The organism is Neobacillus sp. DZ-9 (genome assembly GCF_059587065.1).
Window position 1 is genome coordinate 57,672 of sequence record NZ_JCAIOL010000013.1, and the last position, 94,766, is coordinate 152,437.

General features: G+C 39.6%; 81 protein-coding genes and 2 pseudogenes (1 of these 83 only partly in view). 67 read left to right on the top strand and 16 right to left on the bottom strand.

All coding sequences use genetic code 11. The features are described from left to right. A protein-coding gene (locus tag AC59HZ_RS26670) for a response regulator transcription factor (RefSeq protein WP_496548791.1) crosses the window boundary here: on the top strand, positions 1–117 show its final stretch. 570 nt of this gene lie to the left of the window's left edge; the window shows 117 of its 687 coding nt (coding positions 571–687); its start codon lies beyond the left edge, outside the window; it ends in the stop codon at positions 115–117. Further along, positions 92–2,197, top strand: a complete 2,106-nt coding sequence (locus AC59HZ_RS26675; RefSeq protein ID WP_496548792.1) for a sensor histidine kinase — start codon at positions 92–94, stop codon at positions 2,195–2,197. Before AC59HZ_RS26670 ends, AC59HZ_RS26675 begins: the two co-directional genes overlap by 26 nt. Positions 2,198–2,336: 139 nt before the next feature. On the opposite strand, the gene AC59HZ_RS26680 is transcribed toward AC59HZ_RS26675, so the two are convergent. Then, positions 2,337–2,639 carry a DUF1360 domain-containing protein gene (locus AC59HZ_RS26680; protein ID WP_496548793.1) on the bottom strand — a complete coding sequence of 101 codons (303 nt, stop codon included), beginning with the start codon at positions 2,637–2,639 and terminating at the stop codon, positions 2,337–2,339. A gap of 251 nt (positions 2,640–2,890) precedes the next feature. Here AC59HZ_RS26680 and AC59HZ_RS26685 point away from each other — a divergent pair, with 251 nt between their 5' ends. Continuing rightward, entirely contained in the window at positions 2,891–3,094 is a 204-nt protein-coding gene (locus AC59HZ_RS26685; RefSeq protein ID WP_496548794.1) for a hypothetical protein, read from the top strand. Positions 3,095–3,166: 72 nt separating this feature from the next. On the opposite strand, the gene AC59HZ_RS26690 is transcribed toward AC59HZ_RS26685, so the two are convergent. Genes AC59HZ_RS26690 through AC59HZ_RS26700 form a run of 3 tightly spaced genes read right to left on the bottom strand, consistent with a single transcriptional unit; the run spans position 3,167 to position 5,879 of the window. Further along, entirely contained in the window at positions 3,167–3,676 is a 510-nt protein-coding gene (locus tag AC59HZ_RS26690) for a GNAT family N-acetyltransferase (RefSeq protein WP_496548795.1), read from the bottom strand. Between the two features lie 40 nt (positions 3,677–3,716). Then, positions 3,717–4,643 carry a response regulator gene (locus tag AC59HZ_RS26695; RefSeq protein WP_496548796.1) on the bottom strand — a complete coding sequence of 309 codons (927 nt, stop codon included), beginning with the start codon at positions 4,641–4,643 and terminating at the stop codon, positions 3,717–3,719. Between the two features lie 6 nt (positions 4,644–4,649). Next, the gene (locus tag AC59HZ_RS26700) at positions 4,650–5,879 is read right to left on the bottom strand and encodes a sensor histidine kinase (RefSeq protein WP_496548797.1); all 1,230 of its coding nucleotides are present in this window, start codon (positions 5,877–5,879) and stop codon (positions 4,650–4,652) included. A gap of 209 nt (positions 5,880–6,088) precedes the next feature. On the opposite strand from AC59HZ_RS26700, the gene AC59HZ_RS26705 reads away from it, so the two are divergent. The 3 genes from AC59HZ_RS26705 (at position 6,089) to AC59HZ_RS26715 (ending at position 8,621) form a co-directional block, all read left to right on the top strand. Beyond that, entirely contained in the window at positions 6,089–7,336 is a 1,248-nt protein-coding gene (locus AC59HZ_RS26705) for a cation:dicarboxylate symporter family transporter (RefSeq protein ID WP_496548798.1), read from the top strand. Positions 7,337–7,728: 392 nt separating this feature from the next. Further along, positions 7,729–8,319, top strand: a complete 591-nt coding sequence (locus tag AC59HZ_RS26710) for an MFS transporter (protein ID WP_496548799.1) — start codon at positions 7,729–7,731, stop codon at positions 8,317–8,319. Beyond that, positions 8,304–8,621 (top strand): hypothetical protein, encoded by a 318-nt coding sequence (locus AC59HZ_RS26715; RefSeq protein WP_496548800.1) that lies wholly within the window; start codon positions 8,304–8,306, stop codon positions 8,619–8,621. The genes AC59HZ_RS26710 and AC59HZ_RS26715 overlap by 16 nt, the downstream gene beginning before the upstream one ends. Positions 8,622–8,940: 319 nt before the next feature. Here AC59HZ_RS26715 and AC59HZ_RS26720 read toward each other — a convergent pair whose 3' ends face one another. Next, entirely contained in the window at positions 8,941–9,633 is a 693-nt protein-coding gene (locus AC59HZ_RS26720; protein ID WP_496548801.1) for an aspartate/glutamate racemase family protein, read from the bottom strand. A 184-nt stretch (positions 9,634–9,817) separates the two neighbouring features. Between AC59HZ_RS26720 and AC59HZ_RS26725 the strand changes: the two genes are divergently transcribed. The 5 genes from AC59HZ_RS26725 (at position 9,818) to AC59HZ_RS26745 (ending at position 16,419) form a co-directional block, all read left to right on the top strand. Further along, positions 9,818–11,200, top strand: coding sequence for an L-cystine transporter (locus AC59HZ_RS26725; RefSeq protein ID WP_496548802.1), 1,383 nt, complete (start codon positions 9,818–9,820; stop codon positions 11,198–11,200). Between the two features lie 221 nt (positions 11,201–11,421). Then, positions 11,422–12,126 (top strand): GntR family transcriptional regulator, encoded by a 705-nt coding sequence (locus AC59HZ_RS26730; protein ID WP_496548803.1) that lies wholly within the window; start codon positions 11,422–11,424, stop codon positions 12,124–12,126. Between the two features lie 281 nt (positions 12,127–12,407). Next, positions 12,408–13,790, top strand: coding sequence for an allantoinase AllB (gene allB / locus AC59HZ_RS26735; RefSeq protein WP_496548804.1), 1,383 nt, complete (start codon positions 12,408–12,410; stop codon positions 13,788–13,790). Positions 13,791–13,888: 98 nt separating this feature from the next. Further along, positions 13,889–15,160, top strand: a complete 1,272-nt coding sequence (locus tag AC59HZ_RS26740; RefSeq protein ID WP_496548805.1) for an allantoate amidohydrolase — start codon at positions 13,889–13,891, stop codon at positions 15,158–15,160. Further along, positions 15,157–16,419, top strand: coding sequence for an ArgE/DapE family deacylase (locus AC59HZ_RS26745; RefSeq protein WP_496548806.1), 1,263 nt, complete (start codon positions 15,157–15,159; stop codon positions 16,417–16,419). Before AC59HZ_RS26740 ends, AC59HZ_RS26745 begins: the two co-directional genes overlap by 4 nt. Positions 16,420–16,876: 457 nt before the next feature. On the opposite strand, the gene AC59HZ_RS26750 is transcribed toward AC59HZ_RS26745, so the two are convergent. Next, a complete protein-coding gene (locus tag AC59HZ_RS26750; protein WP_496548807.1) occupies positions 16,877–17,782 on the bottom strand; it encodes a LysR substrate-binding domain-containing protein in 906 nt (301 codons plus the stop codon). A gap of 140 nt (positions 17,783–17,922) precedes the next feature. Here AC59HZ_RS26750 and AC59HZ_RS26755 point away from each other — a divergent pair, with 140 nt between their 5' ends. The 15 genes from AC59HZ_RS26755 to AC59HZ_RS26825 all read left to right on the top strand — a co-directional run bounded on the left by AC59HZ_RS26755 (position 17,923) and on the right by AC59HZ_RS26825 (position 36,919). Further along, entirely contained in the window at positions 17,923–18,942 is a 1,020-nt protein-coding gene (locus tag AC59HZ_RS26755; protein WP_496548808.1) for a carcinine hydrolase/isopenicillin-N N-acyltransferase family protein, read from the top strand. A gap of 81 nt (positions 18,943–19,023) precedes the next feature. Continuing rightward, the gene (locus AC59HZ_RS26760; RefSeq protein WP_496548809.1) at positions 19,024–19,764 is read left to right on the top strand and encodes a maleate cis-trans isomerase family protein; all 741 of its coding nucleotides are present in this window, start codon (positions 19,024–19,026) and stop codon (positions 19,762–19,764) included. 140 nt (positions 19,765–19,904) lie between these two features. After that, positions 19,905–21,308 carry an NCS1 family transporter gene (locus AC59HZ_RS26765; RefSeq protein ID WP_496548810.1) on the top strand — a complete coding sequence of 468 codons (1,404 nt, stop codon included), beginning with the start codon at positions 19,905–19,907 and terminating at the stop codon, positions 21,306–21,308. Between the two features lie 845 nt (positions 21,309–22,153). Then, the gene (locus AC59HZ_RS26770; RefSeq protein WP_496548811.1) at positions 22,154–22,906 is read left to right on the top strand and encodes an IclR family transcriptional regulator; all 753 of its coding nucleotides are present in this window, start codon (positions 22,154–22,156) and stop codon (positions 22,904–22,906) included. A 275-nt stretch (positions 22,907–23,181) separates the two neighbouring features. Further along, positions 23,182–23,847 carry a GntR family transcriptional regulator gene (locus AC59HZ_RS26775; RefSeq protein WP_496548812.1) on the top strand — a complete coding sequence of 222 codons (666 nt, stop codon included), beginning with the start codon at positions 23,182–23,184 and terminating at the stop codon, positions 23,845–23,847. Between the two features lie 359 nt (positions 23,848–24,206). After that, positions 24,207–25,553, top strand: a complete 1,347-nt coding sequence (locus tag AC59HZ_RS26780; RefSeq protein WP_496548813.1) for an MFS transporter — start codon at positions 24,207–24,209, stop codon at positions 25,551–25,553. A gap of 28 nt (positions 25,554–25,581) precedes the next feature. Beyond that, positions 25,582–26,322 carry a maleate cis-trans isomerase family protein gene (locus tag AC59HZ_RS26785; RefSeq protein WP_496548814.1) on the top strand — a complete coding sequence of 247 codons (741 nt, stop codon included), beginning with the start codon at positions 25,582–25,584 and terminating at the stop codon, positions 26,320–26,322. A gap of 262 nt (positions 26,323–26,584) precedes the next feature. Next, entirely contained in the window at positions 26,585–27,526 is a 942-nt protein-coding gene (locus tag AC59HZ_RS26790) for a fumarylacetoacetate hydrolase family protein (RefSeq protein WP_496548815.1), read from the top strand. A 289-nt stretch (positions 27,527–27,815) separates the two neighbouring features. Next, positions 27,816–28,640 carry a transketolase gene (locus AC59HZ_RS26795; RefSeq protein WP_496548816.1) on the top strand — a complete coding sequence of 275 codons (825 nt, stop codon included), beginning with the start codon at positions 27,816–27,818 and terminating at the stop codon, positions 28,638–28,640. Further along, a complete protein-coding gene (locus AC59HZ_RS26800; protein ID WP_496548817.1) occupies positions 28,641–29,591 on the top strand; it encodes a transketolase family protein in 951 nt (316 codons plus the stop codon). A 14-nt stretch (positions 29,592–29,605) separates the two neighbouring features. After that, on the top strand, positions 29,606–31,054 hold the full coding sequence (locus tag AC59HZ_RS26805; RefSeq protein WP_496548818.1) for a four-carbon acid sugar kinase family protein: 1,449 nt from the start codon (positions 29,606–29,608) through the stop codon (positions 31,052–31,054). Positions 31,055–31,067: 13 nt separating this feature from the next. After that, a complete protein-coding gene (locus AC59HZ_RS26810; protein ID WP_496548819.1) occupies positions 31,068–32,795 on the top strand; it encodes a thiamine pyrophosphate-binding protein in 1,728 nt (575 codons plus the stop codon). 97 nt (positions 32,796–32,892) lie between these two features. Then, on the top strand, positions 32,893–33,804 hold the full coding sequence (locus tag AC59HZ_RS26815; protein WP_496548820.1) for a sugar phosphate isomerase/epimerase family protein: 912 nt from the start codon (positions 32,893–32,895) through the stop codon (positions 33,802–33,804). Positions 33,805–34,016: 212 nt separating this feature from the next. Beyond that, positions 34,017–35,432 (top strand): dihydropyrimidinase, encoded by a 1,416-nt coding sequence (gene hydA, locus AC59HZ_RS26820; RefSeq protein WP_496548821.1) that lies wholly within the window; start codon positions 34,017–34,019, stop codon positions 35,430–35,432. A 35-nt stretch (positions 35,433–35,467) separates the two neighbouring features. Continuing rightward, positions 35,468–36,919, top strand: coding sequence for an NCS1 family transporter (locus tag AC59HZ_RS26825; RefSeq protein WP_496548822.1), 1,452 nt, complete (start codon positions 35,468–35,470; stop codon positions 36,917–36,919). A gap of 227 nt (positions 36,920–37,146) precedes the next feature. On the opposite strand, the gene AC59HZ_RS26830 is transcribed toward AC59HZ_RS26825, so the two are convergent. Next, positions 37,147–38,001: a class II fructose-bisphosphate aldolase gene (locus tag AC59HZ_RS26830; protein ID WP_496548823.1), complete on the bottom strand. Its 855-nt coding sequence runs from the start codon at positions 37,999–38,001 to the stop codon at positions 37,147–37,149. Positions 38,002–38,026: 25 nt separating this feature from the next. Then, complete coding sequence (locus AC59HZ_RS26835; RefSeq protein WP_496548824.1) at positions 38,027–39,229, bottom strand: NAD(P)-dependent malic enzyme; 1,203 nt, start codon at positions 39,227–39,229, stop codon at positions 38,027–38,029. Positions 39,230–39,677: 448 nt separating this feature from the next. On the opposite strand from AC59HZ_RS26835, the gene AC59HZ_RS26840 reads away from it, so the two are divergent. From AC59HZ_RS26840 to AC59HZ_RS26900, 13 genes are all read left to right on the top strand, one after another. Further along, positions 39,678–40,586 carry an ArsR/SmtB family transcription factor gene (locus tag AC59HZ_RS26840; protein WP_496548825.1) on the top strand — a complete coding sequence of 303 codons (909 nt, stop codon included), beginning with the start codon at positions 39,678–39,680 and terminating at the stop codon, positions 40,584–40,586. A gap of 331 nt (positions 40,587–40,917) precedes the next feature. Next, on the top strand, positions 40,918–41,619 hold the full coding sequence (locus AC59HZ_RS26845; protein ID WP_496548826.1) for a FadR/GntR family transcriptional regulator: 702 nt from the start codon (positions 40,918–40,920) through the stop codon (positions 41,617–41,619). After that, positions 41,612–41,773 (top strand): hypothetical protein, encoded by a 162-nt coding sequence (locus tag AC59HZ_RS26850; RefSeq protein WP_496548827.1) that lies wholly within the window; start codon positions 41,612–41,614, stop codon positions 41,771–41,773. The genes AC59HZ_RS26845 and AC59HZ_RS26850 overlap by 8 nt, the downstream gene beginning before the upstream one ends. Before the next feature lie 93 nt (positions 41,774–41,866). Beyond that, positions 41,867–43,141, top strand: coding sequence for an extracellular solute-binding protein (locus tag AC59HZ_RS26855; RefSeq protein ID WP_496548828.1), 1,275 nt, complete (start codon positions 41,867–41,869; stop codon positions 43,139–43,141). Positions 43,142–43,326: 185 nt separating this feature from the next. Next, positions 43,327–44,193, top strand: a complete 867-nt coding sequence (locus AC59HZ_RS26860; protein WP_496548870.1) for a carbohydrate ABC transporter permease — start codon at positions 43,327–43,329, stop codon at positions 44,191–44,193. 12 nt (positions 44,194–44,205) lie between these two features. Then, a complete protein-coding gene (locus AC59HZ_RS26865; RefSeq protein WP_496548829.1) occupies positions 44,206–45,042 on the top strand; it encodes a carbohydrate ABC transporter permease in 837 nt (278 codons plus the stop codon). Between the two features lie 37 nt (positions 45,043–45,079). Then, positions 45,080–45,502 carry a hypothetical protein gene (locus tag AC59HZ_RS26870; protein ID WP_496548830.1) on the top strand — a complete coding sequence of 141 codons (423 nt, stop codon included), beginning with the start codon at positions 45,080–45,082 and terminating at the stop codon, positions 45,500–45,502. 44 nt (positions 45,503–45,546) lie between these two features. Then, on the top strand, positions 45,547–47,325 hold the full coding sequence (locus AC59HZ_RS26875) for a glycoside hydrolase family 2 protein (RefSeq protein WP_496548831.1): 1,779 nt from the start codon (positions 45,547–45,549) through the stop codon (positions 47,323–47,325). Between the two features lie 98 nt (positions 47,326–47,423). After that, the gene (locus AC59HZ_RS26880) at positions 47,424–49,229 is read left to right on the top strand and encodes a glycoside hydrolase family 2 protein (protein WP_496548832.1); all 1,806 of its coding nucleotides are present in this window, start codon (positions 47,424–47,426) and stop codon (positions 49,227–49,229) included. A gap of 146 nt (positions 49,230–49,375) precedes the next feature. After that, entirely contained in the window at positions 49,376–50,386 is a 1,011-nt protein-coding gene (locus AC59HZ_RS26885) for a Gfo/Idh/MocA family protein (protein WP_496548833.1), read from the top strand. Positions 50,387–50,412: 26 nt separating this feature from the next. Then, a complete protein-coding gene (locus AC59HZ_RS26890) occupies positions 50,413–51,525 on the top strand; it encodes a Gfo/Idh/MocA family protein (RefSeq protein ID WP_496548834.1) in 1,113 nt (370 codons plus the stop codon). A 38-nt stretch (positions 51,526–51,563) separates the two neighbouring features. Continuing rightward, a complete protein-coding gene (locus tag AC59HZ_RS26895; protein WP_496548835.1) occupies positions 51,564–52,517 on the top strand; it encodes a glycoside hydrolase family 43 protein in 954 nt (317 codons plus the stop codon). A gap of 56 nt (positions 52,518–52,573) precedes the next feature. Further along, positions 52,574–53,494: an aldo/keto reductase gene (locus tag AC59HZ_RS26900; RefSeq protein ID WP_496548836.1), complete on the top strand. Its 921-nt coding sequence runs from the start codon at positions 52,574–52,576 to the stop codon at positions 53,492–53,494. A gap of 160 nt (positions 53,495–53,654) precedes the next feature. Here the strand turns inward: AC59HZ_RS26900 and lsrB are convergent, their stop codons facing one another. The 4 genes and pseudogenes from lsrB to AC59HZ_RS26920 form a co-directional block, all read right to left on the bottom strand. Then, positions 53,655–54,716 (bottom strand): autoinducer 2 ABC transporter substrate-binding protein LsrB, encoded by a 1,062-nt coding sequence (gene lsrB, locus AC59HZ_RS26905; RefSeq protein ID WP_496548871.1) that lies wholly within the window; start codon positions 54,714–54,716, stop codon positions 53,655–53,657. Between the two features lie 19 nt (positions 54,717–54,735). After that, positions 54,736–55,740 (bottom strand): ABC transporter permease, encoded by a 1,005-nt coding sequence (locus AC59HZ_RS26910; RefSeq protein WP_496548872.1) that lies wholly within the window; start codon positions 55,738–55,740, stop codon positions 54,736–54,738. Positions 55,741–55,810: 70 nt separating this feature from the next. After that, positions 55,811–56,761, bottom strand: a pseudogene (locus AC59HZ_RS26915) (ABC transporter permease subunit); the annotation flags it as partial. Beyond that, positions 56,761–58,281, bottom strand: coding sequence for a sugar ABC transporter ATP-binding protein (locus AC59HZ_RS26920; protein ID WP_496548837.1), 1,521 nt, complete (start codon positions 58,279–58,281; stop codon positions 56,761–56,763). The gene AC59HZ_RS26920 and the pseudogene AC59HZ_RS26915, both read right to left, overlap by 1 nt. Positions 58,282–58,533: 252 nt before the next feature. Between AC59HZ_RS26920 and AC59HZ_RS26925 the strand changes: the two genes are divergently transcribed. The 4 genes from AC59HZ_RS26925 to lsrF are packed head-to-tail and all read left to right on the top strand — an operon-like array spanning position 58,534 to position 62,222. Then, on the top strand, positions 58,534–59,499 hold the full coding sequence (locus tag AC59HZ_RS26925) for a sugar-binding transcriptional regulator (protein ID WP_496548838.1): 966 nt from the start codon (positions 58,534–58,536) through the stop codon (positions 59,497–59,499). Continuing rightward, positions 59,477–61,039, top strand: coding sequence for an autoinducer-2 kinase (gene lsrK / locus AC59HZ_RS26930; RefSeq protein ID WP_496548839.1), 1,563 nt, complete (start codon positions 59,477–59,479; stop codon positions 61,037–61,039). The genes AC59HZ_RS26925 and lsrK overlap by 23 nt, the downstream gene beginning before the upstream one ends. Before the next feature lie 19 nt (positions 61,040–61,058). Then, positions 61,059–61,427 carry a cupin domain-containing protein gene (locus AC59HZ_RS26935; RefSeq protein ID WP_496548840.1) on the top strand — a complete coding sequence of 123 codons (369 nt, stop codon included), beginning with the start codon at positions 61,059–61,061 and terminating at the stop codon, positions 61,425–61,427. Positions 61,428–61,430: 3 nt separating this feature from the next. Next, a complete protein-coding gene (gene lsrF / locus AC59HZ_RS26940; RefSeq protein WP_496548841.1) occupies positions 61,431–62,222 on the top strand; it encodes a 3-hydroxy-5-phosphonooxypentane-2,4-dione thiolase in 792 nt (263 codons plus the stop codon). A gap of 82 nt (positions 62,223–62,304) precedes the next feature. On the opposite strand, the gene AC59HZ_RS26945 is transcribed toward lsrF, so the two are convergent. After that, positions 62,305–64,158 carry a histidine kinase dimerization/phosphoacceptor domain -containing protein gene (locus AC59HZ_RS26945; protein ID WP_496548842.1) on the bottom strand — a complete coding sequence of 618 codons (1,854 nt, stop codon included), beginning with the start codon at positions 64,156–64,158 and terminating at the stop codon, positions 62,305–62,307. Between the two features lie 194 nt (positions 64,159–64,352). Here AC59HZ_RS26945 and AC59HZ_RS26950 point away from each other — a divergent pair, with 194 nt between their 5' ends. The 8 genes from AC59HZ_RS26950 to AC59HZ_RS26985 all read left to right on the top strand — a co-directional run bounded on the left by AC59HZ_RS26950 (position 64,353) and on the right by AC59HZ_RS26985 (position 73,358). After that, positions 64,353–64,940 (top strand): ANTAR domain-containing response regulator, encoded by a 588-nt coding sequence (locus AC59HZ_RS26950; protein ID WP_496548843.1) that lies wholly within the window; start codon positions 64,353–64,355, stop codon positions 64,938–64,940. Positions 64,941–65,500: 560 nt separating this feature from the next. Further along, a complete protein-coding gene (locus AC59HZ_RS26955; protein WP_496548844.1) occupies positions 65,501–66,445 on the top strand; it encodes an ABC transporter substrate-binding protein in 945 nt (314 codons plus the stop codon). 75 nt (positions 66,446–66,520) lie between these two features. After that, entirely contained in the window at positions 66,521–68,017 is a 1,497-nt protein-coding gene (locus tag AC59HZ_RS26960; protein WP_496548845.1) for a sugar ABC transporter ATP-binding protein, read from the top strand. After that, complete coding sequence (locus AC59HZ_RS26965; protein WP_496548846.1) at positions 68,017–69,003, top strand: ABC transporter permease; 987 nt, start codon at positions 68,017–68,019, stop codon at positions 69,001–69,003. The genes AC59HZ_RS26960 and AC59HZ_RS26965 overlap by 1 nt, the downstream gene beginning before the upstream one ends. Before the next feature lie 31 nt (positions 69,004–69,034). Continuing rightward, on the top strand, positions 69,035–70,147 hold the full coding sequence (locus tag AC59HZ_RS26970; protein WP_496548847.1) for an alcohol dehydrogenase catalytic domain-containing protein: 1,113 nt from the start codon (positions 69,035–69,037) through the stop codon (positions 70,145–70,147). Between the two features lie 41 nt (positions 70,148–70,188). After that, positions 70,189–71,727, top strand: a complete 1,539-nt coding sequence (locus tag AC59HZ_RS26975) for an FGGY-family carbohydrate kinase (protein ID WP_496548848.1) — start codon at positions 70,189–70,191, stop codon at positions 71,725–71,727. A gap of 98 nt (positions 71,728–71,825) precedes the next feature. Beyond that, the gene (locus AC59HZ_RS26980) at positions 71,826–72,536 is read left to right on the top strand and encodes an L-ribulose-5-phosphate 4-epimerase (protein WP_496548873.1); all 711 of its coding nucleotides are present in this window, start codon (positions 71,826–71,828) and stop codon (positions 72,534–72,536) included. An 18-nt stretch (positions 72,537–72,554) separates the two neighbouring features. Continuing rightward, complete coding sequence (locus tag AC59HZ_RS26985) at positions 72,555–73,358, top strand: Cof-type HAD-IIB family hydrolase (protein WP_496548849.1); 804 nt, start codon at positions 72,555–72,557, stop codon at positions 73,356–73,358. A 236-nt stretch (positions 73,359–73,594) separates the two neighbouring features. Here AC59HZ_RS26985 and AC59HZ_RS26990 read toward each other — a convergent pair whose 3' ends face one another. Together AC59HZ_RS26990 and AC59HZ_RS26995 are read right to left on the bottom strand one after the other, a co-directional pair. Next, a complete protein-coding gene (locus tag AC59HZ_RS26990; protein WP_496548850.1) occupies positions 73,595–74,371 on the bottom strand; it encodes a class I SAM-dependent methyltransferase in 777 nt (258 codons plus the stop codon). 83 nt (positions 74,372–74,454) lie between these two features. Further along, entirely contained in the window at positions 74,455–75,204 is a 750-nt protein-coding gene (locus AC59HZ_RS26995; protein ID WP_496548851.1) for a glucose 1-dehydrogenase, read from the bottom strand. Positions 75,205–75,411: 207 nt separating this feature from the next. Here AC59HZ_RS26995 and AC59HZ_RS27000 point away from each other — a divergent pair, with 207 nt between their 5' ends. Beyond that, entirely contained in the window at positions 75,412–75,678 is a 267-nt protein-coding gene (locus AC59HZ_RS27000) for a hypothetical protein (protein ID WP_496548852.1), read from the top strand. Positions 75,679–75,924: 246 nt separating this feature from the next. Further along, positions 75,925–76,746 carry a GNAT family N-acetyltransferase gene (locus AC59HZ_RS27005; protein WP_496548853.1) on the top strand — a complete coding sequence of 274 codons (822 nt, stop codon included), beginning with the start codon at positions 75,925–75,927 and terminating at the stop codon, positions 76,744–76,746. A 110-nt stretch (positions 76,747–76,856) separates the two neighbouring features. On the opposite strand, the gene AC59HZ_RS27010 is transcribed toward AC59HZ_RS27005, so the two are convergent. After that, on the bottom strand, positions 76,857–77,825 hold the full coding sequence (locus AC59HZ_RS27010; protein ID WP_496548854.1) for a bile acid:sodium symporter family protein: 969 nt from the start codon (positions 77,823–77,825) through the stop codon (positions 76,857–76,859). 254 nt (positions 77,826–78,079) lie between these two features. Between AC59HZ_RS27010 and AC59HZ_RS27015 the strand changes: the two genes are divergently transcribed. The 14 genes and pseudogenes from AC59HZ_RS27015 (at position 78,080) to AC59HZ_RS27080 (ending at position 94,170) form a co-directional block, all read left to right on the top strand. Continuing rightward, on the top strand, positions 78,080–79,426 hold the full coding sequence (locus AC59HZ_RS27015; protein WP_496548855.1) for a serine hydrolase domain-containing protein: 1,347 nt from the start codon (positions 78,080–78,082) through the stop codon (positions 79,424–79,426). Between the two features lie 245 nt (positions 79,427–79,671). Next, a complete protein-coding gene (locus AC59HZ_RS27020) occupies positions 79,672–80,787 on the top strand; it encodes a mechanosensitive ion channel family protein (protein ID WP_496548856.1) in 1,116 nt (371 codons plus the stop codon). 286 nt (positions 80,788–81,073) lie between these two features. Continuing rightward, the gene (locus AC59HZ_RS27025; protein ID WP_496548857.1) at positions 81,074–82,174 is read left to right on the top strand and encodes a GerAB/ArcD/ProY family transporter; all 1,101 of its coding nucleotides are present in this window, start codon (positions 81,074–81,076) and stop codon (positions 82,172–82,174) included. Between the two features lie 61 nt (positions 82,175–82,235). Beyond that, positions 82,236–82,421, top strand: a pseudogene (locus tag AC59HZ_RS27030) (Ger(x)C family spore germination C-terminal domain-containing protein); the annotation flags it as partial. 130 nt (positions 82,422–82,551) lie between these two features. Next, positions 82,552–83,529 carry a 2-hydroxyacid dehydrogenase gene (locus tag AC59HZ_RS27035; protein ID WP_496548874.1) on the top strand — a complete coding sequence of 326 codons (978 nt, stop codon included), beginning with the start codon at positions 82,552–82,554 and terminating at the stop codon, positions 83,527–83,529. A gap of 204 nt (positions 83,530–83,733) precedes the next feature. Continuing rightward, the gene (locus AC59HZ_RS27040) at positions 83,734–85,266 is read left to right on the top strand and encodes a spore germination protein (protein ID WP_496548858.1); all 1,533 of its coding nucleotides are present in this window, start codon (positions 83,734–83,736) and stop codon (positions 85,264–85,266) included. A 4-nt stretch (positions 85,267–85,270) separates the two neighbouring features. After that, a complete protein-coding gene (locus AC59HZ_RS27045) occupies positions 85,271–86,371 on the top strand; it encodes a GerAB/ArcD/ProY family transporter (protein ID WP_496548859.1) in 1,101 nt (366 codons plus the stop codon). Beyond that, complete coding sequence (locus AC59HZ_RS27050; protein ID WP_496548860.1) at positions 86,368–87,471, top strand: Ger(x)C family spore germination protein; 1,104 nt, start codon at positions 86,368–86,370, stop codon at positions 87,469–87,471. Before AC59HZ_RS27045 ends, AC59HZ_RS27050 begins: the two co-directional genes overlap by 4 nt. Positions 87,472–87,726: 255 nt before the next feature. Further along, the gene (locus AC59HZ_RS27055; RefSeq protein WP_496548861.1) at positions 87,727–88,194 is read left to right on the top strand and encodes a hypothetical protein; all 468 of its coding nucleotides are present in this window, start codon (positions 87,727–87,729) and stop codon (positions 88,192–88,194) included. Between the two features lie 113 nt (positions 88,195–88,307). Further along, on the top strand, positions 88,308–88,466 hold the full coding sequence (locus AC59HZ_RS27060; protein WP_496548862.1) for a hypothetical protein: 159 nt from the start codon (positions 88,308–88,310) through the stop codon (positions 88,464–88,466). 237 nt (positions 88,467–88,703) lie between these two features. Next, complete coding sequence (locus tag AC59HZ_RS27065; protein WP_496548863.1) at positions 88,704–89,078, top strand: FixH family protein; 375 nt, start codon at positions 88,704–88,706, stop codon at positions 89,076–89,078. Between the two features lie 314 nt (positions 89,079–89,392). After that, the gene (locus AC59HZ_RS27070; protein WP_496548864.1) at positions 89,393–91,573 is read left to right on the top strand and encodes a transglycosylase domain-containing protein; all 2,181 of its coding nucleotides are present in this window, start codon (positions 89,393–89,395) and stop codon (positions 91,571–91,573) included. Between the two features lie 143 nt (positions 91,574–91,716). Next, on the top strand, positions 91,717–92,406 hold the full coding sequence (locus AC59HZ_RS27075) for a hypothetical protein (RefSeq protein ID WP_496548865.1): 690 nt from the start codon (positions 91,717–91,719) through the stop codon (positions 92,404–92,406). 675 nt (positions 92,407–93,081) lie between these two features. Further along, on the top strand, positions 93,082–94,170 hold the full coding sequence (locus AC59HZ_RS27080) for a tartrate dehydrogenase (protein ID WP_496548866.1): 1,089 nt from the start codon (positions 93,082–93,084) through the stop codon (positions 94,168–94,170). Positions 94,171–94,766: the final 596 nt, after the last annotated feature.

Here is a 94,766-nt window from a genome sequence, read left to right on the forward strand (position 1 = left end):
GAAAATACCGTATCCGTACATATTAGAAAAATAAGAGAGAAAATCGAAATCAATCCGAAGGAGCCAAAATATTTAAAGGTGGTGTGGGGAGTTGGATATAAAGTTGAAAAAATATAGCCACTCATTAACAACGAAAATCATTGTATTTATGATCGCGGTCGTTTGTTTTACGGGTATCATCAAAGCGATTGTCCAGGTTGAAGTTGTCAATAATGGTTATTTTAGCATGGTTATGGAAGATGACTACTTTCTCAGCCATGCATTTGTTAGAGAAAATCAAAAGGTCGTGGACAATCTCGCTACCCTTCTCAGAGAGTACAAGAGTGAGGACAATATTTTAAAGGGCGGGTCGATTAATGAAGGATTGTTGAGGATGGAAGAGGAGAATTTATATTCCGATTTTCAGGCTAATTCTAAGAGCTTTCGATCTGATTTAAGTGAAGCGGAGAACTATTCCACCTTTAAAACAGAGTATTCCGACAAGATTGCGCAGGCTCGTGAAAAGTTGATAAAGGATGATTTAAGGAATTATCATGACGTACTGCAAGAACTCTCAGATCAGAAAAATCCGTTGTATTATGCCAGTGATGGTGTAAATGTCTATACGAACACAACGAAGACAGAAAAAAGCCAGTTTAAAGAGTATCCTGCTTATTTGGTGTTTGGGGATTATAAGAGAGAGGTTTATCCGAAAGAAATCGAAGTGAATGAGCAATTCCAATTTATTAGGGATCCAATTGAGGAATTGAACCAGGACAAAACGGTGGTTTATATAGCATTTACAGACGACTTTTTAAACCGGAAAATAAATGAATGGAATGAAGATAAAGCTGTTGTCACAAAAAACCTTTATATTTTAGCTGCATTTTTGCTAGGTTTCATCCTATCATTTGGCTATCTCATTCTCGTCACAGGAAGAAGGTCCTTTAAAGATGATCATGTACACCTTTATCCTGTGAACAAACTATACAATGATATCAATATCCTTCTATGTATGAGCCTAATCGCCATTTGGATTACATCGATGGATAATGTGGCACATACAAGCATTGATAGAATAGCCATTCCTATCACCATTCCGATCTCAGCAGCCGTGTTTTTTCTGATTCTCTCAATGGTTAAACATTTTAAAAATAAAACATTGCTGAAACATACCTTGATTTTTGCCATCATTCGTAAGCTCATAACGATTGTAAGAAATGTCTATGAGACAGGGAACGTCGGGGTCAAGACGGTATTAATCGTCATTGGTTACCCAATATTAATTGCCTTAACGTTTTTTATGTTCCCGGTTACGATTGGCCTGGCAGCCTGGTTTGCTTATAAAAAGGTTAAGAGTTTTCAGGCCATCCAGGATGGAGTGGAAAGAATTAAGGCTGGTAGTCTTCATCATCGAATCGAGGTGCCTAACCGTGGAGAGTTTAAAACACTTGCCACCAATATCAACAGTATCACGGATGGACTGAAAGAGGCTGTTGACAGTGAGCTCAAAAGTGAGCGGTTAAAAACAGAGCTAATCACCAATGTTTCTCATGATATAAGAACACCATTAACATCGATCATCACGTATGTGGATTTACTAAAAGGTGAAGAGGTTACACCAAGGGCTGCCGAATATATCAATATCTTAGATCAAAAATCGAAAAGACTTAAACTATTAACCGATGATTTATTTGAAGCCGCCAAAGCGACGAGTGGAAATATTTCCGTTGATTTTGAGAAAATTGATATCGTGTCTTTAATTACCCAGGGCCTTGGAGAAGTGAATGATAAGGTTGAAGCCTTAAATTTGCAATTCAAGCTGAATTATCCAAAGGATAAGGTGTATATTAGCGCGGATGGAAAATTATTATGGAGGTCCATTGAAAACTTATTATCGAATATCTTTAAATATGCGCTCAATGGTTCTAGGGTATATATCGATATCGAGGATGCAGGTAGTGAAATTCAGCTTTCCTTTAAGAATATTTCCGCCTATGAGTTAAATATTTCCGCTGACGAATTAATGGAACGTTTTAAGCGTGGCGATGAATCCAGATCCAGCCAAGGCAGCGGGCTTGGGTTATCGATTACGAAAAGCCTCATTGAAGTTCAAAAGGGGAAATTTAACATCCACGTTGACGGAGATTTATTTAAGGCTGTTATTTCTTTCCCTAAGATGCCAGATACGCAATCTAAAGGTGTGGAAGAAAGTTAATGTGAATGACGATCGATTCTACTTGTTGATTTTATAGAAGTTTTTGAATCCTCTATGGTGTTGGCCATAGAGGAATTTTTTGATGTAGTTCTAATGGATGAGACTACCTCATCAAAATCCATTGGAACCGTCCCCGTGGCTATCGAAAATAGCTACTAAGCAACGCGGATGCTCCAGCTACAGCCAATATTAGTATGAGGGGATAAAGGGATGGAAGAAAGTAAAAAAGAGCAACTATGACCATTGATGACCAAATTCCTACGCACCAATGACAGGTTAACAGCATACCAATCCACTGCCGTAATCCCTTGCCCTTAAATTCAATAGTATTCATAAGTTGCCCATTGTCGTTGTATTCGGTAGTAATTATTAAAAATGGACTACGGATGAACGAGGTAATGGTGTCATACATGACTAAGCGGGTCAGCCGGAAGGTGGCCAATATTAATACAACAAAATCAATTAACGTCAGATCAAATATTTTGATTCAACTCCTCAACCAATGATTATTTATATTAAATTCAAAAATCTAAGGTTTGTTTGGACAAATTACTATTATTTAAAAATACATTATTGAATGATAGATTCTATTAAACTTTTTAATCATTTTTTAAAAACATAGTTGCTTGTACAAACCTTTTCTACGTATCTGAATTTACTATAAAGACCAAATGGGAAGGGGGTGAATCTTTTATGGCTAAAGTTCCTACAGAAGTCACGTGTTGCTATTACCCTGCGGATGGAAAACTTTTTATTGTATGCTCACCGCATGGAGAGCCTTGTCCATTATCGATCAATCGAGGCGGGGAAACGATTCTTAATGATTCTTCTATGACTACTACACAAGCCCATTGTGGCGATTGTCATCCGAAAAAAGCTCATCCAGCGGGAGAATAATTTGAAAAGGTAGGGCATGGATTTTTTCATGCCTTACCTTTAAGAGAACTGTCCCCATGGCGAATCTTAATGTTACTTTTCAAAAGCAAACAATTTAAGTTCCTCGGTATCAGGAGGAAGTATGACGAGCTTCTCAAATTTCATTCCAATTTTTTCGAGTAGACCTGAAGAGTGGTCATTATCCTTAGAGGTGATCGCCACTATTCGATTGAGTCCCAATTTTTCAATACCATACTCCAATGTAGCAGAGGCTGCTTCGTATCCATAGCCTTTAGATTGAAACTTCGATAAAAATGCAAAGCCAATATCAACATCTTCTAAAGAACCCCTTTTAATCAATCCGCAAATGCCAATTGGAATTCCTCCGTCTTTTAGCTCAGTTAAGAAAAGACCAAATCCTTTTTGAGTGTACATGTCCATTGGTCCTGTTAAAATATAGTTTTTAGCATCCTCTAGCGTTCTGACACCTTTATCTCCTATGAAACGGATCCAAGAAGGTTCGTTCAAAAGTTCAAGTATAAAGGGAGCATCATCAGGTGTTAACCAGCGAAGGATTAATCTTTCAGTTTCCATTACTTTCAATAAAATATACCTCCTAATTGGGTGCTGTTGATGGCAGCGTCTATCTATGTGATAGTCTGCCTTTTGTCTCCATTTGTAAAGCATAGAGGAATTTTTTAATGTCGATTCGGGTAGTTGTGGTGTTGTTTTTTCCTTCCAGTTCGAGCATTTTCATTCTTACTTGGGTGTAGTCAAACAATTTGGATGAGTAGTACTCAAATGTTGGGTTGGCATAATCGGTTAATCCCAGTGAAGCAAGATGCTCGAGCACCTGTTGAAGGATGCGGCGGATCCGTTGTTCCACAGCCTTGGCTTCTTTTCTTATCTCCTCCGGAGAGACGGATGAACCAAGCCTCTTTTTGGCCGCTTGCTCATACAGATCCTTCAAAGGCGGGATCTCCCGATGTCCCTCCATGTCCCATTGATGTAAAATTTCTAGAAGATCCAACAAATCCTTTTCACCGTTTTTGCCAACAATCCCAAGTTCAAGCAGGATGCTTTTGGCAGAGGACGGAAACAAAGGTTGTTTACTTGGGAGAGTGTTCTCAAACAGCCGCTCTTTTGTATTGTGCGTATTTAAAAAGCTTAATGACTTTTGAATGTTATGAAGTGATTTTTCCAGTAACAGATAGTCACTTACTTTCTTAATGACACTTACCACCTCAAGCCGGTTAATCGGCTTTGTGATATAATGCTCGACACCCAGGGAATACGCTTCGCTAATCATATCCTTCGTTTCGACTTGGGAGATCATGATGATTTTTCCACGAAAGGAGGGAGCAATTTCTCTGACTGTCTCAATCCCGTCCCTGATGGGCATGAGCAGGTCAATCATTAGAATATCAACTTCCTGTACATAGAGGGTATGGGCATCTACTTCAGACCCGTCGGCTGCTTCTCCCACAACCGAACCCAATCCCTCTTCTTCAATAATATTGGATAACATCCCTCTGATAGTGGGGGTATCATCGACAATAAAAAATTTCACCGTAAATCACCCCTTTCTCATTAAATTCACAACCGGAAGCTGAACTTCAAAGGTGGTTCCTTTTTCTTTTGAAGACTCAATCAGGTTAATTTTCCCATCAAGATCTTCAATGACATTTTTTGTGTAGGATAAACCAATTCCATTAGAAGCGATTCCTGCTTGGTCAAATTTCGTTGTAAAGCCAGGTTCAAAAATATACTCTTTATTTTTGTTAGAAATCCCGGTTCCATTATCCTTTATCGTTATTTTGACTAGGTCTTGAACCTTTTCAACCGTTACCCCAATCCGCCCTTCCTGATCGATGGCTTCCACAGCATTGGCGACAAGATTATTGATTAGGGAAAGGAGGATAAAAGTGCGGTACTCCGGATGTTCACCAGAAATTTTTACCGGAAAATCAATCGTTTTCCCGAGCAACTCACTATAATTTTTATTCGAGATGGTTGCAACAGAAATGATTTCCTGAATGTTCATAAAATCATCTAATTTTTCTTTGGCCATTAATTTGGACAAACCGGCATAGATACGTTGATTATCTTTTTTAATCTCGTGTAATTCACCGGCGATTTTCAGCATCGCTTGCGCTTGTTTCTGATTGTTTAGATCTTTTAAATCCCGGTAAATTGCATAGCAGGCACTGGTTAACTTCTCTGCATTTTTTGCTGATTTTTCCAATTGGAACATTTCTACATACAAATTTGAGACTAAAAGTAAAACCTCTTCGGTCCGCTTTCTTTGCTGCTCTTCAGCCAACCTTGTTTCCCGCACTAAGATAGTATTGAAAAAACCGAGGACAAAGAAGCTGCGGATGATCGCTACCCCTATAATAATCAAGAAGCTCGAGATTGTCATTTTCATATCGGTTGTAAAATGGCGAATAGTCATTTCGGTCACATTCCCCATTATTTCGAGCACCATGCCAAGCAGACCAATGAGAAGTGGATGATGATACAATTTCTTTACCTTGAAAATGTGGAAAAACATGCCGAAGACCATGTAATAAAAAAACACGGGAAAATGGATAGGGAAATCGAATGAGCCAACCTGAACTTTGTCCAGAATAATCCGAAAACAAACAACTGCACTTCCCGTTAAAAAGCCGGCTAAAACGGGATGGATTTTTCGTGACCATAACAAAATGAAGAAGAATACAGTTGTACTCATGCTGAATCTTAAATCAGCACCGCTTAAGAGGTAAAACTTTAGTTCTCCGGTAATGGGCACAGCAATCATCATAAATAAATACGCTAATATTTTATCGCGAATACAATCACTCCCTTTCTATCGTAAAAAAAATTTTATAAATTGTAAAAATATTTTTAATCCTTTTTGTAGTTTTTTGTAGTTTATCGTAGTACTACAGGTATGATGTAAATGTTGAAAACGATTACAAATCATATTCTACTATAATATTATCAAAAAACTTATCGATAGGAGAGAAGCGAGTGAAAAAAATTAGTTTAGCATGGCAAATTTTTATTGGTTTAATTCTTGGGATTATTGTGGGTGCCATTTTTTACGGAAATCCACATATTGAGGAGTTTTTACAGCCGATTGGAAACATCTTTTTACGATTAATTAAAATGATTGTCGTGCCGATTGTTATTTCATGCCTTGTTGTCGGTGTGGCCGGTACGGGCGATATGAAATCGTTAGGGAAGCTCGGCGGAAAAACGCTACTTTATTTTGAAATTATTACAACGATCGCAATTGTTGTTGGTTTATTAATTGCCAATGTTTTCCATCCAGGTACAGGCGTGGACCGTTCACAACTCGTTAAATCGGACATCAGCTCCTATGTAACGACTGAAAAAGCAACGGAGTCACACTCCCATATTGATACAATTGTGAATATCGTACCGACTAATGTGGTGCAGGCGTTCGCAAATGGGGACATGTTGGCCATTATTTTCTTCTCCGTAATGTTTGGACTTGGCGTTGCGGCAATCGGTGAAAAAGGAAAGCCGATTATCGCGTTTTTTAGGGGTACAGCTGATGCGATGTTCTATGTAACCAATCAAATTATGAAGATTGCTCCATTTGGGGTGTTTGCCTTAATTGGGGTTACGGTTTCAAAATTTGGGTTGGAATCATTAATACCGCTCGGAAAATTGGTTATGACCGTTTATGGCGCAATGATATTCTTTGTTATTGTGGTCCTTGGCATTGTTGCGAAAATAGCCGGCTATAATATTTTTAAGCTATTAGTTTACTTGAAAGACGAATTAATTTTAGGGTATTCCACAGCAAGTTCGGAAACCGTCCTTCCGAAAATTATGGAAAAAATGGAGCGAATCGGCTGTCCGAAAGGGATTACTTCATTCGTGATTCCGACTGGCTATTCCTTTAATCTCGATGGTTCAACCTTGTACCAGGCGATTGCAGCACTGTTCATCGCTCAAATGTATGGCATTCATATGAGCATTGGACAACAGATTACATTAGTCCTTATTTTAATGATTACCTCAAAAGGGATTGCAGGTGTCCCTGGTGTTTCAATTGTCGTCCTGCTTTCAACCTTAGGAAGTGTCGGTATTCCAGTCGAGGGCTTGGCGTTTATTTTAGGCGTAGACAGGCTGCTGGACATGGCCCGTACATGTGTAAACATTGTTGGTAACTCACTAGCTGCTATTGTTATCACAAAATGGGAAGGTCATAAAGTCAAAGACCACCTCGAAAAACAAGCTGCATAAGCGTTCATATTGGAAAAGGCACAACTAGTGAATAATAGCTAGTTGTGCCTTTTTGGTTTTTATAGACAAAATTTTGTTGATGGAGCAGAAAGAAACTGCAATTTATAGAGAGAAATACTATGATGACAAATTTCATCAAAAATAAGCAGATTTTGTCTTCATGAGCCCACCATGAGGACAAGTTCCATCAAAAATAAGCAGGATCTGTCTTCATGAGCCCTCCATGAGGACAAGTTCCATCAAAAATAAGCAGGATCTGTCTTCATGAGCCCACCATGAGGACAAGTTCCATCAAAAATAAGCAGATTCTGTCTTCATGGGCCCTCCATGCGGACAAGTTCCATTAAAAATAAGCAATTTCTGTTCACATGAGCCCTCTATGAAGGGTCTTGTTGTCCGCTTTCCTTTGGCCGTATGCACTGGCGAATCTTCCTGCTGGCTGGCTGGTTGACAAAATTGGTCCGAAGAAAATGCTTACAGGCGCCATTGGTTCCTGGTCGATTGTTTCTTTGTTAACCGCTTTTACAAACAGCTATTCAATTTTTTATACGCTACGTGTCTTACTGGGTATTTCGGAATCGCCGTTTTTCCCATCGGCTACAAAGGCAATCAATACTTGGTTTTCTAAAAAAGACCGCGGAACACCGCTTGCTATTGTCAATACTGGTTCCCAAATCGCGAACGGGATTGCTCCTCCATTATTAACGGCACTTATGCTTGCTTATTCTTGGAAGATCATGTTTGTGATCATTGGGGCAGCAGGGCTTGTTGTAATGGCTATTTGGTGGGCAGTGTATCGTAATCCTACTAAATTCGAACTTATTGAAATTAATAAAGATGAAGAAGAAGTTAAGGTGGACGCCGCTGAGAAGCAGATTGGCTGGGGCGGACTATTTAAATACAAATCTACTTGGTTTATGATCATTGGTAACTTTGGACTTGTTTATACAATGTGGACATTCTTAACATGGCTGCCTGGTTAAATGTGTCAGGTGTTACTGGTGCAATCACATTAATAACAATTGCTTATTTCGCTTCTTCTGTACCAACTGGTGTAATTTGGACGCTTGCGACTGACGTAGCACCGAAAAACATGGTAGCATCACTAGGTTCAATTCAAAATTTTGGTGGCTTTGTTGGAGCATCACTAGCACCAATCGTGACTGGCGCAATCGTACAGGCAACTGGATCGTTTGAATATGTCTTCCTTGTTGGAGCTGTTTTGCTTGTAGTTTCTGCTGTCAGCTATGGTATCTTCTTGAAAAAGCCGATTACGGTGAAATAGTATGGGGAAATGGTTGAAATCCTTCAATGAAAATAGAAAACCATCCTAGCTGTGGCAAGCAACAGGATGGCCTCAGAGAAATATAAATGAATATTACCCCTACTTGGCGGTAGGGATGAAGAGAGAAGTGTTCCTAGCACTTCTCTTTTATTATACTGTAAATTCATTTGGCAGACCATGGGGACGGTTTGTGTGGCATTTCTTTCGATAATTCCCACTTGGCATACTTAATGATTTATATTAAATAGCAAGGATGTCCTGTTTCAAGTGTCTGATACTTGATAGGGACATCCTTTTTTATTGAGTATTTCCTCTATGCTCATAGTTCAAGTGCTTTTTTCACCGCAGCAATTGCATGAATCGATGCTGTATCAAATAACGGAACCTTCGTATCCTCTTGTTTTATCAATAAACCAATTTCTGTACAGCCTAGGATAATTCCAGACGCGCCGTTTTCCGTTAGTGAGGTTATTACTTTTTTATAATCCGTTCTGGATGAATCTAAAACTTTCCCTAAACATAACTCATTATAGATAATGTCATTTACCATTTCCCGTTCGTGATCGTTAGGGACAATCACATTTATCCCATTTGCTTCTAACCGTGATTTGTAAAAATCCTGTTCCATTGTATACTTTGTTCCGAGCAGGCCAACCGTACTAATGTCACTCTTTTTAATTTGAGCGGCTGTTGCATCGGCAATATGAAGAATAGGGAGGGTGATTTTTTCTTGGATGAAATCGACTACTTTGTGCATCGTATTCGTGCAAATAACGATAAATTCAGCACCCGCTTTTTCTAATGATACGGCGGCTTCGGCTAAGATTTCTCCAGCTCTTTGCCAGTTACCCTCAGACTGACAGCGTTCAATTTCGGCAAAATCTACGCTATACATCAGACACTTTGCTGAATGGAGTCCACCTAATCTACTTTTCACCTCCTCGTTTATAATCCGATAATATTCAACTGAGGATTCCCAGCTCATACCGCCAATGAGACCAATCATTTTCATACCCTACACCCCAATTATCTTTATTAATCTAATCATAAACCGTATAGTGCATCATTTACAGGGCTAAGCATCGCATTAATTCGACATTCTTTTTTTGGGGGGTCTAATTATTCCGACTTGACCGATTGGATTAATACTATTATAGTAGTGTTTAATACATATAGAATATTTAAGGGGGAGTATCATGAATACCTTGCTGATTATCATTAATATAGTAGTTTTTCTACTGATTGTCTTAGGATTGTTCGCGATGCAGAAGAAGCATGTGTCTTTTTCTAAACGTGTTTTTGCTGCTCTAGGTTTGGGGATTGTTTTTGGGTTTATCATTCATTTCATTTATGGGACAACGTCGGATATTACGATAAAGTCTATCGATTGGTTTAATATCGTTGGAACAGGGTATGTGAAACTATTGCAAATGGTTGTTATGCCGCTTGTGTTTATTTCAATTGTCGGTGCGTTTACGAAATTAAAACTGACTAAAAATATCGGAAAAATCAGTTTTCTAGTTATTGGTATTCTTCTTGGTACCACTGCCATTTCTGCAGCGATCGGAATCGGTTCTGCGCTAGGATTTGGCCTTGAAGGAATTCATTTAAGTTCAGGAGAAGCAGAAGTAGCTCGAAATGCTATGTTGGAAGAAAAGGTTGTTGGTGTTAAAGATATGACGATTCCACAACAAATCGTCGAGTTACTTCCAAGTAATCCATTTCAAGATCTAACGGGTGCGCGTCCAACCTCTACCATCGCAGTGGTTATTTTTGCCGCGATTGTGGGTATGGCGTACCTCGGAGTAAAGAGAAAGGATCCTGAACACGGAGAATTTTTTGCTAAGATCATTGATACTTTTTATTCCATTATCATGCGGGTCGTAACCCTTATTCTTCGTTTAACGCCATATGGTGTACTTGCTTTAATTACAAAAGTGATGGCGACGAGTGATTATGAAGCAATCGCGAAATTAGGTAAGTTTGTCATTGCATCCTATGTGGCCTTAATCGCTATGTTTATCGTGCATCTGCTGCTTTTACTACTTGCAAAATTAAGTCCTGTAAATTATGTGAAAAAAGCATTGCCGGCATTAACATTTGCCTTTACTTCACGTACAAGTGCAGGAACATTACCATTAAATATAAAAACACAAACAAAAGACTTTGGTGTATCGGAAGGGATTGCGAACTTCGCTGCATCTTTCGGACTTTCCATCGGCCAAAACGGATGTGCTGGTATTTACCCTGCGATGTTAGCTGTTATGGTAGCGCCTGCTGCAGGCATCAATCCGGCTAGCCCATCCTTTATTATTACGCTTATCTTGGTAGTAGCTATTAGTTCCTTTGGCGTTGCCGGTGTTGGCGGCGGAGCGACTTTTGCCGCACTGATCGTTTTATCAGTATTAAACCTTCCAATTGCTATTGTTGGATTGCTGATCTCTGTTGAGCCATTAATTGATATGGGACGTACAGCTTTGAATGTCAGCGGAAGCATGACAGCGGGAGTACTGACTGGTAAGATCACAGGCGAATTGGAAAATGAGGTTTATCAAAAGACGAGAGCAATAGAGGCATAAATAGATGCAATGTGCCGGATAGCCTTAAAGGGGCTATCCATTTTTTTTACCGGCAGAAATTATCAAATATATTTTTTAATTTTTCAGAAAATGCTTGCGAATAAGTAGAATCTGGAGTAATCTATTTATATAGATATTGTATACAATAAAGTATTCCAAAAGAAATACAATCAAAGCCTTTTAGTAAGCTTTTTTATTTCTCATTCTGGGATTCTTAGTCGATGCTTATCATATTGAATTTTAAAAGAGAGGGCTACCGAAAAATGAATTCCAAGGAATTAGAAATTTACAAAAAGATTAAACAAGCGATTCTCCATCGAAAGCTCTTTCCAAATATGCAATTGGTTGAAAAGGAAATTGCTAATTCTTTTGGAGTTAGCCGAACTCCAGTCCGTAATGTACTACGGAGATTGTCCTATGAGCGGCTGGTAAAAATTATTGAGAATAAAGGTGCATTTGTTACCTGTTCTTCAAAAGAAGAAGCAAAAGAAGTATTTGACATGAGAAGAATTCTTGAGGCAGAGGCAGTTCGAAAAGCTTGTCGATTATATAACCAGGAACAGATTCGAGAACTTGAAAATTTGGTTCAAGAAGAATTAAGAGTAATTGAACAGAGAGACTACATTGAAGCTTTGCAAATGTCTGGAGATTTTCATTTGAAAATAGCAGAAATGGCGGGCAATTCTTATTTTTACCAGTATCTTGAGGATTTAATTTCGTTAACATATGTTATTATTTCCATTTATGGCAGGGGGAAAGAGAGAAATGGGACATGTTGTAACCATCTTGAAATCTTTCATGCGATAAAACAAAGAGATGAAGATTTAGCTGTAAAATTAACTATCGATCATCTGCAAGAAATTGAGTCGAATCTTCATTTTAGCGATATTCTTCCGCGCTACACATCATTTTCAGAACTTCTTTAGTAAATATAAATTTTTTTGGATTGATTGGAAACGCTTACCCCTTTTTAGGCAGTACTTATAAAAAGGTAGTTCACGCTGGATGTTCTTCTTCTCCTGCTATAGATCTTTTAGTAGGAGAGGATTTTACATATAAATTTATTAGGTGGTGATCGAACGTAATAGATCGGAATATCAATTTTATCTTTTTTTGTTCACTTGATGAAACACGGTTGCTCAATAAGCAACTTAATGTTGGTGCTAATATAAAAAACCATTATTCATGAATAGGAGGATTAAGAGATTTGAACTATGATTTGGTGATAAAAAATGGAAATGTTGTGTTGAAGAATTCTGTGGAACAGGTTGATATTGGTATTAAGAATGGAAAAATCATCGAAATATCCCCCAATATTACGGATACCTCAAAAGAAGTGGTTGATGCTTCTAATCAATTTGTTCTTCCAGGAATGATTGATACCCATGTTCATATTGGCGAGCCTGGGAGAACGGAATGGGAAGGCTTTGAAACAGGGACAAAGGCTTTGGCAGCAGGTGGAACGACCGCTTTTGTCGATATGCCTTTGAATGCACTTCCAGCTACTACTGATAAAGAGTCGTTAAGACTAAAATTACAATCTGCAGAAAACAAAGCCTATGTTGATTATGCACTATATGGGGGATTAGTTCCAGGAAACATCGATGATTTAAAAGATCTCTCTGATGAAGGTGTAGTAGCATATAAGTGTTTTATGGCGACATGCGGCACCGATGAAATTGGTGATTTCAAAAATGTGGATGACTACACGCTTTTCCAGGGAATGAGGAAATTGGCAGAATTAGGACATGTTCTCTCCATCCATGCGGAAAATGCAGAATTCACTGATAACTATGCGCTTGACAAAATCAAGCAGGGGAAGACAGCCATTCGAGATTATGTAGAGTCCAGACCAGTTATTGCCGAAGTGGATGCAGTAAGACGAGCTTTATTTTTAGCAAAAGAAACAGGATGTAAACTGCACTTTGTTCATATCAGCAGTAAACGTGCGGTAGAGGAAATTCTAAAAGCGCGTGAAGAAGGCCAAGATGTTACTTTAGAATCTTGTCCACACTATTTCACCCTTGATTTGGAGGCATTTGAAAAAATTGGATCCGTTGCTAAATGTGCACCTCCATTGCGTGAAAAGGCAGAACAGGATCAATTATGGGAAGCTCTTTTGGAAGGAAAAATTGATATGCTGACTTCCGATCATTCCCCATGTCCTCCTGAAATGAAGCAAAGCGATACAAATAATATTTTTGAAATCTGGGGAGGAATCAGCGGCTGCCAAAATAATGTTGATTTAATGTTTGATGAAGCGGTTAAAAAACGTAGGTTGTCTATAAATCGTTTTGCCCAGATGATCGCAGCCAACCCTGCTGAGAGATTTAATTTACCTCAAAAAGGAAGTATCGACTTCGGAAAAGATGCAGATATCATCCTCATCGATCCGAATCAAACCTATACTGTCCAGAAAGAAGACTTATATTATCGTCATCAGCAAAGCCCGTATATTGGCCGGACCATTAATTGCCGGGTGACGAAAACCTTTGTTAGGGGGCAGCTAGTATTCGAACTTGAAGAGGGAATAGTTGGAAAACCAATAGGTAAGTTTATTTCCGCCAACAGTAGTTTAGTAGAAATTTAATTTATCTTATCGAAACAACAAAACCGTCCCATAACAAGGATTTGCCCATGTGGTTCTCGCTTTGTTATGGGACCTGAGTTAGGTAAGGAGGATGTCAGTTGCTGGACCTCAAGCGAAAAATCAACGGTCAGAGAATATCTCAAAGAATTGATGAGTTGGGAAGGATTTCGAAATCATCAAAGGGTGTAACACGATTAGCCTTTACACAAGAGTTCCAAGAAGGGCAAAAGTTAGTTGAAAAATGGATGGTTGAGGCGGGCATGACGGTTCGCATTGATCACCTTAATAATATAATCGGCCGTTATGAGGGGATGAATCCGGAAGCACCTGCCATCCTAATTGGGTCACATCTCGATACTGTGATTGACGGTGGAAAATATGATGGAATGTTAGGGGTTATTTCCGGGATTGAAATCGTTCATGTCTTCTCCGAAAGCGGATACAGAATGGAAAATCCAATTGAGGTTATAGGATTTAGCGATGAAGAAGGAGTTCGATTCCATACAACTTTTTTAGGAAGTAAGACAATTGCCGGTACATTTAAAGAAGAGACTTTATATGCAATGGATGAAAAGGGAATTTCGTTAAGGGAAACATTAAAACAATTGGGATTGAAGCCTGTTCGATATCAAGAAGCCGCCTATCATCCAAATGACGTTCTATGTTATCTTGAGCTTCACATTGAACAGGGGCCTGTTCTAGAAGATTTAGGTCAACCGGTTGGGGTTGTAAAAGGTATTGCCGGTGCTTCCCGGTATACATTTAAAATAACTGGTTTTGCGGGACATGCCGGCACAGTTCCAATTCTACTAAGAAAAGATGCTCTTATAGGTGCATCCGAATTTATTCTTGAAATTGAAAAATTGGCTAAGGAGAATGCTCCTATTGTAGCAACCGTAGGAAATTTATCTGTTAATCCCGGGGCAAGTAATGTGATTCCAGGTGAAGTAACCGGTACATTAGATATTCGTGACACAGATATTAACAGGAAAGAGCGTGTTATAAAAGAAATCTTCCGTACTGCGCATGAAATTTGTGAAAAACGTCATTTGACTTTCGAGTATAAGAAAGTTATGGAAACAGCACCAGCCCTTTGTGATCAAGAAATGGAGGATGCCATTGAAGCTGCCATTCTATTAAATGGAATGAACCCGATTTCATTAGTCAGTGGTGCCGGGCATGATGCGGTGGCGATGGCTGACCTAACAAAGATAGGAATGATCTTTGTCCGTTGTAAGGGTGGGATCAGCCATAATCCAAAGGAATTCACCTCGGTTGAAGATATGGAAATAGGAACCATGGTTTTACTGGAATCTATTATTCAGTTAACCAGCAATCATAAAAACAAGATTAAGGAGAGTATAAGATGACAACTAAAACATTAAGTCCAGAAAAACAACAAATTATTGATTTTATTGATGAGCAACAAGAAAACTTAATTGGCTTTTTAAAAGGGCTTGTAGCGATTCCGTCTGATAACCCACCAGGTGACTGCCAAAAAATTGCAGAACATATTTTTGGGCGCCTAAAGGATTTTCAATTTGAAAATGTTTCAATCAATGAAGTAGAAGAAGAAAAAGTGAAAGCGGTTGGAATGATTAAGGTCTCCAATGTGGTGGGATTTCAAACGTTTGGAAACACTAAAGGTCCGGAAATCACTTTAAACTCTCATGGGGATGTGGTACCTCCTGGTCTTGGCTGGACGCAAGATCCTTATGGGGGCAATATTGTGGATGGAAAACTTTATGGCCGCGGCGCAGCTGTTTCAAAATCGGATATCGCCTCTTTTACATTCGCTACATTAGCCTTAAGGCAATTGAAAGAAACATTAAACGGAAAAATTTCATTGGCTTTTACGTTTGATGAAGAAACTGGCGGTGACATTGGACCAAAATGGCTGCTCGAGAAAGGGCTAATAAACCCTGATATGGCAATTTGTCCGGGATTTACATATTCCCTTGTCAATGCCCATAATGGCTGCCTGCATTTAGAAGTAAAATTAAAAGGCAAGTCTGCTCATGCTGCAGAGCCGCAATATGGACATGATGCCCTGGAAGCGATGACAGGTGTATTAAGTGCACTTTATGAATACAGAAAGGGTTTCTCGAAGATAAAATCCAATATTCCTAATGTTGGTTCTCCTAATCTAGTAGTTGGATTGATTTCAGGTGGTATTAATACGAATGTTGTTCCTGATACAGCTTCGATTCGTCTTGATAGACGATTAATTCCTGAAGAAAATCCACAGGCTGCAGAAGCTGAAATTCGGAATGTCATTGCCGAAGCACTTGAAAATTATCCAGGGGTGGAAGCAGAAGTTAATCAAATTATATTGGCACGCAGTTTTGGGCCTGTACCTGTCAATTCTCCATTGGTACAATCTTTCGCCGCAAATTGGTCAGAAATTATGGATGGAGAAGAGCTTCCAATAGTCGGTTCTCCGTTGTATACGGATGCTCGTCACTTCTATGAAGCAGATATTCCCGTAGTTTTATTTGGTGCTGGCCCTAGAACTTTATTGGAGGCAAATGGGCACCGTGCAGACGAGCATGTGAAAATAGATGATTTAATCAAAGCAACGAAAATTGTTGCACTATCATTATATGATCTCTTAAAGGAACAAAACTAAAAAATAAGAAAATAGCAGTTTCAACTTAAGCTGATTGAAAGAGGGTGTCCCAAAAAGTATATCTTTTAGGGGCACCCTCTTTTTTTTATTACTCTGAACCTTTTCTGTTGATTTTTTCCGTTCCAGGCGGTCAAATGTAGTACAAAAATAGGATAGAAATAGCAGATATTATTTCTGCTTTCCTATCCTTCTTTTTTTACTTTTGCTCTGTTAAATTTGGTTGTTGATTTCCGCTCCAGGCGCTCGCTTTCCGCGGGCGTGCCGGGGAGCCTCCTCGGCGCTTTTAGCGCCTGTGGGGTCTCCCTTGCCCCGTACTCCCGCAGGAGTCGAGCGCCTTCCACTCCAATCAACAGAGTATAAAAAACAACAATATCGTTTAACAGAGCCTTTACTTTAAAATGTGTGATATTAAACGCTATAGTCCAACGACCAAACCAAATGATATTGAGTTGCTAATTTAATTTTTTTCTATTGAAGCAACATTTATATTCTTGGAAAAAATGATTTCTTTTAGCATATCGACATTTTTATTTGAATATAAGTTAGGTTTTGTCACCCAGTAAAATTTTTGAGACATTTTATGTCCATTAATTCTCAAGACTTTTAAGGTTCCCTTTTGCACTTCGTTTTGTACAGCCGAGTAGAATACAATTCCTACTCCTAACCCATTTTCTACAGAGCTTTTCAGTGCCTCTGTATCTCCTATCTCCATCGAATTCGAGGGGGTAAATTCAATTCCAAGTCGTTTCAATGTATCCTCAGCAAGCTTATGAGAACCGATTTCCATAATAATGAAATTTGCTTCAAGCAGCTCTTTGATTCCTAATTCATGGTTTTTGGCCCAAGAGTGATCCGGTGAGATGATTAAAACAATCTCATCTTCAGCGAATGGTTCTGCTATCAGCAATTTCATTGGTATTTCCTCAACTATGAGTGCCACATCAATTTCATCATTTAAAAGTTTTTGAATAACTTCTTTCGATTTCCCAACCTTCACATGAATAACATTATCTACCATATTTTCCTTGCACAGGGATATTATTCTTGGAAGAAAATAAGTACCTATGGTTAAACTTGTACCAACTTTTATTGGGTTATTGCTAGTCTTTTGTTCTTCGGTTGCTAGGAATGATTGGTCATATAAAGAGAGAATTTTCTCCGCATAGGTTACTAATGTTTCGCCTGCAGGAGTCAATAATACATTCTTCGAGCGAATAAATAATGGTACATCGTACAACTTTTCTAGGTTTTTAATATGTTGACTAACAGCAGGCTGAGAAATATGTAATTTTTCTGCTACTCTAGAAAAATTCTTATCCTTAGCAAGGGTTAAAAAAATACGATACATATGCTCAATATCCATAGGATTCCCACTTTCTTATAACTATAAGCATAGACTTATAGGACACATAAAAAATCAGTATTTCCGGAAAAATCTAATTACAATTATAATTCAATTAAATGAATATTCAATTTATTTTTAAATTAATGGAGGAAAAAAAAGTGAAAATAATATTAAACCTAGTAATATTAGGTGCCATTTTGCTTATTTTTGGTTCCGATCATTCGGTCTTAGCAGCTTGTACCATAATGGGGGCAACTGGTACAGCGACCATTGGCAGGCGAGTGTTTTTGGCATCTACCAGTGATAATCCTTACCTCGAAGGTCCGAGAAAACCTGTATGTGTGACAATTCCAAAAGAGGGAGGATATAAATTTGTGCACACTCCCTGTCTTATTAAAGACACATCCGGAGAACTGATTAATATTGGTTCGGATAGGGGGATGAATGAAACAGGTTTTTCCTGGACTAGATCTTGGGTCGTGCCTAAAGAAATGGAAGATCCTTATAAACTAGATTCTGTTGATTGGTTTTTAAAAATGGGGGCAATGATTTCGACGGTCGATGAAGCAATTAAATTTGTTAAAGAGAATCCAAAAGGAATCGGTGCCCAGGGTAATTACCTTTTTGCGGATATTAATGGGAACATGGCTGTTGTAGAAGTTGGCTATAAGACTGTTACAGTGGCAGAAAAATTCACCATTAAAGACAATGGAATAGCAGCAAGAGCCAATAGGTGGGAAACTGATACGATGATACCCCTCGATGATAGCAAGAGAGGAAATTCCATTCATTTTGATTCTTCCGAATTCCGTTATCATCGAGCTATGAAACTCTTAAACGATAACGAATCCCAAATTGATTTAGAAACAATGAAAAAAATAATCAGTGATAGAACTCCTGATCCAAAAGCACCGCACGAAAAGTCTATTTCCAATCACGGACTTCTAAGCGGGACAGTAAGTACCGAGATTTATGATCCACTAAATCTTACTTTCTGGTATACATACGGCTGGCCAGATGGAGAAATTGATAATGTCGATTCAGTTATCTTTGGTGAAAATAAAAACTCCTGGGGCAATTGGATTCCTTTTGTACTAACTGAACTAAATGAGGAAGGCTATTATACTGATTGGGCTGGGAACATCACTCCAATAGGGGCTAGATATTTAGGAAGGTAAATATTTGATTTACCTTTATTTCACAAAAATGAAAGCGCTATATTTTACCCAAAATTATTAAACTACAGGAGGGATTTCATAATGAAAGAACCTAAAAAAATTGGAATGCTGACACCATCATCTAATACAGCTTTGGAGCCGATTTGCTCAAGAATACTGCATGATGTTCCGGAAGTAACTTGTCATTTTAGCCGTTTCGAAGTGACGAAAATTTCCCTTGAGCAGGATTCATTAAGTCAATTCAATATGGAAGCAATGCTTCGGGCTGCAGAATTACTGGCACATGCAGAGGTGGATGTTATTGCATGGAACGGAACATCAGGCGGTTGGATTGGTTTTGATGTAGACAGGCAGCTTTGCGAAGAGATTACGAAAAGAACTGGAATCCCAGCAACAACTTCAATGTTATCTCAACTTAGAGCATTCAAAGAGCATGATATTAAATCAGTACATCTTGTGACCCCTTATATTCCTGAAATTAATAGATTAATTGCTGAACAATATAAGAATTACTGTGGAATAGAAACTGTTAAAATTTCGGGACTCAATTTAACTCACAATCGTTCCTTTAGTTTGGTACCGCAGGAAAGAATCGAAGAACAAATTAAGGAAGTAACAGTTTCTTCCGCAGATGCTTTGAGTGTTGTTTGTACGAATTTTCCTCCAGTAGCTAAGGTTGAATATTATGAAGAAAAGTACAAACTGCCAATGTATGACACGATTAATGTGCTTATTTGGGAATGCTTAAAAATGGTAGATGTAGATCCATCCAAAGTAAAAGGTTGGGGAGAAGTGTTTTCAAGGGCAACAGTAAACAAATAAATATTAACAATGATGGGCATTCGACCTGTATGGGGGGGCTAGCTGGAACCCATATTTTGCGGGATATTTCAAGTGATAATGAAACTATCAAAATGAATCTGGAAATTAGTGTCGCTTTATAAAATAAAGGGGGATCTATTATGACAAATCCAGTACTTCAGCCAAATCAAGGAAGGCAGGCAAAACAAGGATATGACTTTTCAGGTGTGGAAGAAAGTCTACGACCAAATAGACCTGAAAAAAGAATACTCAATCCACTGAGTTTCGCGCTGATGTTCGCAGGGGACGGTGTAAGTCTAGGTAATATGGCTATAGGAACGGGTTTAGTTGTTGCTGGAACCGCAACAATGAATTTGCTGCAAACTATCGTTTCATTACTTATTGCAACTACTATTATCGCTGGTGCTTTTCTAATTAATGACGGTTTTGGCTATCGTGCGGGAGTACCCTATGTAATTCATTTAAGAATGGCTTTTGGTATGAAGGGTGCAATTATTTCGTCAATATTGAGAGGTATCCCTGCAATAGTTTGGTATGGGTTTCAGTCGTGGATTGGAGCAACTGGATTAAGCGAGATCATAAAGATTGCAACTGGAGGAAAAATTGATAGTATACCTATCAGTTTTGTAATTCTTGTGCTCATCCAAATTGTTTTATCTTTAAAAGGTTTCCACACAATTAAGTGGATGAACTCACTGATCGCAATAATACTTATGTCAGCATTTATTTATGCATTTGTAGTCGTTTTAAAAGACCATACTCCAGTCATTCATTCAACCTGGGTAGAAGCGAAAGGAACATGGGGAATCAAATTCTGGTCATTCACAATGGCATTCCTTGGGAACTATGCTGCGCTTTTCCTTAGTGCATCTGATTATTCACGTGAATTGAAAGCAGGAGTATCAGCTCCTAAGCGATTTCTCATGTATTTTACTCCGGTTACGGTCGCGTATCTTACGGTAATGAGTCTTGGAGTAATGCTTGCTTCTGCAACAGGCCTTGCCAACCCTGTTCAAGGGTTCGCAAAAATTGTAAACAATGATTTTATTACTTTCTTCGTCTCAGTTTTCATCGTTCTAGGTGCAGTTGGTGTTAACCTGATGGCAAACATTGTTCCGGCAGCATACATCATTCAATTGTTTACAAAAGTTAAGTATAAAGTTTCAGTAGTTATTGCAGGCTTGCTTGCATTGGTATCCTTCCCTTGGAAATTGATCCTGCCAGGTTCATCAGATGGATTGAGAATCTTTATCCTAACGTATTCTGCATTTTTAGCACCAATCACGGCTATATTAGTTGTGGACTATTTAATATTGCGCAAGCAAAAAGTGGATATTAGTGAATTGTACAATCCGAATGGTCAGTTTAGTGGGTTAAATATGGCCGCAGTTATCGCCATGATCATTGGCGCGGCTAGTGCATTTATCGTAGTTGATCTTAGTTGGCCAATTGGATTAGTTGTAGGTGGCATCTCCTACTACTTGTTGAATAAATTTGGATTTAAACAATCAGTATTTAAAAAAGGAACCATTTTTGACAAATAGACTTTAAGCTTAAAAGTGGAGCGATGTAGTCAAAATGTCTTATGTGATAATATCTTGAGCTGTACCCCCATTGTTAAAAACAACTAACAAAGGGTGGTGCAGTTTTTTATATCAAAATATCATACTTGATCGTTTGTTTATTAGCAGGTATTCCTATCGGCGGACAAAAAAAAATAAGAAAAATGCATTTTCAAATCAAGCTGAAAGAATAAGTAGTTTATTTTACCACTTACAGGCTGTCGAAAAACTTTCGATAGCCTTTTATTTATTTACTTTAATTATTCACCGCGCTAATTCGTTATAATATTATTAGTTTAGACTTTGGAACTTGTCTGGTGATTGGCGCTCCAGGCACTTCGCTTTCCGCGGGCGTGCCGGGGATCCTCCTCGGCGCTGAAGCGCCTGTGGGGTCTCCCCAGCCCCGTACTCCCGCAGGAGTCTTCGTGCCTTCCGCGCCAATCACCAGAGTGTTTTTCAATAAGGTCCTTTACTGAACTAATACATAATAAAGTGTGGTGAAATCAACAGGCCCAATTGCAGGGACAATCTATAAAATTGTTATTTTGATTCTGACAACATAAAAATTGCCGAGAAAAATACCCTTTCTCGACAATCTGCAAGTGGATTATTTTACCACTTATTTTTTTGGGAAATATTCTTTTAATTGATAAATTATTTGAAAATAGATAAAATTAAATGGAGTTACCTAATAAGCAACTTTAACAGTAAAGACATTAAAGAGGAGAATCAGTGTATCTAGAACAGCAAACTTCTATTTTATAAATTATTGCGATTGCAGGTTATGGTTCATTAAAAATATATGTTTATGAAAGAGTGGGATTCCAATGGTGCAGTCAGTGGACAGAGCATTGACCATTATTAAACTAATTAGTGCCAGGAAAGAAGGAATAGGAGTAACTGAACTAGCTGAAAAACTGGAATTAAATAAAAGTTCTATTTTTCGTTTACTCGCAACGTTAGTGGAAAATGGTTTCATTGAACAAGACATGGAAACGAAGAAATATAAATTGGGCTATATTTATTTGGAGATCGCCAACAAGTTATTAGATTCGATTGATATTCGTAAGGAGGCGGCCTCATATTTAAGGGAATTGGAAAGAATTTCAAATGAAGTGATTCATTTAGTCATCTATTCACAAAAGGAAGCTGTCTACATTGAAAAACTGGAGGGGAGTGAGACTTTAAGAATGCACTCCCAGGTAGGCAAGCGTGCCCCCATGCATTGTACGAGTGCGGGTAAGGTCATACTTGCAAACTTGCCGAATAGTGAAGTAATGGAAATTATTAAGCAAAAGGGTTTACCAAGGCACACCGAAAATACGATAATAACTACGGAAGAATTATTCGAAAATCTCAAAACTATCAAAAACCAAGGCTTCGGAATTGAAAGCGAAGAAAATGAACCGGGAATTACTTGTATAGCGGCACCAATCTTCAATCATCTTGGTGATGTTACTGGAGCAGTAAGTATATCAGGTACTTCTATGAGGATGAATGAGGAGAAAATTGATTTGATAAAGAATAAACTTATTGAGGTCGGAATGAAAATCTCTGAGCGACTTGGATACAAAAAATAATGGAACTTAAGAAGAATCAATCATGAGGACATACTATCAAAGGTATGTCTTTTTATCTTTATGAAGAAAAATAAAAATTATTGAAAAATTCAAAAATAAATATTGAAACTGTTTAGTAAAGATGTTATTTTTAGTTTAGAAAAAAAAATGTAAAACATCGTTTCTTAATATGCAACAATAGAAAGTGATGAATGGTTTTGATATAAAAAAGAATAAAGTGTCGACAGACGGCAGGATTGGAGAATGCTATGGATTCTTTCTCGATAGAAAAACCAGTGAGATATTATGATCAAGTCTATAATTCGATTAGAGAAATGATTGTTCAAGGGGTATTAAAACCTGGTGATAGTTTATTTGAGGCTAGAATAGCAAGAGAATTAAATATTAGTCGCAGCCCGGTTAGAGAAGCAGTCCGCGCATTGGAAAAAGAAGGATTATTGGTTATTGATGAAAAATCAAGAATAACAGTTTATAAACCAACCATGAAGGATATTGTGGATATATATGGATGCCGTATTGCCCTTGAGTCGTTAGCGGCGGGATTGACAACAAGGTTCGCAACTAGTCAGGAAATAGCAGAAATCGAAAATACAGTTGTAAATGCAAAGAAGTATCTTAATATGGATGGTGAACAAAATAGGCTTGCCCTAATTGAGGAAAATAGCCGATTTCATGATCTGATTACAAAATATAGTCAAAATAGAAGGTTAATGAAACAGCTTAGAGATTTAAAATCTTTAAGTCATTACTATAGAGTATTAAATTTCCAGGGTGAGAATCGAGAGAGGATTGTTTTTAACGAACATCAAGAAATCCTTGATCAAATTAAACGAAGAAATGAAGAAAATGCATCGTTAATGATGAAAAAGCATCTTGAAACAGACTTACTGCATTTAAGAGAGATTTTTGCCAAACAGCTAAATCTTAAAAAAACGGAATAGGTTCGGTTTTTTTAGGTTTACATACATAAAAGTTAACATTAGGAGGTGGATACATTAACTGTCGACAGACGACAAAAAAAGTTTCGGATGATTAACTGTCGACAGACGACAAAAGAAGGTACGAATAATCTACTATCGCCATTCGAAGGCACAAGAGTTACTGATGGTACTGTAAGCGGTACCACTGTCCTGTAATCTGTGTTTAAAATGTCAAACAAAAGTTACTTGCTAATTTAAAAACATCTTGTTAAGTCCCCAGGTGTGTTCCCCATTAATTGAAGGGGGTGATTCCTAAACATTGCTTTATCTTTTAAGTGAAACACATCGAACATCTTTATTTGAAAAAAGGGGGAATTTTTTTGGCAAAAGGTAACTTAAACCTAAATGTAGAAGAACCGCGTATTGAGTTAACGGCAAAGCCAACCAATATCCGTTGGCGAGTATTCTTTATGTTGCTTATGTTAGTTACGATTAACTATGTTGACCGAGCTGTATTATCTATCGCCATGCCAGCGATCCAAAAGGATTTAAATTTAGATCCAGCTATCGTAGGACTCATTCTTAGCTCCTTCTTTTGGGGATATGCCATCATGCAAATTCCATCAGGCTGGATTGCCGACAAATATCGCCCAGATAAAGTAGTATTTAGTGCTGCACTTGGATGGGGGATTGTCCAAGCATTGACAGGATTTATTTCAGGTGCGAAATCACTCTTTTTTCTTCGAGTTTTACTTGGGATTACAGAGGCCCCTGTTATGCCGGGGTGTTCGAAATTACAAGCGATTTGGCTTAGTTCAAAGGAAAGAGGCCGTGGGGCCACCATTATTGATAGCGGTGCACCACTTGGAACCGCAGTCGGAGGCCCTATTATTGTTGCCTTTATGGCATGGTTCGGAGGCTGGCGCGGTGCATTGATTGGTGCTGGTATCCTTACCATTATGGTTGCATATTGGGTATGGAAAATTATTAAAGGTGGACCGAATAGCAATCCAAAAGTGAATGAAGCAGAACGCGAATATATTCGACAAGCACTCGAGGAGGAGTACGAAGAGCATAAGCGTAATGCTACTGGAATGAAAATTGGCCCAAAAGACTACTTGAAGGCCCGCAATTTCTGGTGTATGTGTCTGGGCTGGTTTTCGTTTAACACTGTTTTCTATGGATTAATGACATGGGGTCCATCCTATCTAGCTGCAACACAAAATTTGGATATTAAGTCCATTGGATCATCCATTCTCATTATTTTCGGCTCTGGATTTGTCGGAGAACTTATTGGCGGCTGGATTACAGACAAGTGGCGTGAAAAAGGCGGCAATTATAATACGGTTATGAGAACGATGTTATCCATAGCCGGGGGTATGACTGCACTGTCCATTTTCTTCTTAAGTAGATCAACATCAGTAACAGAGGCGATTATCACCCTATCATTTGCGTTATTCTTCCTTCGTTGGGGCGGTTTATATTGGAGTGTTCCTGCTGCCATCTCACAACGCGAACATATTGGTACAGTCGGTGGATGTATGAACTTCGCAGGAAATATTGCGGGTGTTATAACACCAATTTATGTCGGTCTTATTGTATCCACAACAGGATCCTATTTCTTGGCATTAATGGTGTTTGTCTTTGCAGGTCTCCTTTTGGCAACGGTTTCAAGTTTAATTAATTACAATAAAAAAATTGGCAGTACCATCAGCAGTGAAAAATAAATCATTGAATTTACTAGGAGGATTTAACATGAAAGAACCTAAAAAAATAGGAATGCTTACTCCATCTTCTAACACGACTTTAGAGCCAATTTGCTCGAGAATGCTTTACAATGTTCCGGAAGTAACTTGCCACTATGGACGCTTTGAGGTTACGAAAATTTCACTTGAACAAGATGCTTTAAGTCAATTTAATTTTGAGCCAATGCTTCAAGCTGCAGAATTGTTAGCACATGCTGAAGTGGATGTCATTGCATGGAATGGTACATCAGGCGGATGGCTGGGATTCGATGTAGACCGTGAGCTTTGTGAAGCCATTACCAAAAGAACAGGTATTCCGGCAACTACTTCCATGTTGTCTCAAGTAAGGGCGTTTAAAGAGCACAATATTAAATCGGTACACCTTGTCTCTCCGTACATTCCTGAAATTAACGAAAAAATTGCAGAACAATACAAAAAGCATTGTAATGTTGAAACAATTAATATTTCAGGACTTTCTCAAACACATAATCGTTCTTTCAGCCAAGTAACACAAGAAAGGATTGAAGAGCAAATCCAATCCGTAGCCATAACACCGGCAGATGCATTAAGTGTCGTATGTACAAATTTCCCTGCCGTAAACAAAGTAGAATACTACGAAGAAAAATATAACTTGCCAATGTATGACACCATTAATGTCCTTTTGTGGGAATGTTTAAAGATGGTAGATATAGATCCTAAAGTGGTAAACGGATGGGGTAAAGTATTTTCAAGGGTAACGGTAAATAACTAATTCACTATAACGAGCATTCAACCTGTGGGGGGTTGTAATGCTCTCTTCATTTACATTTTTGAAAAAAAGGTATTCTGCATGATGATTAACGTCATCGATGACGCTCCATACATTTTACAGGACAGAAGATTTGCTGTCCCAACCCTTTATGTATGCAATTGTCAATGTGCAGCTGACTATTATTATACCATACATGTATTTCATTTAATATCAGATACATAGCGGCTAGTATTGGAATCTTCCGCGAATTGGAGGTTAGGTAGTGATTACTGTTACTTTTTACAAAAATGAACAACTTGTTTTAGGAGTCAAAACAAATAGGGGGATATTAGACACAGAGGCTGCAACCACAAAGTTTCCTTATATTAAAGATATTCCAAAAACAGTGCTTGAATTGATTACTGGTGGGGAACGTGCAAAACAAGGGCTGAAAAGGCTGGTTGAAAATTCCCAAATGGATGATGCGTTATTTTTAAAGGAAGATTCACTTAACTATGGACCTTGTGTACCTGAACCGCCAAAAATTATTTGTATCGGATTGAATTACAAAAAGCACGCAATCGAGTGTAATATGCCTTTTCCTCAGGTTCCGATTGTGTTTAGTAAATTTAATAATACGATTAATGCCCATGGAAAAGAGGTTATGATGCCTAACACATCTTCTGAAGTAGATTATGAGGCAGAATTAGCCATTGTTATTGGCCAACAGGCAAAAAATATTAAAACAGAGGCTGCACTGTCCATTGTGTATGGTTATTGTGCTGCAAATGATGTTTCTGCGCGTGATTTACAAAACAAAACTTCACAGTGGCTCCTTGGGAAATCAAGCGATGGATTCTGTCCAATTGGTCCCAACTTAGTTAGCAAAGAGGAAGTCGAAAATCCCAATAATTTAAGGATTACCTTATCCGTTAATGGAGAAATTCGCCAGGATTCCAATACTTCAGATATGATTTTTAATTGTGATGAACTAGTGAATTATGTTTCCCAATATATAACACTTCAACCAGGTGACATTATTCTAACGGGAACACCAGAAGGGGTCATTTTGGGGTATCCTGAAGACAAAAAGGTTTGGCTAAAAGATGGTGATGTAGTAACAATTGAAATTGAAAAACTCGGTAAATTAACAAATACTTTCAGACGAAAACAAAACAATGAATCCGTCCATGTTGATGTTATGAAAGTAAGTGGAACCATTTAAGCGAAATAGGAAATAGAAATTGAAATTGAAAAATGTGAAAATTTCTAAAAACATATTGAAAGTGATTGCTTTGAATGGTATGATTTCCTTAATAAAATAATTTTGAAACGTCGTTTCCTAATAAGCAACACGAAATGACGTATAAGTTAAATTGTTTGGTTTTGGTTCTTCGTATTGTGATTCAGCATTTACGTCATTGGAGAAAAGAAGTAGTCATTAAAATCGTTGCTTTTTTTTAAGTAACAAAAGAAACGCGGTTTCTTAATAAGCAACAACAGGAGGGAATAAAATGGTGTTAGCACCAGATAGAAAAGAATTTTTAGATGGCTTAGCAAAAAAAATTCGCCAGCACATTGTAAGAATGACACACCATGCAGGAAGCGGACATCCAGGAGGTTCATTATCTGCAACTGAATTACTGATGGATCTCTTTTTTGAGCACATGAATGTCGATCCAAATAATCCTGATTGGGAAGAACGCGATGTCTTCTTTTTATCAAAAGGACATTGTACTCCAGTTTACTACTCCGTTTTAGCTGAAAAAGGTTTTTTCCCAGTCGAAGAACTAATGACATTTAGAGATGTAGATGGACGCCTGCATGGTCATCCGTGCGGCGAACATATTCCGGGAGTGGATGCCTCATCAGGTTCACTTGGTCAAGGATTATCTTTAGCAAATGGTGTTGCCTTAGGTGCCAAGCTGGATGGTAAATCCAGACGCTCCTATGTCATGATTGGCGATGGTGAATCTCAAGAAGGTCAAGTATGGGAAGCAGCCATGACAGCAGCCCACTTCAAGCTTGACAATGTTTGCGCCATTATCGACTGGAACAAAATCCAACTGGATGATTATGTTGAAAACGTAAAAGGAATGATGGATTTTGTTGCCAAGTGGGAAGCGTTTGGCTGGCATGTCATTGAAATTGATGGTCATGATTTAGAACAGGTACATGCTGCCTTTGAAGAAGCAAAAACGGTAAAAGGCAAGCCAACAGCGATCCTGGCTCACACGGTTAAAGGTAAAGGAATCTCATTTATGGAGAACACACATAAGTGGCATGGCTTAGCTCCAAATGACGAGGAATTAGAATTGGCATTAAAGGAGTTGGTATAAATGACCGTACAACAAAAAGCACCTCGTGAAGGATTTAGTGAAGCTCTAATAAGGCTTGGACATCAACATGAAGATTTAGTTGTTTTAGATGCAGACTGTGCAAAATCAAATCTTACTAATCTATTTAAAGATCAATTTCCAACGCGGTTCTTTAACGTAGGAATTTCCGAATGTGATTTGGTTGGAACTGCAGCAGGTTTAGCGATTGGCGGCAAAGTTCCTTTTGCGAATGCCTATGCGAACTTCCTAACTGGCCGCGCTTTTGACCAAATGAGAATTTCTGTATGCTATTCCAATAACAATGTTAAGATTGTTGGTCATAATGCTGGTACATCAGCTGCCCAGGAGGGGGCCACCCATTTACCACTTGAAGATATTTCACTGATGCGTTCATTGCCGAGAATGACGGTGATCGTACCTGCTGATTCAGTTGAAATGGAAAAAGCGGTAGAAGCAGCTTATCACTTCGAGGGGCCGGTTTATTTACGGGTTGGAAAGCTTCCGGTACCTATCGTTACAAAGAAAGAAGATCCATTCGAAATTGGCAAAGCGATTAAATACCGTGATGGCGGCGACGTAACACTCATTAGTACAGGAATCATGCTGGATGAAACCTTTAAAGCAGCTGAACAGCTTTCTCAAAAAGGTATTCAGGCAGACGTGCTGCACATTCATACCATTAAACCAATCGATGTTGCAGCCATTGTTAAATCAGCGTCCAAAACAGGCCATGTTGTAACCGTAGAAGAACACTCCATTATTGGCGGTTTAGGAAGTGCTGTTGCTGAGGTGCTTGCTGAAAACCATCCTGTTCCGCTTAAAAGAGTGGGCACACAAGACCGTTTTGGTGTATCCGGAAAAATGCATGAACTTCTTGACTTCTTCCAATTAAGAGCTTCAAGAATTGTCACTGATGTTGAAAAGCTAGTCAATTCTGTTTTAGTGAAATAAGGGAGGGGGAAAACGTGACGATACTATTAGACACGATTTACCAAGAAATCCTAAGCAATGCTTCAACACAAAAAAGTGAAAATCCATTCCGAAAAAAAATTGCTGAAAAGCTTAAGCAATCCAATCATAAGTTTGTTGTTTTGGATGATGATCCTACAGGAGTACAAACCGTCCATGATGTTTATGTCATCACGGACTGGGATAAGAAATGGCTTCGTGAAGGATTAGCTGATGATCGAAATGTTCTCTATGTTTTAACCAATACAAGAAGCTATGACCCTGAAAAAGCAACAGCCATTAATACAGAAATTATTCAAAACTTGGTAGAGGTTTCAAAAGAACTAGATATTTCATTTTCAGTGATCAGCCGCGGTGATTCCACATTGCGAGGACACTATCCGTTAGAAACCTCTGTGATTGAGAAGGTCTTAACAGAAAAATTGAGTTGGGAAGTTTCAGGACATTTGGTTATCCCTGCCTTCTTTGAAGGAAACCGATACACAGTCGAGAACACTCACTATTTATTAGAAGATAAGGTTCTTGTACCAGCCAATGAAACGGAATTTGCCAAGGATTCTGTATTCGGATACTCAACTGCAAATCTCCCTGACTATATCGTTGAAAAATCAGAAGGTTCCTATTCACTTCCAACCATCTTAACGATTACTTTAGATGATATTCGTCAGGGTGGTGTGGATCAAGTCCTTTCGATTCTAAATAGAGCAGCCAATAATGCTCCAATAGTCGTCAATGCTGTTAACTATCAAGATTTGGATATTGTTTCTTTGGCTGTCTTAAAAGCAATCGATCAGGGTAAGCACTTCTTATTCAGAACGGCTGCATCTTTTGTTAATTCAGTAGGCGGGTTTAATCATAAACCCTACCTTGAGGCAAAAGAAATGGTTAATGACCAGTCGATTGAAGGTTATGGCGGATTACTTGTTGTTGGTTCCCATACGAAGAAAACAACCGATCAGCTTTCTGACTTAATGTCTGAAGTCCATGTTAAATCAATCGAGGTTAATGTTGAAAAAATCCTGTCTCCATTTGATCAGAGGGATGAGATTTTAAGAGTTTCTAGTTTACTAGAACAATCGATTGCAAATGGAGAAGATACGGTGGTTTATACAAGCCGAAGTGTGATTAAAGCAGCAAACAAAGAAGATAACTTGAAATATAGTCAAACCATTTCAAACACACTTGTTGAATTAGTCCAATTATTAAAAGTAAGACCAAGATTCATAATGGCAAAGGGTGGAATCACTTCGAGTGATATCGCTACAAGCGGATTGGGAATTAAAAAAGCAAAGATCCTCGGACAGGCAGCAGCTGGTGTACCAGTCTTGCTTACAGGTGAAGAAGCTAGAATTAAGAATACAGCCTATATTGTCTTTCCAGGGAATGTTGGCCAGAAAAATACGATTACCGATATTTTTAAAAAAATAAATCAATTCACTCGTTAAAGGAGAGATCATCATGGTTAAACGAAAAATGACAGCTGCAGAGGCAATCGCGGAGTACCTAGTTCGTAAAGGTGTTGAACATATTTACGGTGTTCCAGGAGCGGCAATTCTTCCATTATATGATGCTATTCGCAATAACACTACTATTGAATCTTACGTCGTTCGTCATGAGCAAACAGGAGCATTTATGGCTGATGGTTACTCAAGAGCAACGGGGAAAGTGGGAGTTTGCGCAGCAACATCCGGTCCTGGCGGAACAAACTTCCTAACTGGTTTATATGGCGCCTATATGGATTCTATTCCAATGATCGCATTTACTGGGCAACAAAGTTCGAGACTACTAGGAACCATGCAGTTCCAAGAAGCACCAATCTGTGAAATGGCGAAACCTGTGTGTAAAGCTGTATATCAACTGCTTGATGGAAAAGATGCTGCAAGAATGATCCACGAAGCTTGGACAGCTGCTACAACTGGAAGAAAGGGTCCTGTTTTAATTGACCTTCCTATCAATACACAAAAAGAATTAGTAGAAGTTGATTGGGATGAATTTGTAGATGAACCGGAAGTTCTGCCACATGCTTCTGAACAAGAAATTGCTGAAGTATTAACCTATTTAAAGGATGCTAAAAAACCAGTTCTTGTTTCTGGCGGCGGTGTAAACCTTGCAAACGCTACTGAAGAATTAAAAGAATTAGCTGAAACCTTACAAATTCCAGTAGTTACGACTGGTATGGGAATGGATACTTTCCCTAACGATCATCCATTATTTGCAGGTCGAATGGGAACCATGCTTGATACACCATATGGTAACATGACCATTCTTGAATCTGATCTGATCATTAACCTTGGCGGCCGTTTTGCAGACCGCAGCACAGGTGCAGTCGACATTTTCAAACGAGATGCCAAAATCATTCATATTAACCTTGATAAAAAAGAGATTGGTAAAACCGTAAAAACGGAACTAGGAATAATGGCAGATGTTAAATCCTTTATGGCGGACTTAGCAAAAGCCTATAGAGAATTAGGGGCTGGAGTTGCAGCCGCTGCAGAAGCCGGTGTTCAAAAGCTTGATTTAACAGAAGAAAGAAAGAAATATGCACGGAAGCAAGACTACGATAATCTTCCAATCCGTCCAGAACGTGCTCTTAAAGAATTACGTGAATTCTTAGATCGTGATGCCTTTATTTCTCATGACTGTGGGATCAGCCAAATTTGGTCTTGCCAATTATTTGAAACTTATGTTCCTCGAACCTATTTATTAACTGGAGGAGCGGGAACGATGGGCTGGGGATTAGGAGCTGCAATGGCTGCCAAGCTGGCATTTCCTGAGCGTCAAGCGGTAAATTTCCTTGGAGATGGAAGCCTGGGTATGTCATTACAAGATATTGCTACTGCCGCTAAACATGATATTCCTGTCATCATTTTCGTATTAAATAATTCATTGCTCGGACTAATCCGCCAACAACAGAACTGGTTTTATAACGAAAGAACCATTTCAACAGATCTTATTTACAAAAATGAGCTTTGTGACAATGAAGAGCGTGGAATTGACTTCGTTAAGACTGCTGAGGGTATGGGTGTCCGCGGTGAGCTTGTTCTTCACTATGATCAAATTAAACCAGCATTGCAGCGTGCAGTAGAGAGCGGAAAACCATATTTAATTGAAGTAGTTGTCGATCCAACTGCCGTTTGTGAATTCTCAAATAATGGATCGTTAACAGGTTTTAAATACTCTAAGTAATCATTCTACTAAAAATATTTACCGGGAGAAAAGGACACATAAGTCCTTTTTTCCCCGTACTGAAAGGGGGAAATCCGGATTTATTCCGGTGCTATTTATGAAAACAGATCTTCAACATTTCATGCAGGTCGGCATTGTACACTTTATGGCATATCCTGAGGCCATGAAAGGTGATGGTCCGATTTCGGAAACAGTGAAAAAAATTGTTACCGATGATTTTTTCTCAGGGATTGAAGTGACAAGAGTTAATGATCCGGCAGAAAGAAGCAAAGTAGCTTCTATTTTGGAATCAGGCAGAATGACAATCGGCTTCGGCGCACAGCCCATTCTTTTAAGCAACAAAGGAGATTTGAACTCGTTTGACCCTGAAAAACGCCAAACGGCTATTAACTTGGTTAAAGGAGCTATCGACCAGGCCTATGAATTAAACGCAGCAAAGCTAGGCTTTTTAAGCGGTCCAAAACCTGAAAAGGATGAGGACAGAGCCCTTCAATTGCTTACGGATTCGATTATCGAACTTTCCCAATATGCAAGAAGTAAAGGAGATCTTGTTCTTTCATTAGAAACTTTTGATGACGAAACCGATAAAAAATGCCTAATCGGCTCCAATCGATTAGCGGTTGAAGTAGCAAAAGAAGTAAGAAAGTTTGACCCTTCATTTGGCTTAATGCTTGATTTAAGCCATCTGCCAATGCAAAGAGAAACCTCAACAGATGCCTTAACGATTGCACGGGACTATATCAATCATGCCCATATCGGTAACTGCTACATCAAAGATAAAAATGATCCTGCCTATGGCGACCAGCATCCGCGTTTTGGTTATCCTGGAAGTGAGAATGATGTGAAGGAATTAACTGAGTACTTAAGAGTTTTATTAGAAATTGGATATATCGGAGAAGGTTCCAGAAATGTTGTTGCATTTGAAGTAAAACCGGTTGGAAATGAATCCTCAGATATTGTTATTGCACAATCTAAGAGAACATTAGTTGAAGCATGGGCTCGTTTATAAACGAGTAGGGACAGTGTATCATGCATTGAATCAAACCGGAGAGAGAAATCACATTCTACAATACACTCATGAGGAATAGATAAAATCGTAGTCTCTAAAAGACTAATAAAAAGTAGTTATCAATCTAGCAGCAAAATTCGATAATTTGCTTTCATCCATTCCTCCTCTGGGTATTGTGGTATAAATATCTATTCTTTAAAGGGGGGTTCTATATGAGAACAATTATTCAAAACGGTACTGTCGTTACATCCGGAAGCGTATTCAAAGCGGATGTAGAAATTCTAGGAAAAACGATTACTTCTATTGCACAAAAAATTAAACCTGAAATCGGAGACTGTCTTATTGATGCTAGTAATCAATACATATTGCCTGGCGGAATAGATGTTCACACCCATCTGGCTTGGCCGTTTCAGAGTACAGGTACGGCGGATGATTTTGTAAGCGGTACCAAAGCGGCTGCAGTTGGCGGAATTACCAGTATTATTAACTTTACGAATCCAAAAAGAGGGGCTTCTTTAATTGATACACAGAAGGAGTGGATTGAAAAAGGGAAATTATCTGCTATTGATTATGGGCTTCATGCGATTATTAATGAATACAGTGATAGAGTCCTAGAGGAATTGCCCATTTTAGCCGAAGAATACGGCGTTAGTTCTATTAAACTGTTTATGGCTTACAAGGGAGAATTGATGGTCAATGACCTTGAAATGTATAAGATTATGAAAAAAGCTGGGGAACTTGGAGTGATTACCAATGTTCACGCAGAAAATGGTGATGTGATTGATGAACTTGTCAAACAGTCCATCGCTGAGGGAAAAACAGACCCGATCTATCATGGATATACCCGCCCGACAATCATGGAGGCCGAAGCTACTGGCAGAGCGCTAGCGATTGCCGAGGCAGCTGATGCCCCTGTTTATATCGTCCATGTCAGCTGTGCAGACGCTTTACAAAAAGTGGACGAAGCGAAGAAACGTGGAGTGAAGGCCTTTGCAGAAACGTGTCCGCATTATTTGGTTCTTGATATTAGTTATTTAGATCTTCCCGACTTTGAAGGGGGCAAATACGTTTGCTCACCTCCACTAAGAGAAAAATGGAATCAGGATGTTTTATGGAATGGTATTCGTAACGGCCTTATTTCTGTGGTGGGGTCGGATCATTGTCCTTTCCAATTTGAAGGCCAAAAAACCCTTGGTAAGGATGATTTCTCTAAGATTCCAAATGGCATGCCAGGTCTTGAAGATATCTTCCCGTTGTTGTATCACTTTGGTGTCCATGAAGGACGAATTTCCCTGCAGAAATTTGTTGAGGCCATCAGTACTGCTCCTGCCGAGCTGTTTGGTCTTTCGAAAAAAGGATCGATTTCCGTCGGCAAGGATGGAGACATCGTCATTTTGGATCCGAACCGTTCAAGAGTGATTAGTGCAGAAACCCAATACCAGAATCTTGATTACAACGCTTATGAAGGCATGGAAGTTCAAGGGGTGATTACTCATGTTTTATCCCGGGGTGAGGTTATTGTAAAGGACGGTCACTTTATTGGGGAACTGGGTCGCGGGAAGTATATACTTCGCGACAGACTACAAAAAACCTCCAGCTTAAATCAGCAAAAGGAAATGCAAGTTTAAAAGCAGAAAACAAATAAAAAGGAGATGAAAATATCATGCCATCAATGCCAGAAGCTTCCATTATGGAAAGAACAGAGGTTCAATTTGATACGAATATCGATGAATCCTTGAAACCCACTTCCCTTGAACATAGGGAATTAAGTCCAGTAAAATTTATGTTTATGTGGCTCGGTGAAGGCGTTAATATGGGAAATATAACGATTGGCTCAAGTTTGTTTGTAGCGGGAGTGGCTACGCTTAACTTTGCCCAAACCCTTGTTGCAACGATTATTGCCCTTGCCATTATCACCACTCTTTTTGTTTTAAATGGAAGACTTGCATACAATACCGGAATTCCTTATGTAGTCCATCTTAGAATGTCTTTCGGTATGAAAGGTGGTATTATCTCCTCCCTTTTGCGCGGAATCCCAGCCATCGTTTGGTACGGCTTCCAAAGCTGGATCGGCGCTACAGCCTTGAATGAAATTGTTAAGGTTTTTACTAGTGGTACCTTTGATAATATTTTTATTAGTTTCTTAGTCCTGCAGGGTGTGCAAATTTTTCTTTCGATGTTCGGTTTCCATGCTATTAAATGGGTGCAAATGGTGACAGGTACGGTTATTATGTTAGCGCTGGCTTATGTTTTTGTCCTTCTTATGACATCCCATAGTGACGTTATGGCTCAGAATTGGGTTCATGTAAAAGGTTCCTGGGGTGTGCCGTTCGTGGCGTCCATCATGGTGATGCTCGGAAATTATGCTGCTCTCTTCTTAAGTGCAGCTGACTATTCAAGAGAGTTGAAATCAGGTATGAGTAAGACAAAACAAAGTTTTGTATATCTTATTCCTCTAATCTTTTCGTACGGCTTTGCCATGATTGTTGGTGCAATGCTCTCTTCCGCAACAGGAATCATTAATCCCGTTAAGGCGTTTGCGGTTGTGGTCAATAATCCTTATATTACTGTTTTTGTCTCATCATTTATTATATTGTCTGCAATTGGAGTAAACTTGGTTGCCAACATTATTTCTCCAGCCTACGTTATAACATTGCTTACAAAAGTAAATTATAAAGTCGCTGTTATTATTACAGGACTGCTTGCAATTTGCGCATTCCCTTGGGTTCTTGTTCAGGATTCATCAGCAAAGGGTCTGGGTTTGTTTATTAGTATCTATTCCGCATTTTTAGGCCCGATTCTTGCCGTATTGTTAGTTGATTATTTCATTTTTAGAAAGCAAAAAATAAATGTGGCAGATTTATACAAAGAAGATGGTCCATTCTCTGGAATTAACCCAAGCGCGGTACTAGCCATGCTCATTGGCGCAGGTGCAGCCTTTATCAAAGTGGATCTAGCATGGATTGTTGGCCTTGTTGTGGGCGGTATCGCCTATTTCCTTCTAACAAAATATGCATTTAAAAATTCATTGTTTAAAAAGGGTACTATATTGGAAACAACCTCAGTAAGATATGAAATTGTAAAAAATACACATAGTAATAATCCCCAACAATAAGTGGTTAGTGGAAATCTTTTCTTCATTTTATTTTAAAAATTAAATTCTGAATATTTTGAATAAAAAAAGAAGCTGATTCATAGATTATGAATCAGCTTCTTTTTTTTAAAGGCTGTGTTAAAGGACATTGTTGATTTTTTAACACAGAGAAACCGCCCTTAAGGTAAGGACGGTTTTTAAATCACCATATTGGCAAACAACTAAAATGCCCGAAGCCTGCTTTTGTTTTATGCTCTGCCGGAAGATCCGAATTCCCGCATTTTGCCGATTACCGTTTCTTTGATGGCATCGCGAGCTGGTCCTAAATAGTTACGTGGATCGTATTCATTTGGTTTTGCTGCCAATACTTCACGAATCACTTTCGCAGATGCGATTCGGTTTTCAGTATTAACGTTGATTTTAGCCGTTCCAAGAGAAATAGATTTTTCAATATCTCTTGTTGGAATACCAGTACCGCCGTGAAGAACTAAAGGTACACCAGTTTGGTTGCCGATATCTTCCATTTCTTTGAATCCAAGATTTGGTTTGCCTTTATATGGGCCATGAACGGAACCTAATGCAGGTGCAAGACAATCGATCCCTGTACGTTTTACAAGTTCAACACACTCTTGAGTGTCAGCATAAAGGATGCTTCCAGAAACATCATCCTCTTGTCCTCCGACTGTTCCTAATTCCGCTTCCACAGAAACTCCTTTTTCGTGAGCGTATTCTACTATTTTCGAAGTAGCCGCTACATTCTGTTCGAATGGGTGGTGGGAAGCGTCAATCATAACAGAAGTGAAGCCTGCATCTATCGCTTCTTTACATTTTTCAAAGCTTGAACCGTGGTCAAGGTGAATCGCCACTGGAACGGTTATATTTAAATCTTCCATTAGGCCCTCTACCATTTTAACAACGGTTTTGAAGCCGGACATATAACGGACGGCCCCTTCAGTCACACCAAGGATAACGGGTGATTTTTCCGCTTCTGCAGCTTGAAGGATCGCTTGGGTAAACTCCAGGTTATTAAGGTTAAATTGCCCAACCGCGTAGCCTTCCGCCTTCGCTTTGTTAAGCATCTCTGTCATGGAAACTAAAGGCACTTCTATTCCTCCTAAAATAATCCTCTTATACAATGATTTCCGGTTTCATATTCTTTCGGGCAACTCCCGTTTTGATAGCGGCTTCTGCTACCGCATTCGTTACTGCATTTGCGACTCTTTTATCAAACGGATGAGGAATTACATAGTTGCGTGTGAGCTCTTCAGGCTCGATTAAATTGGCAATTGCGTACACAGCAGCCAATTTCATTTCTTCATTAATATCAGAAGCATTAACCTGCAGAGCACCTTTAAAGATACCAGGGAAAGCCAGTACATTGTTAACCTGGTTCGGCAGATCAGATCGTCCAGTCCCTACTACTGCCGCACCGGCATAAATTGCCTCATCTGGCATGATTTCAGGTACCGGGTTTGCCATTGCAAAAATAATCGAGTCTTTGTTCATAGTCTTAATCATTTCTTGGGTCAGTGCTCCAGCAGCAGATACGCCAATAAACACGTCTGTTCCTTTGATTACTTCAAATAAAGGGCCTTGAACATTTCCTTTATTAGTCATCTCTGCAATGGAATCTTTCATGGTGTTCATTCCATCCTTGCGTCCCTTATAAATGGCACCCTTTGTGTCACACAAGATAATATCAGATACACCCATACTGATAAGCAGTTTTGTAATGGCAATCCCTGCTGCACCTGCGCCATTGACCAGAACCTTTGTATCCTCAAGGCGTTTGTTGACAACCTTTAACGAGTTAATCAGACCGGCTGCTGTGACAATTGCCGTCCCATGCTGATCATCATGAAAAACCGGGATTTCCATTTCTTTCTTTAGTCTTTCTTCAATAATGAAACAATTCGGTGCTGAAATATCCTCCAAATTGATTCCTCCAAATGTTGGTTCTAACAATTTTACAGTTTGAATAATCTGTTCCGCATCATTCGTATTCAAGCAGATAGGGAAGGCATCCACATCAGCAAAAGCCTTAAATAACGCGGCTTTTCCTTCCATAACTGGCATTGCTGCACCTGGCCCAATATTTCCAAGGCCTAAAACAGCAGATCCGTCGGATACGACTGCAACAAGATTTCCTTTTATGGTATAGTCATAGATTTTTTCAGGGTTTTGATGAATTTCTTTGCAAGGCTCTGCTACTCCTGGAGAATAGACCAAACTTAAATCATCTGTATTTTCTACCGTAACCTTAACACCAACATTTAATTTTCCCTGTGACTGTTTATGAAGTTCCAGCGACATATCCTTCAAATTTCTCATAGCCTTTACCGTCTCCATTCATTTTTTTTTTTTTAGAGAATCACAATTTTATAAACTGTAAGTCTCCGAATTTATAATAAAATTATTGTGGGGGTTATGTTGTTTGTTATTAAGCAACATCGTTTCATTTTTAATATAAAAAGCATACCATGATTACCTATATTATTTCAATAATTTTCAAAAAATTTTTCATCTTTAGAACCGTGGGACGGTTCTCTTGGTTTTTCGTCCTACGTCTGCCACTTTGAGGGATATATCGGCAAATTTTACGATATATCGGTGAATCAATAGAAGACTCTTTTCGTAATCGGAAACCGTCTTGGGCTAGATTAAAAACCGAGGGTCTTTTCTTTTGGTTTGGATTAGGGTGGTAATTAGACCTTGACATTCCATCCGCATATTAGGATAATTTTATTACAATAAATTTCGTAATAAAAGGAATGGTTATGTGAGAACACTAAATTTGACGTTTGAGGAAGCAATCGAAATTTGCAAGGCACTGGGACATGAGCAGCGGATGCAAATTATCCGGATCCTGACCAAAGGTCCGTTGAATGTAAATGAGCTCTCAGAGAAATTAGGTGTTCCCTTCTCCACGGCGGCTGTAAATATCAAGAAACTCGAGGATGCTCAGCTGATTTCTACTGAAATGGTTCCGGGGAGAGGATCACAAAAGGTAAACACGAATCGCTTTGATAAAATTGTCATCACTCTGAAGGATGAAGCCCCCGCAGAAGAAAAAATGTATTCGATTGAAATGCCAATTGGCGAATTTGTCAGCTGTGAAGTCGAGCCTACCTGCGGTCTTCTAAGCGAGGACGGGGTTATTAACATGATTGACGATCCGAGAGCTTTCTATGAACCGGAACGGAAGCGTGCACAGCTGTTATGGTTCCGAAGCGGATTTGTGGAGTATCACTTCCCAAACAGGATTCCTTATGGAGCCGTCGTGGAAGAGCTGAATTTATCCGCAGAATTGTGCTCCGAGGCTCCTTATTATAAGGATGATTGGCCTTCTGATATCACGTGCTGGATCAACGGTAAGGAGGTAGGAGTGTGGATTTCTCCTGGTGATTTTGGCGGAAAAAGGGGATTTCTCACTCCGATGTGGTGGGAAACGAATAATACTCAGTTTGGGCTGTTGAAATCTTGGAAGACCAATAAAGAAGGAAGTTTTATAGATGGTGTGAAAATCTCTGACATCACTATAAATGATTTGGATCTAGAATCAAGACCGTTTGTGGCGGTTAAATTTGGCGTTAAGCAGGATGCCGTTAACAAAGGCGGAATGAACTTGTTTGGCTCTAAATTTGGCAACTATGAACAAGGAATTTTATTAAACATTCGATACGAATAATCCATCTTGCCTCGGCCTCTTTTGGCTGAGGTATTTTTTTATTATAAAAATACTTGAAATATAATGATAAATGATGTAATAATAATATCAACAAGTTTAGTCATCCTTTTGTGAAGGTAGAAGCTTCTGGATTTCTACCAGGATTGACAGGTAGGCATTTATCCGGGGCGGGTAATGATTCTTTTTACCTGAATAAACGTGTGATTTTTATTACAAGTTTTATTATTGTGAATTGACTTTTTTGAAAATTTTGAATAGAATCAACCTATCATACAGGCATACAGTAAGGCGGTGTGGTAAAAAAAACATACTCCTTGGGGGTGATTCTCTCTTGAAGACGATTAAAAAGGTTACCTTGCATGAAATGATCGCAGATGAACTCAAGAGATTCATTAATAAACACCAATTAGGAAGAGGCGATAGACTTCCATCTGTAGCCGAGTTAACGGCCATTTTAGGTGTTGGCAGATCGAGCATTCGCGAAGGTTTGCGTTTCCTTGAGGCGATCGATGTCATTGAGGTGCAAAACGGAAAAGGGATTTTTGTGAAAGATGGTGACTTATTAAGGATAGAAGCAAAAATTGATGTCGAGAAAGAGAAAAATTATTTATTACATATTAGTGAACTGCGAAGAGCTCTAGAAGGAAAGGCTGTGGAATTGGCTTCACAAAGGGCGACAGAGCAGGAGATTATAGAAATGGAACGATTGCTTGATGAAGCAATCGCTTTAAAGGATGCCGGAAGGGATTCATCTATAGTGGATTGGGCTTTCCATAAGGCCATTTATAAGGCTTCCCATAATCCACTTTTAGAAAGTGTTGTTGAATCTGTGATAGATACCTTTTATAGACATTGGAACAAACCTTTCGGAATTGATCATATTTTTGAGGATACTTTCCCGTTCCATCAAACGATGCTAGCGGGAATTAAACAGCGTGACACTGTTTATGCATTACAAGAGTTTAATAAAATTATAGACGTCGTGGAATCTACTGTCCAAACAATAGAAGAGGGTAAAATTAAGGATGGATAGAACATGTTTTAAGCTTCACCATAATGGAGAATCCAACGACATTGTTTTTTTACCTATGAATTTGGAAGCGGTTTCTCTATGGCTTCAAGCGGCTGCAGATGAAAACGATGATTGTTCACATCGGGGCTGCATCATTATTCCGGAATCCAATTAAATGAAATAGTAATAGTTTTCTTTCTCTTCAGCAATGAGAAGAGAGGGGGAATTTTTATCTATACAAAAAACTATTAAACGTAGGGGGATTAAGATGAAGAAAAGAATCACGAAGATTTTTAGTATTGCTTTAATCTTTACCATGGCTCTAGCATTAGCGGCCTGTAGTAGTTCGAAAAGTTCATCTGGTTCAACAAGCAAAGATAGTAAAGAACTTGTATTCTGGAATGTATTTACAGGTCCGGACGGGAAAAACATGCAGAAAATTGTGGATGATTACAATAAAACAAACCCGGAATATAAGGTGAAAAATGTATCGATTACAGCGGACGATATGTATGCGAAAATTCCAACTGTGGTGAATTCCGGCAAAAACATTCCTGATGTAACCATCGTACATGCTGAAAGAATCAAGCAGTTTGTGGACAAAGGGATGTTGACTCCTTATGACGATGTTTTAAGCAATTATCCAGATATTAAAGAAGAAAACTACATTAAGGCAGGTTGGGATATTGGAAATTTAGATGGAAAAAGATACTCGATTCCATTGGATGTACACAGCTTTGTTATGTACTACAACAAAAAATTAGTGGAAAAATATGCTCCACAAGCTTTAGACGATAATATCGTAACCTTTGATGAAATTAAAGCAGCCGGAGATCTTGCTAAAAAAGATGGCATCACTCCAATCGGATTAACTTGGATGAGACCGATCTTCTTATCCCTGTATAATCAAATGGGCGGGGACATCACAAAAGATGGGGAAACACCTACTCTTGATACTCCAGAGGCAGCACAAGCGTTAGAATTCTTAAAGTCACTTGTTGATGAAAAATACACGAACAAAGATGGTCAAGATCCAGCACAGCTCTTTAAATCTGGTAAAGCCATTTTCTACCCTGAAGGAATTTGGATGCAAAATAGCTTAAAAGATATTAAAAATTTGGAGTGGGGCATGACAAACTTCCCGCAGCTTTCAACTGATAAGGTCGTAAACTGGTCTTCTTCCCATCAATTTGTCATGTTCAAAAGCAAAGATCGAGATGATAAGAGAACGCAAGGCGTTATCAAGTTCCTTGATTATGTTAGACAAAACTCCAATCCTTGGGCTGAGGCAGGACAAAACCCTGCATCACTATTAAACGTAAATGATGCCAATGTTCAATCATTGCCGCAAACGTTCTTGCTTAAAGATGAGAAGGAACGGGCAACGTTAAAAATCTTTGATTACAAATACAATGGCTTTGTCGCGGAGCAAATCGACAAGATTGCCGGTGACGCTGCATTTGGAAAAGTGAAGATTTCCGATGCGCTTAAAAAAGGTCAAAAAGCAGTTGAAGATAAAATTGCTCAAGATGAAAAGAAATAATCAGGAATAGCTACATTCATAGATTGTCTTGATAGTTTGCTATAACCAAATGGAGAATTCCCATGAATGAACAGAATGGGAATTCTCCCTCTATTCGAAAAAAAGGATAGGAGTAAAAGCGTATGAATAATCTAGAAGTTAGCAAAGAAACGGCCGTTTCGGTAAATCTTTCATCTGGAAGAAAAATGAGTTTTAAGTTCACTCCACTTATGTACGTTGGGCCTCATTTAGTCCTATTTTTAATCTTCTTCTTAATTCCTACGGTATTTGGTATCTATATTTCTTTTACGAATTGGGACCTTATTAGTTCCCCTGATTTTGTAGGACTCGATAATTATAAGGAAATTCTCTTTAATAAGGACTCTACTTTTTATACGGAGCTTCATACAGGATTAAGCAATACCTTCAAATTTGTATTATACTCTGTCCCGGCCTGTATCATTGTTCCCTTATTGTTAGCAGCTGGTTTACATGCGAAGCCGAAAGGGATGAAGATTTTCCAAGCGTTGTTTTATGTCCCAACCCTGTTCTCGGTTTCAGCTGTCATGATTATTTTTAGTATGCTATTTAACGTTTCTTTCGGACCACTTAATCATTACCTCAAAGTCGATACAAACTGGGCATCGGTTCAGCCCTATGCATGGATGACCTTAGTCGTTGTCACGGTGTGGTGGTGTATTGGTGCCAATATGATTATTTACCAAGCGGCATTAAATGGCATCCCTAAAGATTATTATGAAGCTGCTTCGATCGATGGAGCCGGAAGTATTCAGAAGTTCTTTAGAATTACACTCCCAAGTATCAAAGGCCAGCTTTTATATACGGTCGTCATCACAACGATTGCTCAATTTAACGTCTACGGCCAGCCGCTTATGTTAACAAAAGGCGGACCGGATAGTTCAACCGCCGTTTTATTAATGTATATCAGGCAAGATGCCTTTGGTCAGGGGCAATCCATCGCAGGGATGGCATCGGCTATGGCTGTTATTTTAGGGTTATGCATTATGCTCGTTTCGCTTATCCAATTTTTCTTTTTGAGACAACGAGATTAGGAGGTGCTTTTGATGAAGAAAATTTCAGCTCCCAAAATAGTTTCTTTTCTTTTTCTGCTCATTATGGCTCTAATTTGGATCATCCCGCTGGTTTATTCCTTTTTTACATCCTTTAGACAGGAGGCCGAAATTCAATCAAACGGCTTTACTATCCTGCCGATCCAGTGGGTATTGGTGAATTACCAAGAAATGCTATTTAATAATACAAGTGCACCTGTAGCCAAATGGTTCATGAATTCTTTATTTATCGCCGTATCCCAAACATTAATAGTTCTGATTGTCGTCTCGCTGGCTTCATATGGCTATTCAAGAATGCAGTTCAAGGGAAGAAATGCCTTATTTGTTTTCTTAATGGCGACCATGATGTTTCCTAGTGTTGTCAATCTCATTCCTCTTTATAAAATCATTGACTCCTTTGGATGGGTGAACAGTTATTTAGCTGCAATCGTTCCAGGAGCGGCAGGTGTGTTTAATATCTTTTTGGTTAAACAATTTATGACGGGAATACCGAAGGAATTTGACGAATCGGCCAGAGTCGATGGGGCTTCGGAATTTCAAATTTTCGTTAAGATTATTCTCCCTCTCATAAAGCCAGTATTAACAGTCGTCGCCTTATTTACTTTTACTGGGGCCTGGAATGATTTCTTATGGCCATCGATCGTCTTTAATGATATTGAAAAAATGCCAATTACTCCTGGTTTACAGTTACTCCAGGGGATGTACCAGGCGGATATCGGGCATGCGCTCGCTTCTGCTCTCATCGCGCTGATCCCGACCTTTATCTTGTATCTATTTACACAGAAATACTTTTTGGAATCCCTTTCTTTATCCTCAGGTGTAAAGGGATAGAAGAAAATATGGTATCCACAGTAAAGGAGGTCCATTTGTGAATAGAAAACTAGAAAGAAAACTTATCTTCATCGGTGCTATATGGGAAATGATGACGGGGTTTATTACGATTTTCTTCTATGCTTCTTCTTTAAAAAAGCAAGGACTAGGTATGAAAGAAACATCGTTCGCTAAGGTGGAAGCTATACAGTCGCTATTTGGCAGTTTATATATGTTTACCGTTACCTTTGGCATGCTATTTATGGCTATAGGTTTGATTAACTTTTTTATCGCAAAAAATTTAAAGGACCATAAGATTACGGTTAAGGTGCCGATTTGGCTGCTCTGTGTCGGACTGGCTTCTTACTTCCTGATGGATCTTCTAAGTTCATTGATGTTTTTGTCCGCAGGAATTTTAACCCTGGCAAAAAATAAATCAATTGCGAAATTGGAAAACTATCATTCGGAAATTCTTGGGTAAAAATCAGCTTTTAAAAACATGTAAAAAAGGGGATGTAAGAGAAAATGACTGTAACCATTAAAAATGTACGAAGTGAATATCCAAGACCACAGTTTATTCGAAAGGATTGGATCAACCTCAATGGTGAGTGGGAGTTCCAATTTGATGATGCGAATGTTGGGGAAAAGGAAAAATGGTATCAAAACACGCCCCCTTCTAAGACAACAGACACAACCTTCTCTAAGTCGATTCAGGTTCCGTTTACCTATGAAACGGATGCCAGCGGGATTGGCGAAAAGGAATTTCACCCGATCATTTGGTATCGGAAAACGATCACCAACATCCAGCGCGAAAATAAACGCACGATTTTACATTTTCAAGCATCGGATTTTACGACAAAGGTATGGGTGGATGGCGTGTTTGCCGGTCAACACGAGGGAGGGTACTCTGCATTCTCTTTGGATATTACCGATAAACTTCAGCTGACTAATGAACATACGATTGTCGTGAAGGTCGAGGACAGCCAAAGCTGTCATCAGCCAAGAGGAAAACAGCGCTGGACGGATGAAAATTTCGGCTGTTGGTATGTACAAACAACGGGCATTTGGCAAACGGTATGGATCGAGTTTATTCCCGAGGTTTCCTTGAAACGGGTAAAAATGACGCCTGATATTGATACGAATTCCATTGATATGGAGTTTACGGTCAATGTTCCTTCATCCGAGGAAGTAATGGTTGAAACGATCATCTCTTTTGATAAACAGATTGTTAGAAAAGCAAATATCTTTATGGATCGTGAGCAAGTAAAGCTGAATTTGAACTTGCTTCATGAATTCCATGACTGGAAACTGCAATTATGGTCACCTGAGCATCCAAATTTATATGATGTTACCTTCAAACTCTATCAAGACGGTGTGTTACTCGATGAAGTAGATTCCTATTTTGGTATGAGAAAAATCTCTACATACAAGGGGAATGTATTATTAAATAATGCACCTGTGTATCAAAAGTTAATTTTAGATCAAGGCTACTGGACGGAATCCCATTTGACTCCGCCTTCTGATGCAGCGCTTGTGAAAGACATCGAATTAATCAAAGAGATGGGCTATAACGGTGTCCGTAAACATCAAAAAATAGAAGATCCGCGCTTCTATTATTGGTGTGATAAAAAAGGATTGCTCGTATGGGCGGAAATGCCATCTACTTATGAGTATTCGGACAATGCCGTGGAACATTTTTCGAAAGAGTGGCTCGAAATCGTGAACCAATTCTACAATCATCCTTCGATTGTGACTTGGGTGCCGTTTAATGAATCCTGGGGCATCCGAAATGTCTTCAAGGATAAATCGCAGCAGCGCTTTACGGAAGGGATTTATTATTTGACAAAAGCGGTGGACCCGATGCGCTTGGTTATTGTCAATGATGGCTGGGAACATACGGTGTCCGACATTATTACCTTACATGATTATGAATCTAGCGGTGAGAGGTTTTCTGCTAGATATCAAGATAAAGACCAAATTACGGGCAATGTGGTTGCTCATAATAAGGATAAGTTTTGTATGGCTGAAGGCTATGAATATAAGGGACAGCCGATTCTAATTAGTGAATTTGGCGGAGTGGCTTTTGCGTCAAAGGATGGCTGGGGTTATGGCGACCAGGTAAACTCCGAACAAGAGTTTTTTGCCCGTGTCGGAAAAATCACGCGTGCTGTCCAAGACACGCCGTATGTTTGTGGTTATTGTTATACACAATTAACAGATGTCCAGCAGGAAGTGAATGGTTTCCTTACTGAGGCAAGGGAACCGAAGGTAAGTCTTGAAAAAATAAGAGAATTAAATAGATGATAACAGTTGTTTTCCTTCTATTTATATAGACTTTCTTACCGTCCGGCATTAGGATGTCGGGCGGTAAATTCTTTTTAAAGCATGAGGAGAGGAACTACATGAATTTCAGACCAGAATATCCAAGACCGCAATTCGTAAGAAAACAATGGTTAAATTTAAACGGAGAATGGGATTTCGCGTTTGATGATGAAAATGTAGGAGCAGCGGAAAAGTGGTTTCAAAAGGATCATCCCTTTGATCAAAAAATCATGGTTCCGTTTGCTTATCAATCAAAGTTAAGCGGAATACAGGACCCAACATTCCATGATCATGTTTGGTACCGCCGTGATTTTACGGTACCCAATGACTGGGGTAATCAGCGAGTCATACTTCATTTTGGAGCAGTAGACTACCGGGCATGGATTTATGTGAATGGTCAGTATGCAGGCTTCCATGAGGGCGGCCACGTGTCCTTTTCCTTCGATATAACGGATTATTTAACGAGAGGAACCGAAACGGTTGTTGTGAGAGTGGAGGATCCCTCAACAGATGAAACGATCCCTAGAGGGAAGCAAATCTGGGAGGAAAAATCGAAAGCGATTTGGTACACACGGACGACAGGTATTTGGCAAACGGTATGGCTCGAGCCTGTTAGTCCAACCAGTATTTCTAAGTTAAGGTTAACACCTGATATAGATCGTGGAGATATAGTAGTGGAGTTTGATGTTTTGGGTGATTTTCTTGACAAGAAGGTGGACATTGAAATTCTTTTCAAGGGTGAGAAAATCGCTCATGATTCCCTTGAGGTATTTGAATGCTATAATAAGCGCTCTATTAATCTATATAATAAGAAGATTTTCAGAACAGCTTTCCATAATACGGGCTGGAATTGGTCGCCGGAGAACCCTAATTTATTTGATATCAAGATTACGTTAATAGATGAGGCAAATCAGGTGACCTTAGATGAAGTGGACTCTTACTTTGGTATGCGAAAGATTCACCGAGAAAATGGAATGGTTTATTTAAATAACAAACCTTATTATCAAAAATTAGTTCTTGATCAAGGGTATTGGCCAGAAGGGTTATTAACAGCCCCTTCCGATGAGGATTTGAAAAAGGATATTGAATTGGCTTTAGAAATGGGCTTCAACGGCTGCAGAAAGCATCAAAAAGTAGAGGACCCGCGTTTTCTTTATTGGGCTGATCACTTAGGTTTCTTCGTTTGGGGAGAATGTGCGGCATCTCCCTCCTATAGTGAGGATGCGGCGGCAAGATTGACAAAAGAATGGATTGAAATTGTTGAACGGGATTATAACCATCCCTCCCTGGTTGCGTGGGTTCCCGTGAACGAAAGCTGGGGAGTGCCGTTTATAAAAGGGAACAAGCAGCAGCAGCATCATTCTTTGGCAATGTTCCATCTTATCCATTCACTTGATTCGACTCGTTTAGTGATCTCCAATGACGGCTGGGAGCTGACCGAAACTGATATTTGCGCCATTCACAATTATAGTCACGGGTCAAACGAGGAAAAGGCAAAATATGAAGCGTTTAAGGAAACGTTAGCGACAAAAGAATCGCTGCTCACCTCCAAACCATCCGGCCATGGAGTCTATGCTGACGGATTTCATCATAAAGGAGAACCGATTCTTTTAACAGAGTTTGGCGGGATTGGATTCAAAGTCGGTGAAGAAAACGGGTGGGGTTATACATCTGTGAAAAATGTAGAAGAGTTCCTTGCGGATTATCGCCGGGTAATGGAAGCCGTCTATGCTTCGAACGTTTTGCATGGTTTCTGTTATACGCAGTTAACAGATGTAGAACAAGAGATAAACGGATTATTGACTTATACTAGAGAGGCAAAGTGTGAGTTAGCAAAAATAAAAGAAATTAATGATATGTGGCATTCCACTACCGTGAAAGCTTAAATTCACATCTGCCTAAAAACTGCATCTATGACCATTCATTAAAGTCCTTTCTTAAAAGATTGTTTTGAAACTATTTATCTATAGTGTTCGAAATTCTTTTGAGAAGGGATGTTTTTGTTTTTAACACTATTGGAAGAAGTGGAGAGATGACCATGATCAATGTTGCCTTATTAAGTAAATGGCATGTCCATGCAGAGGACTATGCACGTCAGGCTGAAAATAGTAAAGACCTAATGATTCGACTCGTTTGGGACGAAAATCGTGAGCGTGGACAAAAATGGGCGGAAGAGCTGGGAGTTCCGTTTGAACGTGATTTAGAAGTGGTTTTATCGAATCCTGAAATTGATGCAGTGATTGTTTCTACTCCGACGAATCTACATACCGAAGTCATTTTAGCAGCGGCCAAACACAAAAAGCATATTTTTATGGAAAAAGTATTAGCGTTCAACAGCAAAGAGGTAAATGACATTTTTGCTGCTGTGGAAGAAGCGAACGTTCAATTAATGGTTTCTTTACCTCGATTGACAGAGTCGTATTACTTATATGCACAAGATGTCGTAGACAAAGGGCTGCTTGGAAGGCTGACCACGGTGCGCTGCCGTCTGGCTCATAATGGAGCGGTTTCAACGGATGAACATCCGAAGGGCTGGCTTCCTGAGCACTTTTTCAATCGTGAACAATGTGGCGGAGGAGCCTTAATCGACTTAGGGGCACATCCTATCTATCTTACAAATCGTCTAGCTGGGGAAGTGGAAGCCGTTACGGCGAGATTACAAAACACTCAAGGCGATGAGGTGGACGATAATGCTGTTGTCCTTGTGGAATACAAGTCAGGGGCATTAGGAATCATTGAAACTGGTTTTCTTTCAGCAGGAAGTCCGTTTCAGCTGGAGCTTTATGGCACAGAAGGTACCTTGTTAATTGAGGATGATCAAATCCGAATCAAAAGTGTTCATTTGGATAAGAAGAGCTGGATAGAGCCCAAGGAATTGCCGGACTCCCTTCCGATGCCGATGGAACAATGGGTTCGTGCGATCCAAGATGGAACGGTATCTGCCATCACAAATCAAGATGTCTGTCAGTTAACGTTGATCAATCAAGCGGCAGTCCTTTCTACTAAAGAAGGGAGAAGGGTTGAACTGACTGAGATTAAATAATTCATTTATAGTAGGAGGGAAAAAAGATGAGTAAGAAAGTAAAAGTAGCGATTATTGGCTGTGGAGGCATTGCCACTGGAAAACATTTGCCCAGCTTAGCAAAATTAAAAAACGTTGAATTGGCAGCTTTTTGTGATGTTCTTTTGGATAGAGCCGAAAAAGCAGCTCGGGAGTACGGAGTTGAAAAGGCCAAAGTTTACGACAATTATCGAGAGCTGCTTCAGGATGACTCGATTGATGTGGTGCACGTGCTTACTCCAAACGATTCCCATGCTGAAATTTCGATTGCCGCCCTGGATTCCGGTAAACATGTCATGTGTGAAAAACCGATGGCTAAGACGGCAGCGGAAGCACGGCAAATGTCAGAGGCGGCTAAACGTTCGGGTAAAAAATTAACAATTGGATATAACAATCGTTTCCGTCCGGACAGCCAGTATTTACATCAGGTATGTGAACGCGGTGAACTTGGCGAGATTTATTTTGCGAAAGCACATGCGATTCGCCGCCGGGCCGTACCTACCTGGGGAGTTTTTCTTGATGAAGAAAAGCAAGGCGGCGGTCCATTAATTGATATTGGGACACATGCTCTTGATTTAACCTTATGGATGATGAACAACTATAAGCCGAAATCTGTAATGGGTACGACGTATCATAAATTAAGTCAGAAGAAAGATGCCGCGAATGCTTGGGGATCTTGGAATCCTGAAAAGTTCACTGTAGAAGATTCTGCCTTTGGTTTTATTACAATGGAAAATGGCGCAACAATTGTTTTAGAGTCCAGCTGGGCCCTCAATTCGCTCGAAGTAGACGAAGCGAAATGCTCACTAAGTGGTACGGAAGGGGGAGCAGATATGAAGGATGGCTTACGTATCCACGGAGAGAAGTACGGTAAATTATACACGACGAATGTAGAATTGAATGCTGGCGGTGTGGCTTTCTATGATGGAAAACAAGAAGGTGATGCGGATCTGGAAGCTCGTTTATGGATTGAGAGTATTGTTAATGATACCGAACCGCTTGTAAAACCTGAGGAAGCGCTCGTTGTAACGGAAATCTTAGAGGCAATCTATGAATCTGCCAAAACGGGGAAAGCTGTTTATTTTGAGGAGAAAAGCTTGGTTCAAGGGTTGAAGATGTAGTTGGAAGTGCTGTTCTGTAAAAATGATTATAGGAGCTAATGATGATTACTGGATTTCGAAGGGTTAAAAAAGTGAAAACGAACATGATTCATATCAGGGATCCCTTTGTGTTCCCTTCACAGAGTGAAGGGAAATACTACCTCTTTGGCACCACTTTTGCCGATGGATGCGGGGACGAGGATCCGATTTTTGAAGTTTATGTGAGTGAGAACCTGGAGGATTGGGAAGGGCCTTATGTCGCGTTTCAACCACCGGGAGGATTTTGGGGTGTGCGACATTACTGGGCACCCGAGGTATTTGAAATAGACGGCCGTTTTTACATGTTTGCTTCCTTTAAAGGTGGAATAGGGGTACATCGAGGGACAGGGATCTTGGTTTCGGACCATCCGGCAGGTCCTTATCTTCCACACAGTGATGGTCCTGTTACACCAAGTGCGTGGGAATGCTTGGATGGAACCTATTATGAAGATGAAAAAGGCGAACGCTGGATTGTGTTTTGTCATGAATGGACGCAAATTTACGAAGGGAAAATCATGGCACAGCGTTTGTCTTCTGACTTGAAACAACCTTTAGGTGAGCCGATTGAAATTCTTAATGCGGCGAAAATGCCTTGGATTCGCCACTTTGGAGACCCTAGAATTGAGAAAATCGGTTATTTGACGGATGCCCCTTTTCTCTATAAAGCTAGAAATGGTGAGCTCGTGATGTTATGGTCCAGTTACTCGGTGCCGAATTATGGAGATAGCGGGTTGGGAGGATATACAGTGGCGATAGCGAGATCAACGTCCGGGGAGGTTACAGGTTCATGGACACATGATGAACAATTGCTGCTCGATCGTAATGCCGGGCATTCCAGTCTTTTTCGCAATCTTCAAGGCGAATTGTATCTTTCCACCCATTTCCCAGACACTCCCCATGGCAGCGAAAGACCTTTGTTTATTAAGATCAAAGAAGTGGAGAATGGAATCATTCTTGCAGAGAAGGACGAATAAGATAGATTTTTATTTAAATAGATAACTAGATTGCTAATGGGAAAGAGGGAGAGACAATGAATTATCGAACACTTGGAAAAACAGGGATAGAGGTATCTGAAATTGGTTTTGGTGCATGGGCAATTGGCGGAGATGCGTGGGGGCCTGTCGATGACCAGCAGTCGCTTAAAGCGATGAATCATGCTTATGAATTGGGTGTCAATTTTTTCGATACGGCTGATGTTTATGGGGAAGGGCGCAGTGAAAGGCTGGTTCACGAGCTTTTAAAAGATAAAAGAGACCGAATTGTGCTTTCAACGAAGGGCGGGCTCATGGGGCATACCCGGAAACCCGAGCCGATTTATGACCAGCCGGAAAAAGTGATTAAGGCTTTTGAAGATAGCTTGAAGCGGCTTGGGACAGATTATATTGATGTTTATTTCTGTCATATCTGGTGGCATGTTGAAAAGGAAACAGTGGCTTTCCTTGAAGCGTTTGACCGCTTGAAGCAAGATGGCAAGGTGAGAGCTGTTGGTGTTTCGACCGATAACTTTGAGTACTTGAAAACGTTTAATCGAGGGTCTTCCATTGATGTCCTGCAAGTGGATTACAGCCTTTTAAATCGTAATGCTGAAAAAGAGATCCTTCCTTACTGTGTTGAAGAGCAAATAGGTGTTGTGGTACGAGGACCCCTACAGAAAGGGCTGTTAACGGGGAAATTTTCGAAAGGAACTACCTTTACAGGTAACGATGTTCGGCAGCATTGGGATCAAGAATGGTTTAAGGAACAAGTGGAGAAAGTGGAAAAACTGAAAGAATTCACTTATGAGAATCGTTCTCTCGGACAATTAGCGTTACAATATGTCCTCTCACATCCTGCCGTTTCTACTGCCATTCCTGGGGCAAAAACAACGCTTCAGGTTGAAGAAAATGCAGGTGCTTCTGTAAGCCCGTTAGTAAAAGAAGAGGAACTTTTGATGATGCAGGTAATTTGCTAGGCGATGGACAAAATTCTTTATTTAAAGAGGCCGGATTCATGATGAATCCGGCTCTTTTCTCAGAAAGTTTAGGATACATTTTATAGGAACAAGGTGAAAGCATGGATGTGATTAGTATTGGTGACGGCTTATTCAACCATAAGAACTGTCCCTGTGGCAGTTAAAAATCGTAATTGTCAATATTGTCTTTTGTGAAAATAACGCGTTCAGGCAGTAAGATGATTCCGCTGTCATCTGCATTGTAGTCATATCCTTGAATGCTGTTTGGCTCGATCTTCACTTTTCCTACATTTGGAACATCGAATTCGTCGCCAACTTTTAAATTTTTACCTTCAACTGTCATTAAATAAGCAACATAGGCAGCAAGAGCCCCTTGCTTCTTAACATCCCAAAGGCCGAATTGCTTAACGGTATCCCGTTTCACATAATCCCGCATTACATTTGGTGTGGAGAATCCGGTTACAACCACTTTGCCCGCTTTGCCAAGGTTTTCTGCAGCCTGCGCCATAGCTGGAAGGGCAGTGGCATCTGGACAAATGATCGCATTAATATCAGGGTAGGTCTTTAAAATGCTTTCTCCCACTGATAGGGATTTTTGGGCATCGTTTTCGCCGAATTGGGTCGTTACAATTTCCCAGCCAGGGTATTTCTCAGCTATGATTTCCTTTGCTTTTGTTACCCATTGATTTTGGTCCGTAACCGTTGGACTGGAGTAGAAGAAGGCAACTTTACCCTTTTCGCCGATTTGATCAAAGGTCATTTTGATTAGTAAATCAGCTAATTGATCTGGTGTTCCTTGGTTGATGTAGAAGGAACGATCTTTCGGGTTTACATCAGAATCCCAAGTTAATACTTTGACACCACGATCCTTAGCACGCTTTAATGCCTGGCTTAACCCGTCAACGGAGACAGAAGATATCATTAAAGCTTTATAACCTTGATTAACAAAATTGTTAATGTATTTCACTTGCCCGGAAACGGATGCTTCACTCGGTCCGTCATATTTTAATTCGACACCTAAAGAATCTGCCATCTCTTTAGCACCTTGACCGCCTGAAGTAAAGAAACCCACTCCTGTAAGCTTCGGGATAAACGCGAGCTTTACATCTTTTTTATCTATTTTTGATGAATTTTTATTCTCAGATTTTGTTCCGCTGCTACAAGCAATTAAAGATCCAATCAGGATGAGGACTAACATCATTAGGGCTAATCGCTTAACCATCTTCATTTGATTTTCCTCCTTATTTTTTGCTTGTTGAAGTTAGGGGCTTTCTAGATACAAAGAAGCTTTTGTATTCAAACCATTTTGAATAGTTTCGGATCAAAACGGCAACAATTAGCATCACTCCGATAACCACGCTTGTTTGCTCACTTGACATATTTGCCATTTGTAATCCGTATTGCATTATACCGAGGACAATGCTGGCGACAGCTGTCCCCAATACACTTCCTCTCCCCCCGATAATACTGGTTCCACCTAAAACAACCGCCGTAATAACAGGGAGCACGGCTTCTGATCCCAAATCAGATCTCGCCGAACTGAAATAGGATGTTAAGATAATCCCGCTAATACCACCTCCAAGACCAGATAACATGTAAGTACTCCATACTGTCCACTTAGTGCGGACGCCGCTATACCTGGCAGCTTTCCTATTAATCCCCACTAAAAACACGTTACGTCCATAACGGGTTAAGTGAAGTAACCCTCCAAAAAATAAGATACTTGCCAGTATGAACCAAAAGGGATTAGGTACCCCCAGAAACAAGCCATTCGATAAATTGACAAATGGGTCTGGGAAACCGCTGATCCCTTCATACCCAGAAGCACTAGACCCGCCGGAAATCACAAGTGCGATTCCAGAAAAAAGAAACATACTGCCTAACGTGACGACAAGTGGCTGAACGGTAGTAAAAGCAATCAAAGCTCCGTTTATAAATCCAGCTAATCCAGCTGCTAGTAAAGCAATGATGAGGGCAAGCCAAATATTCATTCCATCTTTCCAAAGGGCACCAACGACGATGGAGGATAGGCCCATGATCGAACCAACAGAAACATCGATACCGCCGGTGATAATCACAAAGGTCATTGGAATGGCTGCCAGAGCAATAAAGGCAAAATCGTTGATACTATACAGGAGATTGCTAAGGTTCAAAAAACCAGGAATGAATTGACCAAATATCAAAAACTCGATAAGAAGGAACACGATTAATGCAGCTTCCCATCTAAGTAACGGTTTTACTTTCATTCTCATTGCTGGCACCTCCTTTTTTTAAGAGGGGTTCATCCATCGATTCGCCTTTTTTTGTCATTTGGGCACGGTTTTTCAAGTACTGCTGGAATTTAGAGTCACTCACAACAATCAGTAATAAAAGCAATCCAGAAATTGCGTTGTTCCAGTATGCTGGAATTTTTAAATAGATAAGGGAGTTGTTAATAATCGTAAAGAAAATGGCACCTAATCCAGCACCTACTACGCTTCCTAATCCACCTGAAAGGCTTACACCGCCAAGAACAGCCGCTGCTAAGACTTGTAGTTCAAATCCGCTTCCGGTTTGGTTAGGAACAAATCCAATGTTCATGACAAATACGAGTCCGGCTAATGATGCAGATAGACCAGAAAACATAAATGCATATAAGCTGACCTGTTTAACAGGAATACCAACGAGGCGTGCTCCCTCGAAATTATCCCCAACAGCGTGAAAAAAGCGTCCAAATTTCGTCTTTGTTAGGAATAAATGGGTCAGGACCAACAGTAAAATAGCAAACCAAACTGGCATATTTAAGCCGAGAAATTTTAAACCGGACAGCCTTTTGTAAAAGTTGGGAATGTCTTCAATCCACATCCCTTTTGTATAAATAAGCATGCATCCCCTAATGATTCCAAGCATACCAAGTGTCATAATTATAGAAGGAATTTTTAAATAGGCAACTCCCACACCATTCAAGAATCCTATAGTTGCACCAACAATGACGGTGAGGGTGACAACGACCCAAACATTGTATCCTGAAGTTAATAACATCCCGCAGACCGCAGCAGACAATCCCATTATGGAACCGACCGAAACATCGATATTCGCGGTGAAGAGTACAAACGACTGGCCAATGGCCATGATAAGGAGGATGACACTTGCTTTCACCAGTAATGATATCGAATCTCCTGTTAGAAAATCCTTATTTTCAGCGCCTACTAGAAAGATATAGAGGATCATTAAAAGGACAAGCGATAATTCACGTGCTTTTACTATACGGACTAAGAGTGAAGGCATTAAACATTCACCTCTTTCTTTCCGCCAAAAGCCCAAGAGGTAATCGTATCTTTATTTATTTCTAATTTTTCAAGAGTTTTCACTAGCCGGCCTTCGTGAAAAATAAGAACTTGATCACTTAGTTTTTCAATTTCTTCAATATCCGATGAAATCAGGAGCACGGCAAGCCCCTTGGACTTTAATTCATGAATGATTTTGTAAATATCATTGCGGGCATTGGCATCAATTCCACGTGTGGGCTCATCAAGAATGATTACTTTCGGATTTGCAGCAAGGTATTTAGACAAAACTACTTTTTGCTGATTCCCTCCAGAAAGATCCTTTAATTCCTGCTCAATGCCGGCAGCCTTAATTTTTATATCGGAAACGTATTTAGAGGCTATTTTCTTTTCTTGATTAAATGGAAGAAAAAAGCCTTTTAGTCGATGGAGGATAGCAGAGGTTATATTTTTTTGAATCGTTGTAATCGAAAAGATCCCATTAGAATGACGATCTTCAGGTACATAGACTAATCCTTTGTTTATTCTCTGCCTGATACTTAATTTGTTAATATTGATTCCTTCTAATAGAATGGATCCTTGAAGCGATGGATGGATTCCGAACACGGCTTCAGCGAACTCTGTTCTGCCGGCACCTACCACACCTGCAATGCCTATAAGCTCGCCTGGATAAAGGGTTAAGCTTATATGATCAAAATGTATTCCGGAAAGGTTTTTAACGACTAAGGCCGGATTGTGCTTCCCGCTATTTTCTTTTAACGGTTCAGTTGGAAGGACCTTAGTGGCTGATGCCGAACCGTGATTCGTGTCTCCTGGGATAAGGCATTCTAATATTCTATTATACGTATAGTCGGTGATCGGGCCTTGAGAGGAAATCATTCCATCACGTAGAACAGATACCTTATCCACCAATGTAAAAAGTTCTGATATCCGGTGGGTAATATAAAACATGCCAAGTCCTTCACTCGTTAGCTGCTTAATGGTTTTAAATAATGAATCAATTTCAGCAAAAGTTAAGGTAGATGTCGGTTCATCAAGAATGAGAATTTCCGCTTCCCTTACTAATCCTCTAATGATTTCCAGCAATTGTTGTTCCGCGATCGTAAGGCTTAAAGCATTTCTGCTTAATTCCAGCTTCCAGCCTAATCGTTCTATAATCGTATGAATCTTTTCTTGTAATCTGGCTTTTTTACCTGGTAAACCAATTAAGATATTTTCTTCCACTGACATTTTAGGAAAAATTAATGGTTCCTGTGGAACAAAATAAACTCCGTGTTGGTGGGCTTCTTGAGTAGTAGAGAAGGTAACAGGTTTCCCTTTAATTGATATCGTGCCGCTATCTGCCTTGTACAGGCCAGTAATGATTTTCATTAATGTTGATTTTCCTGCTCCATTTCCACCTACAATTGCGTGAACTTCCCCTTTTTTGAGAGACATGGTAACGCCCCTTAGCACTGGAATCCCAGAGAATTGCTTCCATACCTGATCTATTTCTAGTAGAGACACTTCGCTCTGATTCATCGGACTTTTGTCACCACCTCACTAAAAAGTTCAGAAAACGCTTACAAGAAAAAGAATAAAATTTTACTATTTGAAGACAACTGTAGTTCATTATTACAGCTGAAATTACAAAAATATTACAAATTGGGAAAAATTTTAAATACCCGGAAATTCATTCTATATGTTCTGATTATAAAAATTACGGATATATTTCTAATTAGCGGGTGAACAATTTTTTCCAGGGTGAACTTTTGTTGAGGGGTGCAGTAGTAGATGAGCCAAGATCATTATACGGAAAATATTCTAATCAAAGTAGCCTGGTACTACTATAAAGAGAACTTAACGCAAAATGAGATTGCTGATTTATTAGAGCTGTCCAGGGCCAAGGTTGTTAGGCTGCTGGAGCGCGCCAGGTCTGAAGGAATCGTACAATTCCAAGTTAAAGGAATTAGTAACAATGGGTTAAGTATCGAAAAAGAATTCAAAGAAGTCTTTTGTGTAAAAACTGCTTATATTATACCCACTCCTCTAAATAAAGTGGATTTGGGCGATTCTTTATCAAAGGCAGCTGCTCAGTTTTTGCAGAATAAACTGCAGCCGAAGGATATGGTTGGCTTAGGGTGGGGAAGAGCCGTTTCCAGAACGATTGAATACTTGACCATTGAACCCAATAGTCAGATTTCGGTCGTGACCTTAACGGGGGGAGTTCATTACTATCTGCATAATCGCGGCCAAAAACAAGGCGGTATGGAAAAGTTCCAGGATATACATGTCATCCCGGCCCCATTTTTAGCCTCAACCGAAGAAATGGCAGGAAAATTCCTATCCGAACCTTCGATAAAAGACATTCTCGAGCTGGCAAAATTCACAAAATATATCATTGTGGGTATTGGTGGTATTTATCCCGATGCCACAATTATTCAGGAAGAAAAAATGACCCTGAACGAACTGACCTTTATTAAACATCAGAATGCAGTTGGCGATATTTTAGGTCAATTTTACGATCGAAATGGTAAAGTGATTGATTTGCCGCACCATAAAAGGATAATCGGAACTAACTTGAAGAGTCTAAAAGGCCTGAATGTTATAGCCGTGGCTGGCGGTGAGAAAAAAATCGATGCCATCTACGGAGCTTTAAAAGGAAAGTATATTACTACTTTAATAACAGATGAAGCTACGGCTATTTCCTTACTCAATATGGAGGTGAAAGAAAATCATGGCGTACATTCTGGCATTTGATGCTGGTACTGGCAGTATTCGCGCTGTTTTGTTTGATCAACTAGGGAATCAAGTTGGGGTCTCACAAGTAGAATGGAACCATTTATCAAATGAACAGTATCCAGGATCAATGGACTTTGATTGGGAAACAAACTGGAAGCTAGTCGTTCAGTGTGTAAGGTCTGTTATAGAAGAAACCGGAGTAGACGCAAAAAAAATAAAAGCGATAAGTGCTACGAGTATGAGGGAAGGAATTATCCTTTATGATGAAACGGGTAAGGAGATTTGGGCTTGTGCAAATGTAGATGCCAGGGCTTCGGAGGAGGTAAAAGCATTAAAGGCATTAGATCCTGAATTAGAATACAAGATTTATAGATTATCAGGCCAAATGTTTGCATTAGGGGCACTTCCCAGGCTTTTGTGGATAAAAAATCATTTACCGGAGATTTATGAAAAAGCCGCTGCCATGACGATGATTAATGATTGGATTCTTTATAAATTGTCAGGGAAACTACAGGTCGATCCTTCAAATGGGTGTACGACAGGGATATTTGATATTGAAAAAAGGAATTGGGAAAGTGATGCCGCAGGAATGTGCGGACTAAAAAATCATTTATTCCCGCCGGTAAATGAAGCGGGTACCGTTATCGGTTACGTGACGGAGGGAGCAGCAGCGGATACAGGTTTGAAGGCAGGAACTCCGGTTATATGCGGCGGCGGAGATGCTCAAATGGCTTCTGTTGGTGTAGGTGCGGTAAAAGCGGGGCAAGCGGTTGTATCAGGTGGATCCTTTTGGCAGCAGGAAGTCAATGTGGAACAGCCTTTGATTGACAAAAGCGGCCGTATCCGGGTAAACTGCCATGCCGTGCCTGAATTATGGCAGCTAGAAACCATTGCTTTTTTCCCTGGGCTTGTCATGAGATGGTTCCGTGATGCATTTTGTGATTTGGAAAAGAATGAAGCAAAAGCGACCGGTCGAGACCCCTATGAAATTCTAGAAGAAAAGTCTAAACATGTACCGATCGGAGCAAATGGGATAATTCCTATCTTTTCAGATACGATGAATTATGGCTCTTGGCGCCATGCATCCCCATCGTTTATTAACCTCTCACTAGATCCTCTAAAAACGGGTAAAAAAGAAATGTTTAAATCCCTTCAAGAAAATGCAGCGCTTATCACATTAGGAAACTTAAAGATTATCGAAGAAGAAACGGGTTATTATCCTAAAGAAGTTATTTTTGCAGGCGGCGCCTCGAAAGGAAAGCTTTGGAGTCAAACGCTTGCAGATGTTCTTGGAGTACCAGTGAAAGTCCCTGTAGTGAAAGAAGCAGCAGCATTAGGCACCGCATTATTTGCGGGTATTGGGGCAGGAATTTATGAGAATATCCAGCAGGCCGTTAGCCAAGTCGTAAAGTGGGAGAGGACACATCTGCCCAACAATGAAAACCATGTCCAATACTTAGAAATCTATGAAAAATGGAGAAGCGTCTATCTAGAACAGCTTCAAATTGCTGATCGTGGTTTAACGACTCATATGTGGAAGGCACCTGGTCTAGAATAATTTGAAACGGGGTGAAGGAATGAAGAAAGTTCACGAAAATGACTTCGATTATCGGTTTGGCGACAACGGGCCGAAATATTTAACAAAAGGTCCGAACGTAGATGTTGGTGTGGTTGTATTGAAGCCGGGCCAAGACTTCCAAAACCATTATCATACCGTTTGCGAAGAAATTTTCTATATCCTCGAAGGGAAGATAGATTTTTATATTAATGGTATTAAAGTTCCTACTATACCAGGTGATATGATTCAATGCCGCCCAGGCGATGCTCATTACCTGATCAATCAAACTGACGAAACCTTTAAAGCCCTCTTCATTAAATCACCGCATATTTTAGAAAGAGATGTTGTGAATATTAAGAATCCAGAAATCAGTTTAAGGAGTGAATAGATCATGAGCTGGGGATTTCAAAACCGATTAAACAAAATATTGCCAAATAAGCGGGCCGTCATGCTTGCCATCGATCATGGCTATTTCTTAGGTCCAATAAGGGGTTTAGAAAAGCCTGAGGAAACGGTCAGAGACTTACTTCCTTACACTGATTCGCTCTATTTAACAAGAGGTACACTGGCAGCATGTATTCCGAATCATACAGAAAAACCAATGGTTCTTCGTGTATCAGGCGGTCCTACTACGCTCGGAAAGGATTTAGCGAATGAAACGATCGTTACATCCGTAAAGGAGGCGATTCGCCATAATGTTGTTGGTGTAGGGGTTTCGGTTTTTATTGGATCTGACTATGAAACTCAAACCGTAACAAATCTAGCTCATGTTGTAACGGATGCTCATGATTACGGAATACCAGTACTTGGAATTACTGCAGTCGGAAAAGAGCTTGAAAAACGGGATGCCAGGTTCTTAGCATTGGCTTCAAGAGTTCTTGCAGAAATGGGAACGGATATTGTTAAAACCTATTACTGTGATGACTTTGAACAGGTAACGAGTAAGTGTCCGGTTCCGATTGTTATTGCAGGCGGCCCAAAATTTGATACCATTCGTGAAGCACTTGAAATCACCTATAATGCGATGGCGCAAGGTGCAGCCGGTGTGGATATGGGAAGGAATATTTGGCAATCTAAGCATCCTCTTGCCATGATCCAAGCGATACATTCCATCGTTCACAAAGGATTCACTGTCAATGAAGCGGTAGATTTATATGAATCTTCTTCAAAAGTAAAAGCTTAGAGGCAGCCAAACTAACCAAGGGACGTTTCGTTTCATGGTTGGTTTGGCTTTTTTTTATTCTTTAAGGGTGCTATTATTTATTTTAATGCAAAAAAATCCGCTCAGTTGGGAGTTTGATTTCGACGACTGTATTATCGTTTTCACGTTTAAAATTCATTTCCCCATGAAAATCACTGGCGACAATTCCTTGCAATATAGATAGACCGAGGCTATCTACTTTTGTGATATCAAAGTTTTCTGGGAATCCACCCCCGTTATCACGGACAGATAAGAAAATATAATCGTCAAACCGTTTGCATTGAATATCAATCATACCAGATTCCATATCTTTAAAGGCATGTTTATAGCAATTCATGACCAACTCATTAATCATAAGCGCTATGGATGTGGCTTTGTTATACGGGATCAAAATATCATCCAAATCTAAATGAATCACAACATTTGGCGCCTCATTAATGAGGCCAATAATCGCTTCAATAATTTGTTTAACATTAATGATACTTCTTCCTAATTTGTCTTTAGAAAGAAGATTGTGGACGGAAGCAATACTCTTGATTCGATTAATAATACTATCCAATAAATCATCAATGGATTGATCCGGGGTATTTTTTACAAACATTTTTTGTAAGGATATCAAGCTTACAACTGATTGAAGATTATTTTTGATACGATGATGGCTTTCTTGTAATAACGCTGATTTCCCCAATAATCTTGTATCTTCAATCGCAATGGCAGCATGGACCGCTAAAGCTGATAAATGTTTAGACTCCTCTTTCGAATGAACATAAAAGTTTTCGTAAGATAATTGAATGATTCCTGTGACTTGAGATCGAATAAAAACAGGAACGCAAATAATGGTTTTTACATTATCAATCTTTTCAAACAATGAGTGGAATTCACGATCATTTTGATTGGCATAAAAGATGTCTTTCCCTTTCGCGATTAATAAAATCGCTTCTTTTGTTAATTGGGCTTTTATGTTTTTATTATTTTTGTATTCAAAATCATCAATCGTACTCCAGGTGGACTCATCGATTAATTTAATGGAACATCCATCCGCATTCATGAAACGAGTGGCTTCTTTCGCTAGCAGTAATAATACATCTTTTAGCTCGTATTCCGATGTCAGAAATTCTGCTGCTTTAAAAACGGCATCAAGAACATTTTTTGTGTCATCATCCTCATTAAACGGATCGTTCTCTTTAAAATTGTAATCTTCTATCTTTCTTAACAAACTTTGCGGGTCACTTTTTGCTTTGTCAGCTGGCATTTCATCCGTAATGGTACCCTTGGAAAGAATCGATATTCGATCCGCAAGCTTTAAGGCATCTTCCCATTGTTTCGTGATATAAATAATGCTTCTTCCTTCTTCTTTAAATTGCTTCATGGTATTGTATAGCTTTGTTGCATTTTCTGCCGACAGTCCTTCCATCGGTTCGTGCATGATAATGACTTCAGGGTATTGTAAGAAAGTGCGGGTTATATAGACTAGTCGTCTGTCTTCATCTGATAAATTTCTTACTTTGGTTCGATAATCGATTGGGAAGTCTAACTTTTCTAAATAAATTTTCGACTTACTCTTAATTTTGCGCCAATTGATAAACGGGAGAAATCTCATTGTAGGTATATTTCCTAAATTGAGATTTTCCGCAACGGAGAAGTTGTTAATCAATGACGGTTTTTGATGTAATATGGCTATTTTATTCTTATTGTGTTTATTTTTTTTAAGGCTTTGATCCTTAAATCTTAATTCTCCCTGCGCATTTTGATGGTCTAGTAAATTCTTTATGGATTCGATCAAAACTTTTTGCTCAGAGCTGTTTTTGACAATTAATGCATGAATTTCTGAATATCTTAAATTTAAATTTATATTTTTTATATGACCATCAGGAGTATTATTTGTTACGTTCCTACATTCAAATATAAACTTCGACAAGATTCTGCCTCCAACTTTTTTTAGTCCGGTATTCTATATTATATTAAATCATCTTCCTCTGAAGTTTGAGAAATTTCTGCTAACGAGTATGGATTTTTTTAAAAACGATGTTACTATAAAGAGTATATGTAAATTGGGTAACGCTTTCATTCTGTGAATAGTTAAAGTGAAGATCAAATGGATGGTGATGATCTATGAAAAAATCATTGCGGATTTTACTTGCTGAAGATGAATTTTTAGTTTTAATGGGGATTAAGTCATACGTTGAAAAGCTGGGCCATGAGGTAGTAGGGACCGCTACAGATGGGTTGAGGGCAGTGGAAATAGCGCTAGAAACAAAGCCGGATCTCGTCATAATGGATATTAATATGCCAAATCTCGATGGGATCGATGCGATTAAAAAAATCAATGAAACCCTATATATTCCCAGCATTATTGTAAGTGGGTATCATGATGAAAAATTAATCAATCGAGCAACCGAAGAAGGGGTGCTCTATTACTTACTAAAGCCTATCGATATTGGAGATTTAAAGATTGCTATCAATATTAGTTTATCCAGGTTTGAAGAATTTAAGAAATTGCAGGATGAGCTGAGCAGTACGAAGAATGCGTTGGAAGCACGCAAACATATCGAAAAAGCAAAAGGAATATTAATGGAGAGAATGGATTTAAAAGAAGCAGAAGCTATGAAACGACTGCAGCAAATGAGCAGGGATAAAAATAAAAAACTAGTCGTGATCGCGAAAGAGCTTATTGAAGCAGATGCTTTATTTCATTCTTAAACCGTTATTATAAAATGGTGAGTATTCGAAAAATTTGTGCTTGACTCTTATAATCTGTAAAACTATAATGTACATATAGTTACAAGGTTGCAATATTCATTCGAATTCTATACTCATGTGTGGTATGGAATCACTACATTTCAAAATTTAATACTTTAAATTTTATGCTTACGGCTGGTGTAAAATTTATGATGGCTATGGGTGCCTTATATACGCAATTTTTATGTTTTTTTAAACATAAAGACTTGCGTATATAAGGCATTTTTTATTTTTCATGCGAATGGAAACGTGTACAAGAGATTGACGACATTTGAAAGGGGTGATATTCACCATCAAATAGATATTCAACTGTATTTTTATGAAGAATAAGAAGGAGGAGAAAATTCATGGAGTCATCGTTTCCATCCATTACGATTATCATGTGAATTTTGGAAAACGCTTTATTCTTCTTAAAATAACAAAGGTTTTTTAAATAAAACCATGTTGATTGGAGCGGAAGGCGAAGCGCCTGGAGCGGATATCAACACAGTCAAATAAAAAAATATGGGGTGGATAACAAAATGAAAAAACTGTCAAAACAAATGTTTGCACTTTTACTAGCATGCATCATGCTAGTCGCGGCTGGCTGTTCGAATCAAAGCAGTGCTGCAGGAGACAAAAAAGCAAAAACCATAAAAATCGGTATGTCCTTCCAAGAAATGAATAATCCTTACTTTATTTCCATGAAAGAAGCCTTGGAAGATGCAGCAAAGGAAATTGGGGCAGAGGTCGTTATTGCAGATGCTCAACATGACGTTTCCAAACAAATCAATGATATTGACGATATGCTTCAAAAGAAAATCGACATTTTATTAATTAATCCTACAGATAGTAAAGGTGTAGAATCAGCGGTTGTTGCAGCTAAAAAAGCGGGTGTGATCGTTGTGGCGATTGACGCACAGGCGTCAGGTCCAATCGACTCCTTTGTTGGATCTAAAAACTATGATGCTGGTTATTTAGCAGGTAAAAAGATGGCTGAAGATTTAGGCGGCAAAGGTAAAGTCGCTATTCTAGATGGTATTCCAGTAGTACCTATCCTTGAACGTGTTAAAGGCTTTAAAGCAGCGATGGCTGAGAATCCTGGGATTCAAATCGTAAACACTCAAAACGGTAAGCAAGACAGAGCAGAAGCAATGAAAGTCACAGAAAATATGTTACAAGCTAATCCAGATTTAAATGCACTATTCAGTGTAAATGATGAAGGTGCTCTAGGTTCGCTAGGCGCAATCGAAGCATCTGGTAAAAATGTAGGGATATATAGTGTTGATGGTCATCCAGAAGCCATTAAAGCCATTTTAAAAGGCGGCGCCTTTAAAGCCACTACAGCACAATATCCAAGAGATCAGGTAAGAATTGGTCTGGGTATGGCTTTATCGAAACTTTGGGGAGCAAAAGTAGTACCTAAAGAAGTTCCAATTGATGTTAAATTACAAACTAAAGAAAACGCAAAAGGCTTCAGCTGGTAATCGTCACAATTGGGCGGGCGTTTACATGATGGGAAAACGCCCGCTTTAAAAAAGTAAGAGGGGAAGGTGATTGCGATGGATAACGTATTAGAAATTGTGAATATAACGAAGGAATTTCCCGGAGTTAAAGCCCTAAAAGGCGTCAGTTTCGATATTAGACGTGGTGAGGTTCACGCGTTAGTCGGGGAAAATGGAGCGGGGAAGTCGACACTCATGAAAATTCTTTCAGGTGTTTATACCCCTACTACAGGTGAAATTCGGTTAGATGGCAAGGAAGTCATTTTCCAAGATCCTAAGCAAGCACAACAGTTAGGAGTCAGTATTATTCATCAAGAGTTTAGTTTAATTCCCTATTTGAGCGGTGTTGATAATATTTTCTTAGGTCGTGAGAAAAGGAAATCAAATGGATTATTAGATAGAAGAAAGATGAGAAAAGAAGCAGAAGAAGTAATGAAAAGGTTAAATGCAGATATTGACCTGAACAAGCCTGTAGCTCATTTGAGTGTGGCGAATCAACAATTTATTGAAATTGCCAAAGCCATTGCTATTGATACGAAGGTATTAATTTTTGACGAACCGACGGCCAGTTTAACTGGAAAAGAAATTGATAAATTATTTGAGTTAATTGAGAAATTGAAAGCTGATGGTGTAACCATTATATATATATCGCATCATTTGGATGAAATCCTTGCAATGTGTGATCGAATGACTTGCTTGCGGGATGGGGAATGGGTCGGCACCAGAGAAATAAAGAACGTTACAAAGCAGGATATTGTGAAAATGATGGTTGGACGTGAAATCGTCAATGCGTTTCCTGAAAAGCCAACACATGACGGCAAGGAAGAAATGCTCTTGGAAGTGAAAAAGTTAAGTAATAAAAGTATTACAGACATTCAGTTTTCTTTGAAAAAGGGCGAAATTATTGGAATTGCCGGTCTTGTTGGCTCGGGCAGAACGGAGACGGTAAGAGCTCTAATCGGCGCTGACCCTGCAAAGGAAAAGGAAGTATATATCAACCGAAAAAAGGTCGATATTAAAAACCCTACGGATGCCTTGACACATGGGATCGCCCTCATTCCAGAAAGCCGAAAGACTCAAGGGCTCGTCCTCAATATGACGATCAAAAATAATATCAGTTTACCAATTTTAAAGGAACTAACCGGCTTTTTTGGAGTTATTAACAAGGAAAAAGAAGATTCCCTCATTAATCAATCGATTAAAGACTTATTAATCAAAACACCAAGCAGCAGGCAAATGGTGAAAAATCTAAGCGGCGGGAATCAACAAAAAGTCGTGTTAGCAAAATGGCTAAATACGGACTGTAAAGTATTAATCTTTGATGAACCTACCCGTGGAATTGATATTGGGGCTAAGGAAGAGATTTATAAATTAATGAGAAATCTGGCAGATAAAGGGCTCTCGATTATTATGATTTCTTCAGAATTACCGGAGATTTTAGGGATGAGTGATCGCGTGCTCGTTATGCACAAAGGAAAAATAAAAGCAGAAATCGATGGAAGAAAAGCTGATTCTGAAAAAGTAATGCATTATGCAACGGGTGGTGTTAGTTAATGAATGATGTAAATGTCCAGAAATTATCTTATCAGTCAAAAGTATTTAACGTGAAAGAAACGTTTAAGACGCCTGAAATGTTGACCTTACTGGGATTTTTTGTCCTATGTGCCTTCTTTAGTTTTTCTACGGCACAGTTTTTAACGACGGAAAACGTTTCAAATATTATTAGGCAAGTTTCGATTAACGGAATTTTAGCCGTCGGGATGACCTTCGTCATCTTAACAGGCGGTATCGATTTGTCAGTAGGTTCTGTGATGGCGTTCACCGGGACGATTATGGTGGGCCTGATGATCAACATGGGAATGCCGCCCATCGCAGCTGTTTTACTTGGAATTGTTTTAGGTGCAGTGCTTGGTTACATTAATGGTTTATTTATTGCCCATGCCAGAATACCAGCTATCATTGTTACCTTAGCGATGATGGAGGTTGCCAGAGGAGCTGCGCTGCTTTATACAGGCGGGTATCCGTTATCTGGAGTTTCAAAATCTTATGCTTTTATCGGTAGAGGATATCTGTTTGGTGTTATTCCAATGCCTGCCGTGATCATGATTTTAGTCTTTATCGCTGCTTATATCATCTTAAATCATTTACCAATTGGCCGATATATTTATGCTATCGGCGGTAATGAAGAAGCGGTTCGATTATCTGGTGTTAAAGTGAAAAAAATTAAGATTTTTGTTTATTTAGTCAGTGGGATTACGGCTGCTATCAGTGGTTTAATCATGACCTCAAGACTTTCTTCAGGACAGCCGATGGCCGGTGAAGGGTATGAATTGGACGCTATTGCTGCCGTTGTATTAGGCGGAACGAGTATTGCCGGCGGCCGCGGACATATTTTTGGAACGATACTTGGTGCCTTATTATTAGGGGTTTTAAGTAACGGGCTAAACCTAATGGGTGTATCCCCATATGTTCAACGTGTTCTAAAAGGTGCGATTATCGTTGCAGCCATCTATTATAGTAGTTTCCGTCAAAAGGATTAATAAAAAAACAACTAACAGGGAGATGTTTGATATGTCAGTAGTACCAGAAACAGTGAAAGCGGTTGGAGCGTCAGAATTACCAGAAACAATGAAGGCTGTTGTAGCACATGGTCCAGAAGATTACCGTGTGGAAGAAGTAGCTACACCAAGAGCAGGTAAAGAGGAAGTAGTCATTAAAGTAGAAGCTTGCGGAATTTGCGGCAGTGACTTAAAGGCATTCCATGGATCACAAATGTATTGGGGCGGAGAAGATCCTTGGATGAAAGCGCCGGTTATTCCTGGTCATGAATTCTATGGCATTGTCGCCGAATTAGGAGAAGGCTCAGCTGAAAAATATGGGCTGCAAGTAGGGGATCGAGTCACGACTGACCAAATTAACCCATGCGGAAAGTGTAAATTCTGTACAACAGGAAAGTACTGGATGTGTGATGTTCATAACATTTACGGATTCCAAAAAGGTGTGGCAGAAGGCGGCTGGGCTGAGTATATGAAATTTAGCAATACGGCAAGAATTTATAAAATTACTGATGGTGTAACCGCTGAAGAGGCTGCCCTCGTAGAACCAATGGCATGTGCAGTCCATACCGTTCAAAGAGCAAACATTGAATTTGAAGATGTGGTCGTGCTCGCAGGTGCAGGTACATTAGGATTATGCATGGTCCAACTCATTGCTTTAAAAACTCCGAAGAGATTAATCGTTTTAGATACAAATAAGAAAAGATTAGCAACAGCTAAAAAGCTTGGTGCGGATATAGTGATCAACCCTCTTGAAGAAGATGCCATCAAAATCGTGAAGGATTTAACAGAAGGGTATGGCTGTGATGTCTATATTGAAGCAACAGGACACCCATCTGGCGTAACACAAGGTTTAGAGATGATTAGAAGACTTGGCAGATTTATCGAATTTAGTGTATTTGGCAGTGAGGTCACAACGGATTGGAGTGTCATCGGGGACAGGAAAGAGCTAGATTTAAGAGGTTCTCACTTAGGTCCATACACGTACCCTGTTGCCATCGACTTATTTGAACGCAATCTATTAACTGCTGAAGGAATCGTTACCCATACTTATAAAGTGGAAGACTTTGCAGAAGCAATGGAAATGGCTCATCATCCAGAAGCTATTAAGGTATTATTAAAGCCCTAATTAGGTTAATAGAATAATAGATTCTTATGAAGGGTGATAATATGGATTACTTAATTGGTGTTGATATAGGAACTTCAGGTACAAAAGCAGTATTAATTGATCCAAACGGAAAAGTGTTGGCCCATAGCTATAAAGGCTATGAAGTGGAAACACCAAAGCCTTCCTGGGCTCAGCAATGGCCTGACCCTTGGGAAGATGCCGTTAATTTTACGATAAAAACTGTCGTTGATAAATCAAATGTCGATCCTGAAAAGATTAAAGGTGTCGCAATTAGCAGCTTGTACGGCGGATCAGGAATCCCTGTTGATCAAGAGATGAAACCATTGGCACCCTGCTTAATTTGGATGGACCGACGGGCCGAAGAAGAGGTTAAGTGGGTTGAAGAAAATATCAACCTTGATGAATTATTTGAGATAACCGGGAACTCCGTCAATTCCTATTTCGGATTTACGAAAATTCTTTGGATGAAAAATAACTTACCGCAGGTTTGGAATAAAATTCAGTACTTTTTACCGCCTGCACCTTATATTGTTTACACCTTAACGGGAGAAGTGGCGGTTGATTACTCTTCAGCAGGAAACATCGGCGGTGTTTTTAACTTAAGGGAAAGAAAATGGTCAAAGGAAATGGTCGAAAAATTAGGTATTCCATTGAGCTTTTTCCCTGAAAGACTCGTAGAATGTACAGAAATTGTTGGAGGAATCACCGAAGAAGCCGCTAAGAAGACAGGCTTAAAAGCAGGTACTCCTGTCATTTGCGGTGGTGTAGATGCACCGGTTGCTACAATGGGTGCCGGCGCTCTTGCTGAAGGGAACCATGTAGCGATGCTCGGAACCTCCATGTGCTGGGGATTTATTACCAAAACAGCAAACTTATCTCCAAATCTAGTAAGTATGCCGCACTGTGTGGATTCCAGTGAGATTATCTATACCTTTGGAGGAGCTGCTACTGCTGGCGCGATCTTAAAATGGTTTAGAAATGTAATCGGTACGGAAGAAATAGCAGTTGAAGATAAATTGGGCATCAATGCTTATACCTTACTAGATTTACAAGTAAAAGATATTCCTGCTGGATCTAATGGATTATTGGTTCTTCCCTATTTCATGGGTGAAAGAAGCCCGATTTGGGACAGTAGTGCACGCGGTCTCGTGCTTGGCTTAAGCCTAGTTCACACGAAGGGCCATTTATATAAGGCATTCATGGAAGGCGTGGCCTATTCTCTTCGTCATAATATGGAAATGGTATTGGGAACGGATGCCAAGCTGGATAAAGAGCTGATTATCGTCGGTGGTGGTTCTAAATCTATGAACTGGCCGCAAATTTATGCAGACGTCACTGGTTATCCAGTTCGAATTATTAAAAACGATGTAGAAGCGCCGCTGGGAGATGCCGTGTTGGCAGGGATTGCAACAGGTATCATCACAGAGCCCAATGTCTTAAAAGATTGGCTTGATTTCGAAGATCCTATTTACCCGAATCCTGAAAATACGAAAGTCTATGATCAGTATTATGAGGAATATAAGAATTTGTATGTAAGTACAAAAGATAGTATGAAGCGTGTGACAAAGATCAATCAATAGAATTGGAGATATCTATAAAAAAGAGAAGTAGGTCAAGATTATGTCATTCTAATCCAACCTGCTTTTCTTTTTTTAAAATAATGAACGGAGTGATTCGATTGTTAGATGAACTGAAAAGGAAGGTTTTAGAAGCAAATCTTCAGCTCCCAAAGCGAAATCTAGTTATCTATACATGGGGAAACGTGAGTGCCATTGATCGAGAACTGGGGCTTGTTGTGATTAAACCAAGCGGTGTTGACTATGAACAGTTAAAAGCAGAGGATCTTCCTGTAGTGGATTTAAATGGGAATAAGGTTGAAGGGGAGTTAAATCCCTCATCAGATACAGCGACTCACTTAGAGTTATACAAAGCATTTCCTGAAATCGGCGGAGTCGTACATACCCATTCTCCTTGGTGTACGCAATGGGCACAAGCAGGGAAAGCAATTCCGGCATATGGGACCACCCATGCAGATTATTTTTACGGTGAGATCCCTTGTACCCGACCATTAACTCCGCTTGAAATTGCTGCTGACTATGAAAAGAACACAGGGACAGTCATTATTGAGACATTCAAAGACTTAAATCCTAATTTTGTTCCGGGTGTCATTGTTAATAGTCACGGACCTTTTAATTGGGGTAAAGATCCTTTAAAAGCTGTTGAAAATGCGGTCATCATGGAGGAAATTGCGAAGTTAGCTTACTATACCCAAAGCCTGTCACCTGCAATTGATTCCATGGACGATCATCTTCTCGATAAACATTTTTTAAGAAAGCACGGTAAGAATGCATATTATGGTCAAGCACAAGCTCAAGAAGCGAAGAACTAAGAGTAAGGAATGATAGTTATGCAGTATAAATTAGTAGTCCTGGATATGGATGGCACCTTACTAAACAATGACCATCATGTGTCGAATGCGAATAAAGAGGCCATTCAGAGACTGAAGACAGAAGGGACCAGCGTTGTATTGGCGAGTGGAAGGCCTTATGAATCCATCTATCCCTATGTTAAAGATTTAGGGATAGATTTACCCATTATTGCAGCGAATGGCGCGTTAATCAAAAATCCTTTATCAAACGAGGTATATTACTCTGCAAGCTTACCAATTGATTTAGCTAAAGAAATAGTAGAATACGGGCAGGAAAATCAGTATCCAATCAGTTTATATCTTGATGGAGAAGTGCACACCTTTAACGAAAGTATGGTCAAGGTACATTGGGAACTTGAAAAATTACAGGCTAGATTCATAGATAAATTTGAGGATGAAAAAGAATTATATAAGATCATTTATGCTAATTCTCCACAAAAAATCGAAGAGGCCTTCAAACATTTAGAGGAAAAATATAAAGAAAAATTGTATATTACCCGCTCCGATGATATTTATTTAGATGTTATGAATATTAACGCATCTAAAGGAAAGGCGCTTTATCGGCTTATGGATATGCTGCAAATTTCTTCTCAGGAAGTGCTCGTTATGGGGAATAGCTTTAATGATATCGCCATGTTTGAGGTTGCCGGTCTTGCCATAGCGATGGAAAATTCCCCTCAAGAAGTAAAGAATGCAGCAGACTTTGTTACTAAGTCTAATAACGAAAATGGCGTTGCCTATGCGTTAAATAGAGTAATGGGAAATATGACAACTTTTAGCTAAAGGTGATCATTCTCTGGGGAAATACCATACGATTTTTCGACATATTTTTTTGATAATGGGTAATAAAATATTGATATATCAAGGTTTTAAGAAGATTTAATCAAACGTTTAATTAGGGAAATCACATATCGAATTTCCTCGGAAATGCTCAGTTTAAGGGAATAGCGACAGGTGCTGGATAGCCATTTGAGGGCTATCCAGTTTTTAATTAAGTTACATTACTGTAGTTTTCGCGCTTATTTCTTTCCACTCAAAATCATTGCATTTCCCAATACTTTTTTGTTCAATAAGAGCTTGGGCAATTTCATTTCATTAGCAAGTTTGTGGCTATTCAATTCAGATACGCCATGTTTCTTTAAGTCATTTAAGAGCTCGATTTGATCCCCAAATATTTTTTCATCCATAAACAAATCTAAGAAGACAAACTCACCACCAGGTTTTAACACTCTTAATGCCTCTTTCATTACTTCCGTTTTATTTCTTCTATCTTGAACTTCATGAAATGTTAGACAGCTTACAATAATATCAAATTCATCATTATTAAAGGGGAGTTCTGCAGCACTTGCTTTCAAAAAATCAATCCTATCAGAGACCCCTTCTATTTCAGCATTCTGTTGGCATTGAGCTTTCGAATAATCCCAATTCCCGCCCCAATAATCAATTCCAGTTAAAAAGGACTTAGGAAAACTCTTTGCCAGTTTAATAATCAGTGAACCACTGCCTGTTCCTATATCTAGTATTTTTCCTTCGCCTTTCACTTTGGCAACAATTAAATCATGGATTTTTGACTGATAATTCCCCCCAAATGCGGCGAATTGGTAAACAGAATAGGAAAGTATAAATGCTATATAAATAAAAGGCAACGCTAATATCCCTGACAGGACTCGCAGATATAAATGAACAGGTAATAATGTTACTAAGAGAAGCAGGAGTGAAATAACTAAAAAAATAAGTAATTTGTAAATTCGAATCCAAGTCTGATATTTAGCTTTTGGTTTCAAGTTATCAGCCATCCTAAATTAATCTATTTATGTTTATTATTTATAGAGGAAAGTAATAATCCTTTGTTAAGGTGGTTATGGATATTATTTCTCTACTATTCCTCATAAATCATTTTCCGCGTCATTCCCCCGTCAACAACAAGGTTAATCCCTGTTACAAAGTCATTCTCTTTTGCGGTTAAATAAAGACAGGCTCGTGCGATATCATCCGGCTTGCCAACACGCTTTGATAAATGCTGTTCATGATCCAGCTTACTTAACTTTGAATAATCACCTGTTTCGATCCAACCTGGAGAAATAGCATTAACTGTAATCCTGTCCTCACTGAATGAGGCAGCGAGAGCATGGGTGATGGCAAGGATTCCACCTTTTGTGGCAGCATAAGATTCCGAGTTGGGCTCTGACATGATCGCTCTAGTGGAAGCGATATTGACAATCGCTCCGCCATCCTGGTTATGCCGCATATATTTTGCTGCTTCCCGTGATGCCAAGAAAACACTTCTCAAATTGGTATGGATCACATCATCCCATTCTTCAATCGATGTTTCATAAGGAGATTTGAATAATGCTTTACCTGAGTTATTGATTAAAATATCAATCTGGCCGTAGGTTTGAATGGCTGATTCCATTAACCGGATAATATCCGATTCTATTCTTACATCTGTATGGACGAACAGAGCTTCGCCACCTTGTTCCTTTACCATCATTACTGTATTAGCCCCAGCGTTATCATCAATATCCGCCAAGATGACATTGGCGCCTTTTTGTGCATATTGTAAGGCAGTTCCTTTACCAATCCCATTTCCTGCACCTGTTATGACTACTGTTTTATTATAGAATTCCACGATATTTCCACCTTCCTTTACATAAGTTTAAGATAACACAAAAAGGACGATGGACCATAGGGACGGTTCTTTTGGCTGTCTTAACCTTTTCAGAGACCCCATCACTGTGGAGTTAGGTGTTTTAAAAGGATTTTGGTATTTTTTTACCGAATTAATAGGTATATGGATTCACTTTCAGTTAAAAGTAAGGGAAAGAAGGGATCGCGTATGGAGGAAAAGTTTATTCAAATAGCCGCAATTATTGTGGCGGTGGTTTCGAGCGGCATCGCAATCTTTCAAGTCTTACTCTTTTTGGGGTTGCCGTTAGCGGAGTATAGCTGGGGCGGTAAATATCAGGGTGTGCTGCCGAAGAAAATGAGAATCATGAGTCTGCCATCCGCATTTTTATTACTCTTTTTTGGATTTATCTTTTTAATACACACAAAAGTTATATCGGTAGGATTCAATCTGCCAACAAATTTTTTGTCATCATAATTACGATCTTCATGGGATTAAACACACTGGGAAATCTAGCTTCAAAAAGCAAAAAAGAGAGAAGGGTTATGACTCCATTAGCGGGAATCACATTCTTATCATGTTTGCTTGTCCTTATATATAGCTAAGAAACCATGGAAATGGTTCTTCCGGTTTTACTGTATCAAAAACCATGAGAATCGTCTCTATGGCTTCCAAAAGAAAAACACCTTCGATTAAAGTACTGGATTAACGCACATTTCGAAGGTGTTTTTTGCTGCAAGGTTTGATGTCAATCTGAATGACGGTTATCATGTAGTTGCGATCATTGAAGTGTGGGAGGATAAAAAATTGTTAGTCGATAAAATCATCCAATTTGAGAATCATTTTGCGGAATTGCAGGCGGAAGTTGTAGAAAAGCCTTATGGGCGAATCTTTTATGATAGAGATAATCCATTATCTTATGATAGTAATCATGCATATATTAAGGAAGATTTTGATGGTGATTGGGATTTGGCCATCAATGAAATAATCGATTTTTATAGGGAGATTGCGATTACTCCACGTGTCTATACGTTTACTAGAAGTAAAAGTAATGTGGGGCTTTTTTTAGAAAAGAAAGGATTTTTAAAACAGATTGAAGATGTAAGTTTCTATGTCCAAAAAAACAAAAAATTAATCGACCGGGCCAGAACAATTGCTATTAGAAGACTTCACTCATCAGACGAAGCGGAATTAAGCCACTTTGGTCAGGAGCTGAGCGAGTGGGGGTATAAATCGTTAATGAAGGCTTTAGGTAATAAAAATTTTTATCTGTTTGGCGGATATGAAGGTGATCTTTTGGTATGTATGGCGTCTTTGTACAAACAGGGCGATATTTCAAGAATCAATGATGTATTCACAAAAAGTGATAAAAGAGGGAATGGCTATGGAGCCCAATTAATCAACTTTATCACGGAGTTTAATGATAAAACCTTACATACCGTAAGCTATTTATATGCCAACAATCCGATCGCCATCAACATGTACAAAAAAACAGGATATGAAGAGATGAAGGAAATGGTACGTGGGTGTTACTGGGTGGAATGACTAGGGGACCGTGGAGACGGTTCTTATGGTGGGAGACCTCCTAATGTCCGGCAAAGAAAAAAACCACCCTGATTTTACAGAATGGTTTTAAAAGAAAAGTTTCTATTTAACTAAACGGCCATGTCATTCTTGTTGCTTTGGTCGGGTTGATGTTTGTCCTTCATCCGGCTAAAAATATTAGCGAGAAGGGAGCCAGAAATATTATGCCAAACGCTGAAGATGGCGCTTGGTACTGCCGCTAAAGGAGAGAAATGTGCAGTGGCGATGGCCACTCCCAATCCGGAATTCTGCATGCCGACTTCCATGGCCACAGCCTTTTGTTTGGCCAGATTCATTCCGCATAAACGGGCAAAGAAAAAGCCAATTAAGAATCCAAGCAGATTATGAAGAATCACCACTCCAAAAATAAGCAGTCCTGATTCGGCAATTTTGGCTGCGCTGCCTGCGACAACTGCAGAGACAATTAACACAATCGCGATAACAGAAACAAGCGGCATTGCTTTTGCACCGGCCTGCGCTTGTTTTCCAAAGAACTTTTTAATGATAAAGCCAAGTGCCAATGGAACAATGACAACTTGTACGATCGAAAGGAATAAGGATGAAACGCTGACATCCACCCATTTGCTTGCAAACAGAAGAATGAGCAATGGTGTAACGATTGGTGCAAGAAGCGTAGAAACTGAGGCAATGGCAACGGCGAGTGCCACATTTCCTCTTGCTAGGAACACCATCACATTCGAAGCTGTGCCGCTTGGGCAGCATCCTACTAAAATGACCCCGACCGCGACTTCTTTCGGTAAATCAAGCCCGACAGCCAGTAAAAAGGCAAGCAGAGGCATAATGATAAAGTGACCGATAACTCCAAGTGCTACTTCTTTTGGTCTTCTAAACACTTCTTTAAAATCCGACAACTCAAGTGTTAATCCCATTCCAAACATAACAATTCCTAATAGTGGAACAATATAGCCTCCCAGCCCCACAAAATGCTCAGGAAAAGAATAAGCAATTACTGCAAAAATCAAAACCCATAATGTAAATGTTTTTCCCGCAAAGCTACTGATTTTCTCGATGACTTCCAAAGTAAACCCTCCAAATAAAAAAATTTTTTTCAATATTTTAAATGTTAGATTAAATATTTCAAAAAATCAATAAATTAAGTCTACTAAATTAAAAGTTTAAAGCGGTGAAGCACGAAGGTCCAGGTTGCCTGTTTAAGGAAAAACATGCTTTTTCAAGCTCCCCCACATTCGAAACAAAAATGAATTAGAAGGAATTAGTTGCTGTTAGTAAGAATTCTAAAGTCAAGGGCTTGCTAAGTGATTAAAAGATTACTATGAAAAAGAATAGAGGTGCCTGCATGTTGGATTGGACAATTTTTGAGAAAAAACTCTACGAACGAATGGAAAATGAACATATTTTAGGAGCGGCCGTTGCTATAAGCCAAAATGGAAAGGTCATTTATCAAAAAGGCTTTGGGGTAAAAGACCTGGATACAAATGAGCCGGTTACCCCAAACACTATCTTCGGTACTGCGTCTGTAACGAAGTCCTTTACCGCTTTAGCAATCATGAAGTTAGAGGAAGAAGGAAAACTATCGATCGATGACCCAGTCATTGCTTACTTGCCTGAATTTTTTATACCCAGCGTTGAAAAGATGGAATCTATAAAAATCCATCATTTGCTAACCCATACCACTGGACTTGAGCCAATCAAAAGGAGGGAAGAGCTGAATCGATTTGGTGAACACCTTGCCTATTTAGCGGGGCACCATCATCCTATACTAGGCAAGCCGGGGGAATTCCTAAGTTATTGCAATGATACCTTTTTGCTGCTGGGCGCCCTAATTGAGCGGGTAACGGGGCGATTGTTTAGAAGATATATCATGGAAGAGCTGGTATATCCTTTAGAAATGAATCGTACAACATTCAGTATTGAAGAATTATATAAATTTGAGGATGTATCCACTCCATATGTCTATCATTCAGGGAGGGGCCAGCACGAAAAGCAGTCATGGCCAGTTCTAGGAAACTATGAAGCTGGTGGAGGCATTCGCTCCAATGTTCTTGATCTACTAAAATACGGTGAACTTTATATCCACAAAGGAGAGCCCTTTATATCGGGGAAACAATTAGAGAAAATGCAGCAGCCCTACTATCCTATCAATCGAAGCTCTTATTATGGTTATGCATTGGAAGTGACACCAGACTACCACGGTGTCGCACTGGTCGAGCATAGCGGCGGCCAGCCAGGTGTTTCCTCTAACTTTGGTTTTATCCCGGAACATAACCTGGTCGTGGCTGTGTTAACCAATGTATCGGAGGTTTCTGCGAAAGACATCTGGCTGGAGGCTGTGAATCATGCTTTAGGATTATCATTAGAGGAGAAAAGAAGTAAGGAACAGTTTGTTGACCTCCCGGAAGAACAGCTGAAGAAATTTGTTGGGACGTATGGAAGTGAAGAGGGAGATTGTATTCAGATTTTATTTGAAGATAATACGTTAAAAGCGATCATCAATGATAATGAATTTTCGTTAAGGGCAAGCGGGGAAGACACTCTTGTCATCACTAAAAAAGAGAAGCCGATTCAGTTTTATTTTGATTTGATTGGTGAAACTCGGGCAGCTTTTATGGGTTTAAGGATGCTCTTAAAGAAGAATGGGTGTAAACCTGCTTCTTCCTGAATAATGTTTATGAATATTTTGAGGGAAGTGAGACATGTCTTACTTCCCTTTTCCTGAAGCACTTTTTGCAAATCTCCTTCGCCCTAACGATAGGTATATTTTTGCACCTCTCACCGTTTTGAGTCTTTTGTTGCATTCAAAAATCCTGTTAAAAAAGTTATTATATTGCGGTGTAATTGTTTGAAATGCAGGTAACTATTATGACTGCTAAAAAAGTATCGTAAAAGGGAGAAGGTATTTTAGAAATGTCTATTGATTCATTTGTATTGGCCGTTGGGGCGGCGGGAATCGACTATGATATGTTAAAGAATTTAGGGATTTCAATAGGGATTTTGCTTCTATTTATTCTCTTTCGAAACATATTTACCAAGTATGTGTTTCAGTTGATATTAAAATTGACTAAGAAGACGCCAACGGATTTTTTTACACAAATATGTTTGGCATTTGAACGTCCTTTAGGCTGGTTTTTCATTATTTTTGGTTTGTACCTGGCCATGGACTATTTTCCTTTTATCGAACAACAGAATGCCTTATTTTTAAAACTTTTGCGTTCCATGGTCATCGTATTAATTACATGGGGATTGTTTAATTTGACCTCTCCTACATCGGGGATCTTAATAAGTTTAAATGAAAAATTAACCAATAAGATTGATTCCATTCTGATTCCGTTTTTTTCAAGGACTATCCGCGTTATCCTGATTGCCATCAGTATCAGTATTATCGGGCAGGAGTTTGATTACGACGTTAATGGGTTGGTCGCAGGTCTCGGATTAGGGGGTCTGGCCTTTGCTTTAGCGGCAAAAGAGGCGGTTGGCAATCTCATTGGCGGGATTGTCATTGTAACAGAAAAACCTTTTTCCATTGGTGAATGGATCCTGACTCCTAGCGTTGAGGGGATCGTCGAGGATATTAATTTCCGAAGTACTAAAATTCGAACCTTTAGTCAAGCGTTGGTGACAGTTCCAAACGCCACACTTGCGAATGAGGCTATTACCAATTGGAGCCGTATGGGGAAAAGACGGATCACTTTCCACTTGGGACTTAACTATCAAACTACCAAAGACCAACTTCAGCGAGTGGTTTACCGGATTGACCAAATGTTGAGGACCCATGAAGAGATCCATCCGGATACGATTATGGCAGCCTTCGATCATTACAATGAAAGCAGTCTCGATGTTCTGGTCTATTTTTTCACGAATACGACTGTATGGGCGGAGCACGTGAAAATCAAGCATGAAATTAACTTAGAAATCATGGGGATTTTAGAGGAAGAGGGAGTACAAGTCGCCTTTCCAAGCCGGACGATTTATGTATCACCGCAATCCAATGAATTGATGCAAACTATGGGTTCATTTGATTGAAATTAAATATAAAGAAAATCAGACCTTTGCGGTGACGCGGAGGTCTTTTTTTTGCCGGCTGTTTGAATGGGATTAGAATATTTTTCCTTTGTGAATGCATACTAAAAACAAAATCTTAAAACTATTGAGAAAGGGACGGAGTGGCTGTTTGAGGCACCATTCCGATTTGCCGATATGAAGGAAGCGTTTCTGCGCTTTCCTTTATAGGCAATGAAAAGCCGCCCCAAAGGCACCGGGAATATTCCAACAATTCGACAAAGGCGAAATCGCACTAAAAGGTGAAACGATGAAGAAATATGCCTATAATGAAATCACTCTCATGCAGTATATTTTTTTGATTAATGGAGCGCAGGTTGGGACCGGAGTTCTATCCCTCCCGCGCATACTTGCTGAAAAAGCTGGAACCGATGGTTGGATCGCTATCATAATTGGCTGGTTGTGCTCAGTCTCTGCCAGCATTTTTTTAGTTAAAGCGGCTGCAAAATACCCTGAGGACACCCTTTACGAAATTCTAATACGTTTTTTCGGAAAAATACTGGGAAAAGTACTCGTCTCGGTTTACATGGTGTACTTTGCATTTTACGCTTGGACCATTCTTGTAAATGCCTGTCTCTATATCAAGGCATGGTTTCTGCCTAAAACCCCTGATTTTATCATTTTGCTATTATTTTCGATTCCGACTTTTTTTGTTGCCCGCAACGGGTTGCGCGTTTTAGGCAGGTACTCGGAACTATCTTTTTATATGGTATTGTGGATTCCTCTGTTTTTATTGATACCGCTAAAGGATGGAAATTGGCTCCACTTCCTTCCTTTGCTTAAAGAAGGGTGGCGACCGGTTTTATCTGCTGTGCCGTCCACGGTTTTTTCCTTTTTGGGATTTGAAGTAGCGTTCTTCTTGTACCCCTTTTTACAAAAAAAGCAGCATGCGGTGCTCGGAATTACGATTGCGAACACCTTAACGATGTTGTTTTATGTATTTGTGGCGGTTGTCTGCTTTGCCTATTTTAGCCCCGATGGGATTATTGAATTTAATCAACCTGTATTGAATTTACTTAAACTCATTGAATTTCGTTTTTTGGAGCGTTTTGACATGGTTTTATTGGCTGTTTATCTGATTGTTGTTTCCTCAGCCTGGATGCCCTGCGTATACTTAGCGACCTTTTGTTCAAGTCAATTGATTGGAAAACAGGATCACAGCAATCACGTCATCATTTTATTATTGATTATTATTGGGTCAGTATATTGGCAGGATCCTACCTGGTTTGATTCGGAAAAGTGGCAACAGATGTTGGTCAAAGGCGGGCTGGCAGTGGCATTCGTTGCCCCGCCCTTTTTATGGGTCTATAGCTGGATATATGAAAAGTTCCGTCGGAGGGTAAGCCATTGAAAAGGAAGAACCTGCTTTGCCTATCGCTTGTGGCTATGATGATGGCTGGATGCGTGGACCATTTGAGTGCTTAATCAAGAAAACGCAGACCGCCATCGTTGACCCTTTTGGATATGGCCGATATGCAAGAGCCTACAAGTATCCTGAGTGGAAAAAGGTCCAAAACTACTGGGGACAAGCCTTTTCGAAGGCGGATGTAAACGTCAAGGTAAAGGTAACCATTGGCGGGATGGGGACGATTAAGTAGTACATGGGTATGCGATTCCATAAAATAAGAACCGTCCCTTTGGTTTCGATAGATGTATATTATTGGTGATTTAGGGGTGGACAATTATACAATAGATATATCGTTACAAAGAGGAAAGTGGTGCAGGATCATGAAACCAAAGGTTATTGTCTATAAGAAACTCGATTCCACAGTTTTGGAATTTATCCGGGAAGCGTGTGAGGTAGTATATTTTGAAAAGTTGAATGAGGATACCTATGAAAGTTTTTATCAGGAGTTAAAGGATGCCGAGGGAATTCTGGGTTCCAGTTTAAAGGTAGATAAAGATTTGTTGGAGCGTGCTCCTCAACTGAAAATTGTGAGTAATGTTTCTGTCGGCTACGACAACTTCGATATTCCTGCCATAACCAATCGAAACGTAATGGCTACTAATACTCCGGGCGTTTTAAATGATACAGTAGCGGATACGATTTTTGGGCTGATGCTGGCAGCTGCTAGAAGAATGCCGGAATTGGACCGGTATGTGAAGGAAGGAAAATGGTTACCAACAGATGGTGAAAATCTGTTTGGAATCGATGTGCACCATAAAAAACTGGGCATCATTGGAATAGGTGGAGTCGGAATGGCCATTGCCAAAAGAGCTCATTTTGGGTTTGATATGCCGATTATGTATCATAATCGCTCACGTAATCTTGAAGCGGAGCAAACCTTCCAGGCAACGTATTGCTCCCTCGAGGAATTATGCCGGGAATCGGATTTTGTTTGCCTCATGACTCCGCTGTCTCCAGCTACAGTAAAGCTGATTGGTGAAAAGGAATTTAAATTAATGAAAAAAACGTCCATTTTTGTAAATGGCTCGCGAGGCGCGACTGTGGATGAAGAGGCCTTGGTTCGGGCGCTGCAAAATCGGGATATCCTGGCAGCTGGGCTCGATGTTTTTGAGCAGGAGCCTGTACAACCGGATCATCCGTTGCTGTCCATGGATAATGTGGTGACCTTACCGCATATTGGGTCGGCCACCCATGAAACCCGATTGAAAATGGCGCAGCTGGCTGCCGAGAATCTTGTCCTGGGAGTGCAGGGGGAGACACCTCCGAATCTTATTAATCCAGCTGTATGTCAACGGTAATCCATTGGGACGGTTCTCACGGCTTTTTTGAGCCAAGAACCGTCCCCCGTAGTTTGAGTGAAATTAAATATAAAGAAAATCAGACCTTTGCGGTGACGCGGAGGTCTTTTTTTGCTGGCTGCTTGAATGGGATTAGAATATTTTTCCTTTGTGAATGCATACTAAAAACAAAGTCTTAAAACTATTGAGAAAGGGACGGAGTGGATGTTTGATTTTCTGAAGCCCTTAAAAGGCAAGCGCTCTCCTCGGCACCAACAAGTAAGCACCCATTCTAATCTTCAGAATGATGTCCTGGACTCTGATTTATCCCATAATATAGAGAAACTCCAACAGCTATTTTCTCAGGCACCTGATTTAGTGATTCGTCGCTTTTCAATCACCGCTAGTAAATCTGATGCTGCTTTGGTTTATTTGCCTGGATTGACGAATAAAGATGCGATTCATAATCATGTTTTGAAGCCATTGATGAGCAGCTCCTTCGAACCTGATAAGGAACTGCCCATTACAATAGGAGATGTCGAAGTCGTCGATACGTGGGGCCAGATCGAAAGTGCGATTCTAGGTGGAGATAGCGTTTTATTGTTAAATGGACAAAACACCGGGTATCGATTAGATACAAAAGGATGGCCGCAAAGACAACTTAATGACCCTCAAAACGAAATAGCTCTAAAAGGTGCTCATCAAGGATTTGTGGAAACAGGGACTCAAAATATCGCATTAATTCGCAGGTATATTCCCCACCACGAATTAATACTGAAAGAAATGACAATCGGTTTACGAGGAAAAACAAAGGTTTCTCTTTTATATTTAAGAGATGTGGCTTCTGAAGACGTGTTAAGAGAATTGGAGTCACGGCTTCAAAAAATTACAGTTGACGCGATTATTAATACTGGCGAGCTGATCGAGTTCATTGAAGATAATCCTTATTCACCCTTCCCGCAAATTATGTTGACCGAAAGACCTGATACAGCAGTATCCCACATTCTCCAGGGAAGATTTGTGATTGTTTTGGACCGTTCTCCGAGCGTATTGATTGCTCCGACAAATTTTATGTCCTTTTTTCAGGCTGTGGATGATTACGGTTCCCGGTGGTTAGTTTCTTCGTTCATCCGAGTAAGCCGTTTTTTATCTTTTATTATTGCCTTATTTTTTCCCGCCAGCTATGTTGCGTTTATTTCCTATAATTTTGAAGTCATCCCGATGGAGCTTTTACTTTCGATTGCAGAATCAAGGATACAAGTTCCGTTCCCACCCGTACTGGAAGCGGTAATTATGGAGATGATCCTGGAATTGATGCGGGAAGCGGCACTAAGGCTGCCGACCCCGATCGGTCAGACCATTGGTATTGTGGGAGGCATTATCATTGGTCAGGCGGCTGTTGCGGTGGGAATTGTCAGCAACATTATGATTATTGTCGTTGCTGTTACAGCTATCGCTTCTTATAACATCCCTAATTATGATATGAGTTCGTCCATTAGACTGTTAAGATTCCCTATGATGTTAGCCGCCGCCATGTTTGGAATTGTAGGGATTGTGGTAGGCTGGATGACCATAGTCGGCCACCTGGTTAGTCTTGAATCATTAGGCACACCCTATGGAACTCCTCTAGCTCCATTCCGATTTGCTGATATGAAGGATGCGTTTTTGCGCTTTCCTTTATGGGCAATGAAAAGCCGCCCCAAAGGGACTGGGGCTATTCCAACTATTCGACAAGGGCGAAATCGCACTAAAAGGTGAAACGATGAAAAAATATGCCTATAATGAAATCACGCTCATGCAGTATATTTTTTTGATTAATGGAGCGCAGGTAGGGACCGGAGTTCTATCCCTCCCGCGCATACTTGCCGAAAAAGCTGGAACCGACGGTTGGATCGCTATCATAATTGGCTGGTTATGCTCAGTCTCAGCCAGCATTTTTTTAGTTAAAACGGCTGCAAAATACCCTGAGGACACCCTTTACGAAATTCTTATACGTTTTTTCGGAAAAATACTGGGGAAAGCGCTAGTCTCGGTTTACATGGTGTACTTTGCATTTTCCGCTTGGAGCATTCTTGTAAGTGCCTGTCTCTATATCAAGGCATGGTTTCTGCCTAAAACCCCTGATTATATCATTTTGTTATTATTTTCGATTCCGACTTTTTTTGTTGCCCGCAACGGGCTGCGCGTTTTAGGCAGGTACTCGGAACTAACTTTTTATATGATAATGTGGATTCCTCTGTTTTTATTGATACCGCTAAAGGATGGAAATTGGCTCCACTTCCTTCCTTTGCTTAAAGAAGGGTGGCGACCGGTTTTATCTGCTGTGCCGACCACTGTTTCTTCCTTTTTGGGATTTGAAGTAGCGTTCTTTATGTACCCCTTTTTACAAAAAAAGCAGCATGCTGTGCTCGGAATTACGATTGCGACCACTTTAACGATGTTGTTTTACGTGTTTGTGACGGTTGTCAGCTTTGTCTATTTTAGCCCCGATGGGATTATTGAATTTAATCAACCTGTACTGAATTTACTTAAACTCATTGAATTTCGTTTTTTGGAGCGTTTTGACATGGTTTTATTAGCCGTCTATCTGATTGTTGTTTCCTCATCCTGGATTCCCTGCGTATACTTTGCAACCTTTTGTTCAAGTCAATTGATTGGAAAACAGGATCACAGCAATCACGTCATCATTTTATTATTGATTATTATTGGATCAGTATTTTTGCAGGATCCTACCTGGATTGATTCGGAAGAGTGGCAGAAGAGGGTGGTCAAAGGCGGGCTGGCATTGGCATTCGTTGCCCCGCCCTTTTTATGGGTCTATAGCTGGATATATGAAAAATTCCGTCGGAGGGTAAGTCATTGAAAAGGAAGACACTGCTTTGCCTATCGCTTGTGGCTATGATGATGACCGGATGCGTGGACCAAATGTATGTTGAGGATGTCACTCTGTCACTTATACTAGGATTAGATGTGGATGAGGATGGCCATTTATTGGTGTATATGTCGAGTCCGGTGTTTAACAAAGAAGCAAAGGTAAAAGAGGAGAAAGTCGAAGTGAAGGCTGTTTCAATTCGAGATTCCAGGGAACTGTTTGATCAGACCGTAATGGCTTTAACATCAGGAAGCAAAACACAATTACTCTTAGTTGGGAAAAAGCTGTTAAAACGAAAAAATTGGATTGATTACATCGATCCTTTTTATCGGGACCCCAAAAATACGGTTACAACAAGAGTTGTCGCCGTAGATGGTCCTGTTTCGGACGTCATTTTTTTTAGGCCCAAAGACAAGCCTCGTCTCCCTTTGTATTTAGCCAATTTAGTGGATACAGCTTACAGAAGAAATGTCTCCATAAAAACGACACTTCAAGAATTTCATGAGCAAACGACGGAAAAAGGGATAACAGCAAGCATTACCGAAATGAAAAAAGACGGTAAAATCATGTTGACGGGCACGGCTCTGCTGGATAAACAGAGCAGATATAAGTTAAGCATAACGCCTTATGAAAACAAATTTTTACGTATCCTGCAGCATAAAACAAAAGGGGATTTCCCATTTACCATTTCCGTCCCTATGGAATCGAATGGACTTGATCAGCATTGGATCAGCTTTAGTACACCAAGCATTAAAGTAAAAACAAGGGTAAGGTATGACAATCATTTTATTTTTGACACAGACGTAAAAATGAGAGTTGCCATTACAGAACGACTTTTTCCATACAATGTACGGAAAGATGCAGCGAAACTGCAAAAGAGTATTGAAACGAAATTGCAAGCGGATTTTGAGCGCTTAATAAAGAAAACACAAACCAGGGAGATTGACCCTTTCGGATTTGGGATCTATGCAAGAGCTTATACGTATCCAGAGTGGAAAAAAGTCCAAAATCAATGGGGAAAAGCCTTTTCGAAGGCTGATGTGAACGTCAAGGTACATGTAACAATTAGCGGGATGGGGACGCTTAAGTAGACCATGGCAATGCGGTTCTATTAAATTGGGGATGCGTAATTTTTAAGGCTGATGGGATTATGTATTTAAGGAATTTTCATGGTTAAGGTTAATATAAATAATATGATGTAAAACCTACAAAGGGGGAAAAATTAAAAAACATCGGTTATCGATTCACCTTCAACCCGGTTTTCCCGAATTGCAAGGAATCTAGGCATTGGCTTCTTTTCTGCGGTTATTTCTGGCATTATTGCTGGTCTATTATTACGACTCGTTATGAAAATTATTGCGATCGTATTCCCTCTCTTGGCCAGTGGATTTACGTTTCAAGGAACCTTTTTCTTAGTCTTATTGGGTATCGGTTTTACATTGGCAAACAGTATCATCTATACGTTTATTCACCAATACTTGCCAAACGGCTGGGTACGGAAAGGTTTGATTTATGGAGGGATGATTTTATGTATTTTCGGGATTCCCTTCTTTTTATCAAATCTGGGTAATGAATTATTTGGGCCGCAAGCTCCACTAGGAATCACTTTGTTCTCGCTTCTTTTCCTATTGGGAGGCCTACTTTTAGCGATGTCTGTCCATCTGGTAACAAATTGGGTTGACCGCGTCCATGGCAGACGGATATTTGCCTATGTTTCTTTCGTCCTTCTCGTCATACCTGCGAGCGTCATATTAGGTGGAATCATCTATGAGATTTTCACTGAACTCATTCCTTCTATAAGATTAAACTTTTAAGTCTTGCAGAGAGAAGTGGTAGAGCACTTCTCTTTTTTTGTTCAGATTGTTGGTAGTTAGGTCTGAATATTTTTTGGTCTACTACGAATCCTACGTTTAGGAGGTGACCGAAGATGGAAGGTAATGAGAAAGAAAGGGAGCAAGAAGACAAAGAGGAATCCATCCATGCAATGGACCAGGGACTTAACTTAATTTTTCAAGTTGTAAATAATATGACTGGGTTGGACAAGGGGAAGGATGGGTTAGACGATAATGATGATAGAAAAGATTGAATTGAGCGCCTTTTATGGCGTTTTTCTATTTTTAGAAAAACTCATATAGGCCCTCATTAAAATACAGAAATTCTTCTTTAGAAACCTTATAGCGTGTATAGCTTTATAAAAGGCTTGTAAGTATACAGTACACCCGCAATTTTCCTTTTTTTAAATATAACAATTAAGATAAATATAAGCCACGAGAACCGTCCCTGTGGTGTTTGGTGTTATAATGACTTGAAAGGTTGTGATGTAATGAACAAATTTACCGTCCTTGTTTTTAGTATAGTATTGGTTTTGATCTCCGGCTGCAGTTCAAATAACTTTCAGATAAAGCTCTCTACGCCAAAATCGTTTACACCTGGTGAAGCTTCTCCCATTGAATTTAAAATCACAGACAGTGAAGGTAAACCGGTTGAAGGTGCAAAGGTTAGCGCCAATTTGAAAATGCAAGGTATGAGTCATGGCGATCTTTCCATGAAGATGCAAGATATTGGGGATGGAGTCTACACTGGGAAAGCGAATATCGAGATGGAAGGCGATTATACTGCAGCCATAAAGATTGATTACAAAGGAGAAAAATGGGCGGGGGAAAAACGGTTTTCCATCGTTTATAAAAAAGCACAGTAGTACTAAAAATGTTAATTCGGGTGCCTGGATTTTGGTTTTTTGATTTCCATTTTTTGTATAAATGTCCAAAATGGATAAAAAAATGTCCAATGGCACCCCGAAATTGTCCAATACCCACGAAAAATTGTCCAAAGTCCCCTCAAAAATGTCCAATACCCACCCAAAAATATCCAATCCTATTTTTTTAAAAAAAAGCCTGGTCCTCACCCATAAAATTGTACTTCCTGTCGAATGTATATAAATAGCTTCATGTAAATTACATCCAAATATTGGGTTGATCAACTTAGAGTAACCTAACATGGGAGAGAAGAAGAATGTCAGAAGAAAACTATCAATCTCGTGAGGAACGAAAACAAGCTGAAAAAGCAAATCAAAATAACCAGAGAAGTAATGGTACACCGAAAAGAGGATCCTTGTTGAAGAAAGGATCTTTATTGAAAAAAGTGATCATTGTCTGTTTGGTACTTGGTCTTGTTTCAACAGGAGCAGGAGCCATCACATTCGCTTCAATGATTAAGGGTACACCTACATTAGATGCTTCGAAGCTGGAGGATCCGCTTTCCACGAAATTTTATGATAAAAACGGAAATTTCCTATATGAATACGGGAAGGAAAAGCGGACGAAGATTTCGTATGAACAAGTGCCTAAAGTGCTGGAACATGCGTTTATAGCCACAGAGGATTCCCATTTTTATGAACATCATGGAATCGACCTCAAACGGACGGCCAAGGCTATTTTCGTGAACGTAACCGGGGATTTCGGATCTCAGGGGGGCAGTACCATTACCCAGCAGGTCATTAAAAACTCCTTTTTGTCTCCAGAGAAAACATTGAAGCGAAAAGTGCAGGAATGGGACCTGGCGTATCAGTTGGAAAAAGAGTACTCCAAGCACGAAATATTAATGATGTATTTGAACAAAATCTATCTAGGAAATCGCTCATACGGAGTGGCGGCGGCCGCGAAGAATTATTATGGACTTGAGGCCGATGATTTGAAAAAAATGACGCTCTCGCAGGCAGCAATGTTAGCCGGTCTGCCGCAGAGTCCGAATAATTACGATCCGACCAAGCCGGAAAATAAAGAATCAGCCACGAAACGCCGACACATTGTCCTAAGCTCGATGCTTCGAGATGGGTATATCACGGAAACTCAAATGAAAGAAGCAGAAAAAGTTTCTATTACTGAGGGGCTTGTACCAAAAAGCACGCAGCAAAGCATGCCTTATGAGGCCTTTTTGGACGCGGCGGTGAAAGAGGTAAAGGGAAAACTAAAGGATGTCAACATCAGCGAAGATGGGTTGTCGATTTATACAACCCTCGATCCAAAAGCACAGAATTATGCCGACAAAATGATGAATACCAATGAAATCATCGGCTATCCTGATGCAAAGTTTCAAGGGGCTTTCGTTTTTTTAGATACGAAAACGGGGGAAGTCAGGGCGATTGGAAGCGGGAGGAACGATTATAAAGCGTCATTCCTTGGCAACAACTTTGCCGTAGATATCAACCGTCAGCCTGGATCTTCCTTTAAGCCGATTTTTGATTATGGCCCGGCGATTGAAAACTTAAAATGGTCGACTGCCCATTTGATTGATGACCAGCCGACGACCTATGAAACCGGCCAGTCGATTTCCAACTGGGATCATCAATATCATGGGGTGCTGACCATACGCTCGGCATTGCAAAACTCTTACAATATCCCAGCTCTGTTAACCATGAGAGAGGTTGGGATGGATAAGTCAAAGAGTTTTGCAGAGAATCTCGGCATTACTTTTAAAAATGACCAAGTGTATGAGTCCTATTCGATCGGAGGTAATACTGTAAGTCCATTAGAGATGGCAGGGGCCTACAGTGCTTTTGGTAATAATGGCGTCTACAATAAACCGCATTTTGTCCAAAAAGTAGTGTTTCCGGACGGCACGGTCGTTAGTTTTGCCGGAAAAGAAAAACGTGTGATGCATGATTACACCGCCTATATGGTGACCGATATGATGCGTTCCGTTGTTAATGAAGGAACAGGAAAAACAGCCAACGTACCAGGACTGGATGTTGCCGGGAAAACAGGTACCACTAATTTTGATACAAAAACTAGAGCTAAATATGGATACCCAAGTTCGGCAACAAATGACAGCTGGTTCGCTGGATATACACCGCAATACACCATGGCTGTCTGGACGGGGTATGCGCAAAACGGCCAGGGGAACTATATGAGCGGCAATACGACGAAAATCTCGCAGCTGATGTTTAAAGCGATGATGCAAGCTTTCGGTACAGACGCATCCTATTTTAAGCAGCCGAGCAGCGTTTACAGAGTGAATAATGAATTGTATATCAGAGGTGTAAGTTCTGCGGATGTTCCAACCATTCCTAAGAAAGAAGAGAAGTCAGAGAAGGATGAAGAGAAAAAGCAAAAAGAGGAAATGAAAAATCAACAAAAGGAATGGAAACAGCAAGAGAAAGGGAAGGGAAAAGGGAAACATAAACACGGCGATTGATTCCGGTGCCTGTCCCGCCACGAGTATGCAGAGAGAAGTGTTAGCGCACTTCTCTTTTTTTTATCCCTTTTGTTGTTGACTTTTTTTGTAAATAAAATGAAAATGAATGGGTTCAGATTTTATTTTTTTAAGGGGTACTCGCAATGCAGAAGATGAGAATGAAAGAAACTAAAGCACCTTTGAAGCTTTTGGGAATTCGCTATTATAAGGCTGAAGATGGACAATATTATAAAAAGGTAGGGACCAATCACCGTTATCCTGTCACACCGCTGTGGAAGAAGAAACGGTTTAAGCTTGGACTGCCTGTAGTCCTACTTGCTGTAATTGGATTTTTTGGCTATCAAATTGGGATGAATCTTGCCTCCAAAAAAGTGGTCGAGGAAATTTCTCATCAAGTACCGAAAAAGGAGATCCAAGCACTATTGACTGATCCATCCGTTCAGCAATTCATTGAGGATGAAGTGGGTTCCGATAAAAAACAACAAATTCTTGATAAGTATTCAGTGGTGCAAATGGCGAACACTCCTCTAGTTGCGTCTGCCTCTGCTAGCAGCGACCAGGCTGCTTCTGAAGATAGTAAGACAAGCAAGAAATCAACTGAGACTAAAACCTCCACTAGTTCGAAATTAAAGTTTACTTCAAGGGATCAAGTATTGAAATTTTTATTAACCAAATTTACGATGAATGAGCTAATGGGCTTTGCCGACAAGGCCAAGGGAGGATTAACCCCTGAAGTAAAATCGGAGATTCAATCGACGGTTATGAAACGGTTAACACCTGAAGAGTACGAAGCTTTGAAGCTTTTTGCGATTATTGAATTAAGTAAATCATAAAAATTGAGGACAAGCGCTTCCTTCATGGGAGCGCTTGTTTTTTACTTCACATAGGGGAAAAGTTGAAATTATATTTTTTTGGTTTTTTTGGCTAATTGTCCAAAACGTCCGTAAAATTGTCCAAAGTGGTCCCGAAAATGTCCAATGTACATAAAAAAATGTCCAAAGTGCCCTCAAAAATGTCCAATATGCCACAAAATTTGTCCAAAGCATATGTGCGGCAAGTAAACTCGAGCTCCTATTTTTTCGTTTTTTGGCTAAATAGACAAAACTATTAAAAAAATAGACAAACATCTTTCAAAAATAGACAAAATGCCCTCAAAAATGAACAAAACCCCCAAAAAAATAGACAAAGCCCCTTGAAAAATAGACAAAACTTCGATTCCGAAGTTTCTGGTCCTGTTGCCAGTCCATTCATATGCGTTTTACGAACCTATTTTTTTGAATACGAGGAATTATAATTTGAAATATCTGAAAACTCCTTTTATAATTTAAGTGAAAATTAGCCGTAGTCCCGTCAGAGAAGCGATTCGGGGGCTGATTATTGAGGGATTGCTGGTAATGGATGAAAAGTCCCAAATTTCCGTCTACAAGCCAAATTTGCAAGATGTGCGCGATATTTATGAATGCCAGATTTCGCTATAAAAATACCAATAAGGAAGTAGGTATATTAGTATGAAGAAACTAGAGATTGCTGTCATTCCGGGAGATGGGATTGGGAAAGAAGTTGTTCCTGTTGCCACAAAGGTTTTAGATACAGTGGCTGAAATTCATGGCGGTATAAAATTTGAGTACAATGAATTTCCGTGGAGCTGTGACTACTACCTGGAGCATGGAAAAATGATGCCGGAAGACGGTTTGGATATCTTAAAAAACTTTGAGGCGATTTTTTTAGGGGCGGTTGGAAACCCTCAGTTGGTTCCAGATCATGTTTCGTTATGGGGACTATTGATTAAGATTCGCCGCGAATTTGAACAATCGATCAATATTCGTCCAGCTAAATTTTTTAAAGGTTTGAAATCACCGCTAATCAATCCTAATGACTTTGATTTAATTGTCGTGAGGGAAAATAGTGAGGGTGAATATAGTGAAGTGGGCGGCAGGATTCACCGAGGGGATGATGAGGTTGCCATCCAAAATGCTATTTTTACTAGAAAAGGTACTGAGCGTGCGATGCGCTATGCGTTTGAGTTGGCTAAACAGAGAAGAGGCCACGTTACATCCGCGACGAAGTCGAACGGTATTGTCCACTCGATGCCGTTTTGGGATGAGGTCTTTAATGATGTAAAAGCGGATTATACGGATATTCAAACAGCTACCTATCATATCGATGCGTTAGCGGCCTTTTTCGTAACACGTCCGCAGATTTTTGATGTCATTGTTGCTAGTAATCTATTTGGAGATATATTAACCGATATTGGCGGGGCGATCATGGGAAGTATCGGGATTGCGCCGGCAGCGAATATTAATTTAAGTGGAAAGTATCCGTCTATGTTCGAGCCTGTGCATGGTTCTGCGCCGGATATTTATGGAAAGGGCATTGCCAACCCAATCGGGCAGGTATGGACTGCTAAAATGATGCTCGACCATTTTGGGGAGCATGAGCTTGGTCAGAGGCTTTTAGAAGTAGTAGAAGAGGTAACCAATGAGGGAACCAAGACTCCGGATATTGGCGGCAAGTCCTCCACGATTGAGGTTGGAGACGCGATTTGCAGCCGGTTGAAAAAGGTTTGCTCGGTGTCTTGGGGTAGTGTGAATGAATAAGAGAGGCTGTCTTGAAGGGTGTTAATGGGTAACGCTTTTGAGGCAGTCTCTTTTTTTTATAGGGAGAATCTGCCCTCTAACAATCTAGCGATTGAAAACATTCTTCAGGTTAAGATGGCTGATGAATAGGTAAGCTTTAGTCGATGCGGAAGTACCAAGATCAAAAGTTAAGAAAATATCAGAAGTCGTCCAAAATATCAGCAGACAGATGTCACTCGCTATACGATAAAAGGCTACAAACTGAAATGACTTCCTTTTGCTTTATTGATGATTAAAGAGGAAATAAATCATTATTTAATTTTTTTTAGAAAAAGTGTTGACCAATCTATTAATCTCCTGTAATATAGGAAAAGTCGTCAGCGAGACGATGAAAGAAAAACAAAAAAGTTATTGACTTCGAGTTAATAACTTGGTATGATAATAAAGTCGCTTTTGAGCGATAGTGAAATTGTTCTTTGAAAACTAAACAAACAAAAACGTCAACAAACAATAATATTCGTTTCTTTTGAAACGAGCCAACGTTTTATTTTATGAGCTAATCAACTTTCTTGGAGAGTTTGATCCTGGCTCAGGACGAACGCTGGCGGCGTGCCTAA

What these genes read in the sequence shown, in the direction of transcription:
- AC59HZ_RS26685 (WP_496548794.1), top strand. Translation starts at nt 2,891, where the DNA reads ATGGCTAAAGTTCCTACAGAAGTCACGTGTTGCTATTACCCTGCGGAT.
- AC59HZ_RS26700 (WP_496548797.1), bottom strand. Translation starts at nt 5,879, where the DNA reads ATGATGATTGCTGTGCCCATTACCGGAGAACTAAAGTTTTACCTCTTA.
- AC59HZ_RS26715 (WP_496548800.1), top strand. Translation starts at nt 8,304, where the DNA reads ATGGCTGCCTGGTTAAATGTGTCAGGTGTTACTGGTGCAATCACATTA.
- AC59HZ_RS26720 (WP_496548801.1), bottom strand. Translation starts at nt 9,633, where the DNA reads ATGAAAATGATTGGTCTCATTGGCGGTATGAGCTGGGAATCCTCAGTT.
- AC59HZ_RS26725 (WP_496548802.1), top strand. Translation starts at nt 9,818, where the DNA reads ATGAATACCTTGCTGATTATCATTAATATAGTAGTTTTTCTACTGATT.
- AC59HZ_RS26730 (WP_496548803.1), top strand. Translation starts at nt 11,422, where the DNA reads ATGCTTATCATATTGAATTTTAAAAGAGAGGGCTACCGAAAAATGAAT.
- AC59HZ_RS26745 (WP_496548806.1), top strand. Translation starts at nt 15,157, where the DNA reads ATGACAACTAAAACATTAAGTCCAGAAAAACAACAAATTATTGATTTT.
- AC59HZ_RS26750 (WP_496548807.1), bottom strand. Translation starts at nt 17,782, where the DNA reads ATGGATATTGAGCATATGTATCGTATTTTTTTAACCCTTGCTAAGGAT.
- AC59HZ_RS26760 (WP_496548809.1), top strand. Translation starts at nt 19,024, where the DNA reads ATGAAAGAACCTAAAAAAATTGGAATGCTGACACCATCATCTAATACA.
- AC59HZ_RS26765 (WP_496548810.1), top strand. Translation starts at nt 19,905, where the DNA reads ATGACAAATCCAGTACTTCAGCCAAATCAAGGAAGGCAGGCAAAACAA.
- AC59HZ_RS26770 (WP_496548811.1), top strand. Translation starts at nt 22,154, where the DNA reads ATGGTGCAGTCAGTGGACAGAGCATTGACCATTATTAAACTAATTAGT.
- AC59HZ_RS26785 (WP_496548814.1), top strand. Translation starts at nt 25,582, where the DNA reads ATGAAAGAACCTAAAAAAATAGGAATGCTTACTCCATCTTCTAACACG.
- AC59HZ_RS26795 (WP_496548816.1), top strand. Translation starts at nt 27,816, where the DNA reads ATGGTGTTAGCACCAGATAGAAAAGAATTTTTAGATGGCTTAGCAAAA.
- AC59HZ_RS26800 (WP_496548817.1), top strand. Translation starts at nt 28,641, where the DNA reads ATGACCGTACAACAAAAAGCACCTCGTGAAGGATTTAGTGAAGCTCTA.
- AC59HZ_RS26810 (WP_496548819.1), top strand. Translation starts at nt 31,068, where the DNA reads ATGGTTAAACGAAAAATGACAGCTGCAGAGGCAATCGCGGAGTACCTA.
- AC59HZ_RS26815 (WP_496548820.1), top strand. Translation starts at nt 32,893, where the DNA reads ATGAAAACAGATCTTCAACATTTCATGCAGGTCGGCATTGTACACTTT.
- hydA (WP_496548821.1), top strand. Translation starts at nt 34,017, where the DNA reads ATGAGAACAATTATTCAAAACGGTACTGTCGTTACATCCGGAAGCGTA.
- AC59HZ_RS26825 (WP_496548822.1), top strand. Translation starts at nt 35,468, where the DNA reads ATGCCATCAATGCCAGAAGCTTCCATTATGGAAAGAACAGAGGTTCAA.
- AC59HZ_RS26835 (WP_496548824.1), bottom strand. Translation starts at nt 39,229, where the DNA reads ATGAGAAATTTGAAGGATATGTCGCTGGAACTTCATAAACAGTCACAG.
- AC59HZ_RS26850 (WP_496548827.1), top strand. Translation starts at nt 41,612, where the DNA reads ATGGATAGAACATGTTTTAAGCTTCACCATAATGGAGAATCCAACGAC.
- AC59HZ_RS26855 (WP_496548828.1), top strand. Translation starts at nt 41,867, where the DNA reads ATGAAGAAAAGAATCACGAAGATTTTTAGTATTGCTTTAATCTTTACC.
- AC59HZ_RS26860 (WP_496548870.1), top strand. Translation starts at nt 43,327, where the DNA reads ATGAGTTTTAAGTTCACTCCACTTATGTACGTTGGGCCTCATTTAGTC.
- AC59HZ_RS26865 (WP_496548829.1), top strand. Translation starts at nt 44,206, where the DNA reads ATGAAGAAAATTTCAGCTCCCAAAATAGTTTCTTTTCTTTTTCTGCTC.
- AC59HZ_RS26875 (WP_496548831.1), top strand. Translation starts at nt 45,547, where the DNA reads ATGACTGTAACCATTAAAAATGTACGAAGTGAATATCCAAGACCACAG.
- AC59HZ_RS26880 (WP_496548832.1), top strand. Translation starts at nt 47,424, where the DNA reads ATGAATTTCAGACCAGAATATCCAAGACCGCAATTCGTAAGAAAACAA.
- AC59HZ_RS26885 (WP_496548833.1), top strand. Translation starts at nt 49,376, where the DNA reads ATGACCATGATCAATGTTGCCTTATTAAGTAAATGGCATGTCCATGCA.
- AC59HZ_RS26890 (WP_496548834.1), top strand. Translation starts at nt 50,413, where the DNA reads ATGAGTAAGAAAGTAAAAGTAGCGATTATTGGCTGTGGAGGCATTGCC.
- AC59HZ_RS26895 (WP_496548835.1), top strand. Translation starts at nt 51,564, where the DNA reads ATGATGATTACTGGATTTCGAAGGGTTAAAAAAGTGAAAACGAACATG.
- AC59HZ_RS26900 (WP_496548836.1), top strand. Translation starts at nt 52,574, where the DNA reads ATGAATTATCGAACACTTGGAAAAACAGGGATAGAGGTATCTGAAATT.
- lsrB (WP_496548871.1), bottom strand. Translation starts at nt 54,716, where the DNA reads ATGGTTAAGCGATTAGCCCTAATGATGTTAGTCCTCATCCTGATTGGA.
- AC59HZ_RS26910 (WP_496548872.1), bottom strand. Translation starts at nt 55,740, where the DNA reads ATGAAAGTAAAACCGTTACTTAGATGGGAAGCTGCATTAATCGTGTTC.
- AC59HZ_RS26920 (WP_496548837.1), bottom strand. Translation starts at nt 58,281, where the DNA reads ATGAATCAGAGCGAAGTGTCTCTACTAGAAATAGATCAGGTATGGAAG.
- AC59HZ_RS26925 (WP_496548838.1), top strand. Translation starts at nt 58,534, where the DNA reads ATGAGCCAAGATCATTATACGGAAAATATTCTAATCAAAGTAGCCTGG.
- lsrK (WP_496548839.1), top strand. Translation starts at nt 59,477, where the DNA reads ATGGCGTACATTCTGGCATTTGATGCTGGTACTGGCAGTATTCGCGCT.
- AC59HZ_RS26935 (WP_496548840.1), top strand. Translation starts at nt 61,059, where the DNA reads ATGAAGAAAGTTCACGAAAATGACTTCGATTATCGGTTTGGCGACAAC.
- lsrF (WP_496548841.1), top strand. Translation starts at nt 61,431, where the DNA reads ATGAGCTGGGGATTTCAAAACCGATTAAACAAAATATTGCCAAATAAG.
- AC59HZ_RS26950 (WP_496548843.1), top strand. Translation starts at nt 64,353, where the DNA reads ATGAAAAAATCATTGCGGATTTTACTTGCTGAAGATGAATTTTTAGTT.
- AC59HZ_RS26955 (WP_496548844.1), top strand. Translation starts at nt 65,501, where the DNA reads ATGAAAAAACTGTCAAAACAAATGTTTGCACTTTTACTAGCATGCATC.
- AC59HZ_RS26960 (WP_496548845.1), top strand. Translation starts at nt 66,521, where the DNA reads ATGGATAACGTATTAGAAATTGTGAATATAACGAAGGAATTTCCCGGA.
- AC59HZ_RS26965 (WP_496548846.1), top strand. Translation starts at nt 68,017, where the DNA reads ATGAATGATGTAAATGTCCAGAAATTATCTTATCAGTCAAAAGTATTT.
- AC59HZ_RS26970 (WP_496548847.1), top strand. Translation starts at nt 69,035, where the DNA reads ATGTCAGTAGTACCAGAAACAGTGAAAGCGGTTGGAGCGTCAGAATTA.
- AC59HZ_RS26975 (WP_496548848.1), top strand. Translation starts at nt 70,189, where the DNA reads ATGGATTACTTAATTGGTGTTGATATAGGAACTTCAGGTACAAAAGCA.
- AC59HZ_RS26985 (WP_496548849.1), top strand. Translation starts at nt 72,555, where the DNA reads ATGCAGTATAAATTAGTAGTCCTGGATATGGATGGCACCTTACTAAAC.
- AC59HZ_RS26990 (WP_496548850.1), bottom strand. Translation starts at nt 74,371, where the DNA reads ATGGCTGATAACTTGAAACCAAAAGCTAAATATCAGACTTGGATTCGA.
- AC59HZ_RS27000 (WP_496548852.1), top strand. Translation starts at nt 75,412, where the DNA reads ATGGAGGAAAAGTTTATTCAAATAGCCGCAATTATTGTGGCGGTGGTT.
- AC59HZ_RS27015 (WP_496548855.1), top strand. Translation starts at nt 78,080, where the DNA reads ATGAAAAAGAATAGAGGTGCCTGCATGTTGGATTGGACAATTTTTGAG.
- AC59HZ_RS27020 (WP_496548856.1), top strand. Translation starts at nt 79,672, where the DNA reads ATGTCTATTGATTCATTTGTATTGGCCGTTGGGGCGGCGGGAATCGAC.
- AC59HZ_RS27025 (WP_496548857.1), top strand. Translation starts at nt 81,074, where the DNA reads ATGAAGAAATATGCCTATAATGAAATCACTCTCATGCAGTATATTTTT.
- AC59HZ_RS27035 (WP_496548874.1), top strand. Translation starts at nt 82,552, where the DNA reads ATGAAACCAAAGGTTATTGTCTATAAGAAACTCGATTCCACAGTTTTG.
- AC59HZ_RS27040 (WP_496548858.1), top strand. Translation starts at nt 83,734, where the DNA reads ATGTTTGATTTTCTGAAGCCCTTAAAAGGCAAGCGCTCTCCTCGGCAC.
- AC59HZ_RS27045 (WP_496548859.1), top strand. Translation starts at nt 85,271, where the DNA reads ATGAAAAAATATGCCTATAATGAAATCACGCTCATGCAGTATATTTTT.
- AC59HZ_RS27055 (WP_496548861.1), top strand. Translation starts at nt 87,727, where the DNA reads ATGAAAATTATTGCGATCGTATTCCCTCTCTTGGCCAGTGGATTTACG.
- AC59HZ_RS27060 (WP_496548862.1), top strand. Translation starts at nt 88,308, where the DNA reads ATGGAAGGTAATGAGAAAGAAAGGGAGCAAGAAGACAAAGAGGAATCC.
- AC59HZ_RS27065 (WP_496548863.1), top strand. Translation starts at nt 88,704, where the DNA reads ATGAACAAATTTACCGTCCTTGTTTTTAGTATAGTATTGGTTTTGATC.
- AC59HZ_RS27070 (WP_496548864.1), top strand. Translation starts at nt 89,393, where the DNA reads ATGTCAGAAGAAAACTATCAATCTCGTGAGGAACGAAAACAAGCTGAA.
- AC59HZ_RS27075 (WP_496548865.1), top strand. Translation starts at nt 91,717, where the DNA reads ATGCAGAAGATGAGAATGAAAGAAACTAAAGCACCTTTGAAGCTTTTG.
- AC59HZ_RS27080 (WP_496548866.1), top strand. Translation starts at nt 93,082, where the DNA reads ATGAAGAAACTAGAGATTGCTGTCATTCCGGGAGATGGGATTGGGAAA.